General features: G+C 68.4%; 86 protein-coding genes, 1 tRNA gene and 1 riboswitch (1 of these 88 only partly in view). Of the genes, 28 read left to right on the top strand and 59 right to left on the bottom strand.

Translation table 11 applies throughout. The features are described 5' to 3' along the window. Position 1 precedes the first annotated feature (1 nt). From gcvP to ACHAA3_RS12895, 10 genes are all read right to left on the bottom strand, one after another. Positions 2-2,866 carry an aminomethyl-transferring glycine dehydrogenase gene (gene gcvP / locus ACHAA3_RS12940; protein ID WP_435709436.1) on the bottom strand — a complete coding sequence of 955 codons (2,865 nt, stop codon included), beginning with the start codon at positions 2,864-2,866 and terminating at the stop codon, positions 2-4. 89 nt (positions 2,867-2,955) lie between these two features. After that, positions 2,956-3,057: riboswitch (glycine riboswitch) on the bottom strand. 74 nt (positions 3,058-3,131) lie between these two features. Further along, positions 3,132-3,722 (bottom strand): MerR family transcriptional regulator, encoded by a 591-nt coding sequence (locus ACHAA3_RS12935; protein WP_435709435.1) that lies wholly within the window; start codon positions 3,720-3,722, stop codon positions 3,132-3,134. A 173-nt stretch (positions 3,723-3,895) separates the two neighbouring features. Beyond that, complete coding sequence (locus ACHAA3_RS12930) at positions 3,896-4,357, bottom strand: bifunctional nuclease family protein (RefSeq protein ID WP_435709434.1); 462 nt, start codon at positions 4,355-4,357, stop codon at positions 3,896-3,898. 1 nt (position 4,358) lies between these two features. Continuing rightward, on the bottom strand, positions 4,359-5,075 hold the full coding sequence (ftsR, locus tag ACHAA3_RS12925; protein ID WP_435709433.1) for a transcriptional regulator FtsR: 717 nt from the start codon (positions 5,073-5,075) through the stop codon (positions 4,359-4,361). Then, complete coding sequence (locus tag ACHAA3_RS12920) at positions 5,072-5,506, bottom strand: FHA domain-containing protein (protein WP_435709432.1); 435 nt, start codon at positions 5,504-5,506, stop codon at positions 5,072-5,074. Before ACHAA3_RS12920 ends, ftsR begins: the two co-directional genes overlap by 4 nt. Positions 5,507-5,635: 129 nt before the next feature. Further along, positions 5,636-6,013, bottom strand: coding sequence for a glycine cleavage system protein GcvH (gcvH, locus tag ACHAA3_RS12915; protein ID WP_435709431.1), 378 nt, complete (start codon positions 6,011-6,013; stop codon positions 5,636-5,638). A gap of 41 nt (positions 6,014-6,054) precedes the next feature. Next, on the bottom strand, positions 6,055-6,738 hold the full coding sequence (locus ACHAA3_RS12910) for a DUF881 domain-containing protein (protein WP_435709430.1): 684 nt from the start codon (positions 6,736-6,738) through the stop codon (positions 6,055-6,057). After that, the gene (locus ACHAA3_RS12905) at positions 6,731-7,063 is read right to left on the bottom strand and encodes a small basic family protein (RefSeq protein WP_435709429.1); all 333 of its coding nucleotides are present in this window, start codon (positions 7,061-7,063) and stop codon (positions 6,731-6,733) included. Before ACHAA3_RS12905 ends, ACHAA3_RS12910 begins: the two co-directional genes overlap by 8 nt. Continuing rightward, positions 7,060-7,848, bottom strand: a complete 789-nt coding sequence (locus ACHAA3_RS12900; protein ID WP_435709428.1) for a DUF881 domain-containing protein — start codon at positions 7,846-7,848, stop codon at positions 7,060-7,062. The genes ACHAA3_RS12905 and ACHAA3_RS12900 overlap by 4 nt, the downstream gene beginning before the upstream one ends. Then, positions 7,845-8,420 (bottom strand): CDP-alcohol phosphatidyltransferase family protein, encoded by a 576-nt coding sequence (locus tag ACHAA3_RS12895; RefSeq protein ID WP_435709427.1) that lies wholly within the window; start codon positions 8,418-8,420, stop codon positions 7,845-7,847. Before ACHAA3_RS12895 ends, ACHAA3_RS12900 begins: the two co-directional genes overlap by 4 nt. 276 nt (positions 8,421-8,696) lie before the next feature. Here ACHAA3_RS12895 and ACHAA3_RS12890 point away from each other — a divergent pair, with 276 nt between their 5' ends. Next, positions 8,697-9,314, top strand: coding sequence for a superoxide dismutase (locus ACHAA3_RS12890; RefSeq protein WP_435709426.1), 618 nt, complete (start codon positions 8,697-8,699; stop codon positions 9,312-9,314). Positions 9,315-9,630: 316 nt separating this feature from the next. Here ACHAA3_RS12890 and ACHAA3_RS12885 read toward each other — a convergent pair whose 3' ends face one another. From ACHAA3_RS12885 to ACHAA3_RS12870, 4 genes are read right to left on the bottom strand one after another with little or no spacing between them, the layout of a single operon-like run. Continuing rightward, entirely contained in the window at positions 9,631-11,592 is a 1,962-nt protein-coding gene (locus tag ACHAA3_RS12885) for a cytochrome c oxidase assembly protein (protein ID WP_435709425.1), read from the bottom strand. Beyond that, positions 11,573-12,082 (bottom strand): copper resistance CopC family protein, encoded by a 510-nt coding sequence (locus ACHAA3_RS12880; protein ID WP_435709424.1) that lies wholly within the window; start codon positions 12,080-12,082, stop codon positions 11,573-11,575. The genes ACHAA3_RS12885 and ACHAA3_RS12880 overlap by 20 nt, the downstream gene beginning before the upstream one ends. After that, positions 12,075-12,773 carry a YcnI family copper-binding membrane protein gene (locus tag ACHAA3_RS12875; protein WP_435709423.1) on the bottom strand — a complete coding sequence of 233 codons (699 nt, stop codon included), beginning with the start codon at positions 12,771-12,773 and terminating at the stop codon, positions 12,075-12,077. Before ACHAA3_RS12875 ends, ACHAA3_RS12880 begins: the two co-directional genes overlap by 8 nt. 27 nt (positions 12,774-12,800) lie before the next feature. Continuing rightward, a complete protein-coding gene (locus tag ACHAA3_RS12870; RefSeq protein ID WP_435709422.1) occupies positions 12,801-13,298 on the bottom strand; it encodes a hypothetical protein in 498 nt (165 codons plus the stop codon). Positions 13,299-13,432: 134 nt separating this feature from the next. Between ACHAA3_RS12870 and rocD the strand changes: the two genes are divergently transcribed. Beyond that, on the top strand, positions 13,433-14,644 hold the full coding sequence (gene rocD, locus ACHAA3_RS12865) for an ornithine--oxo-acid transaminase (protein ID WP_435709421.1): 1,212 nt from the start codon (positions 13,433-13,435) through the stop codon (positions 14,642-14,644). A 106-nt stretch (positions 14,645-14,750) separates the two neighbouring features. Here rocD and ACHAA3_RS12860 read toward each other — a convergent pair whose 3' ends face one another. Continuing rightward, positions 14,751-15,779 (bottom strand): Gfo/Idh/MocA family protein, encoded by a 1,029-nt coding sequence (locus tag ACHAA3_RS12860; RefSeq protein WP_435709420.1) that lies wholly within the window; start codon positions 15,777-15,779, stop codon positions 14,751-14,753. Between the two features lie 38 nt (positions 15,780-15,817). Between ACHAA3_RS12860 and ACHAA3_RS12855 the strand changes: the two genes are divergently transcribed. Next, positions 15,818-16,351, top strand: coding sequence for a GNAT family N-acetyltransferase (locus ACHAA3_RS12855; RefSeq protein WP_435709419.1), 534 nt, complete (start codon positions 15,818-15,820; stop codon positions 16,349-16,351). A 3-nt stretch (positions 16,352-16,354) separates the two neighbouring features. On the opposite strand, the gene ACHAA3_RS12850 is transcribed toward ACHAA3_RS12855, so the two are convergent. Next, positions 16,355-16,582 carry an RNA-binding S4 domain-containing protein gene (locus tag ACHAA3_RS12850; protein WP_435709418.1) on the bottom strand — a complete coding sequence of 76 codons (228 nt, stop codon included), beginning with the start codon at positions 16,580-16,582 and terminating at the stop codon, positions 16,355-16,357. A 22-nt stretch (positions 16,583-16,604) separates the two neighbouring features. Between ACHAA3_RS12850 and ACHAA3_RS12845 the strand changes: the two genes are divergently transcribed. Continuing rightward, on the top strand, positions 16,605-17,003 hold the full coding sequence (locus ACHAA3_RS12845; RefSeq protein ID WP_435709417.1) for an RNA-binding S4 domain-containing protein: 399 nt from the start codon (positions 16,605-16,607) through the stop codon (positions 17,001-17,003). On the opposite strand, the gene ACHAA3_RS12840 is transcribed toward ACHAA3_RS12845, so the two are convergent. Together ACHAA3_RS12840 and ACHAA3_RS12835 are read right to left on the bottom strand one after the other, a co-directional pair. Next, positions 16,991-17,401, bottom strand: a complete 411-nt coding sequence (locus ACHAA3_RS12840; protein WP_435709416.1) for an NUDIX hydrolase — start codon at positions 17,399-17,401, stop codon at positions 16,991-16,993. The genes ACHAA3_RS12845 and ACHAA3_RS12840 overlap by 13 nt on opposite strands. Further along, positions 17,398-17,967, bottom strand: a complete 570-nt coding sequence (locus ACHAA3_RS12835) for a TIGR00730 family Rossman fold protein (protein WP_435709415.1) — start codon at positions 17,965-17,967, stop codon at positions 17,398-17,400. Before ACHAA3_RS12835 ends, ACHAA3_RS12840 begins: the two co-directional genes overlap by 4 nt. A 40-nt stretch (positions 17,968-18,007) precedes the next feature. Between ACHAA3_RS12835 and ACHAA3_RS12830 the strand changes: the two genes are divergently transcribed. Genes ACHAA3_RS12830 through ACHAA3_RS12820 form a run of 3 tightly spaced genes read left to right on the top strand, consistent with a single transcriptional unit; the run spans position 18,008 to position 22,200 of the window. Further along, a complete protein-coding gene (locus ACHAA3_RS12830; protein ID WP_435709414.1) occupies positions 18,008-19,438 on the top strand; it encodes a dihydrolipoyl dehydrogenase family protein in 1,431 nt (476 codons plus the stop codon). Beyond that, entirely contained in the window at positions 19,435-20,913 is a 1,479-nt protein-coding gene (locus ACHAA3_RS12825; protein WP_435709413.1) for an MFS transporter, read from the top strand. The genes ACHAA3_RS12830 and ACHAA3_RS12825 overlap by 4 nt, the downstream gene beginning before the upstream one ends. Positions 20,914-20,925: 12 nt before the next feature. Then, entirely contained in the window at positions 20,926-22,200 is a 1,275-nt protein-coding gene (locus ACHAA3_RS12820) for a glutaminase (protein WP_435709412.1), read from the top strand. Between the two features lie 9 nt (positions 22,201-22,209). On the opposite strand, the gene ACHAA3_RS12815 is transcribed toward ACHAA3_RS12820, so the two are convergent. After that, positions 22,210-23,541 carry an MATE family efflux transporter gene (locus ACHAA3_RS12815; protein WP_435709411.1) on the bottom strand — a complete coding sequence of 444 codons (1,332 nt, stop codon included), beginning with the start codon at positions 23,539-23,541 and terminating at the stop codon, positions 22,210-22,212. Between the two features lie 51 nt (positions 23,542-23,592). Here ACHAA3_RS12815 and ACHAA3_RS12810 point away from each other — a divergent pair, with 51 nt between their 5' ends. Next, entirely contained in the window at positions 23,593-24,927 is a 1,335-nt protein-coding gene (locus ACHAA3_RS12810; RefSeq protein ID WP_435709410.1) for an aspartate aminotransferase family protein, read from the top strand. A gap of 87 nt (positions 24,928-25,014) precedes the next feature. Further along, the gene (locus tag ACHAA3_RS12805) at positions 25,015-25,230 is read left to right on the top strand and encodes an amphi-Trp domain-containing protein (protein WP_435709409.1); all 216 of its coding nucleotides are present in this window, start codon (positions 25,015-25,017) and stop codon (positions 25,228-25,230) included. A gap of 36 nt (positions 25,231-25,266) precedes the next feature. Here ACHAA3_RS12805 and ACHAA3_RS12800 read toward each other — a convergent pair whose 3' ends face one another. From ACHAA3_RS12800 to ACHAA3_RS12760, 9 genes are all read right to left on the bottom strand, one after another. Continuing rightward, positions 25,267-25,704 (bottom strand): hypothetical protein, encoded by a 438-nt coding sequence (locus tag ACHAA3_RS12800; protein ID WP_435709408.1) that lies wholly within the window; start codon positions 25,702-25,704, stop codon positions 25,267-25,269. 141 nt (positions 25,705-25,845) lie between these two features. Further along, on the bottom strand, positions 25,846-26,565 hold the full coding sequence (locus ACHAA3_RS12795; protein ID WP_435709407.1) for a M23 family metallopeptidase: 720 nt from the start codon (positions 26,563-26,565) through the stop codon (positions 25,846-25,848). Positions 26,566-27,058: 493 nt separating this feature from the next. Continuing rightward, positions 27,059-28,912: a bifunctional sugar phosphate isomerase/epimerase/4-hydroxyphenylpyruvate dioxygenase family protein gene (locus ACHAA3_RS12790; protein WP_435709406.1), complete on the bottom strand. Its 1,854-nt coding sequence runs from the start codon at positions 28,910-28,912 to the stop codon at positions 27,059-27,061. Continuing rightward, a complete protein-coding gene (gene aroQ / locus ACHAA3_RS12785; RefSeq protein ID WP_435709405.1) occupies positions 28,909-29,379 on the bottom strand; it encodes a type II 3-dehydroquinate dehydratase in 471 nt (156 codons plus the stop codon). Before aroQ ends, ACHAA3_RS12790 begins: the two co-directional genes overlap by 4 nt. Continuing rightward, a complete protein-coding gene (locus tag ACHAA3_RS12780; protein ID WP_435709404.1) occupies positions 29,376-30,233 on the bottom strand; it encodes a shikimate dehydrogenase in 858 nt (285 codons plus the stop codon). The genes aroQ and ACHAA3_RS12780 overlap by 4 nt, the downstream gene beginning before the upstream one ends. Then, on the bottom strand, positions 30,230-31,234 hold the full coding sequence (locus ACHAA3_RS12775) for a phosphotriesterase family protein (protein ID WP_435709403.1): 1,005 nt from the start codon (positions 31,232-31,234) through the stop codon (positions 30,230-30,232). Before ACHAA3_RS12775 ends, ACHAA3_RS12780 begins: the two co-directional genes overlap by 4 nt. Then, positions 31,231-32,247 carry a DctP family TRAP transporter solute-binding subunit gene (locus tag ACHAA3_RS12770; protein WP_435709402.1) on the bottom strand — a complete coding sequence of 339 codons (1,017 nt, stop codon included), beginning with the start codon at positions 32,245-32,247 and terminating at the stop codon, positions 31,231-31,233. Before ACHAA3_RS12770 ends, ACHAA3_RS12775 begins: the two co-directional genes overlap by 4 nt. 77 nt (positions 32,248-32,324) lie before the next feature. After that, a complete protein-coding gene (locus ACHAA3_RS12765) occupies positions 32,325-33,596 on the bottom strand; it encodes a TRAP transporter large permease (RefSeq protein WP_435709401.1) in 1,272 nt (423 codons plus the stop codon). After that, positions 33,593-34,114: a TRAP transporter small permease gene (locus ACHAA3_RS12760; protein WP_435709400.1), complete on the bottom strand. Its 522-nt coding sequence runs from the start codon at positions 34,112-34,114 to the stop codon at positions 33,593-33,595. Before ACHAA3_RS12760 ends, ACHAA3_RS12765 begins: the two co-directional genes overlap by 4 nt. 213 nt (positions 34,115-34,327) lie before the next feature. On the opposite strand from ACHAA3_RS12760, the gene ACHAA3_RS12755 reads away from it, so the two are divergent. Beyond that, entirely contained in the window at positions 34,328-35,338 is a 1,011-nt protein-coding gene (locus ACHAA3_RS12755; protein WP_435709399.1) for a LacI family DNA-binding transcriptional regulator, read from the top strand. Between the two features lie 123 nt (positions 35,339-35,461). On the opposite strand, the gene ACHAA3_RS12750 is transcribed toward ACHAA3_RS12755, so the two are convergent. Next, complete coding sequence (locus ACHAA3_RS12750) at positions 35,462-35,947, bottom strand: MarR family winged helix-turn-helix transcriptional regulator (protein ID WP_435709398.1); 486 nt, start codon at positions 35,945-35,947, stop codon at positions 35,462-35,464. 62 nt (positions 35,948-36,009) lie between these two features. Between ACHAA3_RS12750 and ACHAA3_RS12745 the strand changes: the two genes are divergently transcribed. From ACHAA3_RS12745 to ACHAA3_RS12720, 6 genes are all read left to right on the top strand, one after another. Continuing rightward, positions 36,010-37,218 carry an FAD-dependent oxidoreductase gene (locus ACHAA3_RS12745; RefSeq protein ID WP_435709397.1) on the top strand — a complete coding sequence of 403 codons (1,209 nt, stop codon included), beginning with the start codon at positions 36,010-36,012 and terminating at the stop codon, positions 37,216-37,218. Then, entirely contained in the window at positions 37,211-37,630 is a 420-nt protein-coding gene (locus tag ACHAA3_RS12740; RefSeq protein WP_435709396.1) for a hypothetical protein, read from the top strand. The genes ACHAA3_RS12745 and ACHAA3_RS12740 overlap by 8 nt, the downstream gene beginning before the upstream one ends. Further along, positions 37,627-39,144, top strand: a complete 1,518-nt coding sequence (locus tag ACHAA3_RS12735; RefSeq protein WP_435709395.1) for a multicopper oxidase family protein — start codon at positions 37,627-37,629, stop codon at positions 39,142-39,144. The genes ACHAA3_RS12740 and ACHAA3_RS12735 overlap by 4 nt, the downstream gene beginning before the upstream one ends. A gap of 135 nt (positions 39,145-39,279) precedes the next feature. After that, positions 39,280-39,579, top strand: coding sequence for a hypothetical protein (locus ACHAA3_RS12730; RefSeq protein WP_435709394.1), 300 nt, complete (start codon positions 39,280-39,282; stop codon positions 39,577-39,579). A 499-nt stretch (positions 39,580-40,078) separates the two neighbouring features. Beyond that, complete coding sequence (locus ACHAA3_RS12725; protein ID WP_435709393.1) at positions 40,079-40,933, top strand: hypothetical protein; 855 nt, start codon at positions 40,079-40,081, stop codon at positions 40,931-40,933. A 59-nt stretch (positions 40,934-40,992) separates the two neighbouring features. Next, positions 40,993-41,184, top strand: coding sequence for a hypothetical protein (locus ACHAA3_RS12720; RefSeq protein WP_435709392.1), 192 nt, complete (start codon positions 40,993-40,995; stop codon positions 41,182-41,184). Here ACHAA3_RS12720 and ACHAA3_RS12715 read toward each other — a convergent pair. The 6 genes from ACHAA3_RS12715 to ACHAA3_RS12690 all read right to left on the bottom strand — a co-directional run bounded on the left by ACHAA3_RS12715 (position 41,173) and on the right by ACHAA3_RS12690 (position 47,368). Then, positions 41,173-41,249: transfer RNA gene (locus tag ACHAA3_RS12715), tRNA-Pro, on the bottom strand. The two genes, ACHAA3_RS12720 and ACHAA3_RS12715, sit on opposite strands and share 12 nt — an antisense overlap. A gap of 69 nt (positions 41,250-41,318) precedes the next feature. Then, positions 41,319-42,185, bottom strand: a complete 867-nt coding sequence (locus ACHAA3_RS12710) for an acyl-CoA thioesterase (RefSeq protein WP_435709391.1) — start codon at positions 42,183-42,185, stop codon at positions 41,319-41,321. Positions 42,186-42,198: 13 nt separating this feature from the next. Then, the gene (locus ACHAA3_RS12705; protein WP_435709390.1) at positions 42,199-43,116 is read right to left on the bottom strand and encodes a PAC2 family protein; all 918 of its coding nucleotides are present in this window, start codon (positions 43,114-43,116) and stop codon (positions 42,199-42,201) included. A 56-nt stretch (positions 43,117-43,172) separates the two neighbouring features. Continuing rightward, positions 43,173-45,059, bottom strand: coding sequence for a 1-deoxy-D-xylulose-5-phosphate synthase (dxs, locus tag ACHAA3_RS12700; RefSeq protein WP_435709389.1), 1,887 nt, complete (start codon positions 45,057-45,059; stop codon positions 43,173-43,175). Positions 45,060-45,108: 49 nt separating this feature from the next. Continuing rightward, the gene (locus tag ACHAA3_RS12695; protein ID WP_435709388.1) at positions 45,109-45,624 is read right to left on the bottom strand and encodes a flavin reductase family protein; all 516 of its coding nucleotides are present in this window, start codon (positions 45,622-45,624) and stop codon (positions 45,109-45,111) included. Positions 45,625-45,685: 61 nt separating this feature from the next. After that, positions 45,686-47,368 carry an alkaline phosphatase D family protein gene (locus ACHAA3_RS12690; RefSeq protein WP_435709387.1) on the bottom strand — a complete coding sequence of 561 codons (1,683 nt, stop codon included), beginning with the start codon at positions 47,366-47,368 and terminating at the stop codon, positions 45,686-45,688. A gap of 181 nt (positions 47,369-47,549) precedes the next feature. Here ACHAA3_RS12690 and xylB point away from each other — a divergent pair, with 181 nt between their 5' ends. The 3 genes from xylB to ACHAA3_RS12675 are packed head-to-tail and all read left to right on the top strand — an operon-like array spanning position 47,550 to position 51,305. Next, on the top strand, positions 47,550-48,929 hold the full coding sequence (xylB, locus tag ACHAA3_RS12685; RefSeq protein ID WP_435709386.1) for a xylulokinase: 1,380 nt from the start codon (positions 47,550-47,552) through the stop codon (positions 48,927-48,929). A 19-nt stretch (positions 48,930-48,948) separates the two neighbouring features. Continuing rightward, a complete protein-coding gene (gene xylA, locus ACHAA3_RS12680; RefSeq protein ID WP_435709385.1) occupies positions 48,949-50,130 on the top strand; it encodes a xylose isomerase in 1,182 nt (393 codons plus the stop codon). Continuing rightward, complete coding sequence (locus tag ACHAA3_RS12675) at positions 50,127-51,305, top strand: ROK family protein (protein ID WP_435709384.1); 1,179 nt, start codon at positions 50,127-50,129, stop codon at positions 51,303-51,305. Before xylA ends, ACHAA3_RS12675 begins: the two co-directional genes overlap by 4 nt. Here the strand turns inward: ACHAA3_RS12675 and ACHAA3_RS12670 are convergent. From ACHAA3_RS12670 to ACHAA3_RS12625, 10 genes are all read right to left on the bottom strand, one after another. After that, complete coding sequence (locus ACHAA3_RS12670; RefSeq protein ID WP_435709383.1) at positions 51,277-52,230, bottom strand: aldose epimerase family protein; 954 nt, start codon at positions 52,228-52,230, stop codon at positions 51,277-51,279. The two genes, ACHAA3_RS12675 and ACHAA3_RS12670, sit on opposite strands and share 29 nt — an antisense overlap. Continuing rightward, complete coding sequence (locus ACHAA3_RS12665; RefSeq protein WP_435709382.1) at positions 52,223-53,488, bottom strand: FAD-binding protein; 1,266 nt, start codon at positions 53,486-53,488, stop codon at positions 52,223-52,225. Before ACHAA3_RS12665 ends, ACHAA3_RS12670 begins: the two co-directional genes overlap by 8 nt. Before the next feature lie 15 nt (positions 53,489-53,503). Then, on the bottom strand, positions 53,504-54,724 hold the full coding sequence (locus ACHAA3_RS12660; protein ID WP_435709381.1) for an ROK family transcriptional regulator: 1,221 nt from the start codon (positions 54,722-54,724) through the stop codon (positions 53,504-53,506). Positions 54,725-54,726: 2 nt separating this feature from the next. Further along, positions 54,727-56,004 carry a sugar ABC transporter permease gene (locus ACHAA3_RS12655; RefSeq protein WP_435709380.1) on the bottom strand — a complete coding sequence of 426 codons (1,278 nt, stop codon included), beginning with the start codon at positions 56,002-56,004 and terminating at the stop codon, positions 54,727-54,729. Positions 56,005-56,020: 16 nt separating this feature from the next. Beyond that, the gene (locus tag ACHAA3_RS12650; RefSeq protein ID WP_435709379.1) at positions 56,021-56,800 is read right to left on the bottom strand and encodes an ATP-binding cassette domain-containing protein; all 780 of its coding nucleotides are present in this window, start codon (positions 56,798-56,800) and stop codon (positions 56,021-56,023) included. Positions 56,801-56,887: 87 nt separating this feature from the next. Next, complete coding sequence (locus ACHAA3_RS12645; protein WP_435709378.1) at positions 56,888-57,964, bottom strand: sugar ABC transporter substrate-binding protein; 1,077 nt, start codon at positions 57,962-57,964, stop codon at positions 56,888-56,890. Positions 57,965-58,165: 201 nt separating this feature from the next. Beyond that, a complete protein-coding gene (locus ACHAA3_RS12640; protein WP_435709377.1) occupies positions 58,166-60,973 on the bottom strand; it encodes an aconitate hydratase in 2,808 nt (935 codons plus the stop codon). A 142-nt stretch (positions 60,974-61,115) separates the two neighbouring features. After that, positions 61,116-63,728 (bottom strand): SCO7613 C-terminal domain-containing membrane protein, encoded by a 2,613-nt coding sequence (locus ACHAA3_RS12635; RefSeq protein WP_435709376.1) that lies wholly within the window; start codon positions 63,726-63,728, stop codon positions 61,116-61,118. Positions 63,729-63,773: 45 nt separating this feature from the next. Continuing rightward, on the bottom strand, positions 63,774-64,985 hold the full coding sequence (locus tag ACHAA3_RS12630; protein ID WP_435709375.1) for a class I SAM-dependent RNA methyltransferase: 1,212 nt from the start codon (positions 64,983-64,985) through the stop codon (positions 63,774-63,776). 89 nt (positions 64,986-65,074) lie between these two features. Further along, complete coding sequence (locus tag ACHAA3_RS12625; RefSeq protein WP_435709374.1) at positions 65,075-67,078, bottom strand: APC family permease; 2,004 nt, start codon at positions 67,076-67,078, stop codon at positions 65,075-65,077. A gap of 104 nt (positions 67,079-67,182) precedes the next feature. On the opposite strand from ACHAA3_RS12625, the gene ACHAA3_RS12620 reads away from it, so the two are divergent. Beyond that, a complete protein-coding gene (locus ACHAA3_RS12620; protein WP_435709444.1) occupies positions 67,183-67,830 on the top strand; it encodes a potassium channel family protein in 648 nt (215 codons plus the stop codon). Further along, entirely contained in the window at positions 67,830-68,492 is a 663-nt protein-coding gene (locus ACHAA3_RS12615; protein WP_435709373.1) for a potassium channel family protein, read from the top strand. The genes ACHAA3_RS12620 and ACHAA3_RS12615 overlap by 1 nt, the downstream gene beginning before the upstream one ends. Before the next feature lie 54 nt (positions 68,493-68,546). On the opposite strand, the gene ACHAA3_RS12610 is transcribed toward ACHAA3_RS12615, so the two are convergent. Genes ACHAA3_RS12610 through dut form a run of 4 tightly spaced genes read right to left on the bottom strand, consistent with a single transcriptional unit; the run spans position 68,547 to position 70,757 of the window. Next, a complete protein-coding gene (locus tag ACHAA3_RS12610; RefSeq protein WP_435709372.1) occupies positions 68,547-69,221 on the bottom strand; it encodes a DUF3159 domain-containing protein in 675 nt (224 codons plus the stop codon). Further along, a complete protein-coding gene (locus ACHAA3_RS12605; RefSeq protein ID WP_435709371.1) occupies positions 69,214-69,567 on the bottom strand; it encodes an OB-fold nucleic acid binding domain-containing protein in 354 nt (117 codons plus the stop codon). The genes ACHAA3_RS12610 and ACHAA3_RS12605 overlap by 8 nt, the downstream gene beginning before the upstream one ends. Before the next feature lie 9 nt (positions 69,568-69,576). Then, positions 69,577-70,299 carry a DUF3710 domain-containing protein gene (locus tag ACHAA3_RS12600; protein WP_435709370.1) on the bottom strand — a complete coding sequence of 241 codons (723 nt, stop codon included), beginning with the start codon at positions 70,297-70,299 and terminating at the stop codon, positions 69,577-69,579. A 17-nt stretch (positions 70,300-70,316) separates the two neighbouring features. Next, complete coding sequence (gene dut / locus ACHAA3_RS12595) at positions 70,317-70,757, bottom strand: dUTP diphosphatase (protein ID WP_435709369.1); 441 nt, start codon at positions 70,755-70,757, stop codon at positions 70,317-70,319. A gap of 64 nt (positions 70,758-70,821) precedes the next feature. On the opposite strand from dut, the gene ACHAA3_RS12590 reads away from it, so the two are divergent. After that, positions 70,822-71,316 carry a DUF3093 domain-containing protein gene (locus ACHAA3_RS12590; protein ID WP_435709368.1) on the top strand — a complete coding sequence of 165 codons (495 nt, stop codon included), beginning with the start codon at positions 70,822-70,824 and terminating at the stop codon, positions 71,314-71,316. Next, entirely contained in the window at positions 71,285-71,674 is a 390-nt protein-coding gene (locus ACHAA3_RS12585) for a DUF4235 domain-containing protein (RefSeq protein WP_435709367.1), read from the top strand. The genes ACHAA3_RS12590 and ACHAA3_RS12585 overlap by 32 nt, the downstream gene beginning before the upstream one ends. Before the next feature lie 15 nt (positions 71,675-71,689). Here the strand turns inward: ACHAA3_RS12585 and ACHAA3_RS12580 are convergent, their stop codons facing one another. The 4 genes from ACHAA3_RS12580 to ACHAA3_RS12565 all read right to left on the bottom strand — a co-directional run bounded on the left by ACHAA3_RS12580 (position 71,690) and on the right by ACHAA3_RS12565 (position 74,297). Continuing rightward, positions 71,690-71,989 carry a DUF4193 domain-containing protein gene (locus ACHAA3_RS12580; RefSeq protein WP_435709366.1) on the bottom strand — a complete coding sequence of 100 codons (300 nt, stop codon included), beginning with the start codon at positions 71,987-71,989 and terminating at the stop codon, positions 71,690-71,692. Between the two features lie 85 nt (positions 71,990-72,074). Beyond that, positions 72,075-72,902, bottom strand: coding sequence for an inositol monophosphatase family protein (locus ACHAA3_RS12575; RefSeq protein ID WP_435709365.1), 828 nt, complete (start codon positions 72,900-72,902; stop codon positions 72,075-72,077). Beyond that, positions 72,899-73,945, bottom strand: coding sequence for a ferrochelatase (locus ACHAA3_RS12570; protein ID WP_435709364.1), 1,047 nt, complete (start codon positions 73,943-73,945; stop codon positions 72,899-72,901). The genes ACHAA3_RS12575 and ACHAA3_RS12570 overlap by 4 nt, the downstream gene beginning before the upstream one ends. A gap of 58 nt (positions 73,946-74,003) precedes the next feature. Continuing rightward, entirely contained in the window at positions 74,004-74,297 is a 294-nt protein-coding gene (locus ACHAA3_RS12565) for a hypothetical protein (RefSeq protein WP_435709363.1), read from the bottom strand. 18 nt (positions 74,298-74,315) lie between these two features. On the opposite strand from ACHAA3_RS12565, the gene ACHAA3_RS12560 reads away from it, so the two are divergent. Beyond that, positions 74,316-75,173, top strand: coding sequence for a patatin-like phospholipase family protein (locus ACHAA3_RS12560; protein ID WP_435709362.1), 858 nt, complete (start codon positions 74,316-74,318; stop codon positions 75,171-75,173). Between the two features lie 49 nt (positions 75,174-75,222). On the opposite strand, the gene ACHAA3_RS12555 is transcribed toward ACHAA3_RS12560, so the two are convergent. Together ACHAA3_RS12555 and ACHAA3_RS12550 are read right to left on the bottom strand one after the other, a co-directional pair. Next, positions 75,223-75,573, bottom strand: coding sequence for an MGMT family protein (locus ACHAA3_RS12555; protein ID WP_435709361.1), 351 nt, complete (start codon positions 75,571-75,573; stop codon positions 75,223-75,225). 10 nt (positions 75,574-75,583) lie between these two features. Further along, entirely contained in the window at positions 75,584-77,305 is a 1,722-nt protein-coding gene (locus ACHAA3_RS12550) for a thiamine pyrophosphate-dependent enzyme (RefSeq protein ID WP_435709360.1), read from the bottom strand. 75 nt (positions 77,306-77,380) lie between these two features. Between ACHAA3_RS12550 and ACHAA3_RS12545 the strand changes: the two genes are divergently transcribed. From ACHAA3_RS12545 to sepH, 3 genes are all read left to right on the top strand, one after another. Then, complete coding sequence (locus ACHAA3_RS12545; RefSeq protein WP_435709359.1) at positions 77,381-78,571, top strand: MFS transporter; 1,191 nt, start codon at positions 77,381-77,383, stop codon at positions 78,569-78,571. Beyond that, entirely contained in the window at positions 78,568-81,984 is a 3,417-nt protein-coding gene (locus ACHAA3_RS12540; protein WP_435709358.1) for a bifunctional proline dehydrogenase/L-glutamate gamma-semialdehyde dehydrogenase, read from the top strand. Before ACHAA3_RS12545 ends, ACHAA3_RS12540 begins: the two co-directional genes overlap by 4 nt. A 95-nt stretch (positions 81,985-82,079) precedes the next feature. Next, entirely contained in the window at positions 82,080-83,186 is a 1,107-nt protein-coding gene (gene sepH, locus ACHAA3_RS12535; protein ID WP_435709357.1) for a septation protein SepH, read from the top strand. A 137-nt stretch (positions 83,187-83,323) separates the two neighbouring features. Here the strand turns inward: sepH and ACHAA3_RS12530 are convergent, their stop codons facing one another. The 4 genes from ACHAA3_RS12530 to ACHAA3_RS12515 are packed head-to-tail and all read right to left on the bottom strand — an operon-like array spanning position 83,324 to position 88,360. After that, on the bottom strand, positions 83,324-83,977 hold the full coding sequence (locus ACHAA3_RS12530; RefSeq protein ID WP_435709356.1) for a thymidine kinase: 654 nt from the start codon (positions 83,975-83,977) through the stop codon (positions 83,324-83,326). After that, entirely contained in the window at positions 83,965-85,044 is a 1,080-nt protein-coding gene (locus ACHAA3_RS12525) for an alkaline phosphatase family protein (RefSeq protein WP_435709355.1), read from the bottom strand. Before ACHAA3_RS12525 ends, ACHAA3_RS12530 begins: the two co-directional genes overlap by 13 nt. A gap of 44 nt (positions 85,045-85,088) precedes the next feature. Further along, a complete protein-coding gene (locus ACHAA3_RS12520) occupies positions 85,089-85,667 on the bottom strand; it encodes a DUF5998 family protein (protein WP_435709354.1) in 579 nt (192 codons plus the stop codon). After that, complete coding sequence (locus ACHAA3_RS12515) at positions 85,667-88,360, bottom strand: bifunctional acetate--CoA ligase family protein/GNAT family N-acetyltransferase (RefSeq protein ID WP_435709353.1); 2,694 nt, start codon at positions 88,358-88,360, stop codon at positions 85,667-85,669. Before ACHAA3_RS12515 ends, ACHAA3_RS12520 begins: the two co-directional genes overlap by 1 nt. 145 nt (positions 88,361-88,505) lie before the next feature. On the opposite strand from ACHAA3_RS12515, the gene ACHAA3_RS12510 reads away from it, so the two are divergent. After that, on the top strand, positions 88,506-89,858 hold the 5' portion of the coding sequence (locus tag ACHAA3_RS12510; protein ID WP_435709352.1) for a DNA gyrase/topoisomerase IV subunit A. 1,104 nt of this gene lie beyond the right edge of the window; 1,353 of the gene's 2,457 nt are visible here — the first part of the coding sequence; its start codon is at positions 88,506-88,508; the stop codon falls past the right edge of the window.

Raw genomic sequence — 89,858 nt, 5'->3', positions numbered from 1 at the left:
CCTAGTCGGCGAAGGCCTCGATCGGGGGGCACGAGCAGGCTAGGTTGCGATCGCCGTAGGCTTGGTCGACGCGTCCGATCGGCGGCCAGTACTTGTCGTCGGTCGTGCCAGCGGGGAACACTCCCGTCGCGATGTCGTAGGGATGCGACCAGTCCAGCAGCTCACGAGCCGCGTGTGGCGCGCTCGTCAGTGGGTTGTCCTCGCGATCCAGGGCACCGGACTCGACTTGGTCGATCTCGGCCCGGATCGCGAGCATCGCCTCGCAGAACCGGTCCAGCTCGGCCAGGTCCTCGGACTCGGTCGGCTCGACCATCAGCGTGCCTGCGACCGGGAAGCTCATGGTGGGCGCGTGGAATCCGTAGTCGATCAGCCGCTTGGCCACGTCGTCGATCGTGACGCCCGAGGCCTTCGTCAACGGTCGGATGTCGAGGATGCACTCGTGCGCGACCAGATCGTGCTCGCCGGTGTAGAGCACCGGGAACGCGTCCTGGAGACGCCGTGCGATGTAGTTGGCGGACAGCACGGCGACCGAGGTCGCATCGGTCAGTCCGTCAGCACCCATCATCGCGATGTACGCGTACGGGATCGGAAGGATTCCCGCCGAGCCGTACGGGGCTGCGCTGATCGCCCCGATGCCGTCGCGCTGTGCCTCGACCGGGTGCAGGGGATGCGACGGAAGGAACGGGACCAAGTGCTCGGCCACCGCGACCGGCCCGACACCGGGGCCACCGCCACCGTGCGGGATGCAGAAGGTCTTGTGCAGGTTCAGGTGGGACACGTCGCCGCCGAAGACACCGGGCTCGGCGTGGCCGAGCAGGGCGTTGAGGTTCGCGCCGTCGACGTACACCTGTCCCCCGTGCTCGTGCACGATCTCGCACAGCTCGGAGATGCCGTGCTCGTAGACGCCGTGCGTCGACGGGTAGGTGACCATGACGGCGGCGAGGTCCTCGGCGTGCTTCTCGCACTGGGCGCGCAGGTCGTCGAGATCGACCTCGCCCTGCTCGGTCGACTTGACCAACGCCACGCTCATGCCGGCCATGACCGCCGACGCCGCGTTGGTGCCGTGTGCCGACGTGGGGATCAGGCAGACGTCGCGGCCCTGGTCGTCTCGGCTGTGGTGGTAGGCACGGATCGCCAGCAGGCCTGCGAGCTCACCCTGGGAACCGGCGTTCGGCTGAATCGAGACGCCCGCGTAGCCGGTGACCTCGGCCAGCCAACCCTCCAGGGTCTGGACCAGCTCGATCATGCCCGCGGCATCGGCGGCCGGCACGAATGGGTGCAGCTCGGCGAAGCCGGGGTAGCTGATCGGCTCCATCTCCGCGGTGGCATTGAGCTTCATGGTGCACGAGCCCAGCGGGATCATGCCCCGATCGAGCGCGTAGTCACGATCGCTGAGCTTGCGCAGGTAGCGCAGCAGCTGCGTCTCGGAGCGGTGCTCGTGAAACACCGGATGAGTCAAGATCTCCTCGGTGCGCAGCAGGTCGGTCGGCAATGACACCGTCACGTCCCCCTCACCCACGGCGTCGACCTCGAACGCACCCCAGACCGCCACGAGGTCCTGGTACGTGGTGGCCTCGTGGGTCGAGATGCCCACCTGGTCGGCATCGATGTGCCGCAGGTGGACCCCCGCGGCACGCGCCGCGGCGATGATCTGGTCGGCTCGACCCGGAACCCGAGCCAGGATCGTGTCGAAGAACTCGCCCTCGGCGATCTCCACTCCCCCGCCCCGCAGGCCGTCAGCGAGCTGGGCCGCGCGCCCCGCGACGTGCTGGGCGATCCGGCGCAGGCCGTCCGCACCGTGATACACCGCGTACATGGAGGCCGTCACGGCCAGGAGCACCTGGGCCGTGCAGATGTTCGACGTGGCCTTCTCGCGTCGAATGTGCTGCTCGCGGGTCTGCAGCGCCAGACGGTAGGCCGGCCGGCCGGCCGAGTCCACGGAGACGCCCACGAGTCGACCCGGTAGGTGCCGCTCCAGGCCCTCGCGGACGGCCATGAAGCCCGCATGCGGGCCACCGTAGAACATCGGGACGCCGAATCGCTGGCTCGAGCCCACCACGACATCGGCCCCCAGGGAGCCGGGTGAGGCCAACAGCACCAGGGCCAGCGGATCGCTGACCGCCACGGCGAGGCCACCCGCGGCGTGCGCTGCCTCGATGGCGGGCTGCGGATCGACGATACGTCCATCGCTGCGCGGATAGGCCACGATCACGCCGGCCATGTCGACATCGGGCACACCGTCGATGAGGTTGGCCTGGTGCAGGTCGATCTGCAGCGCCTCGGCCCGTGTCGTGATGACTGCCAGCGTCTGCGGGTGCAGACCGGCATCGATCACGATCGGGCGCAGGTCCTTGCCCCGCGCCGCTCGGCGAATCAGCGTCATCGCCTCGGCCACCGCGGTGCCCTCGTCCAGCAGGGACGAGTTCGACGTCGGGACCCCGGTCAGGTCGGCGATCATCGTCTGGAAGTTCAGCATCGCCTCCAGCCGTCCCTGCGAGATCTCCGGTTGGTAGGGCGTGTACGCGGTGTACCAGGCCGGATCCTCCAGCACGTTGCGACGGATGACCGCCGGCGTGATCGTGGGGTGGTAGCCCAGTCCGATCATCGACACACCTGGGTTGTTGCGACCGGCCAGGTCGCGCAGTCCGGCCAGCACCTCGGTCTCCGTGCGGGGGGCCGGCAGGGACAGGGGCGCGCTGCTGCGGATACCGGAGGGCACGGCAGCCTGCATGAGGGCATCGAGCGAGTCGAAACCGACGGTGCGCAGCATCGCCGCCTGGTCCGAGGCCGTGGGGCCGATGTGTCGATCGACGAAACGGTCACCCGAGAACGTGGGGCGCGGGTCAGGTGTGGACTGAGTGCTCATGGGGCAGGGACTCCCGGATCGTGGGTCGCGGACGATGTCCCTCCCCTTCTGTCACGACCAGCCGCGTGGGCCGCTCATTCCAGAAGTGCCTCGATCGCGTGGTCCGTGTGCCTGAGAGGTTCCGGGGAGGAATTGCCCCTTCGGCGCCGCCCAGGAGATCACACCTGATCGAACTCTCCCACGCGCTGTCGACAGCTCTGTCAGCCTAGCAGTGGCCGACCGTGTGCACCGGGACGTGATCAGGCGCCGGCAGCGCTGAACAGAATCAGGCGCCGGCGGCGCGGGCCGCGCGGCGAGCCGCCAGCTCGTCGTTGGCGTCGGGCGCACCATCGATGGTCGCCCGTTCGCTCGGGAGCTCGTGCAGCGAACCCTCGATCTCCTTCCAGACACCACCCACCGCGATGCCGAAGACGCCCTGACCGCCCTGCAGGAGGTCGATGACCTCGTCGGCGGAGCGGCACTCGTAGACCGTGGCGCCGTCGCTCATGAGCGTGACCTGAGTGAGGTCATCGGTGCCGCGGGTCCGCAGGTGATCGATCGCCACCCGGATCTGCTGGAGCGAGACGCCCGCGTCGAGCAGACGCTTGATGATCTTGAGCAGCAGGATGTCCTTGAACGAGTACAGGCGCTGCGTGCCCGATCCGGTGGCCGACCGCACGGTGGGTTCGACCAGCTGGGTGCGAGCCCAGTAGTCGAGCTGGCGGTAGGTGATGCCAGCCGCGGCGCAGGCGGTGGGACCGCGGTATCCGGCGTCGGCGGGCAACGGCGAGACATCGTCGTTGAACAGCAGACCCTGGTCGCCGGCTTGGGCAACCGCGTCCGTCGTGTCGACGGACTGGTCGGGTGACTCGTTCATGACTGGCCTTCCAGTAACTGGTGAGGGGAAGACTACCGTCACGAAACTACATTCGTGTACATCCCGGCAGTTCTCTCAAGGTAGAGGTGAGAGTTCTCTGGGTCAACGACCGTCGGCGTGTCTGAGAGACGAATAAGTCTCAAGTCGTCATCAAGAGTTGAGGGTAGGCCGTCTCAACCGAAGTCTTCGGGGTCGATCTGGTCCAGAAATTCGCGGAACTTCTCGATCTCGGCGTCCTCTTCGCGCCCCGACTCGATGCCTGCCGCGTCCAGCACGTCCTCAGCACACACGATGCGTGCACCCGACCGCAGGGCCAGGGCGATCGAGTCCGACGGCCTGGCGTCGACGTCGGCTCCCGACGCGAAGTGCAGCAGGGCATGGAAGACGCCCTCGTTGACCTCGGTGATGCGGACCTCGTCCAGCTCGTCGCCGAGTGCGTCGATGATGCGTTCCATCAGCTGGTGGGTGACCGGCCGGAGCGTCGGTTCCCCCTCCTGCGCGATGGCGATGGCCGACGCCTCCACCGCCCCGATCCAGATGGGAAGGTATCGATTGCCTTCGGTCTCGCGCAGCAGGACCAGCGGCTGGTTGGTGGGTTGCTCCACCCGGACGCCCACCACCTCGACCTCGCGCACGTCAGCCTCGCAGGCGGCGACGCACTAGCACGGAGTGCAGGGCCACCGACAGGGACGCCAAGGACGTGATGGCGCGATCGGCGCCGTCGCGGTCGTCGACACGCGAGCGAGGCGTGAGGACCTGATCGAACAGCGCGACCTCGCGCTCGGCCGACGCGACGAACATCTTCAGATGGCGTGGCTCGAGTCCGAGCTCGGCGAAGCGTCCCACCAGGGCGGCGACATGCAGGTCGTCACCGTCGAAGTAGGCCGAGGGGCTTCGCCGCACGATCAGGCCGAACTCCTCGATCGAGGACAGCGTGGCGTCATCGATCTCCGCCTTCTCGATCAGATCCTCGCGGGTCAGACGGACCTGGCTGCGCGGACCGGAGAAGTCCTGGGCCGAAGGCAGGTCGTCGGCGACCAGGGAGAGGTCGGGAACCCGGATCCCGGGGACCTCCGTCTCGGGCACCCGGCCGTGATCCATGTCGTCGAGCACCTGGCGGATGTGGTTGAGCGGCCAGAAGCGATCGCGCTGCTGCCGCAGGATGAAACGCAACCGCTCGACATCGGCGAACGAGAACTTGCGATAGCCCGACGCAGTGCGCTCGGGCTCGAGCAGACCTTCACGCTCGAGGTAGCGGATCTTGGTGATCGTCAGATCGCTGAACTCCGGATGGAGCTCCTCGAGAACCTTGCCGATGCCGAGCCGCGCCAGCTCGGGCACGGGTTGGGTCATACCGATGAGCCTGCGAAGTAGATGAGCCGGTACTTGCCGATCTGGACCTCGTCGCCGCCGGACAGCTCGACCTGACCGTCGATGCGATCGCGGCTGACGTACGTGCCGTTCAGGCTACCGAGGTCGGTGACCGTGTAGCCACGGCCGGACCGGGCAAAGGTGGCGTGACGGCGCGAGACGCTGATGTCGTCGAGGAAGATGTCGCTCTGGGCGTGCCGACCCACGGTGACCGAGTCCTGATCGAGCAGGAATCGTGCCCCGGCATCGGGGCCGCGCTGCACCAGCAGCATGGCGCTGCCCGCAGGCAGGTTCTCGACCGCCGACACGTCCGAGGCAGACATCTCCTCGGTGTCGGCATCGATGATCGGGATATGCGTCGTGTGCTCGACGCCCCCGTCCGGGTCTCGTGGGTCTGGCCCAGTGTCCGACATCGTTGCCATCTCCCTGTTCGTCCTGATCCCGTGTTCTGGTCCTGCGTTCTGGTCCCGCTCAACTGGGTGCTGGCGGACACGCGGTGACCTGAGCCAACCTATCAGCGGGCCAGGGTCCCCGAGAAGACCTCAGCCCTGCGTCAGACCCGCGTAGGCCTCGGCGGTGATCAGCTGCTCGGTCGGGTCGTCGTCAGTGGGACGGATCTTGACCAGCCAGCCCTCGCCATAGGGATCGCCATTGATGACTTCGGGGGCGTCGTCCAGCGACTCGTTGCGGGCCACGACCTCACCATTGATCGGGGAGAAGACGTCGCTGACGGACTTGGTCGACTCCAGCTCACCGACCACCGATCCGGCGGCGACGGTCTCTCCGACATCGGGGAGCTGGACGTAGACGATGTCGCCGAGCTGTTCCTGCGCGAAGTCCGTGATGCCGACGATCGCGATGTCATCGTCGAGTCGCACCCATTCGTGCTCTTCGCTGTAGTGCAGGTCCTCAGGAATCACCGGATGTCTCCTCGTCGATGGGGTGGTGTCGATGGGCTGGCTCAGGAATCGGGTTGAGCGTACTCCGGCTCGCGCACATCAGCCAGAGCGGTGATGGTGAGGCTGTCGCTGCGCGTGACGCTGACCTCTCCCCCACGTCGCTCGATGGTGTCAGAGAGTCCACCGATGATCTGGGTGGCCGTGGCCATGGTCTCCGTGTCGCCGATTGCCTCGATGACGTAGGGAGGCTGCACGTCGCGGCCGCCGACCCTGATCCCCTGAGCCGTGTCGATCAGATAGGTCTGCCCCACGACCCGGGCGGTGCCGTTGATCACGATCGCCTCTGCTCCGGCATTGCGCAGCTCCTCGACCGCGTCGAGCAGAGCGCCGGCATCGACGCCGCCCTCGGGATCTGAGATCGTCACCACGACACCGGGGCCGGTGGCCGGCGCCGTCCCCGCCAAGATGGCCAGGGCGTCGGCCTGGGCACGCGCCTGCTCCTGCGCCGCAGCGGACTGCTTGGAGTTGTCGAGCAGGTCGTCGCGGGTCGAGGTCAGCTCGTTGATCTGGCGGTCGAGCCGCTGATTGGCGGCGTCGAGCGATCGGAGCAGCTCGACGAGGTCGGTGCTGCGCGCGTTCTCGTAGTCGTCGTTGGGCTCGCCTCGCACCTGCACGGTGATGGCGAGCGCCAGTGCGCCCAGCAGCACCGCCACGACCACCTGGGACAGGCGCTTGCGGTCACGCATGGAAGATCCTCCGTCTGATGGCCGCGGCGTTGGCGAAGATGCGGATGCCGAGCACCACGACCACACCGGTCGACAGCTGCGATCCGACCCCGAGCTGGTCACCGAGGAACACCATGAAGGCGGCGATGACCACGTTGGACACGAACGAGACGACGAAGACACGATCGTTGAAGCGCCGTTCGCCCAGAGCCCGCAGTGCACCCACGACGGCGTCGAGGGCCGCGATCACCGCGATCGGCAGGTAGGGCTGCAGAGCAACGGGCACGGTGGGTTGCAGCAGGAGTCCTACGGTGACTCCGATGACCAGGCCGAGGACAGGGATCATGGATCCACCTGCGCTGCCTCGGCGTGCAGCAGCCGCTGGCGCTCGTCGCCGATCGCGTCGAGCTGCAGGTCCGAGCTCGAGGCGATGTCGTACCCCAGCCCGTTGACCTCGCTGCGTCGCTGCAGCGCACGTCCGAGTCGGCTCTCGGTGAACCGCTCACGCACCGTCTGCACGTCGCCGATCGCCTGCACCTCGTACGGAGGGCTGATCGAGACGTAGTTGACGGTCACGGCCGATCCGGCGGTGCGGATGGACGACAACGTCCCGATGCGCTGACCGTTGACGGAGATCGCCTCGACACCTGCGAACCACAGCGCGTTGACCACGGTCTGCAGGTCTGAATCGGTGATGTCCCCTGAACCGCCGTCGGACGCTGCCGGCGTGAGCGTGATCTGCAGCCCCGGCCCCGTGACCGGAACGCTGGCCGTGCGGATACCGAGGTCGACCCGATCTGGATCTGTGGTTCCGGCGGCGGCGCTGAGGTCGCGGACCTGCACCTGCAACGCCTCGACCGTGTCGCGGCGATCAGCACTGACAGCTCGTCGCACCGAGACGTCCTCGGCCAGAGCACGCTGCTCGCGCTGGGTCGAGGGCCGATCCGTGGCGGTCTGCACCGCAGTGATCGTGACCATGAGAGCGAAGACGGCGAAGGCGGCGCCGGTGAGCATCGTGTTGAACGATCGCGAGGGTTGAGGCTGACCGGCGCGGACGACGTAGTAGTCGTCGTCGAGTGCCGTGTCGGCGATCTGGTCCAGCAGGCCCTCGGCTCGATGCGGGCCGTTCATGCACGAACGCGTTCGGTCGTCGTCATCAGACGTCTGACCTGTAGGGCGTAGAGCACCCCGCCCCACCAGTACAGGCTCACTCCCCACACGGTGAAGGCCCAGCCGAACACGTTGGCGAGATCAGCGACGGTTCCGTCGGCATCGCCCAGCAGCAGCAGCGGGAAGGCGTAGAGCAGGCTCGCCGTCGCGGCCTTGCCCAGGAAGTGCACGGGCAAGGAGCTGTACCCGCGGGTACGCAGGAATGGCACCAGGCAGAACAGGAAGACGTCGCGCAGCGGAAGAATGATCGCGAGCCACCACGGGATGATGTCGCGCACGCTGAGACCGATCACCACGGCCAGGATGTAGAACCGGTCGGCCACGGGATCGAGGATCGCGCCGATCTTGGACATCTGGTTGAGACTGCGGGCCAGCTTGCCGTCGAGGTAGTCGGTGACACCGGACACCATCAGCACGACCAGCGCCAGCTCGTCCCACTGAGGTCCCAGAACCAACCACAAGAACACCGGTACCAGCAGCAGTCGCACGAAGCTCAGCGCATTGGGGACAGTGAGGATCCGTTCAGATGCCACGCTTCACCTCCTGCCTGCAATCACCGACATGTCCTGAACAGACTAGGACATGCCACCCACCGTCCCGGACGTACCGCGCGGAGCGTGACGTGCCTGACAGCAGGAAGCGGATGCGGCCAACAGCGCAGAGCGGATGCGACCAACAGCACGAAGCGGATGCGACCAACAGCACAGCCCGCCCTTGCGGCGCTCCATCGGGCTGGCAGGATGGTTGGTGAACGCACGAAGTCAGATCATCCCGGGGCACGTGGTGTGCCCCTGTCCACAGGAGGACACGTGGCCGATTACACCCTTCCGGAACTTTCCTACGACTATGGCGCTCTCGACCCGCACATCTCGGGCAAGATCATGGAGCTGCACCACACCAAGCACCACCAGAACTACGTCAACGGGCTCAACACCGCGTTGGAGAAGCTCGACGAGGCTCGCGCTGGTGGGTCGTACGACACGATCAACCTGCTCGAGAAGAACCTGGCGTTCAACCTCGGCGGCCACATCAACCACTCGATCTTCTGGAAGAACCTCTCCCCCGAGGGCGGTGACAAGCCCACCGGTGACCTCGAGGCCGCGATCGACGACAACTTCGGTTCTTTCGACGCCTACCGTGCGCAGTTCGAGGCAACCGCCCTCGGCATCCAGGGTTCCGGCTGGGCGATCACCGCGTGGGACACGCTGGGCCAGAAGCTCGTGATCGTGCAGCTGTACGACCAGCAGAGCAACATCCCCGCGACGCTGATCCCGGTGTCGCAGCTCGACATGTGGGAGCACGCCTTCTACCTGGACTACCTCAACGTCAAGGGCGACTACGTCAAGGCGTTCTGGAACATCGCCAACTGGGCCGACGCCCAGGAGCGCTTCACCGCTGCCACCAGCGGCGGCCAGATCATCTTCTGATCTGACGCTCGATCACGAACGGCGCTCACCCCTCGGGGTGGGCGCCGTTCGTGCGTGGCCCCCACCTTTGGTCTCCGGCTTCGCCGGGCTGGTGACGAACCGGCAGCCGGTGGGGCGGTGGTTTAGCGTCCTATCACCAGCCTCGAAAGGCGTCTAAGTCACCGTCACCTGTGACGGTCGTGGCCTATGCGGGTCACGGGACTGGAGAGGCCTGTGTGGTGCCCGACATTGCGCCCTGAGCCGTCTGACCACCCACGATCACGCTCACGTCCACAGCCCGGCGAAGCCGGAGGAGCCGGAGGAGCCGGGCCCCCGGTTACGGGTCGCGTCGCTTGCCGTGCGCGGCGAGATCCTGCAGCTGAGCGTTGTAGGCCTCCAGCTCAGCGTCCTCGTTGCGCTCGGCGTTGCGGTCGTACCGCTTGGCATCGCGGGTGTCGGACCGGATCCACTGCACGAAGATGGTGGCCATCACCAGGATCAGCGGCACCTCGCCCATGGCCCAGGCGATGCCGCCGCCGAGGTACTGATCGGCCAGCAGGTCGGTGCTGAACGGACGCTCGATGGCCTGGTAGTAGTCGCCAGCTATGACGTTGTTCATGCTCATGATCGCGATCGCGAAGAAGGCGTGGAACGGGATCGTGACGAGCAGCAGCCCGAATCGCACCAGCGGAGCGATGGGCCGTGGCGACGGGTCGATACCGACCAGCACGTAGTAGTACAGCGTGCCCACCGCGAGGAAGTGCACGTTCATCAGCAGGTGACCCGAGTGATTCTGCATGAGGGCGCCGAACAAGGGCGTGAAGTACAAGCCGAACAGGCTGCCGGTGAACAGCACCGGCCCGACCAGCGGGTGGGTCATGAATCGGCTGAAGCGCGAGTGCAGGAGTGACAGCAGCATCGCGCGCGGCGAGATCTCGCCCGGCTCGCGAGGGCCGGGCAGGGTGCGCAGCGCCAGGGTCATGGGCGCGCCGAGCACCAGCAGGATGGGCGCCACCATGGACAGCGCCATGTGCGCGCCCATGTGGGCGCTGAACAGGGCGTGCGAGTACTCGCCCAGACCGCCGCTGGTCGCCCAGAGCACCACCGCCATGCCTGCGACCCACGACACCGTGCGACCCACGGGCCAGGCGTCGCCTCGACGCCGCATGACCCACACGCCGCGCAGGTACAGCGCGAGACCCAGCCCGACGATCGCCAGACCGATGCCGCTGGGGTACCAGCCGAAGGCGATGTTTCCCCAGGACGGCGGGGCCGGCATCGGACCGCCCAGAAGCTCCTCGGCCGGGGTGGTCAGCACCTCTTCGCCCAGCGGGGTGGGGGTGCGCGACAGTGCCACGCCCAGTCCGATGGTCGCCGCCATCACGAACAGCTCGGTGATGGCCAGCCGCGCGAATCCACTGCCGGCCTCCACGATGCGCCGGCGTTGTCTCCAGCCGAACACTCCGAGCGCGACGAGCGCCAGGGTCTTGGTCATGATCAGCAGGCCGTAGGACGATCCGAACAGATCGCCGAGCCGCTCGATGCGCACCGACGCGTTGACGACGCCGGACACGCCGACCAGCACGAACGCCCATGCCGCGAGGGGCGAGAACCGTTCGATGGCCGCGGGCAGACGCTTGCTGCCACGAATCGCGGTCCACGCGAGGGCGGCGAGTCCGCCGACCCACAGGGTCACGCCGACGACGTGCAGCATCAGGCTGGTGGTCGCCAGGGTGTGCGATCCGGCGGACGACGCGTGCCCCGTCAACGTGATGGGAGCCGTGGTGGCCAGTGCCAGACCCAGCACCAGGGCCAAGGGGCGCACCGAGGCGGTCAGGGACGCGGCGATGGCCACGGCGGCGGACATGACGATCTGCAGAGCGATCGCCTGACCGTTCGAGGAGTCGACGAACAACGAGCCGATCAGTCGTGGATTCACCTGCGTGAGCGTGACGGCGAAGATGTCGCAGACCGTCAGGACATAGAGCGCGACGCTGGAGATCGACCAGGCCCAGGCACACCGTGAGGCGATCCGGACCGCCTGGACCGACAGCCCCTCGACCTCCTCGCCCTTGGACACCAGCAGGAACACCACGAGCAGGAGCATGCCGATCGTGACGACGGCCGCCGCATCGGTGACCACCTTGACGACGGGCAGGGCCCATCCGACGAACAGGCCGGGATCCGGGATGCCGACCGGAGCCGCCTGAGGTGCCCCACCGCCCAGCTGGAGGAAGGCCACGACGGCGAGCACCGCGATGACGAACCCGGTACTGGCATCACGCACTGTGCGCGTCATCACGTCTCCTCAGGGGCCACACGATCAGGGCGATGGCCGCGAGCCCGGCCAGCGAACCCCAGATGATGTGGTCGGTGTGTCGGTCGAAGAAGCCCTGCGCGACCGGCTCGATGTCGACCTGGTCGACTGCCTCACCGGTCAGGACCATGAACTTGACGGTTCCAGAGATCGGGTGACCGTCGGCCGACACCACGCGGTACGACGCCGTGTACTCCCCGCGCTGGCCCGGGTCGGCGAGCGTGGCCGTGGCCATGTTGTCGACCCCCGCCACGTCCGACAGCTCGAGCGGGGACCCGTCGGGCGCCTGGACGGCGACATTCACATTGCCGACATTCTCGTTGAAGGTGAACGTGATCGAGTCGGGCAGGGCCTGCAGGCTCGCCCCGTCCTCGGGGTCGGTCCCGACCAGTGCCGCGTGGGCACTGGCCGGGGACGCCCCGAGAACGGAGACCAGCAGCCCGAGGACTGCGACGACGAAGAACTTACGCACGTCGTCGATTCTGACGCACCGACACCAACAGCGCAGCCACGGCCACGACCGCCGCGGCGATCGCGATGGTCAGGGAGATGCCGTCGGAGTCGCTCGTGCTGGACGACACCGCTTCGGTCTCCGGTGAGGTGGTCGCGCTGGTGGCGCTGTCCTCGCCGTCGCCGCTGGCAGCGCTCAGCGCCAGCACAGGGGCTGGCATCTCGGGCTCGGTGTCGCCGGTCTGCTCCTGGTCCCAGGCAGCGATCTCACCGTCGTCGTACGTCTGGACCGTCGGCAGCATCAGCTCGTCGGCGGTTGGGAACGGCCCCCCGGACAGGCCGAAGGTGTCGTACTCCCCCGGCGCGATGCCGTCGCCGGTCGCCGTCCACGTGATGGTCGACGTGGCTTCGGTGACCTCGAACTCGCCGTTGGTGACCGGCTCGTCGAGCCTCTTGGTGGTCGCCTCGACCGTCCAGCCGGGTTTGGCCTCGGCCGAGACGAAGGCGAACGGCGCATCGGTCGGGAGGGTGATCTCGATCTTCGTGGTCGCTGCGGTGTCGGACTCGTTGGGCACGCTGAACGTCGCGATGCCGAAGCCGCCCTGTGTCGCGTCGTCGCTGGAGACCGAGACGTGGGCTGATGCGGGCGCCGCGAGGGCGACGAGACTGGCCGCGAGAACGGCAGCGCCCACGCGTGTGGTGGTGCGTGACATGGATCTTCCTTGCTGTGATGTGGGGTCTTACGGGGACAGGGCGAAGACAGGCTTCGCCGGCGGTCCCCGGACCGGTGTCACATCACGGTCGAGCAGGCTCGGTCGAACGACGACCGGCGTGGAGGAGATGGGCGCACGGGCCGGTCGGGCACTCCACCGGTGCAGCAGCAGGTCGAGCGGTCGCAGTGCGAGATGTTGGGCCACGGCCCACACGAAGGCCTCGCCGCGCGACAGGGCGCACCAGCTGACCAGGGTCACCGCGGCGTGGATGGCGAGCATCGACGATCCCATGCCCATGCCCATGGCGTCGCCGGTCGCCGACGCCATCGACACGGTGTGCACGCCGACCTGACCGAGGATGAGCAGGCCCAGCAGCTGCACAGACGTCAGACGGACGCCGGCCAGAGCCCAGACCAGGGCACCGGAGACGAGAAAGACGACCACGACGGACGCGAGCTCCGCCTGACCGCCAGCCAGCACGTGAGCGCCGAAAGCGCTGGCCACACAGGCCAGAGATGCACTCATCGCCCGGAGGTGCCGGAACGCGCCACACCCCGGCCGCACGGTGGCGACGGGGGACGACGGCGGGCGATCGGACACGCCCACATCGTAGGCGCGGCCCCGGTGCAGGCGTTCGGTGGGCCGTTACGGTGGGTGACATGACCGCACACGGCCTGACGTCCTCTTTCATCGCCCGCGACGAGCAGTGGGGCGCCCACAACTATCACCCGCTCCCCGTCGTGATCGCCGAGGCCGAGGGTGCCTCGGTCACCGATGTCGACGGCACCCGGTACCTCGACTTCCTGTCGGGTTACTCGGCTCTGAACTTCGGGCACCGGCACCCAGCGCTGATCGCTGCAGCACACGAGCAGCTTGATCGCCTCACCCTCACGTCGCGTGCCTTCCACAACGATCAGTTCGGTGCGTTCTGTGAGGAGCTGGCCACCCTGACGGGCACCGAGATGGTGCTCACGATGAACACCGGCGCCGAGGCTGTCGAGTCGGCCATCAAGGTCGCGCGCAAGTGGGCCTACGAGGTCAAGGGAGTCGCCTCCGACTCCGCCGAGATCATCGTGGCCAGCAACAACTTCCACGGCCGCACCACCACGATCGTGTCGTTCTCTGATGATTCGGCCGCCCACGACAACTACGGCCCGTTCACCCCCGGCTTCGTGACGGTGCCCTTCGGCGATCTCGACGCGGTCCGTGCAGCCGTCGGACCGAACACGGCCGCCATCTTGATGGAGCCCATCCAGGGCGAGGCCGGCGTGGTCGTGCCGCCGGACGGATTCTTTGCCGGAGTGCGTGCCCTCTGCGACGAGCAGGACGTGCTGCTGATCAGTGATGAGGTGCAGGCCGGCCTGGCTCGCACCGGCACGATCTTCGCCTTGGATCACGAGAAGGTTCGCGCCGACCTGTACACGCTGGGCAAGGCCCTCGGCGGCGGCATCATTCCCGTCTCCGCTGTGGTCGGCCGCGCCGACGTCCTCGGTGTCCTCAAGCCCGGTCAGCACGGATCGACCTTCGGCGGCTACCCCGTGGCCTGCGCCGTCGGTCGCGCCGTCGTCGACCTCTTGTCGACCGGTGAGTTCCAGCAGCGCAGCACCGAGCTCGGTGCCTACCTGCACGAACGTCTGAACGGGCTGGTCGGCAAGGGTGTCGCCGAGGTGCGCGGCAAGGGATTGTGGGCCGGCGTCGACATCGATCCGGCCGCTCGCACGGGCCGCGAGGTCTCCCTGTCGCTACGTGATCAGGGGGTCCTGTGCAAGGAGACCCACGAGCGCACCCTGCGCATGGCTCCCCCGCTGGTCATCACCCGCGACGAGATCGACCACGCCGTCGACGCCCTCGCGGAGGCCGTCAACGCCTGAAGCGTGCGGTGGGGCGGTGGCTTAGCGCCCTATCGGCGCTGGCGGCGGTGGGTCTGCGTCCCATCCCGGGGTGGGATGGGACGCAGACCCACCGGCCTTGTCGACATCAGGCCCGTGATGGCTCGGTCCGTGCCGCGATCGCGTCAACGGCGTGAAGCGTGATCATCGAGGCGTCCAGCGTGCGGTGCGGTGATTCGGTCTCCCCCGCCGTGACACGTCGGGCCGCCTCGACCGCCTGGAAGTGCAGACCGTCGAGGTGGTCACTGGCCGGCTCCTCGTGGCGCAGCTCGATCGAACCGTCGGCGGACCGCACGGACAACGAGCCCGGACTGTTGTGCAGCGGCTCGACGACCAGCACCCCTTCGGTGCCGACGATGCGCAGCTCGTTGCGAAGCTCTCCGTACAGCGAGGTCATGAAGGTCGACAGGACGTCGCCGGGGTGGGTCATCGTGGCCGCGAGCTGGCCCGTGACGCCGGTGGGATGCGCGATGCCAAGGGCGCTCACCTGATCGGGCGCCCCCACCAGCGAGGTGATCATCGACAACGGGTAGATGCCGATGTCCAGCAGCGGCCCGCCGGCCAGATCGGGCTCGAAGTTTCGGTGCGGTTCGGTGAACCACTCCCCGTACTCGCCCGAGATCGACTTGATCTGCCCGATCGAACCGCTCTCGATCACCTGACGCAGCACGTCCCACTTGGGCAGGAACATGGTCCACAACGCTTCACAGCAGTACCGGCCCGTTGCGCGCGCGACATCGACGATGCGCTGTCCGTCGGCTGCGTTGGTCGCCATCGGCTTCTCGATCAGCACGTGCTTGCCGGCTTGCATCGCCGCGATCGCCAGCTCGGCGTGCCACGGATGGGGTGTGGCCACGTAGACGATGTCCACGTCGGGCAGCTCGATCGCCTCGACGTACGAGCCAGTGGCTGTGGGGATGTCGAACCGATCAGCGAACTCCTGGGACCGACCCACCTCCCGCGATCCGACCGCGACGACCTGCTGCACGGTGTGGCGCTGCAGCGCGCCCACGAACTGGCTGGCGATCCATCCCGGGCCCAGCACCGCCCAGCGCAACGGCGGCGCATCGCGCGGCTCGGGTGTGCGAGGGGTGGGCAGCGATGCGGGAAACGTCATGTCGAAAAGTATCGGTGGCGGCGCACTATCGTGTCGACGTGCCCATCAGACCAGCCGCTCACGCCGATCTCGAACCACTCGCGGAGCTGGCCGCGCGCACGTTCCCGCTGGCGGCTCCCGACGACGCAGCCCCGGAGGCCATCGCCGCGTTCATCGCCGAGCACCTGTCGATCGACCGACTCGCTGGCTACCTGATCGACCCGGACCGCGACGTGCTGGTCGACGACGTCGACGGCATCCTGCTCGGCTACGCGATGCTGATCGCCGAGGAGCCCGACGATGCCGATGTCATCGCCGTGGTGAGCGCTCGCCCGGCGATCTACCTGAGCAAGTTCTACGTCTCCCCCGACGCCCACGGCACGGGGGCCGCCACACGCCTGATGACGGCGGTGCTCGACGCCTCGATGGGTCGCGGTGCAGCTGTCGTCTGGCTGGGCGTCAACGAGGAGAACGCCCGGGCGCACCGCTTCTACGAGCGCGAGAACTTCGTGCGCGTGGGCACCAAGCGTTTCCAGATCGGCGCTCGCCTCGAGCACGACTTCGTGTACCAGCGAGCCGTCGGGATCGACTGACGATCAGGCGATGCGGCCGGACCAGACCGAGCCCGGCAGGCGGACCTCGACGACGGCGCCGCGACCGAGCTGCCTGCCCCGACGTTTCTCGACCTCACCGTCGACCAGGACGTCTCCGTCGGTGATCATCGACCCGGCCTGGGCGCCGCTCTCGGCGACGTTCGCAAACTTCAGCAGCTGGCCGAGCCGAATCATGTCGCCGGTGATCTCGATGGTCTCGGGCTCGCTCATCGTCTCAGCATAGGGTCGGGCCATGGCCGAGTCAGTACGCGCGGACGTGTGGACCTGGGCCGTGCGCGTCTACAAGAGCCGGTCGATGGCATCGTCGGCGTGCAAGGCTGGCCACGTGTCGGTCAACGGCCACAAGGTCAAGGCGTCGCACGCTATCAAGATCGGCGACACGGTCGAGTCGCTGACGCCCGGGGGAACCAAGAAGTACGTCGTGACCCGGGTCATCACCAAGCGGGTGGGTGCCGCAGTCGCCGCGGGCTGCTACGAGGACCACTCTCCGCCGCCGCTGCCCAAGGCCGAGCGACCCGCTGTCGTCGCGCAGCGAGATCCGGGCGCCGGACGGCCCACCAAGCGGGACCGGCGTCGCCTCGACGCGCTGCGCGCCCGGTCAGAGGGCCGCCAGCCCGGTCACGGTCGCTGACCGACCGCCAGGGGCAGCAGGTGCTCGGTGGCCAACGGCGCGACGGCGATGTCGCCGGTGCGACCGGTCGGATCGACCCAGACGGACTCGACGATCTCGGCGCCGATCGTGTGGTCCGGATGGTCGACCTGCAGGGCGAACACCTCGGCCCGCACCTCGTGGCCGGGCTCGTTGGCCGCCGCCGAGGTGAATGAACCCATCGGACGCAGCTGCGAGACGGACACCTCCAGACCGATCTCCTCGGCCAGCTCTCGGCACAGGGCCTGCTCGGGCGACTCCTCCGACTCGGGCTTGCCGCCGGGGTTCATGAACATGACGGTGTCTCGCTTGCGGACCAGCAGCACCCGACCCTCGGGGTCCGTGACGAGCGCGGCCACGACCCGGATGACCGGCATCATGCCCGCGCATCGAGGTTGTCGAGAAACGCGCCGAGGTCGTCCACGAACACCGGGATGCTGGACTCGTCGGCCGCCACGAATCCGTGGCCCACCAGCTGATCGATCAGCAGACGCATCGGTGACCAGAACCCGTCACCGGTTCCCGCCGTGTCCGGCAGGTCCAGGAAGGCGCTCGGCTTGGCGTGGATGCCCAGCTGGGCCCACGTCCACTGCTCGGTGATCTCCTCGACCGTGCCGACTCCCCCGGGCAGCGCCACGAAGACGTCGGACAGATCGGCCATCACCTGCTTGCGCTCGTGCATCGACTCCACGACACGCAGCTCGGTGACACCGCTGTGGCTGACCTCGCGGTCGTGCAGCTGGCGCGGAATCACGCCGATCACCCGGCCGCCGGCCTCGAGCGCAGCGTCGGCCACGACGCCCATGAGTCCGACATGACCTCCCCCGTAGACCACCGTCAGGCCACGCTCGGCCAGGGTGCGTCCGGTGTGGCGTGCCAGATCGGCGTAGGCCGGATCGTTCCCGAAGCGGGATCCACAAAACACGGCGACGCTCGACAAGCTCATCGACTCAGCCTGCCAGAGTCGGCAGGCGTACATTTTTCGCATGGACATTCGTGAGGTCGACGTCATCGTGCTGGGAGCCGGAGCGGTGGGTGAGAACGTCGCAGATCGCCTGGTGCAGGGCGGGCTCGAGACCGTCATCGTCGAGAGTGAGCTGGTCGGCGGTGAGTGCTCCTACTGGGCGTGCATGCCCAGCAAGGCGCTGTTGCGCAGCGGGGCCGCCGTGCGCGCCGCGCAGCATCTGGACGGTGCCAGGCAAGCTGTCACCGGCGATCTCGACGTGGCCGGCGTGCTGCGACGCCGCGACCAGATGACCAGCGGTTGGGATGATGACGGCCAGGTCAGCTGGCTGGAATCGGCCGGGATCGACCTCGTGCGCGGCCATGGCCGCATCACCGGACAGCGCCAGGTCACCGTCACCGTCCCCAACTCCTCCGACACCAACTCCGATACCGAGACCGTGCTGCGGGCACGCCACGCGGTGGTGGTCTGCACCGGCTCGTCGGCCGTCGTGCCCGGACCGCTGGCCGACGTCGCCCCCTGGACCAGCCGCGAGGCCACCAGCGCACAGACGATTCCCGTGAGCCTCGCGATCATCGGGGGCGGTGTTGTCGGGTGCGAGATGGCCACGGCGTACGCCGGCTTCGGGACCCAGGTCACGATGCTGTCCCGCGGCCCGCTCCTGGAAGCGATGGAGCCGTTCGCCGGGGAGCTGGTCGGCGAGGCGCTGGAGGCGCTGGGAGTCACCGTCAGGATCGGCGCCGAGGTCGACTCGGCGCACCGCACCGACCAGAAGGTGGTCCTCGAGATGGTCGGCGGATCCACGATCGAGGCCGAGCAGGTGCTGGTCGCCACGGGTCGTCGTCCCCGGACCGACGACATCGGCCTCGAACGCGTCGGCCTCACCGCTGGCGCGTGGATCGACGTCGACGACTCCCTGCGCTCGACCGAGGTCGACTGGCTCTGGGCCGTGGGCGACGTCAACCACCGCGCGCTGCTGACCCACCAGGGCAAGTACCAGGCCCGCGCCGCCGGCGACGCGATCGTGGCGCTCGCCGCCGGACGCGACCTCGACACCAGCCGGTTCGGCACGCACGTCGCGACCGCGGACGACGGACTCGTGCCCCAGGTGACCTTCACCGACCCGGAGGTCGCGTCGGTCGGCCTGACCGAGAAACAGGCGCTGGCCGCCGGTTTGCGCGTGCGCACGCTCGACCATGACCTGGCCGCACTCGGCGGATCGGCCGCCGTGTCCGACGACTACCGCGGGTTCGCCCGCGCCGTCGTCGACGAGGACCGACACGTGCTCGTCGGGGCCACCTTCGTGGGGCCCGACGTCGCCGAGCTGCTGCACTCGGCCACCATCGCGATCGTCGGCGAGGTCCCGATCCAGCGGCTCTGGCACGCCGTGCCCTCCTACCCCACGGTCAGCGAGGTCTGGCTGCGCTGGCTCGAGGCCTACGGACGTCCGTGACCGACCCTGCCCAAACCTCTTCGCAGGGCATCCGACTGCGCTCCCCGCAGGGCCGCTGGGTGCTCGCAGCCTCGATCCTCGGCTCCGGACTGGCCGGTGTCGACGCCACGGTCGTCAACGTCGCGCTCCCGGAGATCGGGCGTTCGCTGGACACTCCGTTCTCGGGTCTGCAGTGGACGGTGACCGCGTACACCCTCACGCTCGCGTCGTTCATCCTGCTGGGTGGGTCGTTGGCTGACCGCTTCGGGCGCCGACGGTTGTTCGTCATCGGCGTCGTGTGGTTCGCGGTGGCCTCCCTGGCGTGCGGCCTGGCCCCCTCGATCGAGACCCTGATCGCGGCCCGAGCCGTGCAGGGCATTGGCGCTGCCCTGCTCACCCCCGGCAGCCTGGCGATGATCCAGGCCACCTTCGTGCCCGAGGACCGTTCCCGAGCCATCGGTGCCTGGTCGGGCCTGAGCGGGATTGCCACGGCGGCCGGTCCCTTTCTCGGCGGCTTCCTGGTCGAGTCGGTGTCCTGGCGGTGGATCTTCCTCATCAACGCTCCGCTCGCCGTGATCGTCGTCGTGATCGCGATGCGCCACGTGCCCGAGACGCGTGACCCTGAGGCAGCGCCTGGGCTCGACCTCGTCGGGGCCCTGACCGGCGTGGTCGCCCTCGGCGGCATCACCTACGCCCTGGTCGAGCTGCCAGCACGCGGATCGGGATCGCCCCTGGTGCTCGGTGCCGGGCTGCTGGGGGTCGTGGCGGCCGTGGGTTTCGTCGTGATCGAGCACCGCGGTCGACATCCCATGCTTCCACTCGGCATCTTCAGATCTCGTCAGTTCTCCGCCGCCAACCTGGTCACGTTCACGGTGTACGGCGCGATGGGCGCCGTGTTCTTCCTGCTCCTGCTCCAGCTGCAGGTCGTGGCCGGGTTCCGCCCGATCGCGGCCGGCACCGCAATCCTCCCGATCACGGCCTTCATGCTGGTCCTGTCCTCGCGATCGGGTGCCCTGGCCTACCGCATCGGACCGCGACTACAGATGAGTGTCGGACCACTGGTGTGTGCCCTCGGCCTGGTGGCGATGCTGCGGATCGGCCCCGACGCCTCCTACCTCGGCGATGTGCTTCCGGGGGTGACCGTGTTCGGTCTGGGACTCGCGATCATGGTGGCACCGCTGACTGCGACGGCCATCGCGGCCGCACCCGACGAGCACGCCGGTCTGGCATCAGGGGTCAACAACGCCGTCGCTCGCGGTGCCGGGCTGTTGGCAATCGCCGTGCTTCCCCTCGTGGCGGGCATCGCGGGCAACGACTACGAGCGGCCCGCGGCCTTCGATGCCGGTTTTGATCGCACCATGATCATCTCGACGGCGCTGCTGGTGCTCGGTTCGCTGGTGGCCTTTGTGAGCATCTCGAACGACACGCTCTCGGCCGAACCGGACACGACGACCTCGCACTGCGGTGTGGGCGATCCGCCGGATCGAGTGAAGTGACACGATGGCGCCGTGCACTCCCCCATCCCCGACTACCTGCTCGAGGTCCTCGACGCCTGCGGGACCGACGGCGGCGCGGTCGCTGACTACATCCCCGAGCTCGCGGCCGCAGATCCCGATCGGTTCGGGATCTGCCTGGCCACGGTGGACGGCACCGTCTACTCCGCGGGCAACGCAGAGACCACCTTCACGATCCAGTCGATGTCCAAGCCGTTCGCCTACGGAGTTGCACTGGCAGACCAGGGTCATGAGGCGATGGCCGAGAAGATCGATGTCGAACCCTCGGGTGAGGCCTTCAACGAGATCTCCCTGGAACCGGGCACGGGCCGACCCAAGAACGCGATGATCAACGCCGGCGCGATCCTGACGCACTCGTTGGTCGCAGGCGACGACGGCATCCAGCGCACCGAGCGTCTGCGTGAGATGTTCAGTCGCTGCGCGGGCCGAGAGCTTCGGATCGACGAGTCGGCGTTCACCTCCGAGTTCGACACCGCGCACCGCAACCTGGGTCTGGCGCACATGATGAAGGCCGTCGGCATCCTGGACTGTGATCCCGTCGAGGCGGTACGCGGCTACTCACGCCAATGTTCCATCGAAGTCACCTGCCGCGACCTGGCCATGATGGCCGCGACCCTGGCCAACGCGGGCGTGCAGCCGACCACGGGCGAGCAGATCCTGAGTCGCCGATCCGTGCGGCAGATGTTGAGCGTGATGATGACCTGCGGCATGTACGACGCTGCGGGCGACTGGATGACCGACGTCGGGATCCCTGCCAAGAGTGGCGTGTCCGGCGGTGTGATCGGCGCGCTGCCCGGCCAGGTCGGCATCGCGGTGTTCTCGCCGCGGCTGGACTCGCACGGCAGCAGCGTGCGAGGTGTGGAGACCTTCGAGCGGCTGTCGACGGACATGGGCATGCACATGATGGAGGTCGCCCACGAAGGCCGCTCGGCCCTCCGGGACGCCTTCACGACCGACGGGCCCGACCCGGTGACGGTCTACCAGGTGCAGGGCGATCTGCGGTTCACCGGCGCTGAGACGGTGGTGCGGGCGATCAGCGAGGCCGAGCACACCACCGGACGGGTCGTGCTGGACCTGACGCGCGCCTACCGCCTCAACGACGTCGGCCAGCGGATGCTGCTGGAGGTCGCACGGCGTCTGGGTCTTGACGGGATCGAGGTCGCGATGGTCGACCCGGACCATGCGCTGCACGGCCCACACGTCGAGGCATCGGGACTCGAGATGTTCGACCACCTCGACGCGGCCATCGCTGCTCGCGCCGACCGCTGAGGGGGCGTATCACGCGCCGAGAACCATCCAGCGTTCCCCGCGAGCCCGTGCCACCAGCACGACGCCTCGGGCGGCCATGAAGATCCCGGCGAACGCCACCCAGATCAGCACCAGTCCTCCGGTCGCGGCCGCGGCCCACACCGCAGGCGCGTAGACCAGCAGCGCCACCAGGCCCATCCAGGCCAGGTAGCGACCGTCGCCGGCGCCGATCAGCACGCCGTCGAGCACGAACACGACACCGGCCAACGGTTGGCCGATCGCGGCGACGATCAGCACCGGGACGAGTCTGTCCTGAACCGCCTGGTCCGCGGTGAACAGCGAACCGAGCACCGGGCTGGCGGCTGCTAGCAGCAGGCCGGTCACCACCCCGGCACCGATCCCCCACTGGATCACGCGTCGGGTCACCGCACGAGTACCGGTCGTGTCGCCGGCGCCGAGCTGTCGCCCTGTCAGGGCCTGAGCGGCAATGGCCAGGGCGTCGAGAACGAACGCCAGAAAGGCCCACAGGGTCATCGCCAGCTGGTGGGTGGCGAGGTCGACGGTCTGCTCGGCGGATCCACCAGCGCCGGACACCACGGCGTACGTGGTCAGCAGGAGGGCTGCTCGCAGGGTCAGGGTGCGCACGACCAGGGGCACGCTGGCCCGGGCTGCCGACAGGACGCCGCGGGAGTCAGGTCGCAGGGCCGCCCCTTGCGCCCGCGCAGCGCGCAGCACGACCCACAAGAGCGCTGCAGCACTGAGTGCCTGCGCCACCACAGATCCCCAGGCCGACCCGGCGATCCCGAGGCCCTCGAAGGACCCGACGCCGAAGACCAGCACGACGTTCAGCACCACGTTGAGGACGTTGCCCGCGATCGCCACGACCAGCGGTGTCCTGGTGTCCTGCAGACCGCGGAGGATCCCGGTGGTGGCCAGGATGACCAGCAGCGGAGTGACCCCCAGCAGGGCGATGCGCAGGTAGTCCAGGGCGAATCCGTTGACGACGTCGGTGGCCCCGAACGCCGCGACCACGGGATCGACGACCACCAGCGCGACAGCGGTGACGATGACCCCGATGATCACGGCCAACCAGATGCCATCGACCCCCTGGGTGAGCGCACGCGAGGTCTGACCCGCGCCCAGCTGGCGCGCGACGCTCGCCGTGGTGCCGTAGGCCAGGAACACGCACAGGCCCACGATGGTCTGCAGGATCACCGAGGCCATCCCGAGCCCGGCGAGCTCGGAGGTACCCAGACGACCCACGATGGCGGCGTCACCCAGCAGGAACAGCGGCTCGGCGATCAGCGCGAGGAAAGCCGGCCACGCCAGCCGCACGATCTGCTTGTCCAGCGCTGACCTCACCGGTCGATCCTAGGTGGGCGGTCTGACACCTCGGAGGCGTAGGTTCCCACCATGTCCGCCATGCCCCTGATGATGCACTTCGCCGCACAGCATCACGACAACCTCCTGGTGCTCGAGCGCGGCGAGGGGCCGTACGTCTTCGACACCGACGGACGTCGCTACGTCGACGCGCTGTCGAGCCTGTTCTGCTCCCAGCTGGGCTACTCCTACGGTGCGGAGTTCGCCGAGGCGGCGACGGCGCAGATGACGACACTGGCCTTCAACACGAACTGGGCGACCGCCCATCCTCCGGCGATCGACCTGGCCGAGCGACTCGCCGATCTCGCTCCGGGAGAGGGCAACACCGTCTTCTTCACCGGCGGTGGCTCCGAGGCGGTCGAGGCGGCGTGGAAGCTGGTGCGCGAGCACTTCCTCGCGAACGGGCAGCCGCAGCGGACCAAGGCGATCGCCCGCGACGTGGCCTATCACGGCGTGACGCTGGGCGCGTTGTCGTTCACCGGCATCCCGCGGTTCAAGGACGGATTCGGCACTCCGCCCATCGACGTCACGCACGTGTCGAACACCAACTCGTTCCGCTCCCCCGATGCCGACGACCCGGAGGCTCAGACGCGCCGTCTGCTCGCCGAGATGGAGGCAGCGATCATCGCAGCCGGACCTGACGAGGTGGCCCTGATCATCGCCGAGCCCGTGCAGAACGCCGGCGGTTGCCTCGTCGCCCCGCCCGGTTACTGGGCCGGGTTGCGTGAGCTCGCCGATCGCCACGGGGCGTTGCTGATGGCCGATGAGGTGATCTGCGGCTTCGGACGTCTCGGCGAGTGGTTCGGCCTGATGCATGAGGGCATCGTGCCCGACCTGATGAGCGTGGCGAAGGGCCTGACGTCGGCCTACGCGCCCATGGGAGCGGTGATCGCGGGCGGACACGTCGTCGAGCCGTTGATCGCGCAGGGCAAGCCGTTCCGGCACGGCATCACGTTCGGTGGACACCCGGTCAGCGCAGCCGTTGCCCTGAAGAACATCGAGATCTTCGAGCGCGACGGCGTGCTGGAGAACGTGCGCTCGCTCGAGCCGCATCTGCGGAGTCGCCTGGACGAGCTGCTCGATCTGCCGATCGTCGGCGACGTGCGCGGATCCGGATTCTTCTGGGCCGTCGAGATGGTTGCCGACGAGCACGACACCCGGCTCGACCAGGCCCAGCGCGACAGCCTGCTGCGCGGATACCTGCCGCACCGGCTCCGCGAGGCCGGCCTGATCGCCCGCTCCGACGACCGCGGCGACAGCGTTCTGCAGATCGCTCCGCCGCTGATCAGCGATGCGACGGTGCTCGACGAGATCGTCGACGGGTTGAAGGACGTGTTGAGCGATGCGGGCGTCCACTTGGGTCTGTGATGCTCTGAGCGGGCGCTCTTGGCCGACCCTGCACCATGTAGAGGACACGGCACTCAGGCCGCATCCACCGCACACCGAGGAGACCCCATGGACCTGTTCGAGATCGACACCACCCAGCGCATGACCCGCGAAGAGGCCGCCGCCAAGCTGCGGGCTCTGGCCGATGCACTGTCCCGCCACAACTCGGTCGAGTTCGAGCGCGACAGCCGCCGCATCACCGTCAGCATCCCCGACGAGGTGAACCTCAAGGTCGAGGTCGAGCTGGGCGAGGAGAACGAGCTCGAGATCGAGCTCACCTGGTGATCTGACGCGCAGCCCGGTGTCGGACGCTGGTGCGTGTCAGGTCGTCTCCGGCGGCACCGCTGTGTGGTTGCGATGACCGTGAGTCCGGTTGGTCTCCTTCATCTCGGCCTCGAACAGGTGGCGCCTTCCTTCCACCAGCTCGTCCCTGGCCTCCTGCTCGATCGTGCGCCACAACGAGAAGTAGGTGTCGTCGTACTCCTCGATGATCTGGAAGGTCCATCGGCCTTCGAGCACGTTGCGCCCGACCAGCTCGGTCTCGATCCGGTCGGCCAGGGAGTCGTGACCACAAGCGCGCAGCTGCCGGACCGATTCACGCAGCTGCGTGTCCCCGGTACCGGTCAGGCGGTGGAACTGCAGCAGATTTCCACGGGCCACCTCGACGGTCTCCAGGGCACGGGTGAGCGTGTCCACGGCCTCGACCGTCGCGTCGTCGACGCCGTCGGGCCGGCGGTGTTGCTGAGTCGGACGATCCATGCTGTCCCCATCTCGGTGTCCTGCAGAGCGGACGTTCCGCACCTCAGGGCACACGTACCCAGCAGAGGCATTCTCAACGCCGCCGACCGCACGGCCTCGAGGTGCGTCGCGGGATGAGTCGACGGGCTCGGCGCCGTCAGGTCAGAGCTGGACGCCGTGGCTGGCCAGGACGGCGACGGGATCGACGGGATCGCCGCCCGACGGGCGGACCTCGAGGTGCAGGTGCGGTCCCGTCGTGTTGCCCGTGGCCCCGGTGTACCCGGTCACGTCGCCGGGCTGGACCGTCTGGCCCACGGTCACCGTGATCCGACTTTGGTGGGCGTACCAGACCTCGGTGCCGTCGGCCAACGTGATGACGGTGCGCATGCCGTAGGCGCCGGAGTAACCGGCCGATGTGACCGTGCCGCCCGCCACGGCCACGATCTCGGTGCCGGTGGGGCCGGCGAAGTCCACCCCGGTGTGCGATCCGCTGGACCACAGGCTGCTCTGCTGACCGAATCGCGCCGAGAGCTGATAGGTGGCCACGGGAATGACCCACTGGTTCTTGCGACGCTCGGCCTCCTCGGCCTCGTCCCGCTTCTTCTGCTCGGCCTCGTCCTGCAACTTCCGCTCGGCCTCTTCCTGCTCGAGCTCGTCGGTGCGCGTCTGCACCTGGCCCTCGACCTCGCTGAGGGCCACGGCCCGCTGCTCAGCCTGCTCGGTGGCCCGACTTCTGAGCTCCACGCGGTCGAGGTCCGGACTCACGTCGACCCCCATCACGGCCCGCTCAGCCGGGTCGATGTCAGCTGCCGTCATGACGCCCGTGACCGGGTCAGCCACCAGCGCAGGCGCCGTCTGGTCGGACCCGCTCCAGCTTCCCATCGCGGCCCCCAAAAGAACCAGTGTTCCGACGATCGCAGGAGAAAAGCGACGCCGCGGTCGCTGTTTCACCCGACGTCGCTGCCCACCTGCGGACGGAGTGCTGTCCGGCGAGGCGGATCGGGGCGTGGAGCGGTCAGCGCTGCGCTGCGGGGCTCGGCGGTTGCCCGAGACGTTGCCAACCCGCACTGCTCCACCACTTCCTTGAACTGCTTGATCACACTGCCGCGATCGCCCGGCTGCGCGACGATTTCGTGCGACTGGCCCGGGCTCCGCTTCTGACTCCGTGACAGTCTAGTGACGGCGGACCAATCGTGGGACCAACTTGGCCAACGACGCCGATGAAACCTCGTGTACGCCGGCCGAGAAGCGTCGCTCGCGTCCGGGATCCTGAGGAGTCAGTCGATCCCGTCCTCCGACGGCGACCGCGCCGATGTGTTCATCGAGATCGAGCTCTCCCTCGCCGTCGCCGGCCCACGGCTACGTCACGGAGGGGTCACCAGGCTGCTTCGAGCACTCCGTCCACCCGCGCCTGGGCCGCGAGGCGGACCGGCGTGTTGTCGGCGCCGTAGCCCGCGTAGCCGCCGTGACGCTGGACCACTTCGAAAAACATCCGCCCGATGCGTCGGGTGTAGAAGTGCGAGAACTCACCCGCGGCGTCGCGGTCGTACAGCAGGCCGAGGTCGCGCAGTCGAGCGATGCGCTTCTTGCCCAGTCCGAACCGGGCCTCGAGGTCGTCGTAGTAGTTGTCGGGCAGGGCCAGAAATCGCATGCCGCGTTCGCGCGCCCGGTGGGCCACGGACTCGATGTCGTCACACAGCAGCGCCACGTGCTCGGGGTAGTCGACGCTGACCACGGGAGCAACGTTGAGCGGCAGCCGCACCCGGCCGTCCGAGGAGCGCATGACGCGGCTCCGCACCAGTCCATGGGGGCTGGCGACCTCGGTGGCGGCGGGCGCCTCGAGCCCGAGGACACTGGTGTAGAACAGCACGGCCTCGTCGTGCTCCTCCCAGGTGTGCACCAGGTTGACGTGGTCGATCGACCAGGACCCGGTGCCGTGCCCGGGGACGGCATGGTCCTCGAAGCCGTGATCGAATTCCGTGACCCAGCCTGGATCGACCGCGACACCGCAGCCTTCTGGCTGTCCGACCAAGAAGACCTCGAGTCCGTTGGGTGCGACGAACGCGGCGAGCCGCTGCTCGTCGGCCTGGGATCGGCGGGAGACCGCCCGCACGCGCAGCGCCTTCGCCCGATCCTCCGCCGTGGCGGGGTCCTGCACCTGGAATCCGACCGCCGCGACGTGGGGCTGCTCGTCGCGGGCATGTTGTTCGTTCAGCACGATGCGAGCACCGCCCGCCGACCACAACCGCACCGCCTTGGTCCGATGCTGTCCGCGAAAGGTCAGGCCGAGCTGGTCCAGCACCTGCTCGACCTCGCCCACGTCCTCGGCACGCACCTCGACGAAGTCGACGCCGCTGGGCGCAACGGCACCAGGTATGCGCTCCACATGGGGGCTGGCCGGTGCGTTCTCACCGAGAAGGCGAGCCGCCTGGTCCTCCAACCAGATCAGGGAGCGCAGGGCGTGCGCGGCGGTGCGTCGGGTGTCGGTCTGGCGGAAGGTGTCGTTGAAGACCTCCAGTGACAGCGGGCCGGTGTAGCCGGCGCGCGCGACGTGCGCCACGAACGCACCGAGGTCGAAGGCGCCCTCGCCGGGGAAGAGCCGGTGGTGGCGACTCCAGGACAGGACGTCCATCGACAGAGCCGGGGCGTCGGCCAGCTGGACGAAGAAGATCTTGTCGCCGGGGATCTGCTCGATCGCCGCAGGATCGTGCCCGCGCGAGAGGATGTGGAAGCTGTCCAAGCACACCCCGACTGCTGGATGGTCGGCAAGCTCGACGATCCGCCACGACCGGCGGTAGTCGTCGACGTAGCGCCCCCAGGCCAGCGCCTCGAACGCGATGCGCACGCCATACGTCGTCGCCAGGTCGCCCAGTCGGCGCAGCTGCTGGGCGGAGACCTCGTCGGAGTCGATGGTCGCCGTCGCGACGTTGCTGCACACCAGCATGGTGTCCATGCCGAGTCGACGCATCACCTCGAACCGGGAGCGGGCACGCCGCAGGTTGTCGTCGAGAGTCGCCTCGTCGACTCCCTCGAAGTCACGGAAGGGCTGATACAGATCCAGGCTCAGTCCGAGTCGTTCGGCGCGCGCCCGCACCTCCTCAGGACTCAGATCGCTGGCGACGAGATCCGGCTCAAAGATCTCGATACCGTCGAAGCCGGCGTCAGCGCAGGCGGCCATCTTCTGCTCGAGGTTGCCGCTGAGACAGACAGTGGCGGTGGATTTTCTCATCGGGGTTCCTCCTGCGTAGTGGTGGCGAGGCTGGCGAGCGCTTGCACGGCGAGCTCGTAGCCGAAGGTGCCGAGCCCGATCACGACGCCCCGGGCGACCGGAGAGACGTACGAGAGGTGACGGAAGTCCTCCCGGGCGTGCACATTGGTCAGGTGGACCTCCACCACCGGTACCTGGGCGCCTGAGATCGCATCGCGTATCGCGACCGACGTGTGGGTCAGCGCGCCAGGGTTGAGTACCGCCCCGACCGATCGGCCCGCAGCGACCTCGCGACCTACCTCCTGCAGCCAGTCGACGAGGTCTCCCTCGTGATTGGACTGACGGGCATCGGCGACCAGACCGTTGGCCGCTGCAGCGCGTTCGCACTGCGCGATGGCGTCGGCGTAGGTCTCGGTTCCGTACACGCCCGGTTCTCGAGTGCCGAGCAGGTTGAGATTTGGCCCCTGCAGCACGTGTACGGTCCTCATGCCGCTCCCCCGGGTGTCGAGGCGCCGACGAGGCCGTGGAAATGCGCGAGCATCCGCTCCCGGTCCGGTTCCATGCCGGTGATCAGGCGGATGCTGTCGACCGCCTGCCCCACCGCCATCAGACCGCCGTCAAGCACGTCGAGACCACGCGCACGTGCCCGACTCACCAGCTCGGTCTCCAGCGGCCGATAGACCACTTCGGCGATCCATGAGCCGACTGCCAGCACCTCGGGAGCAAATGCGGTCCCGGGGTGCTCCTTCATGCCCATCGGCGTCACGTGGACGACGCCGTCGGCACCAGCCAGCACCTCGTCGGCAAGGTCGACTGCGCCCGTCGCCCGAAGTCGTCCCGGGTATCGCTGGACCAACGCCTCGGCCGCCGCCGGGTCGCGGTCGTGCACCACGATGTCGGCGAAGTCCATGGCGACCAGCGAGCACGCGGTCGCCAGGCCAGCGCCGCCGGCGCCCACCTGCAGGACGCTTCCTCGCGGACGGTCGCCCAGGAAGTGATCCAAACCGCTGCGGAAGCCGGTCAGGTCGGTGTTGTGCGCGATGCGCTGGCCACCGCCGAGGAGCACGAGATTGGCAGAACCGACCTGGTCGACTGCGGCACTGCGCTCGTCGACGTGGGTCAGTACGTCCTGCTTGAACGGATGCGTGACGTTGACCGCGTCGTAGCTCTCCTCCTCGAGCCGCTTCAGCAGCGTGTCAAGGCGCAGGTCGGGCTCGTCGAGCAGGTCGATCACGTCGTAGCGATAGTCCAGGCCGAGGTGTTCAGCCTCGCGTCGGTGCATCGGCGGGGTCAGGGACGGATGGACACCGTGGCCCACCAGTCCGACCCGGTAGCCGGTCATGGCGTCCTAGGTGCGAACGCCAACAGGCGGCGCGGATTGTCGATCATCATCAGGTCGATGTCCTTGTGGGAGGCGCCGCGAGCGAGCAGCTGCGGCAGCACGCGACGTGAGAGGTGGTCATGGGTCCACAGCGGCGACACCCGACGACGCCACGACGGCGGGGTCACGCGACTGAAGTAGGCGGTGTCGTGGGAGAGCAGCAGCCGATCGGCGTACCCGTCCTTGAGCAACCGCAGCAGGGTGATGATGCGCGTCTCGTCGTCCTGCACGTGCGCCATGCCGAAACGGTCGAAGGCCGCAAATGCGCCGGTATCCATCAGCTGTCGCAGGTAGTCCAGATCGTCGCTGTCACCACTGTGGCCCACCACGACCCGCTGCGGGTCCACGCCGCGGCCAGTCAGGAGAGCCAGCTGTCCCAAGCCACCGCGCAGCGAGGGGTTGCTGTGGGTCGTAATCGGCACCCCGGTCTGCACGTGCACCTCGGCGGCGGCCTCCATCACCCGCGTCACGTCCGGGGTCAGGCCCGGCGTGTCGCTGACGACCTTCAACATTCCGGCCCGCACGCCCGATCCCCCGATGCCCTCGGTGACGTCGCGCAGGAACATCTGCGGCAAGGGGTCGGGGCCGCCGACCAGTCGGCCCTCCCCGTGGGTGCGGAAGTAGTTCGGCAAGACGGTGTCGGTGTACCAACCGGTGGCGGCGATCAGGTGGATCCGGACCCGAGCCGCGACGCGGGCCACGAGGCCCACGTCGCGTCCCAGTCCCGGCACGGTCAGGTCAACCACCGTGCGCACGCCCTGGTCGAAGAGGTCCTCCAACCCGGCAACCGCGGTCTCGACGGCGGCGTCCTCGTCCCACTCCGGATGTGGATAGTCGCGGTCGAGCTGCGGGTCACGCACGAACAGGTGCTCGTGGGTGAGGGTCGGTCCGAGATCACCGGCTGCCACTGGCCCCCGATAGGTGGGGACAACGACGCCCCGAGCGGCGCCGTCGTCACTCACTGCTCGGCGTCCTTGATGGACTCGTAGACCGCGAGCGAATCAGTGTCGAGGTTGGACCGGAACCAGGCGTCGGCTTGTGTGGCGAAGGCCTCCTGGTCGACGTCATCGACGATCTCGATCGAGTCATCGGCGATCCAGGTCTCGAGGGTCTCCTTCTCGGCGGCCTCGACGCAGCCGGGCATCTGGGCGACGGCCTCGGCGACGGCGTCATCGACGACCCCCTGCTGGTCGGGGGTGAGCTCGTCGTAGACCGGTCCTGCGACGATGAGGTTCGAGTTCTGTGCGTGGTCGGACATGCTGATGTAGTCCTGCACCTCGATCAGGTTGCTTGCGTCGATGTTGACGATCGGGTTCTCCTGACCGTCGACGACGCCCTGCTGCAGGGCGAGGTAGAGCTCCTCGTAGGCGACCTCGGTGGCCTGTGCGCCGAGGGCCTTGGCGTTGGCCAAGAACTGTGGCGAGCCCGGGAACCGCACCCGCAGACCATTGAGGTCGTCTGGCTCACGGATGGGGTCGTTCGCGGTGAACTGGCGCGCTCCGGCCGACCACGCCCCAATGATGGTGCTGCCGGCAGCCTCCTTGAAGTCACTCTTCAGGCCGTCGGCGGCCTCGCTGGCGAAGTAGGTGTCGAGCGCCTCGGCATCGCGGAAGGCGTAGGCGGCGTCGATCACACCGACCGGCTCGTAGACAGCGGCCAGGGCGGAGGCACCTTGGATGTCGATGTCGATGTCGCCGGACTGCACCGAGGCGATGCGATCGGCGTCACCGCCGAGCTGGCTGTCGGGGAAGATCTCCACGCTCAGCCCGGCATCGGCCGCCTCGACCTCTTCCTTGATGACCTCGGCGCCACAGGTGCTCTGCGGCTGGTCCACGGTGTAGCTGTGGGCGAGGGTCAACTCGACCGAGCCGTCCGCAGCGGAGTCGTCTCCGCCGCAGGCAGCCAGGGTGGTGGTCAGCGCCAGGACGGCGCTGACCGCCAAGGTGCGCCGGCGAATCGTGAAGGTCGTGTCCATGGTGTTCCTTTCATCTGGCTCGCCGGTTGGCAAGCCTCGGGGTGGGCTGGATTGAGCAGGGAGGACCAGTGGGGGTGTCACAGACCGAGCTGCGCGGGCAGCCAGGTGACGATCGCGGGGAAGAAGATGATGACCAGACAGACCAGGACCAGTGGGACCAGGAACGGCAGGGACCCCTTGAAGGCCTCGCTGACCGGCACCTTCATGGTGGAGCTGAGGACATACAGCACCGTGCCGACCGGTGGCGTCAGGAGGCCGATCATCAGCGACAGGATCATCAGCACGCCGAGCACGATGGGATCGACGTCGAGACGTCCAGCGATCGGCAGCAGGATCGGCACGACCAGCACCAGGACCGCCGTCGCATCGATGACCGTGCCGAGCACCAGCATCAGTCCGGCGACGAGCAGGAGAAACACCGTGCCGTTGTCGGTGAGCCCGAGGACCAGCTCGGACAGCTGCTGGGGCACCCGCTCACGGGCCAGCACGTAACCCAGCAGGGAGGCCGAGGACACGATCAGCATGATCGCGGCGGTGGTCATCACCGTCTCGGAGAAGATCCGGGGCAGGTCGCGCAGGTGCAGGGTGCGGTAGCCGAAGCCGAGCATCAGCATGTAGAGGGCACCCACCGCGGCGGCCTCGGTGGGGGTGAACAGGCCGCCGAGAATCCCACCGAGGATGATGACCGGCGCCAGGAGCGGGCCCAGCACGCGCTTGCCGGTCTCTCGCACGCGGGACCACTCGAAGCCGGTGACCACGATGTCGGGCTGGCGGCGGACCAGGAAGAACACCACCACGCACAGACCCACGGCCATCAGCAGGGCGGGGATCACCGATGCGGCAAACAGGGCACCGGTCGACACCGCTGCGAGGCCTGCATAGATCACGGCCGGAATGCTCGGCGGCATCACTGGAGCGATGAGCGAGGACGACCCGACGACTCCAAGCCCGAAGCGGCGCGTGTAGCCGTTGCGCTCCATCGTCGGGATCTCGACCTTGCTCAGGGCGGCCGCGTCTGCGACGGCAGAGCCGCTCATCCAGGAGAACCCGAGGCTGACACCGACACTGACGTACCCGAGACCGCCGCGAACCCGACCGAAGAAGGCCAGGGCGAAGTCGAAGAGGCGGTCGGCGATACCAGCACGGTTCGCCATCACGCCCAGGAGGACGAACAGCGGAATGGCGAGCAGCGGGAAGCTGGCGGTGGAGTTCGTGATCAACCGCATCGCCAGGCCGAGCGACTGATCGGTCAGCACGAGATAACCCAGGCCCGGCCCCAGGAACGCAAAGGCCACGGGGACCCGCAGGACGAGCAGCAGGCCGATGGTCAGCAGGAGGAGCAACGTCATGACGCCGCCTTCTCACCGGTGCCGAGGCCATTGACCGGGGTGGCCAGCTGATCGGACTCGTCTGCTCGGGCCACGCCGTGCACCGCGATCAGGCCGGCTGCGACGGCGGAGCGGATGGCGGTGCTGATGAAGCCGATCAACGGGAGCACGTAGATCCACCGCATCGGGATACCGAGCGAGGGTGTGGTCAGGTTGCGCGACTCCTCGATCAACGACAGGCAGGCGAGGGCGAATCCGACGCCACACGCGCAGACCACGAGCATGGCCAAGACGTGGATCGCTCGCAGGACTGACTCGATCCGAATCTGATCCACGATCTGCAGGGCAATATGGCCGTCGCGGGTGACCAGGACGCCAGCGGCCGAGAAGGTCATCCAGACGAGGCAGTAGCGGGCAAGCTCGCCGGTCCAGGTCCAGCCGTCGATCGGCAGGTACCGCTGGCCGGTCTGGGTCAGGATCAGGACGAAGATCATCGCTGCTGCGAGTCCGGCGATGCCGATCTCGAGGGTGGTCAGCACGTGGACCACCCGTCTCGGGCCCAAAGAGCGCTGGCGCGGCTCGGCGCCGCCCTGGTGCTCACCGTCTGTCGTCTGGGGATCCACTGGTGATCTCTTCCTGTTCGGTCCGGAACCGTCCTGTGGGGCGGGTCACATCATCGGTCGATCGTAAGAAGGTTGCCGAAACTGTGGCAAGTGGTTGCCAAAAGTTGCCAATCGTGATCGGATCATGGCGTGAAGCAGTCGACGATCTACGACGTCGCCGAGCGCGCTGGCGTGGCCACCTCCACGGTGTCGCGCGCCTTCGGAGTTCCCGGGCGCGTCAGCGAACGGACCCGGCAGCGCATCCTTGCCGCTGCGAAGGAGATCGGGTATGTCCCCAATCCGCACGCCAGTGCGTTGCAGAGCGGTCGAAAGCGAACGATCGCGATGGTCGTCGCCGACATCACCAACCCCCACTTCTTCGAGCTGATCCGAGGCGCCGAGCAGCGGGCCAAGGCCGCGGGCCACACGATGGTCCTGGTCAACGCCGAGGAGTCGCCGCGCATCGAGATCGAGCAGGTGCGTGGCCTGGTTCGTCAGGTCGACGGCTTCGTTCTCGCCTCGAGCCGGCTCTCTGACCAGGATCTGCTCGGGCTCGCTGCTGATCACGAGATCGTCCTGCTGAGCCGAGAACTTCCCGGGCTCACGAGCGTCACGCTGGACATGGGCTCGGGATGCCGACAGATCCTCGAACACCTCGTCTCGCTAGGGCACACCGAGCTGACGTACTGCGCCGGTCCGACCAACTCGTGGATGGGTGCCGCTCGCTGGTCCGCGTTGCGAGCGGGCGCCGAGGAGCAGGGCATACGCGTCCACCGCGTGGGCCCTTACACGCCCACTGTCGCAAGTGGAGGAGCCGCCGCCGATGCTGCCCTGCGCGCCGGGACGACGGCCCTGGTGGCCCACAACGACCTGCTCGCGATCGGTGTGATGCGCCGCCTAGCAGCGCGAGGGGTCCGGGTGCCCGACGACGTCAGCGTGCTCGGCTTCGACGACATGTTTGCGGCCGACGTCGTGACCCCGGCCCTGACCACCCTCGGTGGGCCGTTCGCCGGCGCGGGCCGACTGGCCGTGGAGCTGCTGCTCGGCAAGCTCTCCGCCGACCGCGGCGCGGACAACCCCGAGCAGACGCGCCTACCGACCGAACTGATGTTGCGCCAGTCCTCGGGGGTCGCTCCGGTCGGCGGTCGCCTCAACCGGTGATGCCGGGCTGAACTGCACCAGCTGCGTCCGTCAGCTCGCGATGCACGTCGTGACGCCAACGACCCCGATGAAAAGGTCGTACGCCGCCCGCAGAGCGCAGTCCGCGTTTGGGATCTTCAGGTGTCAGTCGATCCCTTCGGCCAGGGTTCGCGCCTCGGCCGCCTGGATGTCAGCGGCCCGGCGTTGATACCTGGCGATGAGCGCCAGGTCTTCGGTGGAGTACTCGGCCTGGATCTCGCCGAGGCGGGTCATCATGCCGATGAAGAGCTGACCGATCTTGGCTGCACCCTCCTGCGTGGCGACGATCGCGACCTTGCGTCCGTCACTGGGATGCGGCTCGCGTGTGACGAAACCCTTGGCTTCCAAGCGATCCAGCACATCGCTGATGGAGTTCTTCGCCATGCCGGTGTGCTCAGCGAGATCGCCCACGGAGGGGTGTTCGTGCCTGCGCACGAGCTCCAGCACCTTCTCCTCCGTCGTCCCGAGACCGACGCTCCTGGACAGGTTCGTGTGAAACAGGATCATCGCCGTGCTCAGATGCCGGCCGGACTCGGCCAGGGCTCGAAGCGCCTCGGCCCGAACGGGGTCCTCCTCCGTTGACCAACTCATGGCACGATGCTACCTTTCAATCGTTCGTACGAACGAACTGTCTATTCGACCAGGGATGTTCCATGAAGATTCTCATCGTCGGCGGCGGCATCGCGGGATCGACACTCGCATTCGCCTTGCGCAGAGCCGGTCTCGACCCCATCGTCGCCGAAGCACGCTCAGACGTCGAAGACACCGGGGGTGCGTTCTTGGCCCTCGCTCCCAACGGTGTCAACGGCCTGCTTGCACTCGGGCTCGGTGATGTCGTCGGCGCCGCGGGTGGATTCGAGCTGTCAGGTCTGGACTTCCACAACGCACGCGGACGTCGCATCGCCGAGCTGCCCGGCGAGGATGATCTGCGCGTCTACGGTGCACGCGGCGTCGTCCTCAGGCGGGCACGCTTGCATGCAGCGCTGTCCGCTCGAGCGCAAGAGCACGGTGCCACATTCCTGTTCGGCGCTCGCTTGGTCGAGCTCCGAGCGCGGCAGGACGGCTGGAGCGCAGTCTTCGACGACGGCCGCACCGTGGATGCCGATGTCGTGGTCGGTGCGGACGGGATCTGGTCGGCGGTCAGACGCCTCACCTGGCCTGAAGCGCCGGTGCCGTCCTACACCGGCATCGTGGACTGCGGCGGGTGGGCGCAGGTCCACCTGCCCGACAGCGTCCGCCAGCAGATGTACTTCGGTCACCGGGCGTTCTTCGGCTACGCCGTCAAGGACTCCGTGGCGTACTGGTTCACGAACGTGACACGCGAGGACGAGCCCGCGCGTTCGGAGCTGGACGGCCTCGACCAGGACGCGTGGATCACGACGATCCGCCAGCTGCATGCGCAAGATCCTGACCCCGTGCGTGCCGTGCTGGCGGCGGCGGACGGATCGCTGGGCGCGTGGCCGGTGTACGACATGCCGGAGCTGGCCGCGTGGAACACCTCCAACGTGTGCTTGATCGGGGATGCCGCGCATGCGGTGAGCCCGTCCAGCGGCCAAGGAGCGAGCCTCGCGATCGAGGACGCCGCCGCACTCTCCCGTCACCTGCGCGACGGGCCCGACACTGAGGCAGCGCTGGCCGCCTTCGTGCGTGAGAGGAAGGCACGCGCGGAGAAGATCGTGCGCTTCGGTCGTCAGATCGGCGATCGCAAGGTCGCTTCCGCCGCTGGGAACCTGTTCCGAGACCTCACCCTCGGGCTCTTTCTCCGGATGGGGGCGAAAGCCACCCAGGAGCAGTACGGCTATCGCGTCCCCCACCTGCCGGACCCACCGCACGACACTGCCTCAGGAGTGGGCCGTGCCTGAGGGACCTACCTTCACGACGCGACTGGTCCGGATTGTTCACGTCCTGCTCGTGGCGAGTGCGCTCGTCCACCTGGTGCTCGTGTGCGCACAGCCATTCCTGGCTGGCTGGAGTCTCGACGGCGACGGCGACGCCCTCGATCTGCACGGCATCAATGGTTCGATCATCGTCACGATCTCGATGATCCTGATCCCACTGGGCGTCCTGTGGTGGCGCCCCGGCCGAGGAACTGTCTGGGTACCCACGCTCGCGGTCGTCCTCTTCGCTGCTGAGACGTTGCAGCTCGGCATGGGATACGCCGACATCCTCGTCGTGCACGTCCCGCTCGGCGTCGGCGTCCTCCTCGGCTCGTTCGTCCTCTTGGGTCTGGCTGTCCGAAGCAAGCACCGTGCGAATCGAGAGGCCCAGCCATGAACGACCGTCGTCCTGGATTGGATCGCCGAGCCTTCCTTCGGCTCACCGCCCTGGGAGTCGGCGCTGGAGCGGTCGTCACCCTCACCGGATGCGGCACCTTCGACTCGCGAGGTCCGATCGACACGGTCGGGACGGTCGACTTCCGCAACCGGCTGCGCATTCCTCCGCTCGCCGAGTCCACGCAGCGCGACGGGACCACGGTCTTCAACCTCACCGCCCAGGCAGGGCGCACGGCGATCGTCGCAGCTGGCGAGACCGATACCTGGGGGATCAACGGATCCATGCTCGGCCCGACCCTGCGCGCCCGACGCGGCGAGACGGTGCAGATCAACGTCACCAACGAGCTCGACGAGGCCACCACCTCGCACTGGCACGGCATGCACCTGCCGGCCGCCTTCGACGGTGGATCCCACCAGACGATCCACCCGGGAGACACCTGGTCGCCGTCCTGGACGATCAACCAGCCTGCTGCCACCCTCTGGTACCACCCACACCCGCACGGTCAGACCGAACGGCACATCTACCGCGGTCTCGGCGGCCTGTTCATCCTGGATGACGACGACGAGTCCGCGCTCGACCTCCCCCGCGACTACGGCGTCGACGACATCCCCGTGATCGTCCAGGACAAGACCTTCGACGACCAGGGGCAGCTCGTCGAAACCTCCCGCCGCGACAACGGCATGATCGGCAACACCATCGTTGTCAATGGCACCGCCGGCCCTGTCCTCGACGTCACGGCCCAACGGACCCGGCTGCGGCTGCTCAACGCCTCCACCGCGCGAAGCTACTCCTTCGGATTCTCCGATGATCGCGAGTTCGCCATGATCGCCAGCGATGGCGGACTCCTGCGCGAGCCCACCCGGTTGACTCGCCTCCTGCTCACTCCCGGCGAACGAGCGGAGATCATCGTCGAGATGAGCGCAGGGCACACCACGACGCTGCGCTCCTATCCCCAGGACCTCGGCCTGTCGAGCAGCCGTAGCCGAAGCACGGGCGCCACCGACACGCTCGACATTCTCCTGCTGCAGGCCGGCGGGAGCCTCGCACCGTCAGAGGCCATCCCCTCACGACTCGCGACGATCGACCCGCTCGATGAGTCTTCGGCGGTCGAGACTCGTGAGTTCGAGCTGCGCAACGATCGCATCAACCGCGAGTCGATGGACATGAATCGCATCGACGACGTCGTCACCGTGGACACCACGGAGGTCTGGGAGGTCTGGAACGGCCACCGCCAGCCGCACAACTTCCACGTCCACGACGTCCAGTTTCAGATCCTCAGCATCGACGGCCGGGATCCATCGCCCGAACTGTCCGGGTGGAAGGACACCGTCTACCTGCCTCCGGACGTCCGGCTCAGGCTGATCATGCGATTCACCGAGTACACCGACCCGGCGATGCCCTACATGTACCACTGCCATCTGCTCTGGCATGAGGACCGGGGAATGATGGGCCAGTTCGTCGTCGTCGAACCGGGGCAGGAGCCGGGTCCCATCGACAGTGACCACGACCACTGACGATGAGCACCAGCAGCTGTTCCAGACCCTCACCCCTACCCGGCCGGTCACCGTGGAGGAGCTCGACGCGCTTGCCGCGCGGTCAGATCACGAGATGACCCGGATCACCCCTCCATGGTTCTGTGGTGGATGAGGATGGCGGTGTCCTACGTCGGGTCGGCCCTGCTCGGAGGTCTCGTGCTCGACCGCATGAGCGGTGACTTCGTCCCGGGACTGACCGTCGGCGCTTTCGTAGGTTCGGCCCTGACTCCGTGCGCGTTCCGACTGGTCATGGTGTCCCTGTCCAAGGACGACGTCGGCTCGGTGAAGAGGTTGTGGCAGGAGGCGGGCATCGAGTCGCCCGCCGGAGTGACCATGGCGGCCGCCGAGGCGCGGACGCTGATCGAGGCCCCGGGTACCACCTCGGGGGTCGAGACCAAGGCCGAGCGAGCCTAGGTCGCCGGTCGCCCGTGTCTGTGGCTCAAGTCCCGGACACATCGAGTGGCGGCAGCTGGTCCATTCGAGCTAGTTACGAGCCATTTGCTGCGGTTCGCGGATCTCGGACGGTAGGCGGTCCTAGTCTCCTGAGACCGGTACGTGCACCGCTTGGGCCTCCATTCGTCGTCACGGCTGTCAGTCGGTCAACATCACTACTGGGGGAAGCATGCTGCAAGTCGCACTTCGGCGCGGAGGGCTCCTCGCCGCCATCGTGATCGGGTTGTTGTTCCTGACGACTGCCGCCGGTTCCGCGCATTCTGGCGGGACGGACGCGAATGGCTGTCACGCAGGATCGCAGCCCTACCATTGCCATGGCGGTGGAAGTGGCGGCGGAGGCGGAAGTGGCAGTGGCAGTGGCAGTGGCAGTGGCAACGATCCGGCCCCCTTCGTCGACCCCGGCCCGAGCGCCGAAGAGCGGGCCGAGCTAGCCGAAGCGCAAACCGCGCTGTCTGAGGCCATGGACAGCCACGCCGTCAGCGAACCTCATGCCGCTGAGCTCCGTGACAATGTGGACACGGCGAAACGGACCCTTGAGGAGCAGCGGACCACCTTGGAGGGCGTCAACAGCCAGGCCGACCGCCACCGTGAAGAAGCTGAGAGTCTTCGCGCCGCCGTAATTTCTGAGCGGCAGGACGCTGCACAGCGAGTCGAGCAAGTCCGAGCCGACAACCTTGCCGCCGGGAACGTGCATGATGAGGACACCGCAGGCGCCGTGTTCGCCGCCAGCTTCCTCGCTGGTTTCGTTTTGCTCCCTCTTGCCAGATGGGTCGCCGGATTGGTCAGCCGGTGGCTGATGGTAGTTACGCTCCTGACCGGGACCATCGTCGCGTTCTCGCTTCTCGGACTCTCAGCGTCCCTTGGATCATTGGGGACGCGATTCACTGTCATCGCAATCAGCGGTTTACTGCTGTCCTTCGTCCTGATGTTGGTGCGGGTCTGGTTGCTCGCCGCCGTGCTCCCGAGGAAGTTCGGCATGACTCTGGTCGGCGTGGCGGCTGTCGTGGCAGTTCTAGTCATCGCGGGGATTGCAGGTACTGCCGAACCGGTGCCGCAGCAGGTCGTGCAGGCGGACCAGGCAATGGTTGAGGAAGCCCAGAAGGACCCGAAAGCCGAGGAATTACAGGAAGCACGGACGGCTGACGCAGCAGCAGCGGACCTCCAGGCCGATGTGGACGTCCTGATGAGCGATCTCGAAGACATCTCGGCCACAGTGAAAGAGTTAGAGGCCGACGCAACATCGGCCGACGCGAAGGCGAAGGCTGATCAGGATGCCGTTACCTCTGCTCAGGATGTCCTCGCCTCTCTCGAATAGCTACTACGTCCAAGGAAACTGATCCCCCGAGGCAGCCGCAGGCTGGTCGGCTTGACGACATGATCACCAGCATCCGCTTGCTTATCCAGGACCTCAACGTCAGAGTCGTCAACGCCGTCACCGGCGAACTCCTCCGCGAGCTGACCATCGACCCAACTGCGACGACCAACCCAGAAACCAAAAAGTCCCGAACCCGCTTTCGCAGGTTCGGGACTTTCCCATCTCTTGAGAGATCACCATGGTCGGGCTGACAGGATTTGAACCTGCGACCCCCTGACCCCCAGTCAGGTGCGCTACCAAGCTGCGCCACAGCCCGTGGTGCCGAGACGCGACTCTACCGCAGACGGCTCGGGCGCCCTTCATCGGCCACGGCGTGAGGAAACGCTCAGCCGTCGACGCGGCGGATCAGGCCCTCCTGGGCGACCGTGGCGACCAGGGTGCCGTCGAGTGAGAAGACGCGGGCCGTGCTGAGGCCGCGCGCGCCGGACGCCGAGGGTGAGGTCTGGTCGTAGAGCAACCACTGATCGGCCGCGATGGGCCGGTGAAACCAGATCGTGTGGTCCAGCGACGCGGGCTTGACCCGAGGCGATCCGATCACGACACCATGCGGCACCAGGCTGGCGCCGAGCAGGCTGAGGTCGCTGATGTAGGCGAAGGCGGCGTTGTGCAGGGGGCGCGAGGCCGGCAAGGTTCCGTCGGCCCGGAACCACAGGCGCTGGACGGCTGGCACCAGCGCACGCTGCGGATCGTCTTCGGGGCGGTTGTCACCCACGTAGCGGATGTCGAACGAGGACCACTCACGCTTCCAGCGCTCGGCGGCCTTCTCACCGGTCTGCGCCACGAGATCGCCCAGGGAGATGCTCTCGTCCGGGGAGGGCACCGGGGGCATCGCGTCCTGGTGGTCCCAGCCCGGCTCGTCGACCTGGAACGACGCGGTCATGTAGAAGATGATCTCGCCGTGCTGGCGAGCGGCGACCCGTCGCGTCATGAACGAACGACCGTCGCGGACGTTCTCGACGTCGTAGACGATCGGGATGCTCGGGTCGCCGCCCAGGATGAAGTACACGTGCATCGAGTGCACGAACCGATCGTCCGGGACGGTGTTCTGGGCGGCCATCAGCGCTTGGGCCGCGACCTGGCCCCCGAACACCCGGACCAGATCTGACTGCGCGGGTTGCGATCCGCGATACAGACCTTCCTCGAGCTTCTCGAGGTCGAGCAGATGGACGACTTCGTCAAGTGAGGCAGGCACGGTCGCCAGCCTACTAGTCGTCCTTGTTGTCCTGACGCGCCAAGAATTCCTCGAACTGATCGGCGATCTCCTCGCCGCTCGGCAGCTCCTCCTCGTGGGCCAGCAGGGATTCGGCAGCGCCGCGGGTGAACGCGTCGTACTGCTCCTCGAGACCCTCCAGCAGGCCCTCGCCACCCTGATCGTGGATCTGCTGCTCGATCTCGGCGCGCGTGGCCTCCTGGCGCTTGCGCAGCCCGGAGTCGTCGATCGCCAGACCCGTGCGGTCGGTCAACGCTTGCAGAAGGGCGATGGCGGCGTCGGGGAAATCGATCTGCGCCAGGTAGTGCGGCACGTGCACCACGTAGCCGGCTGCGTCGTGCCCGGCCTCGCCGAGTCGCAGCTCGAGCAACGACTGCGCCGATGACGGCACCGTGACCTCGGCGGACCACAGGTTCTTGCGGTCGACCAGCTCGGGACGGGTGCCGTGCGCCGTGATCATGGGCGGACGCGTGTGCGGCACGCCCATGGGCACCGCGCCGAGCCCGAGCGTCAGCGGGACGCCCAGGTCCTCGATGACCTCGCGCGTCTCGGCGACGAACCGTTCCCACATGAAGTCGGGTTCGGGGCCGGCCAGCAGCAGATAGGGAGTACCACCCGTGTCGCGCTGACGCACGATCTGCAGACGGGGCTGGTCATAGCTGCTGTACTGATCGGCCGAGAAGTTCATCATCGGCCGGCGCGCGCGGTAGTCCAGCAGCGCGTCGATGTCGTACTCGTGCACCACCTCGCCGTCGCCGCTGCTCAACTGGTCGGCCACCATGCGCGAGGCAGCGCCGGCACCGAGGAAGCCGTCGAGGGCATGGATCAACACCGGACCCTCTCCTGCTCCGGGTGTCGCTCGGGGCTCGGCGATGGGATCGGTCTGCTGGCGTTTCTGCGTCCACTTCATCATCGATCACAACCTCTCGTGCACGCGTGATATTCCGGTCGGAGGGTTCAGCAGGTCGGTCAGAGGCGACTGAGCGTGTCGGCAGCGACGGCGTCGGGCGTCAGGCCCAGGCGGGACAGGATCACGTCGCGCTTGGCGTGGTCGAGGAACTCCTGCTCGATCCCGTGCACCGCTACCGGCGTCTCGACACCCGCGGAGCGCATGGCAGCGGTGATCGCAGACCCCACACCGCCGTGCACGCCGTTGTCCTCCAGCGTCACGACCAGTCGATGATCTCCGGCCAGGTCGACGAGCGCCGGGTCGACCGGCTTGACCCACCGCGGATCGACGACGGTCACGTCATGTCCCGCAGCGCGCACCTGTTGGGCCACCTGACAGCCCAGCTGGGCGAAGGCGCCCATCGCGACGACGAGCACGTCGGCCCCGCCGTCACGGGAGAGAACATCGCAGCCACCGACACGATCGATCGCCTCGATGTCCTCGCACACCGCCCCCTTGGGGAACCGCACGACGCTCGGCGCGTCGTCGATCGTCACCGCCTCGCGCAGCAGCTCACGCAACCGGGTGCCGTCGCGCGGCGCGGCCAGGTGCAGGCGCGGCACGATCTGCAGCAGCGACATGTCCCACATGCCGTTGTGACTGGCCCCGTCGTCACCGGTGACACCCGCGCGATCGAGCACGAACGTGACGCCACAACGGTGCAGGGCGGCGTCGAGCAGCACCTGGTCGAACGCGCGGTTGATGAACGTGGCGTAGACCGCGACGATCGGATGAAGGCCACCCATCGCCATGCCTGCCGCGCTGGTCACGGCATGCTGCTCGGCGATGCCGACGTCGAAGACGCGATCGGGGAACTTGTCGGCGAACGCATCCAGGCCCACCGGGTACAGCATGGCTGCGGTGATGCCGACGACATCAGGGCGCTCGTCAGCGATGCGCACGACCTCGTCGCGGAACACCGAGGTCCAGCCCGCCGGTGCCACCGAGATGGCGTCGCCCGTCTCGGGGTCGAACGGCACCGACTGGTGCATCTGGTCGTTCTCGCGCTCGACCGCGATGTCGTAGCCGTGGCCCTTGGTCGTGAGCACGTGCACCAGCACCGGTCCACCGAACCGTTGCGCCTGGGACAGGGCGTGCTCCAGTGCCTCGCGATCGTGGCCGTCGACGGGCCCGATGTACTTGAGCCCGAGGTCCTCGAACATGCCCTGCGGCGCCAGAACGTCCTTGACGCCCTTCTTGATGGCGTGCAGCGCGTCGTAGGCCGCGGGCCCGATGCGTCCACCGCTGTTGAGCCGGTCGCGGATCGCGCTCAGCGTCGGCTCGTAGCGCGGGTTGGTGCGGATCTCGGTCAGCCGGTTGGCCAGCCCGCCCACGGTCGGGGTGTAGGAGCGGCCGTTGTCGTTGACGATCACCACGAGCCGACGATCGTGGTCTGCGGCGATGTTGTTGAGTGCCTCCCAGGCCATGCCGCCGGTCATGGCGCCATCGCCGATGACGGCGACGACGTGATCGTCCTTGCCGAGCAGCTGGTTGGCCTTGGCCATGCCGTCGGCGTAGGAGATGCTCGTCGAGGCGTGCGAGTTCTCGACCCAGTCGTGCTCGGACTCGGCCTGGCTGGGATAGCCGGACAGTCCGCCCTCGGTGCGCAGCGACTCGAAGTCGCCGGCGCGTCCAGTGAGCATCTTGTGCACGTACGACTGGTGGCCGGTGTCCCACACGATGCGGTCTCGCGGCGAGTCGAAGACCCGATGAATGGCGATGCCGAGCTCGACGACGCCGAGGTTAGGGCCCAGGTGGCCACCGTTGGAGGCCACCGAGGTGATCAGCAAGGAGCGGATGTCGGCGGCCAGCTGGGAGAGCTCCTCGTCCTCGAGCATCTGCAGGTCCACCGGCCCGCGCAGGCCCGACAGAACAGTCCTCGGGGTCTCCGCTCGGTCTTCGGCCATGCCCATCAGTCTATCGAGGTCGGTGAACCATGCCCGTTCGTGGGCCCGGTCAGTCGCGGTAGCGGCCGCGAACGTGGATCAGCGGATCGCCGTCGCCCACCTCGGCGTGCTCGACGACCCCCTCCACGAGCAACCGCCACCCGACCTCGCGGGGGTCCGGCTCGAGACGCAGACCGATCCACCCGGCCGACCCCTTCAGCACCGGCCCCCAGTCCGAGTCCGCCCACTCCCCCTGGGTGAACATGCCCCCCGGCGCGGGGGCCGCGCCGGCGAACACCTCGGCGAGGTACCGGTGCGGGCCGCCCAGCAGGTTCAGCACCACCGTCTGCGAACCCTGTCGATCGCGCAGCGCGTCCCAGAAGTCCGAGTCCTCATCGACCAGACCGAGGACACGGGCCGGCTCGCCCTCGGCCACGATCACCGAGGAGATCGTCAGCCCACGACGAGCCGAGCCGTCGCCGGTGGTCCAGACCGTGACCGGTGCCGCCATCCGGCCGCGCAGCTGCCTCAGCGGATCACGATCTCCGTCAGGCGTCGCAAAGGGATGGTCGGTGTGGATGGTCATGACTCGAGGCTACGGTCGCGGCGGGTCCTACGCCATGTCTTCAGGCCTGCTCCAGGCGGCGTCAGGGGCGAGCAGTCTCCCGCTCGATCGTCTCGCGGGTGACCTGCTCGTCGGACTGACCGCGTCGCGGCGTCGGGGCTCCGGCCAGCGGGTTGTCAGCGGTCTGATTGAGCACCGGCACACGATCCTCGATCTCGAACGTGGCGCGGGTGAAGACCGGCGCATCAGGGGTCTGGACCCGACCCAGGCAGCGGAAGTCGGCCGTCATGGAGTCCGGCGTGATGGTGGTGTTGACATAGCCACGCAGGTTGTTCTGGAACTTCAGATGAGGATTCCACTGCAGCCACGGGTGCGCCTGGGCGCCGGTGTCCGCACCGTCGCCCCCGGAGGTGATCGACGAGCAGACCAGCTCGGTGCCGACCGATCGGCTCGTCGGGTCGTCGTAGTCCAGCTTGAGCTCGTCGGCCCAGTGCGCGTGCACGTCGCCGGTCAGCACGACCGGATTGCGCACCCCGGCGTCGACCCACCCCTGAGTGATCCGATCCCGCGAGGCCGCGTAGCCGTCCCATGCGTCCATCGAGACCGACTTCAGCGGGCCGCCATCGGCATCGCGCTGACCGAAGAAGACCTGCTGGCCCAGCAGGTCCCACCGCGCCTGTGAGGATCCGAAGCCGTCGAGCAACCACTTCTCCTGCTCGGCTCCGGTGATCGACCGCTTGGGGTCGACCGCAGCCGGGCAGTCCGCCTTGTACCCGTCGCCGCAGCCCTGGTCGTCGCGGAACTGGCGGGTATCGAGCATGTGCAGGTTCGCCAGCCGGCCCCACTGGACCCGCCGGTACAGCTGCATCTGTGGGCCGCGCGGCACCGAGGTGCGGCGCAGCGGCATGTTCTCGTAGTAGGCCCGGAAGGCGGCCGCGCGGCGAGCGGTGAAGCCGCGCTGGTCCTCAGGGTTCTCCGGCACGTCGGCGGCCCAGTTGTTGTCCACCTCGTGATCGTCGAAGACCACGGCCCACGCCGTGACGGCGTGCGCCTCCTGGAGGTCGGGATCCAGCTTGTACTGGGCCTGCCGCTGGCGGTAGCCGGCCAGGGTCGTGGTCTCAGGTCCGTCGTGGTCACGCACGTTGCCGCCGGGCGCCACGTAGGCGTTGGCCGTGTACTCGTACTGGTAGTCGCCCAGGTGGAGCACCAGGTCTGGACGGTCCTCGGCGAGACGCCGGTAGGCCGTGAAGAAGCCGTGCTCGTACTGGGCGCACGAGACGAACGACATGGCCAGGGACCGGGGCATCTGATCGGGCCGCGGTGCGGTGACCGCCCGTCCGCTGCGCGAGCGGTGGAGCCCACTGGCGAAGCGGTACCAGTACTCCCGGCCGGGCTCCAGACCACGCACCTCCACGTGCAGGGCATGCGCACTGGTGGCGCGGGCAACCGTCGTTCCTCGGCGCACCACACGGCGGAATCGCTCGTCGGTGGCGACCTCCCACCTGACCGGCACCGGCATGCCGGGCATGCCGCCCAGGCCGTCCTCGGCCATCGGCTCGGGTGCGAGACGGGTCCAGATCACGAATCCGTCCGACTCCGGATCTCCGGCGGCCACCCCGAGCGTGAACGGATCGCGACGCAGCCGCATCGCCGACTGCGGTCGAGTGTCGGCGGCATGGGCCGCGGCTGCGGAGCCGAGCGGGACCATCGCTCCAGCACCGACGACGGACGAGTAGGTCAGGAACTGGCGACGTGTGGTGGGCATGGGCTCACTGTGTGTCGATCGAGATGAACCCCACCCGACCTGTACGCGATGTCTGGGCGTCCATCGGACGAAGCGCCGGACACCGTCCTCGGACTGTGCATGCAGCGACCGAGCCGTCATCCACCGAGTCGATCCCGTGCCTGTCCTTGACTTTGTTCGATTCTCGTACTAAATAGGTGTGGTGCCACTCACACCCGATCTCGTGCTGGGCGTCGACTCCTCGACCCAGTCCACCAAGGCCGTGCTGGTCGACGCCGCGACCGGCGCGATCATCCAGAAGGCGTCGGCTCCCCACCCCTCGGGCACCGCCGTCGACCCCCACGCCTGGTTGACCGCGTTCGACACCGCAACCGACCAGATGCTCGACCGGGCCTCGGCCCTGGCCGTGGGCGGACAGCAGCACGGCATGGTCGCGCTCGACGAGCACGACGAGCCGGTCTTCGACGCCCTCCTGTGGAACGACACGCGCTCGGCCGCGGCCGCCGACGATCTCGTCGCCGAGCTGGGCGGTCCGGCGGCGTGTGCCGAGACGATCGGCAGCGTGCTGGTGGCCTCGTTCACCTCGACCAAGCTGCGCTGGTTGCGCGACCACGAGCCCGATGCCGCCGCGCGCGTGCGCCGGGTCCTGCTCCCTCATGACTACGTGTCACGTCACGTCAGTGGCGGCGATCCCTTCACGGACCGGGGCGATGCCTCGGGCACCGGCTACTTCTCGACTCCCTCGGATGTCTGGCGGCCCGATCTGGCCGAGATGGCCCTGGGCCACGCCGTCGAGCTGCCGCGCATCGTCGCGTCGCGCGATGTCGCTGCCACCACCACCTCTGGCCTGGTCATCGGTGCCGGGACCGGCGACAACGCCGCGGCGGCCCTCGGCCTGGACCTGCAGCCGGGCGACGTCGTGCTGTCCATCGGCACCTCAGGCGTCGCCTCGGCCATCAGCAGCGTGCCGGTGGCCGACCCCACCGGTTCGGTCACCGGTTTCGCCGATGCCACCGGCCATTACCTGCCCCTGGTCGCCACGATCAACGCGGCGCGCATCCTCGAGCTGCAGGCACGACTCCTGGGCGTCGACCACGCCGAGCTGGCCCGCCTGGCCCTGGCCGCTCCCCCGGGCGCCCACGGCCTGACGGTGCTGCCCTACTACGACGGCGAGCGCACTCCCAACCGTCCCCAGGCCACCGGAACCTGGGCCGGGCTGACCACCTCGACCACCCGCGAGGACCTCGCTCGCGCCGCCGTGGAGGCACTCCTGTGCTCGTTGGCCGACGCCCTGGATCACCTCGTGGCCGCCAGCGGGCAGCCGGCGCAACGCATCCTGATGGTCGGCGGTGCCGCGCAGAACGCCGCCGTGCAGCAGATCGCCCCCGCCGTGCTCGGCCGACCCGTGATCGTCCCGGAGCCGGGCGAGTACGTGGCGCTCGGAGCGGCACGACAAGCCGCCTGGGCCCTGTCCGGCGCGACCTCTCCCCCGGCGTGGTCGGCCGTCACCTCCCAGACCTTCGAAGCAGAACCCACCCCTGACGTGCGCACCTCCTACGCGCAGCTGCGCCATCAGATCTGACCCACCAGAGAGGCATCACATGACCATTCCCACCCCCGCCCACATGGTTCCGAGTCCCGAGGACAAGTTCTCCTTCGGTCTGTGGACCGTTGCCTACGGCGGACGCGACCCGTTCGGCGAGCCGACTCGCGCCGACATGGATCCGGTCTACGCGCTCGAACGCCTCGCCGGCCTCGGCGCGTATGGCGTCAACTTCCACGACGACGACCTGGTGCCGTTCGGCAGTGACGACAGCACCCGCACCGCGATCATCGAGCGCTGGAAGAAGGGTCTGGCCGAGACCGGCCTGGCCGTCACGACGGCGACCACCAACCTGTTCGGGCACCCGGTGTTCAAGGATGGCGGCTTCACCTCCAACGACCGTGACGTGCGGCGTTTCGCCCTGCGCAAGGTGATGCGCAACATCGACCTCGCCGCTGAGCTGGGCGCCAAGGTGTACGTCTGTTGGGGCGGCCGCGAGGGCGCCGAGTCCGGCGCGGCGAAGGATGTGGCGGCCGCGCTGGACCGCTACCGCGAGGCGTTCGACCTGCTCGGTGAGTTCGTGACCGACAAGGGCTACGACATGACCTTCGCGATCGAGCCGAAGCCCAACGAGCCGCGCGGCGACATCTTGCTGCCCACGATCGGCCACGCCCTTGCCTTCATCGAGACGCTCGACCGGTCCGACCTGGTGGGCGTCAACCCCGAGATCGGCCACGAGGAGATGGCCGGCCTCAACGCCGCGCACGGCTACGCGCAGGCGATGTGGCAGGGCAAGCTGTTCCACATCGACCTCAACGGCCAGAGCGGTCCGCGCTACGACCAGGACTTCCGCTTCGGCGCCGGCAATGCCCGCGGAGCGTTCTGGGTCGTCGACACCCTGCTCGCCGGCGGCTACGACGGCCCGGTGCACTTCGACTTCAAGACGCCGCGCACCGAGGACGACGAGGGCGTCTGGACCGCGGCGAAGGCGTGCATGACCAACTACCTGATCCTGCGTGAGAAGGCACTCGGCTTCCGCGCCGATCCGGATGTGCAGGCCGCGCTCGAGGCCGCCCGCGTCCCCGAGCTGGCCATCGCGACCCTGGCCGAGGGTGAGGGGTGGGCCGATCTGGAGCAGGCCGAGATGGGCGATCCGGACGTCCTCGGCGCCCGCGGCATGGCCTTCGAGCACCTCGACCAGCTCGCGCTGGAGCACCTGTACGGGGTTCGCGGGGCGTGACGACCTCCGGCGGGGTCGAGGAGCTGAGGCGTCGCAACACCGGCCTGGTCCTCACCTCGCTGCGTCACGACGGGCCAGCGACGCGCACCGAGCTGGCCCGTCGCACCGGTCTGGCCAAGGCGACGATCGGCGCGATCGTCGGCTCGCTCGAGCGCGACGACCTGGTGGAGGACACCGACCCGGTCACCGACGCGGGCCCCCTCCCCGTCGGGCGCGGGCGTCCGGGCCGACCCGTCACGCTGACCGGCCGCACCGTCGTCGGCCTGGGTGTCGAGGTCAACGTCGACTACGTCTCGGTCGTCCGGATGGACCTGTCCGGCGAGGTCCGTGAGCACGAGACCGTGGCCGTGCTGGGTCATGCACCGCTCGACGTGATCGAGCAGCTCGTCCGGCACCACGCCGCTCAGGTGCAGGCTGCAGGACATCGGCTCGCCGGTGTGACCGCTGCCGTCCCCGGCCTGGTCGCCGCTGACGCCGCGACGGTGCGTTGGGCGCCCAACCTGCACTGGCGCGATCTGGATCTGGCGGCCGTCCTGCGCAAGGCGGCAGGTGACGACGTCGTGTGCACCATCGACAACGACGCCAACTGCGCGGCGCTGGCCGAGAGTCGGCACGGGGCGGCCACGGGCGCGGCCAACGCCCTGTACCTGACCGGAACGGTGGGCATCGGCGCCGGAATCCTGCACGACGGTGATCTGTTGCGCGGTGCGGCCGGATTTGCCGGAGAGGTCGGGCACCTGCCGTTCGGCGACTCGACCGTCACCTGCGCGTGCGGTCGGGTCGGTTGCTGGGAGACCCACATCGGGCTGCGAGCCATGCTGGCAGCCGTGAACATGCACGAGGAACACACGCCCTGGGAGAGCGCCGTTGCCGTCGCCCAGCAGGCGGGGTCTGATCAGGCGGTTCGAGCAGGTCTGGCCGTGGTCGGGACACGGCTGGGCCGCGGTGTGGCGGCTCTGGCCAGCATCGTCGATCCGGACGTCGTGGTGCTGGGCGGCTACTTCGTGCCGATCGCGCCGTGGTTGCTCCCGACCGCCGAGCAAGCCCTGGAGGACCACCTGCTCTTCGCCGACCTGCACCTGCCCGAGATACGACTCAGCTCGCTGGACCTGCGCGCGGCTGCGATCGGTGCGGCGGAGCAGTCGCTCACAGGCGTCCTGTCCGGAGGGCGCTGAACCGCCACCGGATGCGGGCCGTGTACTGCTCGCCCGGTCCCAGCCGGGCCGATGGCCAGTCCGGATGGTTGGGCGTGTCCGGAGGCAGCTGAGGCTCCAGTGCGACACCGCCCCGGGCGGATCCGGGCGGAAACTCCAGCGTGTGGACCTGGAGTCCCGGTTGGTCCGACCACACGTCGACGCGCGTGTTCGTCCGGGGCGCGCTCAGCTCGGCCGCGTGTCGCATGCCCGCACCGTCGATCACGAAGTTGTGGTCGATCCCGGCGGGAATCGACGTGAGCTTCCGCAGATCGAACCGGGTGTGCTCGACCGGCTCGTGCTCGCCCAGGGGCAGCGCGGCCTCGTCCACCGGCGTGTACTGCTGCGCGAGCACCCTCAGCAGATGGTGGTCGATCGGTCCCGCACCCGCGCCCTCGAGATTGAGGTAGGCGTGATTGGTGAGGTTCACGACGGTGGCTGCGTCAGCGGTGGCCTGCTGGGTCACCTCGAGACCATCGTCGTGGACCGCATAGCGGATCCGGAGGTCGAGGACGCCGGGAAATCCCTGGTCGCCGTCCGGACTGGTCAGCGCGAAGGTGACGGAGTCCGGTCGGTGCTCCACGATCGCGAAGTTTCGTCGATCGAGTCCGTCCGGTCCCCCGTGCAACGTGTTGCCGCGGTCGTTGGTGGCCACCTGCACCGTCTGTCCGTCGAGCTCGAAGCGACCGCCAGCGATGCGATTGGCGTAGCGTCCGATGGTCCCGCCGATGTAGAACGGTGACGTCAGGCGGTCCTCGACGCGGTCGTGTCCCAGGGCGACGTTGCGTCGGCGACCGTCGCCGCAGACGATGTCCAGGCGGTGGATGGCCGCTCCGAGAGTGAGCAGGTCGACGACCGGTCCGGGTTCGGCACCGATACGCACCACCTGCACGTCGCCGTCACCCACGGCCGAGCACCCGCTGCAGGAAGGCGTTGTCGAACGTGCCGGTCGGGTCCCAGCGGTCGACCACGTCGACGAAGGCGTCGAACTGCGGATACGCCGCGCGCAACGCCGCCCGATCGGCGGCGAAGGCCTTGCCCCAGTGCGGGCGAGCCCCGAGCGCCAGCAGCGGTTCCTCGATCACCGGCAGCACGGCGGCGACCTCGTCAGGGAGACGGCGCCACGTGAAGTGCAGGGCCAAGCTGTCACGACCGCCGGCCGGGCTGAGCCACGCTCGGTCGGGCGCGACGCGGCGGATCTCCGCCACGTGCAGCAGTGGCTCGATGCGAGGACCGAGCGACCGCATCGCCTCGATCGCAGCCGTGGCGTTCTCGACGTCGATCAGGTACTCGGACTGGATCTCATCACCGCGTCCGGGCTTGAAGCCGTGCCGGAAGTGCGGCAGTCGATCGTGGGAGCGGCCGATCGAGCCGAGCTGGTCGTTGACGTTGTCCGAGGCGGTCTCGGGCAGCGGGTGCACCGTGCTGATGGCCGCAGTGGCGCCCAGCTCACGCAGGTCGAGGACTGCGGGCTCTCCGATGAGCTCCTTGACCCAGACCTGCCGCACCTCGTCGGAGTCGTAGCGGGTGAACAGACTGACGCTGTAGGCGCTGGACATCACCTCCTCGAGCCGGGGCAGCAGCGCCGCCCAGCGCAGGTTCTCGTGCACCGTCTGGGAGACCTCGAATGCCGGCACGCATCGCTGGGTGACCCGGTGGACGATCCCGAAGGCGCCCAGACCCACCACCACGGCGTCGAAGTCGGCGTCGGCCTCCTCGACGGGACGCAGCTCGCCTGTGGCATCGACCACCTCGAGGGCCACGACGTTCGCCGAGAGCGCCGCATTGCGACTGCCCGATCCGTGGGTCCCGGTCTGGATCGCTCCGGCCACCGAGATGTGCGGCAAGGAGGCGAGATTGGGCAGGGCGAGGTCGTGGCCGTCCAGCGCGAGTGAGAGCTCGGAGTGCGTCAAGCCGGCCGAGCTGGTCACCAGGTGACGCTCGGCGTCGACCTCCAGGTGCCGCGGCATGCGGTCGAGGATCACGTGGACGCCGTCGGTGTCCGCGATCTCGTTGAAGGTGTGACGCGACCCCAACGCCTTGACGCGATCGTGACGGGCCACCACGTCCTGCAGCTCGCCCAGATCGCTCGGGTGGACCTGCTCAGCGGCGTGATACGTGACATTCTGCGACCAGTTCTGCTCCCCCACCTGCTGCTCCCCCACCTGCTGCCCCACTGTCTAGCCCGCCACCGTCTCGTCATGCCGCGCGAGCGCCAGACGCGCGACCGGGTCGGCCAGCAGGTCCGCAAAGGCCAGCTCGGCCGCGCCGAGCAGCACCGAGTCGCCGCCGAGCCCGGGCAGGGTGATCTCCACCATCTGACGCGGCGCGGCCAAGGTCTGCTCGAGGAACGAACCGAGCACGTCCGCCTCGACCAGGGGGTACATGGCACGCAGGTAGCCGCCCAGCACCACGACCCGCGGGTTGAACACGTTGACCAGCCCCGCGAGGCCCCGACCAAGATCTCGAGCCACGGTGCGCAGCGCGGGGGTGGCGGTCTCGATCCCGTCGAGGAACGTGCCCAGCGACGGGATGCGATCGGCCGGGCACTCGACGGCCTCGGCGATCGCGGGGGCACCGATCACCGTCTCCCAGCAGCCGCGCGCACCGCAGTGGCACTCGCGTCCGTCCGGGACGAAGGGCAGGTGGCCGATCTCGCCGGCGTAGCCGCCGGCTCCGGACAGCGGACGCCCGTCGATCACGATGCCGGCACCGACGCCCACCTCGCCGGACAGGTAGACGAGGTCCTGGACGCCCACGCCAGCGCCGCGCACGTGCTCGGCCACGGCACCGAGATCAGCGTCGTTGCCGAGCGTGGGACGCTCACGCAGGTCGAGACTTCGCTGCAGGAGCTCGCCGAAGGGCAGATCTCGCCATCCGAGGTTCGGTGCCAACCGGACCCGGCCGTCCTCCGCGCGGATGATGCCCGGGATTCCCGCAGCCACTCCCACGAGCGTGGCACCGGGGGGGACGTCGCGCACCACGTCACGCACCAGGTCCGCGATGCGTGCTGCGGTCGCCTCGGGGTCATGGCCGGGCAGGATCGATCCCGTGGCACGAGCCTGGACGACTCCGCCAAGACCCACCCGCGCCACCGCCAGGCCGTCGACGCGCACGTCGATCGCGAGCACGAACGGCAGGTGACCGACGATCACGTCCGTCGACGGGCGCCCGGCCCCCGTCCGCGTGCCCTCGCTCTTGACCTGTCGGGCGAGTCCCAGCTCCTCGAGAGCCGCCACGAGACCGCCGATGGTGCTGCGGTTCAGACCCATCAGCTCGGTCAGCTCCGAGCGCGAGATGCGCCCGGCGCGATGCACGTGGCCCAGCAACGTGCCCAGATTGTGCCGGCGGACGAACTCCTGATTGGTGCCGGCTCCCGAGCCCCCCACCGCCCCGGTCATGGCTAGACGCCTGAGGCGGATCGACGCCGGCGAGAGATCGCGTCGACGCTGGCAGCCAGGAGCAGCACACCTCCAGTGACGAGGAAGTTGATGTAGGCCGACTGGTTGAGCAGACCCAGACCGTTGGCGATCGTGGCGATGACGAGGCCACCGATGACCGCGTGGATCGCCTTGCCCCGGCCGCCGAACAGGCTGGTCCCGCCGATGACGGCGGCTCCCACGGCGTAGAGCAGCGTGTTGCTGCCTCCGGACGACGTGGAGACCTTGCCCAGGTTGGAGGCCGCGATGATGCCACTGAGGCCCGCCATGCTCGATCCGAAGACGAACACCGAGATGCGGATGCGATTGACGTTGATTCCGGCACGACGTGCTGCCTCGGGATTTCCGCCCACGGCGTAGACGTGACGACCGTACGTGGTGCGGCCCAGGACGAACGTCCAGAAGATCAGCAGGAGCACGACCACCGGGAGCACGTAGGGAATGCCCTCGATGACGAAACCCGGGTTGGGCGCACGGTTGACGTTGAGCACGTAGGTGACCACCAGCAGCACGACGGCAAGAGCGACGATCTGCAAGATGACGATGACCAGAGGCGAGCGCTGCAGGTTCTCCGCGACCTTGCGACGGTGGTTCATCAGGCTCACCACGGCGAAGCCCACGATCACCACGGCGGCCAGGATCCAGCCGGCCGTGACACTGAGGGTGCTCTTCGTGATGCCGGCGATGACCGGATCGTTGACTCGCACCGAGCCGCCCTGCCCGATCAGCTTCAGCGTGACTCCCTGCAGACCGAGGAAGAACGCCAGCGTCACCACGAACGAGGGGATGCCCAGCTTGGCCACCAGGAGGCCGATCACCAGACCGATCACAGCACCGGTGACGAGCGCAGCGATGACCGCGATGTACCAGGGCTGATCGTGCTTGGCGATCATCAGACCCATCACGCAGGCCGCGACGCCACCTGCAACGCCAGCCGACAGGTCGATGTCACCCAGCAGGAGGACCAGGACCAGCCCCATCGCCAGCACGATGATGGCGCCGGCCTGGGTGATCAGGTTGGCCATGTTCAGTGCCGACAGGAAGCGGTCGTTGGCGAGTCCGAACACGATGAACAGGACCACGAGGCCGAGCACGGCGGGCAGGGTGCCCATGTCGCCGCCGCGCACACGGCCGACGTAGGCGCGGATCGCCTCGCCGAAGGTGTTGTTCTGGACACGATCGGAGTCAAAGCCGGAGTCGTCGGGCGAGGCCGCCTCGGCCTTGGTGTCGATGTCAGTCATGTGAAAGTCTTTCGCGTCAGACCGCGGGGGCGGACGGGGAGCTGGACAGGTCGAGGTCGGCGCAGGTGCCCGTGGTGATGAGCTCGACGACCTGGCGTGAATTGACGTCCTTGACCGAGACATCGGCCGCGACGTGGCCGAGGTAGAGCGCCGTGATGCGGTCAGCGACCTGGAACACGTCGGTGAGGTTGTGCGAGATCAGCAGGACGCCGACGCCCGAGTCGGCGAGTCGGCGCACCAGCTCCAGCACCTGGGCGGTCTGCGCGACTCCGAGCGCGGCGGTCGGCTCGTCGAGCAGCACGACACGCGAGTTCCACAGTGCCGACTTGGCGATCGCGACGGTCTGGCGCTGTCCGCCGGACAGGCTCGACACGCTCTGACGGACCGACTTGACGGTGCGTACCGACAAGGACGCCAAGACTTCGCGAGCCTTGCGCTCCATCGTCGTCTCGTCGAGGAAGGGGCCCTTGCGCATCTCACGACCGAGGAACATGTTCTCGACGATGTCGAGGTTCTCGCACAGGGCGAGATCCTGGTAGACGACCTCGATGCCGAGCGACGAGGCGTCCTTCGGCCCGGTGACCGACACCGCCTTGCCGTCGAAGAGGTACTCGCCGTCGTCGGCGGGGTAGATTCCCGCGATCGCCTTGACGAGCGTGGACTTGCCGGCACCGTTGTCGCCCACGAGGGCGGTCACCTGACCGGCATAGATGCTGAGGTCGACGTCATGCAGCACGTGCGCCACGCCGAAGCTCTTGTTGGCGCGTCGCAGCGCGAGGATGGGTGAGTCGCTCATCGGGCGATCCTTCCGAGACAGGTCAGGGTGGTGGGCACAGCAGTGGGGTGTGGCCCCCCGTGGACCGGGAAGCCACACCCCGGGGTACTACTGGACGCCGGCTTCCTCGCAGAACTGTGCGAAGTCGGCGGTGCAGATGTCCGATGCCTTCAGGTCGCCGGCATCGACGACCGCCTGGACGTTGGACTTGTCGATCAGGACCGGATCGAGCAGGATCGCCGGCACGTCGCGGCCGCCGTCCTCATCGGTGACCGAACCGGTGGCCTCGGGCTCGTCGCCCTTGACCATGGCGATGGCGGTCTCGGCCAGGGCCTCGGCCTGGCCGTTGGCCGACTTCTGGATCGTCATGCACTGGTCGCCGGAGAGGATGTTCTGCAGCCCCTCCACGGACGCGTCCTGACCGGTGACGGGGACCTCGCCGGCCTGACCGTTCTTGTCCAGGATGGAGATGACCGCACCCGCGAGACCGTCGTTGGCCGCGTAGACGCCGTCGACCTGACCGTCGACCTTGGTGTACAGCTGCTCGAAGATCGTGACGGCCTGCTCGTTGTCCCAGTCGGGAACGGCCTGCTCGCCGACGTTGGTGTAGTCGCTGACCTCGTCCAGCACGCTGTGCGCGCCTTCAGAGAACAAGGTGGCGTTGTTGTCGGTCGGCGAACCATTGAGGTAGATGACGTTCGAGGCCTCGTCGCCCAGGCACTGCTGGAGGCCCTCGCCCTGCAGCGCGCCGACCTTGGAGTTGTCGTAGGAGATGTAGACGTCGGCCGAGCCACCGAGCGTGAGGCGGTCGTAGTCGATGGTCTTGACGCCCTGGCTCTTGGCCTTCTCCTGGATGGCCGCACCGGAGTCGGAGTCGAGGTTGACGATCGCGAGGACGGTGACGCCATCGGTGATCATGCTGTCGGCAATGGTCTGCATCGTCTCGGCGCTGCCTTCAGCGTTCTGAACGGTGTACTCGACGTTGGCGGCCTTGAACGCCTTCTCCAGGGCCGGCTTGTCGGCGCTCTCCCACCGCACCGATGACTTCGTGTCGGGCAGGATGACGCCGATCTTGCCCTCGGCCGCGTCTCCGCCGTCGCCTCCGCCCGAGTCGCTGCCGCAGGCGCTGAGTGCGAGCGTCGCGCCCATGACTGCTGCGAGTGCCAGATTACGAGTCCGCTTCACACGAACCGCCTCCTTCATGTTGCTCCGATGCGTCACGCGATGGACATATAGATGTCATCGCCACGCAATTGTTGTTTGGAACAACGTAATAGGTGAGGGGGGTCACGTCCAGCACTTTGCACCACCAGAGGCAGACATTTTTCACCGCACGCGCGAAGACGCCCCACCGATGGTCGGTGGGGCGTCCTCTCGCGGGTCAGATCACAGCAGGCTGCGCAGCACGTACGGCATGATGCCGCCGTTGCGGTAGTAGCTCGCCTCGCCGGGAGTGTCGATGCGCACGTCGGCGTCGAACTCGATGTCAGCCCCCGCCTCCGAGGTGGCCTTGACGTGCACCGTCTTGGGCGTGGTGCCCTCGTTCAGCGCCTCGATGCCGGTGAACTCGAAGGTCTCCTCACCGGTCAGGCCGAGGGACTCGGCCGACTCGCCCTGGGGGTACTGCAGGGGCAGGACACCCATGCCGATCAGGTTCGAGCGGTGGATCCGCTCGTACGACTCGGCGATGACGACCCGCACGCCCAGCAGGGCCGTGCCCTTGGCCGCCCAGTCGCGCGACGAGCCGGAGCCGTACTCCTTGCCCGACAGCACGACCAGCGGGACGCCGGCCTCGATGTACTTCTCGGAGGCCTCGAAGACCGAGGTCACCTCGCCGTCGCCGAGCAGATCGCGCGTGAAGCCGCCCTCGGTTCCCGGCGCCAGCTGGTTGCGCAGGCGGATGTTGGCGAAGGTGCCGCGGATCATCACCTCGTGGTTGCCACGACGTGAGCCGTAGGAGTTGAAGTCGCGCGGCTCGATGCCGTGCTCGGACAGGTAGGTACCTGCCGGGCTGTCCTTCTTGATCGCACCCGCCGGCGAGATGTGGTCGGTGGTGACCGAGTCGCCGAGCTTGAGCAGCACGCGGGCACCGTGCACGTCGGTGACCGGGTCGGGCTCCAGGCCCATGCCGTCGAAGTACGGCGCCTTGCGCACGTAGGTGGAGTCTTCGTCCCACTCGAAGATGTCACCCTCGGGCGTCGGCAGGTTCTTCCAGCGATCGTCACCGGCGAACACGTCGGCGTACTCGCGCGTGAAGGTGTCCGAGTCGATCGAGGCGGCAATGACGTCCTCGACCTCTGCGGGCGACGGCCAGATGTCCGCCATGTACACGTCGTTGCCGTCGGCGTCGGTGCCCAACGGGTCGTTGAACAGGTCGACGTCCATCGAGCCGGCCAGCGCGTAGGCAATGACCAGCGGCGGGGAGGCCAGGTAGTTCATCTTGATGTCGGGATTGATCCGACCCTCGAAGTTGCGGTTGCCCGACAGCACGGCAGTGACCGCGAGATCACCGTCGTTGACCGCCTTGCTGACCTCGGGGATCAACGGACCGGAGTTGCCGATGCACGTGGTGCAGCCGTAGCCGACGAGGTTGAAGCCGAGCTTGTCGAGGTAGACGTTGAGCCCGGACTTCTCGTAGTACTCGGTGACCACCTTGGATCCGGGCGCCAGCGTGGTCTTGACCCACGGCTTGCGCTGCAGACCCAGCTCGACGGCCTTCTTGGCCAGCAGGCCCGCGCCGATCATCACCGACGGGTTCGAGGTGTTGGTGCACGACGTGATCGCCGCGATGGTGACCGCTCCGTGGTCGAGGTCGAACTCGCTGCCGTCCTCGAGGGTGACCTTCTGCGGGTTGGAGGGGCGGCCACCATCAGCCGGGGCACACGTCAGGTAGTCGCGCGGAGGTGTCTGTCCGTCTGCGGTCGCGTTCGAGGGCGGGTCGGAGGCGGGGAAGGATTCCTCGAGCGATTCGTCCCACTCGCCCGAGGCTGCCTCGGCGTCGTCCTCGACGTAGGCGGACAGCGCGCCTCGGAAGCTCTGCTTGGCGTCGGTCAGCGCCACACGATCCTGCGGACGCTTCGGCCCGGCGATCGAGGGGACCACGTCGGCGAGGTCGAGCTCGAGTCGTTCGGAGAAGCGCGGCTCCTGCTGCGGGTCGTGCCACAGACCCTGCGCCTTGGCGTACTCCTCGACCAGAGCGATGTGCTCCTCGGTGCGACCCGTGAGTCGCAGGTACTTGGAGGTCTCCTCATCGATCGGGAAGACCGCGATGGTCGAGCCGTACTCGGGGCTCATGTTGCCGATCGTGGCGCGGTTGGCCAGCGGCACGGCACTGACGCCGGGGCCGTAGAACTCCACGAACTTGCCCACGACGCCGTGCTGACGCAGCTGCTCGGTGATCGTGAGGACGAGATCCGTCGCGGTGGCGCCCTGCGGGAGCTCGCCGGTGAGCTTGAATCCCACGACACGCGGGATCAGCATGCTGATCGGCTGGCCGAGCATGGCGGCCTCGGCCTCGATGCCACCCACACCCCAGCCCACGACACCCAGGCCGTTGACCATGGTGGTGTGCGAGTCGGTGCCGACGCAGGAGTCGGGGTACACGACGCCGTCCTTGTCGAACACGACGCGCGCCAGCTTCTCGATGTTGACCTGGTGCACGATGCCGGTGCCGGGCGGGACGACCTTGAAGTCGTCGAAGGCACCCTGGCCCCAGCGCAGGAACTTGTAGCGCTCGCCGTTGCGCTCGTACTCGATCTCGACGTTGCGCTCGAAGGCGCCCGGCGTGCCGAAGACATCGGCGATCACCGAGTGGTCGATGACCATCTCGGCCGGTGCCAGGGGGTTGATCTTGCTCGGGTCTCCCCCGAGATCGACCATGGCCTCGCGCATCGTGGCGAGGTCTACGACGCACGGCACGCCCGTGAAGTCCTGCATGATGACGCGCGCGGGCGTGAACTGGATCTCGGTGTCCGGGTCGGCGTCGGCATCCCAGCCGGCGACCGCCTTGATGTCATCGGCGGTGATGTTCGATCCGTCCTCGGTGCGCAGCAGCGCCTCGAGCAGGACCTTGAGGCTGAACGGAAGACTGTCGACATCGAGTCCGTCACCGCTCACCGCCCCGAGTCGGTAGTAGTCGTAGGACGCGTCACCGACGGTGAGGGTGTCGCGGGAACTGAAGCTGTCGACGGCCATGTGGGTCTCCTTCGCGGTCTGTTCCCATCCTGCCTGCAGACGGCGTCAGCCTGCGTGATGAGGTCTGCCTAACCTGAGACGGGGAACGTTTCTCTTGATATCAAGATACATGGCATCAAGAGAAAGATATCGCGAAGTCGGGTCAACGCATCTCCTTCACGAACGCCATGACCTTGCGGCCATCGCGCACTCGGTCCTCCCACGTGACGCCCAGCCCGATGAACATCGCGCTCACGATCGAGATGATCAACACCCGGGGAGCTGCGTTCGCGTACGGCCCGATGTTGAACACCAGCACCAGGGCCGCGACGCCGACACCCAGCAGGAACGGGGCCTGACGCCCCAGGCGAGCCCCCACTGCCAGCGTGACAGTGGCCGCCAGGCCGAGCAGGAGGGCACGCAGGCCCGTCGGGTCGGCCAGTGCCTGCGGCAGGCTCGGCAGCAGCCCGAGCACGAGGCCGGGACCCAGCGCCACCCAGGAGCTCGTGGACGGAGTGCGGCGCAGCAGCAGGACTCCCCCGCCGAGCGCGATCGCCGCCAGCGGCAGCGTGTAGGCCTCGACGAATCCGAAGCCACTGTCCACGATCAGCAGGACGTAGGCGACGACGAACGCGGCGATGCCGGGCCACACGTACCAGCGACGATCCACCGTGGCTGCTGCGATCGCGCACGCGGTGACGCCGATGATCGTGAACCCGATCGAGGCGATCAGCGAGGAGTCGGGCGCCACGGCCGACACGGTCAGGGCGGCGGCCGCACCGCCCTCCAGATACGGACGGACAGCCTCCGGGGCACGGGTGGCCGCGACCAGGACCAGCGACGAGCCCACCACAGCGACGAGCGAGGACGTGGCCTGCAACCCGTTCGCGGCCGCGACGCCAACGGCCAGACCGCCGGCGAGCAGGGGTCCGACCAGCGCTGCCAGACAGCGGCCCAAGACCTTCAGAGAGGGCGGCACCAGGGGCACCCGCAGCGCCTCGGGGCCGGCAACGACAGCACCTGCACCCAGAGCGACGACGATCCAGGTCGCCGCCATGACCGGCTGGGCCGCCACGGAGACACCCAGCGCCACGAGGCTCGCGGCAGCGGCCACCCAGAACACGTCCGGCCACACCACCCGCGGCGCGCGACGTCGCAGGGACACCGCGACAGCGATCGCCGCCGTCGCCACCAGCTCCAGAGCCAGCACCCAGGACGGTGGGTCGAAGGCCAGCACCGATCCGAGAACTCCGATCGCGATCACCGAGGCCATCGCAGCGGCGTGCACGCGGCCCGCCGGCTTTCCGAGCCAGCGCAGAGCTGACCACGCCGCCACGGCGAGAGCAACCGCGACGATGATGGTCGCGACCGGGTCGTACTCCCCCACCCAGGTGCCGACCTGCACCGTCGACCCCAGCTCGCCGAAGCGGTCGAAGGCCTCGCCGATCACGTGAAGCACGTCGGCGAGCCACCAGACGGCGAGGCTCAACACGAAGAGGCCGCCGACGCCGGCCCCCCACCGGAGGCCGAGCAGCCACGGTCCCGTGCCCAGCGACCCCAGCCAGGCGACCAGCGCGACGAGCACGGCCACGGCGATCCATCCGCCTTCGGGCGTCCAGGCCTCTCCAGAGGGCAGCGTCACGAGCAGGCTGAGGCCCACGACAGCCACGGCCGTCATCGCGAGGCGCGCCAGGGGTACGGTCGCCGCGACCACGAGCGCGGCGAGCGACATCAACAGCAGCGGCACTCCGCGTCCGTCGGTCAGCAGTGCATCCAGCGAAGGGTGCTCGGCCGCCTCCTGCACGGCGAGCACCGCCGCGATCGCGAACCAGACCGCGACGACGAGGCGAGCACCCCAGGCGATCACGGTGCTGCCGCTGAAGCGCAGGACCAGTCCCAGAACGCCGCTCACGACCAGGGCGATGAAGGCGTGCCAGAAATCTTGCAGGTCACCGATCGTCGCCGCGCCCGAACCGGCCAGCACGATGCCGGCCGCCGCGGCGACGGCGGCCGTGATGAGGTCAGCCTCTAGCCAGGTGCGGGACCCACGGACCACCACGGCACCAGCCACGGCGATCACGACCCCGGTGGCGGCCACGAACCACGGCCACGGAACGGTGTCGAGACCGAACAGTCCTTCGCCGCGGGCACCGAGCAGATCCACGGCCAGCAGGGTCAGCGCCACCGCCCACAGCGCTTCGGCCGACGAGCGCAACGGACGCCGAGTCACCCACACCGCGGCAGCCGTGATCGCTGCGGTCGAGGCCGCGAGCACGAGTGCCTTGCCGACCAGTCCGATCGAGTCCCACGATCGGGACACGAAGATGATCGCTGCAACCACGAGCCCGATCGCGCCGAGACCCAGCAGCACCGTGCCCACCGACCACGAGCGCTGACGTGCGGGCGCGGGCTCCAGCGGGGGCGACACGGGCAAGGGTGCGGTGGCCTGGACCGTGGGAGGTGCTCCGGGGTATCGGGGAAGGTCGCTGGTCACCGGTTGCGGGAGCGGATCGGTGTACTCAGGTGCCGGCGGTCGCTGGGGCTGGGCGGGTGGCTGGGGCTGGGCCGGACCCGGGGGTTGGGGAGCCGGTGGTCCGACATGAGCGGCGTCGCGCCGGCTCGTGGCGGCCGTCAGCAGCGCGTCGGCGTGCAGCAGCGTCTGCCACAGCTCGCGGACCTGCGGATCGCGAAGGTCCAGTCCGCACGTCGAGCACACCGAGGTGCCCTCGATCGGCCCGCGACAGTCCGGACACACGTGTGGATCCGCGAAAGCCATGCGCATACTGTGGCGGCCGGCGTCACTGGCGTGCAAGCACCTCGCTCAGATGTCGCGGCGATTCAGCACGGCGACGCACTCCACGTGATGGGTCATCGGGAACAGGGCGAAGGCACGCACGGAGTCGAGATCGTAGCCGCGCTCGCCGAAGGTGGCGAGGTCGCGAGCGAGCGCGGCGGGATCGCACGCCACGTACACGATGCGTCGCGGTCGGAGGTCCGCGATCGCCTGCACCGCGTTCTTGGCGCCCACGCGGGGCGGATCCAGCACCACGAGGTCGACCGTGTCGGGCATCGTGTCGGCCTGCAGAGCACGTTCGGTGGTGTCGCGGATCAGATGCACCGAGGCCCGCTCGTGCAGATTGCGTCGAGCGTCGCGGTGTCCACCAGGGTCGGCCTCCACGCTGATGACCTGTCCCTCGTCACCGACCGCGTCGGCGAGGAATGCGGTGAACAGTCCCACCCCCGCGTACAGGTCGAGCGCCGTCTCACCGGGACGTGCGTCGGCTCCGTCCATCACAGCCTCGACGAGGGTCCGCGCAGCATGCGGGTGCACCTGCCAGAAACCGGACCCGGTGACCCGGAAGTCGTGATCGAGCACCCGCTCGGTCAGGTGGCTGCGACCGCCCCGCACCGTGCCATCGCGGGCCACGACCCCGTCGACGACAGCTTCGAGCTCGTCCCCGATCGACGCATCCGTGACGAGTAGCCGTTCGCCGGTGGACGAGATGATCGTCTCGACCGAGTCGGCGTCCCAGTGTTGGATGGTCGGGTCCGGCAGGTCGGGATGTGCGATGGGACAGGACTCGACTGCGACGACGTCGTGGGACCGGTGGCGCCGCAATCCGGGGCGTCCGTCAGGAGTGACGGCCCACGTCATGCGGGTGCGCCAGCCGAGCGTCGGCTCGATCGCCTCGACCGTTCCCTGCCACGCGATGCCAGCGAGTCGATCGAGCTGCTCGCGCACCACGTCGGTGAGCAGCGCGAGCTGACCATCGATGCTGACGTGCTGGAAGTCGCAACCGCCACAGATCCCGGCCAGGGCGCAAGGCGGCTCGACGCGCTCCGGGGCAGCCTGCAGCACCTCGACGGCATCGGCCCGCGCGAATCGCTTGTTCGACTCAGTGACTCGGATCCGCACCAACTCACCCGGCAGTGCGTGCCGCACGAACACGACCTGCCCATCGAGACGCGCCACGCAGTGCCCCCCATGCGCCACAGGACCCACCTCGACAACGGGACCATCACTCGCAAGCATGGGCCGAGCGTAGCGAGGCAAGCGCCCGGGCGAAGCCCGGCAGCGGTGAGGAACGAACCGCTGGAGCGGCGACGAAGGAGCCGCGCGCTCTACTCATCGCCGCGCCGAACGTCTCCGGGGGCGGTTCGCTGCTCGGCGAGGCGCTTGCGGGCGATGCCGGCCGATTCGAGCTGGTACGGAACGCTGGTGACGACGACGCCCGGCATGAACAACAGGCGGCTCTTGAGCCGCAGCGCGGTCTGGTTGTGCAGGATCTGCTCCCACCAGCGCCCGACGACGTACTCGGGGATGTAGACCATGACGATGTCGCGGGGGCTGGCGCGGCGCAGCTCCTTGACGTACCGGATCACCGGTCGCACCAGCTCGCGGTACGGCGAGCTGACCACCGTGAGCGGGACGGGGATGTCCAGCGCCTCCCACTGCTCGGTCATCGCGCGGGTGTCGTCGGGATCGAGCTCGACGGTCAGTGCCTCGAGCCTGCTGGGATTGGAGACGCGGGCGTAGGCGAGGGCCCGCATGGCGGGCTTGTGCAGACGACCGACCAGCACGATGGCGTGCACGCGACTGGGCAGCGTCACGTCGGTGTCGTCGACGGCCAGCTCGTCGCTGACACGGGCGTAGTGACGGCCGATGGCCCGCATGAGCATGAAGATACCGATCATCGCCACGATGGCGATCCAGGCTCCGGCGAGGAACTTGGTGATGAGCACGACGACCAGCACCGACGCGGTCATCGCGAGTCCGACCGAGTTCACGATGCGCGAGCGGACCATCTGACGACGCTTCTGCGGATCGGTCTCGGATCTGAGGTGACGGTTCCAGTGCTTGATCATGCCCAGCTGGCTGAGGGTGAACGAGACGAAGACCCCGACGATGTACAGCTGGATCAGCCGAGTGACCTCGGCGTCGAACGCCTGGATGAGCACGATCGCCGTGACGGCCAGGACGATGATGCCGTTGCTGAAGGCCAGACGGTCGCCGCGGGTGTCGAGCTGGCGCGGAAGGAATCCGTCGCGAGCCAGGATCGATCCGAGCACCGGGAATCCGTTGAAGGCAGTGTTGGCGGCGAGGATCAGGATGAGTCCGGTGACGGCGATGGTGAAGTAGAACAGCGGAGTGAAGTCGCTGTAGAGCGTCTTGGCGAGCTGACCGATGACGGTGTCCTGCTGGTAGCTGTCACCGACCGGCCGTCCGTCGGCGAGCAACTGGGTGGCGGGATCCTCGACGTAGCGCAGCTTCATCAGGTCGGCCAGCACGATGATGCTCATCAGCATCGTGATCGACAATCCGCCGAGCATGGCCAACGTGGTGGCGGCATTGCGGCTCTTGGGCTTGGTGAAGGCCGGCACCCCGTTGCTGATCGCCTCGACGCCGGTCAACGCCGCACAGCCCGAGGAGAACGCCCGTGCCAGCAGGAAGACCATCGCGATGCCGGTGAGACCGTTCTCGAACTGCTCCTGCGGCGCGATCTCGAAACCGGCACTGGGCACCTCGGGCAGGTCGCCGAACAGGTAGCGCCCGAACCCCCACACGCCCATCATCACGATCGCGATCATGAACAGGTAGGTCGGCACGGCGAAGGCCTTGCCCGACTCCTTGGCCCCCCGCAGGTTCATCGCCATCAGCAGCAGCACCAGCACCGATGCTGCCGTGGCCTCGTGGCCCGCCAGCCAGGGCAGCGCCGAGGCCGCGTTCTGCACGCCCGAGGAGACCGAGACCGCCACGGTGAGCACGTAGTCGACCAGGAGGGCGCTGCCGACCGTCAGACCGGCGGTCGGTCCCAGGTTCTTGGTGGCGACCTCGTAGTCGCCACCACCACTGGGGTAGGCGTGGACGTTCTGGCGGTAGGAGGCGATCACGATCGCGAGCACCAGTGCCACGGCGATGCCGATCTGCCAGTTGAACGTGTAGGCCGACAGGCCACCGATCGACAGGGTCAGGAAGATCTCGTCCGGCGCGTAGGCCACCGAGGAGAGTGCATCGCTGGCGAACACCGGCAGCGCGATGCGCTTGGGCAGCAGCGTCTCGCCCAGCTGGGTGCTGCGCAGCTTGCGGCCGACGATCGCTCGTTTGGTAACACCGGAGATTCCCACGCCGGTGATCGTAGACCCGTCCCACCTCTGGTGGTGAAGCGAATCGCATCTGGCGCGTGGCCGATCTCCCGCCCGTGTAGCGTCACACCGTGCACATCGTGATCATGGGCTGCGGGCGCGTGGGCGCCACGCTGACGCGCAGTCTCGAGGACCGCGGCCACACCACCGCCGTGATCGACTCCAACCCAGACGCCTTCCGCCGGCTCGGCCCCAGCTTCGGCGGCATCACCGTCACCGGCATGGGGTTCGACCGCACCGTCCTGCAGAACGCGGGCATCGAGCGTGCCGACGCCTTCGCCGCGGTCTCCAGCGGGGACAACTCCAACATCATCGCGGCCCGCGTCGCCCGCGAGCAGTTCAAGGTCGAGAACGTGGTCGCCCGCATCTACGACCCGGGCCGCGCCGAGGTCTACGAACGGCTCGGCATTCCCACGGTGGCCACGGTGCCCTGGGCCGCTGACCAGGTGCTGCGCCGCCTGGTGCCGGCCGGCTCGGAGCCAGCGTGGCGTGACCAGTCCGGCGAGGTACGTCTTGACACCGTGTACGCGCCCTTCGCGTGGGTGGGCAAGCGCATCTCGGTGTTCGAGAGCGACACCAAGTCACGCGTCGCTTTTCTGACCCGCCTCGGTTCGGGCCTCATCGCTCATGGGGACACCGTGATCCAGGAGGGCGACTTCCTGAGCATCTTCATGCGGGAGGACTGCGCCGACGTGACCCACGAACGGCTCGAACGAGGACCGGAGGCCAACTGATGCGCGTCGTCATCGCAGGAGCCGGCGCCGTCGGCCGTTCCGTGGCCCAGGAGCTCATCGGCAACGGCCACCACGTGCTGCTGATCGACAAGGCTCCCGGCTCCATCCGCGCCGACCTCGTCCCGGACGCCCAGTGGCTGCTGGCCGACGCATGCGAGCTGTCCTCGCTGACCGAAGCACACCTGGAGTCGTGCGACGTCGTCATCTCGGCCACCGGCGACGACAAGGCCAACCTGGTCACGTCCCTGCTGGCCAAGACCGAGTTCGCGGTCCCGCGGACGGTCGGCCGCGTCAATCATCCCAACAACGAGTGGCTCTTCAGCGACTCCTGGGGCGTTGACGTCTCGGTGTCCACTCCTCGCCTCATGTCGGCCCTGGTCGAGGAGGCGGTGACGGTCGGCGATCTGGTCCGACTGTTCACCTTCCGTCAGTCGAACACCAACCTGGTCGAGCTGACCATGCCCGACGACTCACCCTTCGTGGGCCGGCGCGTCAGCGAGGTGCCGTGGCCCGGCGATGCCGCTCTGGTGGCGATCCTGCGGGACAACTCAGTGAAGACCCCCGACCCCGATCGATCGCTGGAGGCCGGCGACGAGCTGCTGATCGTCACGCCCCAGGACGTCGAGACCGACATCGCCCGGATGCTCAGCCCGAAGAAGTAGCCCCAACTTTTGTAGCGGTAGGCAGGTGTTCGAAGCAGTTTTACCTGCCTACCGCTACGAAAGTTGGGGGGTCTTGTTGCGACTGAGCATCCAGATCATCAGGGCGAACGCGCCGACCTGCAGGGGCCAGCCCAACGCGATCTTGGTGACGCCGAGCAACCCGATCTGACTGTCCAGCCACAGGGGCAGCTGCACGGCGACCCGCAGGATGCACGGCAGCGCCAGCACCAGGGTCAACCGCGAGCACAACCGGACGAGGGCTGGATTCTTGTGCCACTGCGTCGCATCGCCCATGACGCTGCCGACAAGGAACCCGACCAAGGGCCACCCCACGACCACGGTCATGACCAGCACCACGGCGTAGACACCGTTGTAGATCAGGCCGGGGGTGAAGAAGGCGCGTGCCGCGTCCTCAGGAGTACCACCGGCGTTGGCCGCACGGAGCGCGAAGGCTGCCGCGATGCCGATCCCGAACAGGGCGTTGACGGCGAACTGCACCGTGGAGCGCTGCACGAGACGCACCACCACGGCAAGAACGGCGAGGCTCAGACCTGCGATCAGCGCAGGACGGAGCTCGTCGGTGGTCAAGAACACCACGGTGAACACGATGGTGGGCACGGCGCCCTCGACGATGCCGCGGGGTCCGCCGAGCGCCTTGGACAGCTGCGCGCGAACGACCTGCTCGACCGTCTCCTGAGCGTCTGCGGGTTCTTGCGGCACGTCAGGCATCGAGCTCGTAGCGAGGGTTGTAGATGATGCGCTCGGTGCCGCGGCGTCCGATGCGACCATGGGCCGTGAGGCGCTTGCCCGCACGGATGCCCTCGATCCGGCGTCGCCCCATCCAGACCAGGGTCACGGCATCGGACCCGTCGTAGATCTCGGCCTCCAGCGAGGGCACCCCGTCGACGGGCCGCATCGAGACCCAGCGCAGCTCACCGTGGATCGTGACGAGTGCACGATTGGTGCACGCGGAGATCAGGCCGCATCCGGCCTCGGCCGAACCGTCGCGCAGCTCCTTGGCATCGCGTTGGTCGGAGGTGCGCCGCTCGAGTGCGCGGCTGAACAGTCCTGCCATGACTGCAGCCTACTTCTCGTCCGGTGCAGGCTGGTCGGCCTTTGCGGCCTCTGCGGCCTGTGCGGCTGCCGTGGCTGGCCCTGCGGCATCGGGATCGACGACGACCCGGTTGACCGGCAGGTCGAGATGCAGTGGTTCACGCATCGCCATGGCCTCGGACCCGCGGTCCACGATGATCTCGCGCAGCGCCTGGAACAGGATGTGGGTGTCGTCCGGCTCCAGCGCGGCCTGGCCGAGGAAGGTGCCGCGCAGCATCCAGCGGGGGCCCTCCACGACCACGATGCGGCTCGGCTGGAAACCAGACTCGCCGTCCTTGGACGTGGCCGGGATGCGCAGGTGCAGCTCAGGACCGTACTGACCGTCGGGAACCTGGTAGGTGCCCTCGAGCCGGTCGACCTCCGCGATCAGCTCGGCACGCACGTCCTCCCACAGCCCGCCGGACCGTGACGAGGCGAAGGCGCGCAGCTCGAGGCCGGCGTCCTGCGTGACCAGCAGCAGCGCGTTGACGTGCTGGGAGTCGGCGTCGGCCTGCACGCGGATGTCGAACCCGACGCGACCGCGCACCTTCAGCGGCCCGAAGTTGACATAGGCACTCTGTCCCTCCGGGGAGCGCTCCGAGATGTCGAATGGACCCTCGGCTCGGACACCCTGGACCTCGACGAGATCGACCGCAGGTGTCTCGTCGGTGGAGCCCTTGCTCTCGTCGGACGCGGAGCGGCGGAAGAAGGCCATGGTTCCTCGAATTCAGATCAGGCGCCGACGCCGGTGGATCCGTGTCCACCGGCCCCGCGCTGGGAGTCGGGCAGCGTGTCGGCCTCGACGAAGTCGACCGTCTCGACCCGCTGGATGACCAACTGGGCGATGCGATCACCGCGCGCGATGGCGATCGTATCGGTGAGGTCGTGGTTGATCAGCAGAACATGGATCTCGCCACGATAGCCAGCATCGATCGTGCCGGGCGTGTTGACGATGGACAAGCCGCGCTCGAGCGCCAGGCCGGACCGCGGATGCACGAACGCGGCCAGGCCGTCGGGAAGAGCGATCGCGATCCCGGTCGGCACGAGGATGCGTTCCCCCGGGGCGATGTCCACGTCGATCGTGCTGACGAGGTCGGCGCCAGCGTCGCCGGGGTGCGCATACCTCGGCAGCGAGACCTCGGGGTCCAGCCGTGTGATCGTCACCTCAGGCATGGGCCGAGCGTACCGGCCCCATCCCGGCACGGTGCAGTGGTCACGAATGAGGCAGGCTGGGACCGTGACCGATCATCGCGAGCGCCTCCACGCCCCCCTGTCCTGGTGGGCGGGCACGGTGGCCTTCGCCATCACGTGGGGATGGCTCTTCCTCGTGCTGCTCGGTCCGAGCGCTGCCCTGATCGCCGGGGCAATCGTCTTCGTCGCTGTGGGCTTGCTGCTGCTGCGGTACGGCTCCGTGGCCGTGGTCGTCGACGCGGACGGCCTCCGGGCGGGGCGGTCCCACCTCGATCCGGCGTTCCTCGGCGAGGTCGAGCCTTTGGATCCCGAGCAGTATCGTCACCGGCTCGGTGCCGGCGCCGATGTACGCGCCCACCTGGTGACCCGCCCCTTCCTGAACCGCGGCGTGCTGGTTCGCATCGATGATCCTGACGACCCCACGCCGTACTGGCTCGTCTCGTCGCGCCGCCCCCGCGAGCTGGCCACCGCACTGTTCACCCACCGCTCCACGCACGAAGGGAACTCCCGTGGCGAAGAAGAAGCCGAAGAAGTCAATTGATCCCGACCTCGCACCTCGAGCGACCAAGGTGACGGCTGGGCAGAAGAGTGCGTGGAAGGTGCTCGACCGCGGGTCGACGATCGCTGGCGGCCTCCTGTCCAAGCGCATCGCGATGTTCGCGTGGCAGGGCGTCACGGGCCGGAAGCCACCGGTCAACGGTCGCCACCCCGACGTCGGGACAGCCGAGGCGATTGCCTGGGCGGTCGTGGGTGGGGCGCTCGTCGAGGTCGTCAGGATCGGGGTGCATCGGGGCGCCACGAGCTACTGGACCCGATCGACCGGCGAGCTGCCCCCGGGCATGAAGCCACTCAAGGGGTCAGCCGCCGGCGCGAAGGTCGGTGCCGTCGTCAAGAAGTGATCGAGACGGTGCTGCTCACAGGTCGCAGTCGCGACAGACGAGCACACCCTTCGTGTCCGAGGCCAGCTGGCTGCGGTGGTGCACGAGGAAGCACGAGGAACAGGTGAACTCGTCACTTTGACGGGGCACGACCTGAACGGCCAGCTCCTCGTGAGACAGGTCGGCACCGGGGAGCTCGAAGGATTCGGCCGCCTCGGTCTCGTCCTCGTCGACCTTGCCCGAGTTCTTCTCGTGACGACGCGCCTTCAGCTCTTCGAGGCTGTCCTCGGACTGGTCCTCGTCGGTCTTGCGCGGGGCGTCGTAATCGGTTGCCATCAACCCTCCAGGTCTGCGTGTTGGTCGGCGCGATTGTGCCACATGAGGGGCCCGTGTCGTGCACGTGCCCTGAGCGGTGCGCCAGTCAGAAGCCACAAGCGCGCACGAGCGCGAAATATTCCCGGCAGATCAGCGGGTGCGCCGCCATCACGAGACGCTCGTCCGGCGGCCCGTCGAGACCCTCCAGCACGATCCCTGCCTCGGCCGCGACGAGCGAGCCAGCCGCCAGGTCCCACGGTTTGAGGCCCTGCTCGACGTAGGCGTCACAGCGTCCCTCGGCCAGGCCGCAGAGATCGAGCGCGGCCGACCCGATGCGACGGATGTCACGGACCTGGGGAAGCAGCTGGGTCATGGCCGCGGCCTGGGCGGCTCGGATCTCGGGACGGTAGCTGAATCCAGTCGCGACGAGAGCCAGCGCGACGCTGGGCGGCGTCGGAGCCGTCAGCGGCGTCGTCGGCCCGCCCGCTGGCGCCTGGGTCTTCCACGCCCCGCCACCCAGCACGGCACCGTAGGTCTCCCCCGTCGCGACGTTGACCACGCAGCCGGCCACGACCGCGCCATCGACCCGGGCCGCGATCGAGACCCCGTACGCACCGATGCCGTAGACGAAGTTCACCGTGCCGTCGATGGGGTCGACGACCCAGTCCACGCCCGAGGTGCCGATCAGGTCCTCACCCTCCTCCCCCACGAATCCGTCGTCGGGGCGCTCGGCGGCGATGGCGGCGCGGATCAGGTCCTCGGTGGCGCGATCGATCTCGGTGACCGCGTCGGTCGGGCTGGACTTGGTCGCTGCCACCTCGACCCGACCCGGTGGACGGGAGACCCGCACGAACTCGGCTGCCTCGATCGCGACCCGCTCGGCGAGCCGGTACAGGGCTTCGGGCCGACCGGCGGGTGGGGTGTTCGTGCTCACGCCCCACCGATGGTCGGCAGATCGGCTTTCGGATTGGCGCAGCACCCCACGGGACACAGGTCGTGCGAGGGCCCGAAGGCACCCAGCGAGGGCTGCGAGGACTGCTCGCCCCGTTCGGTCGCGGCCCGTTCGAGCAGCAGCTCGCGCACCATGGAGACGAACGCCGGGTGCGGCGCCGGCGTGTCGACGCGCGCGAATCGCAGGCCGAGCCTCTCGGCTGTCTCGGACGCCTCGGTGTCGAGGTCGTAGATGACCTCCATGTGATCGGATATGAACCCGATCGGCACCACGACGACCGACTCGGTTCCGTCAGCGGCGAGCGACTCGAGATGATCGTTGATGTCGGGTTCGAGCCACGGCGTGCGTGGGGATCCGGACCGGGAGCAGTACGCCAGCGAGAACGTCTCGGCCCCGGCCCCGTCGGCCACCAGCGCTGCCACCGACTCGTGCTGGCGCTGGTAGGCGCGCTGGTTCGGACCACCGCTGACATCGTTCATGGTGTCGGGGATGGAGTGCGTCACGAACACGACGTGCGAGCCAGACGGCGCCTGGGCCAACGCAGCGCTCGTGGCCTGGACGAACGGGCCGACGAACCCGGGATGGTTGAAGTAGTGCCGCAGCCGGCTCAGCTCGATCGACAGCCCGGTCGTCGCGTCGTGCAAGTTCTCGCGGTACTGCCGGCAGCCCGAGTACGAGGAGTAGGCACTGGTCAGGAAGCAGGCCGCGCGCTGGACGCCGTCGGCAGCCATCTGGCTCGCGGCGTCGCGCAGGTACGGATCCCAGTTGCGATTGCCCCAATAGACCGGCAGGTCGATGTCGTTCGAGGCCAGGTCGGCGCGGATCGCCTCGAGCAGCTCGCGGTTCAGGTCGTTGATCGGTGACTTGCCGCCGAACAGGTGGTAGTGCTCGCCGACGGCGGCGAGCCGTTCGCGCGGGATGCCGCGACCGGACGTCACGTTCTCGAGGAACGGGATCACGTCGTCGGGCTTCTCGGGGCCCCCGAAGGAGACGAGCAGGAGTGCGTCGAAGGGGCGAACATTCATGCGTTGATTTTCTCATGGTGGGTCGTGTTCCGTCGGTGCAGCACGTCCGCTGGGGCGATCACGCCATCGAGGAGCCCTCGTCGAGGGTCCAGGCCGTCGCGAGCGGCACGAGATCCTCGATGAGGACGCTGCGCAGCCCGTCTCGCGTGGGCAGGATGACCCGCACCCCGGGGTGGAAGTCGAACAGGACCTGCCGGTCCCGGCCGCACGGACCCACCGGGCCACGTCCGTGGTTGCCGACCGCCACGATGGCGGCGATCTCGGTCGCCCCGCCTGCACGAGCGGCGCCCAGTGCGACCAGCTCCTCGTCCTCACGGGTGAGGAGACGCGTGGACCCAGGGAGTTCCGTCATGCCCTGCACACTAGGTCCATGACGACACGAGGACTGGTCCTGGGCGGCGGCGGCATCACGGGCATCGCCTGGGAGACCGGTCTGTTGTGGGGCCTGGCCGAGGCAGGCGTTGATCTGACCGGCGCCGACCGCATCGTCGGCACGTCCGCCGGCTCGATCGTGGGCGCTCAGGTCACCAGCGCCATCTCGCTGAGCGATCTGTACGCCGCCCAGCTGCTGCCTGCAACGGCCGACACCGCCCCGCTGGCCTCGATCGGCATCGGCGTCATCGGCCGCTACGCCCTGGCGATGGTGCGGGCCCGCGGCGACGTGTCCGCGTTCGGACGCATCGTCGGGTCCGCCTCGGTGAAGGCGGCCGCCGGTTCCAAGGTCCCGAGCGTCACCGACCGGTACGACCAGGTCGACGAGCGCATCGGCGGGATCACCTGGCCCGATCAGGATCTCGTGGTCACCGCCGTCGACGTCGAGTCCGGCGAGCTGGTGAGCTTCGGTCCACGCGGCGAGCACTCAGGAGTGTCCCTGCGGGACGCGGTCAACGCCAGCTGCGCCGTGCCCCTCGTCTACCCGCCGATCCCCATCGGCGGCCGAACCTATGTCGACGGTGGAGCTCGATCGGTGACCAACGCCGACCTGATGACCGGCGTTGACGTCGTCGTCGCCATCGCGCCCGTGGACAAGGCCGTTGGTCCGATGCGCAGTGCGTCTCAGCAGCTCGAGAAGCTGGGCGTTCCGCACCTGGTCGTGGTCCCCGACGAGGCGTCGAAGGCAGCGATCGGCAAGAACGTGCTCGACCCGGCCGCCCGTCCCCCGTCGGCCCGCGCCGGCTACGCCCAAGCAGCTCGCGAGATCGACCGCATCCGCGAGCTCTGGGTCTGACCCCCGCCGGGGCACGAAGGTGCGAACCGCCGGCCGCCACCTACCAGCGCTACGTGCGGTCCGCGGAGCCAGTCACCACCTGAACACGGCCCATCTCATCGACCGTGTGTCCCTCCGCCTCGAGCAACGGCTCGGCGACCTCGCGGTGCTGGCAGTACAGTCGTCCGTCGGCCGACAGCACCCGCCACCACGGCAAGCCCGGCACGCGGCGCAGCACGTTGGCGACCGCCTGGCCGGCGCCGGGATGCCCCGACTCGAGCGCGACCTCGCCATAGGTGATCAGCTCGCCGACCTGGAGACCCGCCACCACCTCGGCAACCTCGCGCTGAAACTCGGTGAGCTGCTCGGGCGGATCGGCGTAACCCCCGCCGGGAAGCGGCATCGCCGGCTCGGTGCTCATTCGAGCCCGCTCATTCGGGACTGACGAGGAACTCCTTGGTCTTCGCGATCGCGAAGCCCCATCCCTGCTCCAGCTTGGGTCGACCGGGCACGGCGATCTCCTCAGGATTCGTCAGCACGTCCAGCAGCACGGGTCCGGGGTGCGCCAGCGCCTCGGCCACGGCCCGGTCGACGTCCTCGGGCTCGGTGACGCGGATGCCCTTCATGCCGATCGCGTTCGCCATCGCCGCGAAATCCGGGTTGTGCAGCACGGTGCCGAACTCGGGCAGACCAACCTGCTCCATCTCGAACTTGACCATCCCGAGGCGACCGTTGTCGAAGACCACGATCGTGATGTCGAGCTGGTGGCTGACCGCCGTGAGCAGGTCCCCCATCAGCATCGTCAGCCCACCGTCACCGCTGAAGCTGATGACCTGGCGGTCCCGGTCGAGCGCCTGCGCTCCGAGCGCCTGCGGCATCGCGTTGGCCATCGAACCGAGATTGAACGAGCCGATCATCCGCCGGTCACCGCTCATCCGCACGAACCTCGACAACCACACCGTCGACATGCCGGTGTCGCCGGTGAAGATCGCGTCGTCGGCCGCATGGCGATCGATGGTCGCGGCCAGCAGCTCGGGGCGGATCCGGCGTTCGGGGTTGTCGACCTTGCCGCGCAGGCGTCCGCGCCTCGTGCCGTCGTAGGCCGGGTCGGTCAGGTGCGACTGCAGGGTCCGCCAGGCCTCGTAGCCACCACGCGCCACCGAGAGGTGCTTGGTGTCATCGCGCGCGGTCAGCAGCGGGAGCATCGCCCGCAGCGTGAGGGCAGCATCGCCGACCACCGGGTGCTGCACCTGGGTGCGTCGCCCGATGTGGTCGCCTCGGCTGTCGATCTGGATGACGATCTTTCCCTCCGGCAGAAAGTTGCGGTACGGGAAGTCGGTGCCGACCATCAGCAGCACGTCACAGGCGGCGAACGCCTCCGCGGTGGCCGGATTGCCCAGCAGCCCCGACTGCCCGATCTCGTGCTCGTCGTCGTCGAACAGCTCCTTGGCCTTCAGGCTCACCACGATCGGCGCCTGGAGCGCCGTAGCGAGCTGCCCGACCTCGGCCACCGCTCCCGCAGCCCCGATGCCGGCCAGGATGGTGACCCGCGACGCCTCGTTGAGCACCCCGGCAGCAGCAGCGATGTCCTCGGCGGCGGCCACGGCCGGTGGGCTCGGCGGCACGAAGACCGGGACGCGGGTGCCCTTGGGCAGATCGAGGCCGCCCACGTCGCCGGGGATCGACAGCACCGCCACGCCGCGACTCGTGATGGCGGCGTTGACCGCCTCCTCCAGCAGGTGCGGCATCTGGTCCGCTCCCGTGACGGTGCGGCGCCAGACGGCGACATCGGCGAACAGTGCGTCGTTGTCGACCTCTTGGAAGAATTCGCTTCCCATGTCCTCGGTGGGGACCTGACCCACGATCGCGAGCACCGGCGCGTGCGACTTCTTGGCGTCGTAGAGACCGTTCAGCAGGTGGATCGCACCGGGCCCGACCGTGCCCATGCAGACGGCGAGATCCCCGGTCAGCTGAGCCTGGGCGCTGGCCGCGAACGCCCCGGCCTCCTCGTGGCGCACGCCGACCCACTCCATCCGTTCCTCGCGTCGGATCGCGTCCGTGACCGGGTTGAGGGCATCGCCCACCACACCCCAGACGGTGCGGACCCCGTGCTGGGCCAAGGACTGCACGATCAGCTCGGCGACGGTCGTCATCGGATCTCCTGGTTCATGGTCTCGAGCCTAGGACGCGATAGAGGATTCGCCAGTCGCGACGACTAGATTCAGCGCATGCTGACGACGTACCGGGAAGCCTTCTCCACGCCCGGTGCACCGTTGTTCTCGGCCACCGCCACCTTCGCCCGCCTACCGTTGTCGATGACGGGTCTGGGGATCGTGCTCCTCGTCGTCTCGCGCACCGACTCCTACGCCCGAGCCGGAACGGTGGCCGCCGTCTACGTGCTCGTCGCCTCGATCGCCGGGCCGGTCCAAGGGCGGCTGGCCGATCGGGTCGGACAGGGACGGGTGCTGTGGGTGGCCGGCGCGATCCACGCAGCTGGCATCGCGATCACCCTTCTCGTGGTCAGCGAGCCCGCTCCAGCGGCACACCTGGCGGTCGCACTCGCCGGGCTCGGCGCTCCCCAGGCCGGCAACATGGTGCGCGCCCGGTGGGCTCACGTGCTGGACGATCGCGAGCGGCTCAGCACGGCCTTCGCGATCGAGGCCGTGCTCGACGAGGCCGTCTTCGTGCTCGGGCCCGTGCTGGTGACGTTCTTGACCCTGCAGGTGTCCGACACGTCCGGGCTGCTCGTCGCCGGTGGCGTGTCAACACTCGCCTCGTGGGGCCTGGCCCTGCAGAAGAAGTCCGAGCCGCCGGTCGCCGACGTCGCCGCACCGCCAGCCGCGCCGATCGACGTCTCGGTCCTGGCCCCCCTGGCCGCCACGTCGGTCGGGCTCGGCGTCTTGTTCGGATCGACCGAGGTGATCGTGGTCGCGTTCACCGAGGAGGCCGGTCGCGATGGTCTGGCGGGCGTGGTGCTGGCCGTGTGGGCCGCTGGCAGCCTGATGGCTGGACTCGTGGTCGGAGCCCTCCCACCCAGTGACCCGGCCCGCCGCCTGCGTCGCGCGCTGCTCGGACTGACCATCCTGTTCGCGCCTCTGGGCCTGATCAACTCGGTCGGGTTGTTGATCGTCGGGATGCTGGGCGCAGGTCTGATGATCGCACCCAGCCTCGTCGCGCTGACCCGACTGGTCGAGGTTGGTGTGCCCCCGCGCCGCCTCACCGAGTCGTTGGCCTGGACCACCACCGGCCTGTCGGCCGGGGTCGCGATCGGAGCAGCAACCGCGGGAATCGTGATCGACTCCAGCGGTGCCTCACCCGGCTTCGCGGTCCCGCTGGTGGCTGGTGCAACAGCTTCGGTCATCGCATGGACATTGGTCCCCCATGCTCGGACCGAACGACTAGGCTGCGCAGGAAGATGACCGACCTGACACTGGCTGAGCGCAGCATCGAGCTCGTCCGAACCTGGACCGACCCGAAGCAGGCGCGTCAGCATCGCCCCACCGCTTCGGCACGCCGACTGGCCCAGCTACTCAAGGACCCCGACGGGCTCGAGTTCACCATCGGATTCGTGGACCGGGTCGTCCGCCCGGAGGACACCGACGTCGCTGCTCGCAACCTGCGCCAGCTGGCCGCCGACACACCGGACTTTCTGCCCTGGTTCCAGCGTTTTGCGCTCAAGCTCGGCGCGCTGGTCTCTCTCGTGGCGCCCGGTTTCGTGGTCTCGACCGCTCGCACCACCCTGCGCCGCATGGTCGGCCACCTCGTCGTCGACTCCCGACCCCAGCCGTTGGGCAAGACGATCCGCAAACTGCGCAAGCGGGGCGACCGCCTCAACCTCAACCTGCTGGGCGAAGCCGTGCTCGGCGACGCGGAGGCGGAGCGCCGGCGCGACGCCACCCTGCGCCTGCTCGAGCGCTCCGACGTCGACTACGTCTCGGTCAAGGTCTCCTCGGTGGCCAGCCAGTTGTCGATGTGGGCGTTCGAGGAGTCCGTGACCCGGATCGTCGATCAGCTGCAGCCCTTGTACGAGAAGGCGGCCGAGGACGACACCTTCATCAACCTCGACATGGAGGAGTACAAGGACCTCGACCTGACGATCACCGTGTTCACCACGGTCCTCGACCGCTTTCCCCGGCTGAAGGCCGGTATCGTCCTGCAGGCCTACCTGCCGGACGCCCTCGGCGCCATGCAGCACCTGCAGGAATGGGCGTCGCGGCGGCGCGCCGCCGGCGGCGCCCCGGTCAAGGTTCGTGTCGTGAAGGGCGCCAACCTGGCCATGGAGCGGGTCGACGCGATCGTGCACGACTGGCCGCTGGCCACGTGGGGCAGCAAGGTCGAGACGGACGCGGGCTACAAGCGGGTGCTCGACTGGGCACTGACCCCCGAGCGGGTCGACGCCGTCGAGATCGGCGTCGCTGGGCAGAATCTGTTCGACATCGCCTACGCCTGGTTGCTCGCCGGCGACCGCGGCGTCCGCGACGCCGTCACGTTCGAGGTGCTGCTGGGCATGGACTCCGGCCCGATCGATGCCGTCCGCGACACCGTTCGCGACGAAGTCGGTGGTCTGCTGCTGTACACGCCGGTGGTCAGTCCGTCGGAGTTCGACGTGGCCATCGCCTACCTCGTCAGGCGCCTCGAGGAGAATGCCAGCTCGGAGAACTTCATGTCGGCTGCGTTCGACATCAGCACCGACCCCGCACTGATGGACCGCGAGATCGAGCGGTTCCGCGACTCGGTCGACCTCATGCAGAAGCCCGGCCCGGCCGCCCATCGTGTCCAGGACCGGGCTGCTCCCCCGCTGGACTCCCGACGCAGCGACGACCACTCGTTCTCCAACACCGCCGACACCGATCCATCCGTCGAGGCCAATCGGGCCTGGGGGCGCCGTGCCCTCGCACGGGTCGCCTACAGCCAGATCGGGTCGCAGACCGTCACCGACGGTGTCGTGCGCGGACCGGCGAGTCTCGAGACCGTTGTCCAGGAGACCCGTGAGGCGGCTGCCTCCTGGGCAGCACGCGGAACCGAGGTGCGCGCCTGGATCCTGCACCAGGCGGCGCGCGCGCTGGAGGACCGCCGCGGCGATCTCATCACCATCATGGCGGCTGAATCGGGCAAGACGCTCGCCGAGGGTGACGTGGAGGTCAGCGAGGCGATCGACTTCGCGAACTACTACGCCGAAGCCGGACGCCGCCTCGAGGCGGTTGACGGAGCCGTCATGACCCCTTCGCAGCTGACGGTCGTCATCACGCCCTGGAACTTTCCCGTCGCCATCCCGGCAGGCATGGTCCTGTCCGCGCTCGCCTCAGGCAGCGGCGTCATCATCAAGCCGGCTCCCCAGACCCGCCGCTGCGCAGCCGTCATGGTCGAGGCGCTGTGGCAGGCCGGCGTCCCGCGGAACGTCCTGCGCTTCGCGACGGTGGAGGAGGGCCCACTCAGCAAGGCCCTGGTGGCGCACTCCGAGGTCGACCGGGTCATGCTCACTGGCGGCTGGGACACCGCAGCGCTGTTCCGGTCCTGGAAGCCGGACCTGAAGCTGCTGGCCGAGACCAGCGGCAAGAATGCTCTCGTCGTCAGCCCGAGCGCCGACCTCGACCTCGCGGTCGCCGACCTGGTCAGGAGCGCCTTCGGGCACGCCGGCCAGAAGTGCTCGGCGGCCAGTCTCGCGATCCTCGTCGGATCCGTCGGCACGTCGGAGCGCTTCCGTCGCCAGCTCGTCGACGCCGTGCGGTCCCTCAAGGTCGGCTACCCCGACGACCCCGAGGTCGCGATGGGACCGATCATCGAGGGCGCTCACGGCAAGCTGCTGTCCGGTCTCACGCAGCTCGGCCCGGGCGAGAGCTGGTTGCTGGAGCCACAGAAGATCGGCGACGACGACCGCCTGTGGACCCCCGGCATCCGAGACGGTGTCCGACCCGGCAGCGAGTTCCACACCACCGAGTACTTCGGCCCGGTGCTCGGCCTCATGCACGCCGACTCCCTCGATCAGGCCATCGAGTGGCAGAACGCGACCGACTACGGTCTCACCGCCGGGATCCACTCCCTCGACCCCGACGAGGTCAACCAGTGGATCGACACCGTCGAGGCCGGCAACCTGTATGTGAACCGCGGCATCACCGGCGCCATCGTGCAGCGCCAGCCGTTCGGCGGCTGGAAACGATCGTCGGTCGGCACGTCCTGCAAGGCCGGCGGCCCCAACTTCCTGACCCACCTGGGCACCTGGTCGTCGCGCCCCCTGCGTCGCCCCGCCGACCCATCGGTGCTCGACCCCACCGCCTCGGCTCTGCTGGAGGCCGCCCGTCCGCACCTGAGCGTCGCCGAGCTCGACGATCTCACGGCCGCTGCAACTTCCGACGAGATCGCCTGGCGACGCGAGTTCGGGATCGGCAAGGACGTCACCGGGCTGGGCGTGGAGCGCAACGTGTTCCGCTACCGACCCACCGATGTCTCGATCCGCGCCGAGGACGCGCCGCTGCGAGACGTCGTGCGCATCCTGCTGGCCGCCGGTCGATCGGGCGCCAGCGTCGAGATCAGCGTCCGCACCACGCTGCCCGACGGCCTGATCGACCCTTCCCGCTTCGTCGTGGAGGGACCCGAGGCGTGGTGGGCCCGCATCGGACACGAGCGTCCGGCCCGCATCCGTCTGCTCGACGGTGACGCACGGCGGACCGCTGAGGCCGTCGACGGCGACCCCGACGTCGCGATCCACGCCGGCGTCGTGACCCAGGCAGGCCGCATCGAGCTGTTGCCATTCCTGCGCGAGCAGTCCGTCACCATCACGCAGCACCGCTTCGGCAACCCCGACCCTTCTTTTGAGTCGGTCCTGCCCCGCTGACCGGCGAGTCACCCGGGATTTGTCGATCTCGTCCCTACGATGGAGGGAAGTCTCCCGAGTCCTGTGCGGGCGGCCTGAAACGAGGAGGTGGCCAGATGCGCGAACTCAGGTTCGACGCCATGAGCGACGACGACGCATTCGTCATCGCGCGTGATCTCACCACCAACGAACAGTTTCGCGTGCGACTCGATCCGGCCGCACGCCAGCGACACACAGACGTGCCGCCGCCCGCCACCGGTTCGGAGCCGACCATGGACATCATCGTTCTCAGCCCACGCGACATCCAGACCCGTGTTCGTCGCGGAGAATCGGCCCAGCAGGTCGCCGATTCCTCCGGCATGGCCCTCGAACGGATCGAGGCCTTCGCCGGCCCCGTGGTCGCCGAACGCGAGTACATGGCCCAGCAGGCCCGCAAGACCTCGCTGCGACGCAAGCACGTCACCGGCGCAGGACTTCCGCTCGGTCCGGTGGCCGACACCGCCATCGCCGAGGCCGGCGGCAACGCTGAGGACGCGACCTGGGATGCCTGGCGCCGCGACGACGGTCGCTGGAGCGTGCTCGTCACTCCCCCGGGCTCGGAGGCGACCTTCACCTTCGTGTTCGACACCGCCAGTCGCTACGTGGTGGCTGCCGACGACGCCGCCCACCGGTTCGTCGGCGACGTCGCCCTGCCCGACACCCCCGACATGGCCATCGCCGATGCGGTCCGATCGTCCGCCGTCGACGCCACGGACAGCGGGCTCGATCACGACGACGCTGTCGACGATGCCGGGCACGATGATGCAGACCGCGAGGACACCGCTCGGCTCGACGGCGTGCTGCCCCAGCAGGCCGAGCTGAACTACGACGACGACCCGTTCGCCGCGACAGATCAGTCCGAGGTGCTTGTCGACCTTCCTCCCGACATCGCTGCCGCCGAGGCGTTGCTGCACGCTGCCGAGAAGCACCACAGCGGCGTCTCCTCCCTCAAGGCGGCCCGCGACCGGCGCACGCAGGAGGCCCTGGCTCGCCAGGAGGTCGAGGCTCAGGCCGATCAGGCCGAGGCCGATCGCCAGCCCCACGACGAGCAGTCCGATCAGCTCGAGGACTCCATCGACCATGACGTAGCCGTTCCCGACACGGCCGGTCCACGCAAGAAGCGCGGCGAGCGCCGTCGCGTCCCCAGCTGGGACGAGATCATGTTCGGCGGCAAGGACGACTAGCAAGGCTGGTTGCGCCTGACATCGCAACCTCTCGAGGCGACCACCGGCCGAGCGAAGCGAAGGCAAGGCGCCCGGGCGAAGCCCGGCAGCGGTGAGGAACGAACCGCTGGAGCTGCGAGGAACGAGCAGCGCGCCACTCAGTCAAAGGGCAGGACGTCGGGCGACATCGCGGCCGCGCGGGCCCGCTGCACCGTCATGCGACGACGGTGGTGGCGGCGACACAGGACCTCGTAGCCGACGGTCGGTTCGGGCTCGTCGGGACGATCGACGTCACCGACCACGATCACGTCACCCTCAGTGACCATGATCCCGTCCTCGGTGCGGGCGTTGTGGGTGGCGCGCTCGCCGCACCAGCACAGGGCCTCGACCTGCAGCGTGTGCACGCGGTCGGCCAGCTCGGTCAGACGGGAGGAGCCGGGAAAGAGCCGGGTGCGAAAGTCGGTGAGGATCCCGAACGCGAACACGTCGATGTCGAGCTCGTCGACGACCTTGGCCAGCTGCTCGATCTGGTCGGTCGTGTAGAACTGCGCCTCGTCGCACACGAAGTAGTCGATCCGACCGCCCTGGGTCAGCTCGTCGACGGTGTAGTGCCAGAAGTGGAAGGTGTCGTCGACCTCGACGGCCGGGACCTCCAGGCCCAGTCGGCTCGACAGCCGCGCCTCGCCGGCGCGGTCGTGCGACGTGAAGACCCGGCCCACCCGACCGCGGGCCCGGTGGTTGTGGTCCATCTGCAGCGCCAGGGTGCTCTTGCCGCAGTCCATGGTGCCGGAGTAGAAGTTCAGGTCCGCCATGATGCTGCACCCGCCACCAGCACGGGAATCTTCATCTCGGCCTCGGTGATGGAGCCGTGGAACCCGACCATTTTTCGCTCGATGGGGAACTCGACCGACGAGAACACCGCGAAGTCGCCCAGGGCCGCCACGAGCACGTCGCCGATACGCCCACGAACCTCAGGACGCAGCGGACCGAACCAGTCGGCGGCCTCGTCACGGGTGCGGACCTCGACCAGGTCGCCGAATCGATCGCGCCACCGCTGGGCGACCTCCTCGGCCGCCCCGGCGCGCGTGTACAGGTGTCGGAAGCGGGCCTCGCCGGCCAGCAGGGTGACGTCCTGCAAGAGATCGGGTTCGCTGTCGACGTCGAACCGTCCCTCGAGCGGCAGATCGATCATGCCGTGGTCGGCGGTCACCAGCAAGATGCAATCGTCGGGGAGCTCGCGGTTGAGGTCGCGCATCTCGCGGTCGATGGAGGTGAGCATGTCGCGCCACTCCGCGGACGTGCAGCCCTTCGAGTGGCCGGTGTGGTCGAGGCGGGACTCATAGGCGTACGTCATGGTGCGTGGGGCCGATTCGGCCGCATCGAGCACGACGTCGAGGCGCTCGTGCACCGACTCGATGCCGTGGAACGGCACGCCGCGCTGGCTGCAGATCGTCAGACCCGTGTCGGCGAACTTCGCCTGGTTCACCGAGCTCGCCGCGACACCGCCTTCGAGCATCCGTTGCAGGACGGTGGGAACGGGTTGCCAGGCCGTGGGATCGAGCGGCTGGTCCCACTTCAGGGAGTTCAGCCGCTCCCCGGTCTCGGGGACGCGGCACGTGTAGCCGACGATGCCGTGCTCGCCGGGCCGAACTCCGGTGCCCAGCGACGTCAGGCTGGTGGCCGTGGTCGACGGGATGCCGCACACGACGTCGTCGACCGAGTCCAGCGACGTCAGGAACGGAGCCGCGTCGGCGTGCTGGCGCAGCAGGTCCAGACCCATGCCGTCGATGAGGCACACCACGTAGCGCGGGGCCTCGGGTAGTCCCAGGGCGTTCTCGTAACCCTCGACGCCGAGAGCTGCTGCCACCGACGGAAGCACCCGATCGATGGTGCGACGATCGCTGAGCCGATCGATGACACCGCTCACAAGCGGCCGGCCGATGCGCCGTCGGAGGTCGCGATCGACAGGATGCGGGCGAACGCCAGCAGTCGCTCCACGGCGGCACCCCCATCGGCGGTCGCGCTGATGCGCAGGGAGAAGTCGTCGCCGGTGATCGACCCGCTGTAGCCGTGGTCGGCATCGCACTCCGGATCGGCGCACTGCGCCGGCTCCAGCTCGACCCGGGAGACCGCACCCCAGCTGACCGTGAGCACGGCCTCCTCCAGCGCCTTGGTGCTGGCCGAGACCATGCGGGTCACCACGACCGAGCTGACACGCGAGACGGCCACCGCCTCGGTGGTGGTCGACGTGTACGGCTTCGGCAACAGGTCGTCGCCGGGGTGCTCGTCGGTGTGCAGCAGCAGGACGCGCGACGGCGTGAGGGTCAGGACCGTCATGTGCCGGCGGATCTCGTCACGATCGAAGGTCGGCTCGTGGTGCACCACGAAACCGTGCACCGGCTCACCCGCAAGTGCGTCGGAGAGGCCAGCAGCGACAATCTCGGGGTAGTAGCCGCTGCGGGAGATCTCGGTGAAGACCTCGTCTCGGTGGTCGCCAGTCATCAGGCCAGCGTATCCCCCGCCGCGGCCGGGCGGCTCAGGCGTCGCACATACCACTCGCCACGACGGTCGGTGGACGGCACGACCTTGGCGCGTGCGCTGAGGGCGGTCAGACCCTTGGTGTGCACCGACACCGGTTCGAGGTCGAGCTCAGCGATCTCGGGCAGGTCCTCCTTCATGGCGGCGAGGCGCACCAGGACGTCCTGCACGGCTGCGACGTCGACCGGATCAGAACCGCGGTAGCCGAACAGCAGCGGCGCTGCCCGCAGGTTGGCCACCATGTCGGCGGCATCGGAGTCGGTCATCGGCGGAATGCCGTAGGCGCGGTCGCCGAGCAGGTCGCTGGGCGCGCCGGCGAGCCCGAACGACACCAGCGGGCCGAACAATGGATCCTCGATGACGCTGTAGGAGACCTGAACGCCGTCGGGTGCCGATTTCTGCACGAAGAACTTGGTGTCCTTGCGGATCCCGGTCCAGCTGGTGAGGGTGTCCCACGCGCGTCGCATGTCCTCGGGATTGCGGATCTCGCGCCACACGTGCGCCAGGTCGGGGCGCTGGCGCAGGTGCTCGCTGCCCGCCTTGAGCACGACGTCCCACCCCAGGTCCTCGCCGGCCGTCACCGCCTCCTCGACGGTGTAGACGTTCGTCCAGGTCAGCAGGTCGATGCCGTAGCAGGCCAGCAGGTCGTGCACCTGGTCGGTGGACAGCACGGCGCCACGCGGAGCATGGGCGAGAGCCTCACGCACCAGGGCGCGGGCGTCACCCGAGCGGTGGTCGTTGTCGTGATGGAACTCCCCACTGTCTCGAGCCTTCCACTCCGCGTACTCGACGACCCGTGCCAGCGCGCGCACCGCTGCCTCGGGCGCCGCGTACGAGGGCACCGAACCACGACCAGCCGCACCACCCGCGACGTCGGGCACCCGCAGCAGCACCGGAACACCCTGCGTGCCGAGGAAGGTCGAGACGATCGGCTTGTCGGACTGCTCCCCGATCGCGGCCAGCACGTTGGCGACCTCCTCGCCGCTGGTGTTGATCGGTGGGATGTAGATCGCCACCAACGAGTCGGTCTCGTCGCCGGCCAGAGCAGACTCGATGGCGGACTCGAAGTCCTCGGCATTCGCGTCGGCGCCCAGCGAGACCGGATCGTTGATCACCAGACCGGCTGAGGTGGCCGCGTCGGCCACGATCAGCGACACCGCATCGGAGTTGCCCACGATGGAGACACGGTTGCCGCGCGGCAACGGCTGGTGCGCCAGCAGCTGCGCGACGTCGAACATCTCGTCGAGCGTGTCGACCTGGATGACGCCGGCCTGGCTGAACATCGCGTCGACGGCGGCCTGCGGGGCCGAGCTGCGGGTCACGCTGTGACCCATCGGCACGCCCTGTGAGGAGCCACCCGACTTGACCGCCACGACCGGCTTGGTGCGCGAGACCCGTCGGGCGATGCGCGAGAACTTGCGCGGGTTGCCGATCGACTCCAGGTACAGCAGCACCACCTCGGTGGCGTCGTCCTCCTGCCAGTACTGCAACAGGTCGTTGCCCGAGACGTCGGCGCGGTTCCCGGCCGACACGAACGTCGACAGTCCCAGCCCACGCCGCGAGACGCTCTCCAGGATGGCCGTGCCCAGGGCGCCGGACTGGCAGAAGAAGCCGACGCGGCCCTGCGGCGGCATCGACGGCGACAGCGAGGCGTTGAGCTGCAGGTCGGGGTCGGTGTTGATGATGCCCAGGCAGTTGGGACCGATCAGGCGCAATCCGTAGCTGCGGCTCAGCCCCAGCAGGGCCCGCTGACGTTTGCGCCCCTCCTCGCCGGCCTCGGCGAACCCGGCCGAGATCACGATGAGCCCGTGCACGCCCTTGGCGGCGCAGTCCAGCACGACGTCCTTGACCGACTCGGCCGGCACGGCCACGATCGCCACGTCGACGTCCTCGGGGATGTCCTGGACCGTGGAGTACGCGGGCAGCCCCGACACGGCCTCCGCTGCGGAGTTCACGGCGTAGACCGTGCCCGAGAAGTCCCCCAGCACGAGATTGCGGACCATTGCGAGCCCGATGGAGTCGGCGCGCCGGCTCGCACCGACGACCGCGATGGTGCGTGCGGAGAAGATGCGCTGGATCGACGCGGCCTCGGCGCGCTGCTCGCGAGCACGCATCACGCCGATCGCGGTGTCCGTGGGGTCGAGACCGAAGGCGAGACGCTGCACGCCGTCGTCGAGCGTGCCCTCGACGCTGTAGCCCATCTCACGGAAGATCTGCTGCATGCGCCGGTTCTCCGGCAGCACATCGGCCACGAAACGAGCGATACCGCGCTCGCGGCCGGCCTGGGCCAGGTGCTCGAGCAGCAGCTGTCCCACACCACGGCCCTGATGGGCGTCCTGCACCAGGAACGCCACCTCGGCCTCGATACCGTCGGTGGCGTCGTAGCGCCCGATCCCGATGATCTCGCCGAGCATCAGTACGACGAAGGCGACCCGCTGATCGTGATCGACCGTGGTGAAACGGGCCACGTCGCGCTCTGACAGCGTCGGATACGGGGCGAAGAACCGGAAGTACTTGGACTGGTCCGACACCCGCGAGTAGAAGGAGATGAACTCCTGGGCGTCCTCGGTCCGCACCGGACGCAGCTGAGCCACACGACCGTCCTTGAGCAGGACATCGGCCTCCCAGCGCTGGACGTCCAGGGGGGTCTCGCTCACGGACCCAAACCTACCGGTACCCATGTCGAAAGGACCATCACGCCCGAGTCCAGCGCCCCCATCACGCCCGATCCCGGCGCGCCCATCACGCCCGAGTCCGGCGTGGCATCCCGGGGGTCGACCGGCGGCCCCGGACAATGGCCACATGGCACGCACCACACCTCCACCCGAGGACGACTTCGACGAGCACATCATCGACACCAACATCGCCGTCGAGATGCGCAGCAGCTTCCTGGAGTACGGCTACTCGGTGATCTACTCGCGCGCGCTGCCCGATGCCCGCGACGGCCTCAAGCCGGTGCACCGCCGACTGCTGTACACGATGGACGACATGGGCCTGCGCCACGATCGCGGGCACGTCAAGAGCGCCCGGCCCGTCGGTGAGGTCATGGGCCGCCTGCACCCGCACGGAGACTCCGCGATCTACGACGCCCTCGTGCGCCTCGCGCAGCCGTGGTCGATGCGCCTGCCGCTCGCCGACGGACACGGAAACTTCGGTTCGCAGGACGACCCGCCCGCCGCCATGCGCTACACCGAGATCCGCATGGACGAGGCCGCCGAGGCCATGACGGCCTCGATCGACGAGGACACCGTCGACTTCAAGGCCAACTACGACGGTCGCGAGACCGAACCGGTCGTGCTGCCGTCGGCGATCCCGAACCTGCTGGTCAACGGCAGCACGGGCATCGCCGTGGGCATGGCCACCAACATCGCTCCGCACAACCTGATCGAGGTCGTGCAGGCCCTGCGACACCTGCTGACCCACCCGGGCGCCAACCTCGACGACCTGATGCGATTCATCCCGGGGCCCGACCTGCCCACCGGTGGCAAGATCGTCGGCCTCGACGGAATCCGTGAGGCCTACGCCACCGGCAACGGTCCGTTCCGCATGCGTGCCACGGCCCGCATCGAGAATGTCACGGCCCGTCGCAAGGGCATCACCATCACCGAGCTGCCCTACAACGTCGGGCCCGAGAAGGTCATCGAGGCGATCAAGAAGCTGGTCCAGGCCAAGAAGCTGACCGGGATCAGTGACGTCAAGAACCTCACCGACCGGCACAAGGGCCTGCACCTGGTCATCGAGATCAAGAACGGCTTCGTGCCCGAAGCGATCCTCGAACAGCTCTACAAGGCCACCCCGCTGGAGAGCTCGTTCGGCATCAACGCGGTCGCCCTCGTCGACGGCCAGCCCCGCACGCTGGGCCTCAAGGAGCTGCTCGAGGTCTTCTTGCAGCACCGCGTCGACGTCGTGCGTCGCCGTTCGACGTTCCGCCGCGGCAAGGCCGCTGATCGTTTGCACCTGCTCGAAGGACTGCTGCTGGCCCTGGTCGACATCGACGAGGTCATCGCCGTGATCCGATCCAGCGAGAATCGCCCCGAGGCCAAGGGACGCCTCTCGACCGTCTTCGACCTCACCGAGCCGCAGGCCGAGTACATCTTGCTGCTGACCCTCGGGCGCCTGACCCGCACCGACCGGGTCGAGATCGAGAAGGAGATC

Source organism: Aeromicrobium sp. CF3.5 (genome assembly GCF_051262695.1).
Lineage (GTDB): Bacteria > Actinomycetota > Actinomycetes > Propionibacteriales > Nocardioidaceae > Aeromicrobium.
The sequence above is the reverse complement of the archived record's forward strand: the minus strand, read 5'-3'. Positions and strand labels throughout refer to the sequence as shown.

Excerpts from the sequence above, each read along its gene's own strand:
- ACHAA3_RS12800 (WP_435709408.1), bottom strand. The coding sequence starts at position 25,704 with ATGGATCGTCCGACTCAGCAACACCGCCGGCCCGACGGCGTCGACGAC.
- gcvP (WP_435709436.1), bottom strand. The coding sequence starts at position 2,866 with ATGAGCACTCAGTCCACACCTGACCCGCGCCCCACGTTCTCGGGTGAC.
- ACHAA3_RS12920 (WP_435709432.1), bottom strand. The coding sequence starts at position 5,506 with ATGTCGGACACTGGGCCAGACCCACGAGACCCGGACGGGGGCGTCGAG.
- ACHAA3_RS12875 (WP_435709423.1), bottom strand. The coding sequence starts at position 12,773 with ATGTCACGCACCACCACACGCGTGGGCGCTGCCGTTCTCGCGGCCAGT.
- ACHAA3_RS12550 (WP_435709360.1), bottom strand. The coding sequence starts at position 77,305 with ATGACGACCGTCGCCGAGCTGATCGTGCAGTCCTTGGCCCAGCACGGG.
- ACHAA3_RS12900 (WP_435709428.1), bottom strand. The coding sequence starts at position 7,848 with ATGAACGGCCCGCATCGAGCCGAGGGCCTGCTGGACCAGATCGCCGAC.
- ACHAA3_RS12565 (WP_435709363.1), bottom strand. The coding sequence starts at position 74,297 with ATGACGGAACTCCCTGGGTCCACGCGTCTCCTCACCCGTGAGGACGAG.
- ACHAA3_RS12720 (WP_435709392.1), top strand. The coding sequence starts at position 40,993 with ATGATCACCAGCATCCGCTTGCTTATCCAGGACCTCAACGTCAGAGTC.
- ACHAA3_RS12935 (WP_435709435.1), bottom strand. The coding sequence starts at position 3,722 with ATGAACGAGTCACCCGACCAGTCCGTCGACACGACGGACGCGGTTGCC.
- ACHAA3_RS12540 (WP_435709358.1), top strand. The coding sequence starts at position 78,568 with ATGACCGACCTGACACTGGCTGAGCGCAGCATCGAGCTCGTCCGAACC.
- ACHAA3_RS12570 (WP_435709364.1), bottom strand. The coding sequence starts at position 73,945 with ATGAATGTTCGCCCCTTCGACGCACTCCTGCTCGTCTCCTTCGGGGGC.
- ACHAA3_RS12830 (WP_435709414.1), top strand. The coding sequence starts at position 18,008 with ATGGACATTCGTGAGGTCGACGTCATCGTGCTGGGAGCCGGAGCGGTG.
- ACHAA3_RS12795 (WP_435709407.1), bottom strand. The coding sequence starts at position 26,565 with ATGGGAAGCTGGAGCGGGTCCGACCAGACGGCGCCTGCGCTGGTGGCT.
- ACHAA3_RS12605 (WP_435709371.1), bottom strand. The coding sequence starts at position 69,567 with ATGGCAGGACTGTTCAGCCGCGCACTCGAGCGGCGCACCTCCGACCAA.
- ACHAA3_RS12850 (WP_435709418.1), bottom strand. The coding sequence starts at position 16,582 with ATGAGCGAGCCCGAGACCATCGAGATCACCGGCGACATGATTCGGCTC.
- ACHAA3_RS12885 (WP_435709425.1), bottom strand. The coding sequence starts at position 11,592 with ATGACGCGCACAGTGCGTGATGCCAGTACCGGGTTCGTCATCGCGGTG.
- ACHAA3_RS12860 (WP_435709420.1), bottom strand. The coding sequence starts at position 15,779 with ATGACGTTTCCCGCATCGCTGCCCACCCCTCGCACACCCGAGCCGCGC.
- ACHAA3_RS12870 (WP_435709422.1), bottom strand. The coding sequence starts at position 13,298 with ATGAGTGCATCTCTGGCCTGTGTGGCCAGCGCTTTCGGCGCTCACGTG.
- ACHAA3_RS12745 (WP_435709397.1), top strand. The coding sequence starts at position 36,010 with ATGAAGATTCTCATCGTCGGCGGCGGCATCGCGGGATCGACACTCGCA.
- dxs (WP_435709389.1), bottom strand. The coding sequence starts at position 45,059 with ATGGCCGAAGACCGAGCGGAGACCCCGAGGACTGTTCTGTCGGGCCTG.
- sepH (WP_435709357.1), top strand. The coding sequence starts at position 82,080 with ATGCGCGAACTCAGGTTCGACGCCATGAGCGACGACGACGCATTCGTC.
- ACHAA3_RS12835 (WP_435709415.1), bottom strand. The coding sequence starts at position 17,967 with ATGAGCTTGTCGAGCGTCGCCGTGTTTTGTGGATCCCGCTTCGGGAAC.
- aroQ (WP_435709405.1), bottom strand. The coding sequence starts at position 29,379 with ATGAGGACCGTACACGTGCTGCAGGGGCCAAATCTCAACCTGCTCGGC.
- ACHAA3_RS12770 (WP_435709402.1), bottom strand. The coding sequence starts at position 32,247 with ATGGACACGACCTTCACGATTCGCCGGCGCACCTTGGCGGTCAGCGCC.
- ACHAA3_RS12610 (WP_435709372.1), bottom strand. The coding sequence starts at position 69,221 with ATGCCTGACGTGCCGCAAGAACCCGCAGACGCTCAGGAGACGGTCGAG.
- ACHAA3_RS12620 (WP_435709444.1), top strand. The coding sequence starts at position 67,183 with ATGGGCTGCGGGCGCGTGGGCGCCACGCTGACGCGCAGTCTCGAGGAC.
- ACHAA3_RS12765 (WP_435709401.1), bottom strand. The coding sequence starts at position 33,596 with ATGACGTTGCTCCTCCTGCTGACCATCGGCCTGCTGCTCGTCCTGCGG.
- ACHAA3_RS12650 (WP_435709379.1), bottom strand. The coding sequence starts at position 56,800 with ATGAGCGACTCACCCATCCTCGCGCTGCGACGCGCCAACAAGAGCTTC.
- ACHAA3_RS12705 (WP_435709390.1), bottom strand. The coding sequence starts at position 43,116 with ATGATGAAGTGGACGCAGAAACGCCAGCAGACCGATCCCATCGCCGAG.
- ACHAA3_RS12560 (WP_435709362.1), top strand. The coding sequence starts at position 74,316 with ATGACGACACGAGGACTGGTCCTGGGCGGCGGCGGCATCACGGGCATC.
- dut (WP_435709369.1), bottom strand. The coding sequence starts at position 70,757 with ATGCCTGAGGTGACGATCACACGGCTGGACCCCGAGGTCTCGCTGCCG.
- ACHAA3_RS12555 (WP_435709361.1), bottom strand. The coding sequence starts at position 75,573 with ATGAGCACCGAGCCGGCGATGCCGCTTCCCGGCGGGGGTTACGCCGAT.
- ACHAA3_RS12910 (WP_435709430.1), bottom strand. The coding sequence starts at position 6,738 with ATGCGTGACCGCAAGCGCCTGTCCCAGGTGGTCGTGGCGGTGCTGCTG.
- ACHAA3_RS12905 (WP_435709429.1), bottom strand. The coding sequence starts at position 7,063 with ATGATCCCTGTCCTCGGCCTGGTCATCGGAGTCACCGTAGGACTCCTG.
- ACHAA3_RS12725 (WP_435709393.1), top strand. The coding sequence starts at position 40,079 with ATGGACAGCCACGCCGTCAGCGAACCTCATGCCGCTGAGCTCCGTGAC.
- ftsR (WP_435709433.1), bottom strand. The coding sequence starts at position 5,075 with ATGACCCAACCCGTGCCCGAGCTGGCGCGGCTCGGCATCGGCAAGGTT.
- ACHAA3_RS12655 (WP_435709380.1), bottom strand. The coding sequence starts at position 56,004 with ATGACTGACATCGACACCAAGGCCGAGGCGGCCTCGCCCGACGACTCC.
- ACHAA3_RS12780 (WP_435709404.1), bottom strand. The coding sequence starts at position 30,233 with ATGACCGGCTACCGGGTCGGACTGGTGGGCCACGGTGTCCATCCGTCC.
- rocD (WP_435709421.1), top strand. The coding sequence starts at position 13,433 with ATGACCGCACACGGCCTGACGTCCTCTTTCATCGCCCGCGACGAGCAG.
- ACHAA3_RS12615 (WP_435709373.1), top strand. The coding sequence starts at position 67,830 with ATGCGCGTCGTCATCGCAGGAGCCGGCGCCGTCGGCCGTTCCGTGGCC.
- ACHAA3_RS12790 (WP_435709406.1), bottom strand. The coding sequence starts at position 28,912 with ATGAGAAAATCCACCGCCACTGTCTGTCTCAGCGGCAACCTCGAGCAG.
- ACHAA3_RS12750 (WP_435709398.1), bottom strand. The coding sequence starts at position 35,947 with ATGAGTTGGTCAACGGAGGAGGACCCCGTTCGGGCCGAGGCGCTTCGA.
- ACHAA3_RS12600 (WP_435709370.1), bottom strand. The coding sequence starts at position 70,299 with ATGGCCTTCTTCCGCCGCTCCGCGTCCGACGAGAGCAAGGGCTCCACC.
- ACHAA3_RS12635 (WP_435709376.1), bottom strand. The coding sequence starts at position 63,728 with ATGGCTTTCGCGGATCCACACGTGTGTCCGGACTGTCGCGGGCCGATC.
- ACHAA3_RS12810 (WP_435709410.1), top strand. The coding sequence starts at position 23,593 with ATGTCCGCCATGCCCCTGATGATGCACTTCGCCGCACAGCATCACGAC.
- ACHAA3_RS12660 (WP_435709381.1), bottom strand. The coding sequence starts at position 54,724 with ATGACCGGGGCGGTGGGGGGCTCGGGAGCCGGCACCAATCAGGAGTTC.
- ACHAA3_RS12695 (WP_435709388.1), bottom strand. The coding sequence starts at position 45,624 with ATGACCATCCACACCGACCATCCCTTTGCGACGCCTGACGGAGATCGT.
- ACHAA3_RS12580 (WP_435709366.1), bottom strand. The coding sequence starts at position 71,989 with ATGGCAACCGATTACGACGCCCCGCGCAAGACCGACGAGGACCAGTCC.
- ACHAA3_RS12840 (WP_435709416.1), bottom strand. The coding sequence starts at position 17,401 with ATGATGCCGGTCATCCGGGTCGTGGCCGCGCTCGTCACGGACCCCGAG.
- ACHAA3_RS12640 (WP_435709377.1), bottom strand. The coding sequence starts at position 60,973 with ATGGCCGTCGACAGCTTCAGTTCCCGCGACACCCTCACCGTCGGTGAC.
- ACHAA3_RS12735 (WP_435709395.1), top strand. The coding sequence starts at position 37,627 with ATGAACGACCGTCGTCCTGGATTGGATCGCCGAGCCTTCCTTCGGCTC.
- ACHAA3_RS12545 (WP_435709359.1), top strand. The coding sequence starts at position 77,381 with ATGCTGACGACGTACCGGGAAGCCTTCTCCACGCCCGGTGCACCGTTG.
- ACHAA3_RS12530 (WP_435709356.1), bottom strand. The coding sequence starts at position 83,977 with ATGGCGGACCTGAACTTCTACTCCGGCACCATGGACTGCGGCAAGAGC.
- ACHAA3_RS12845 (WP_435709417.1), top strand. The coding sequence starts at position 16,605 with ATGGCCGAGTCAGTACGCGCGGACGTGTGGACCTGGGCCGTGCGCGTC.
- xylA (WP_435709385.1), top strand. The coding sequence starts at position 48,949 with ATGACCATTCCCACCCCCGCCCACATGGTTCCGAGTCCCGAGGACAAG.
- ACHAA3_RS12690 (WP_435709387.1), bottom strand. The coding sequence starts at position 47,368 with ATGCCCACCACACGTCGCCAGTTCCTGACCTACTCGTCCGTCGTCGGT.
- ACHAA3_RS12630 (WP_435709375.1), bottom strand. The coding sequence starts at position 64,985 with ATGCTTGCGAGTGATGGTCCCGTTGTCGAGGTGGGTCCTGTGGCGCAT.
- ACHAA3_RS12730 (WP_435709394.1), top strand. The coding sequence starts at position 39,280 with ATGGCGGTGTCCTACGTCGGGTCGGCCCTGCTCGGAGGTCTCGTGCTC.
- ACHAA3_RS12805 (WP_435709409.1), top strand. The coding sequence starts at position 25,015 with ATGGACCTGTTCGAGATCGACACCACCCAGCGCATGACCCGCGAAGAG.
- ACHAA3_RS12520 (WP_435709354.1), bottom strand. The coding sequence starts at position 85,667 with ATGACTGGCGACCACCGAGACGAGGTCTTCACCGAGATCTCCCGCAGC.